At 52.8% G+C, this 115,343-nt stretch carries 103 protein-coding genes, 1 pseudogene and 1 riboswitch (1 of these 105 running past the window's edge); of the genes and pseudogenes, 57 read left to right on the top strand and 47 right to left on the bottom strand.

All coding sequences use genetic code 11. The features are described 5' to 3' along the window. Nucleotides 1-146: 146 nt before the first annotated feature. The 5 genes from QUF18_RS07600 to QUF18_RS07580 form a co-directional block, all read right to left on the bottom strand. Nucleotides 147-764: a DUF3313 family protein gene (locus QUF18_RS07600; RefSeq protein WP_004883071.1), complete on the bottom strand. Its 618-nt coding sequence runs from the start codon at nucleotides 762-764 to the stop codon at nucleotides 147-149. Between the two features lie 12 nt (nucleotides 765-776). Continuing rightward, complete coding sequence (locus tag QUF18_RS07595) at nucleotides 777-1,112, bottom strand: DMT family transporter (RefSeq protein WP_004883073.1); 336 nt, start codon at nucleotides 1,110-1,112, stop codon at nucleotides 777-779. A 190-nt stretch (nucleotides 1,113-1,302) separates the two neighbouring features. Next, on the bottom strand, nucleotides 1,303-4,419 hold the full coding sequence (locus tag QUF18_RS07590; protein ID WP_004883075.1) for an efflux RND transporter permease subunit: 3,117 nt from the start codon (nucleotides 4,417-4,419) through the stop codon (nucleotides 1,303-1,305). A gap of 22 nt (nucleotides 4,420-4,441) precedes the next feature. Beyond that, nucleotides 4,442-5,608: an efflux RND transporter periplasmic adaptor subunit gene (locus tag QUF18_RS07585; RefSeq protein WP_023123862.1), complete on the bottom strand. Its 1,167-nt coding sequence runs from the start codon at nucleotides 5,606-5,608 to the stop codon at nucleotides 4,442-4,444. Then, nucleotides 5,608-6,243: a TetR/AcrR family transcriptional regulator gene (locus QUF18_RS07580; protein ID WP_100185510.1), complete on the bottom strand. Its 636-nt coding sequence runs from the start codon at nucleotides 6,241-6,243 to the stop codon at nucleotides 5,608-5,610. The genes QUF18_RS07585 and QUF18_RS07580 overlap by 1 nt, the downstream gene beginning before the upstream one ends. Nucleotides 6,244-6,352: 109 nt before the next feature. Between QUF18_RS07580 and QUF18_RS07575 the strand changes: the two genes are divergently transcribed. From QUF18_RS07575 to QUF18_RS07480, 20 genes are all read left to right on the top strand, one after another. Beyond that, nucleotides 6,353-6,778, top strand: coding sequence for an outer membrane factor lipoprotein domain-containing protein (locus QUF18_RS07575; protein WP_213191790.1), 426 nt, complete (start codon nucleotides 6,353-6,355; stop codon nucleotides 6,776-6,778). Continuing rightward, nucleotides 6,720-7,775 carry a TolC family protein gene (locus tag QUF18_RS07570; RefSeq protein ID WP_223852552.1) on the top strand — a complete coding sequence of 352 codons (1,056 nt, stop codon included), beginning with the start codon at nucleotides 6,720-6,722 and terminating at the stop codon, nucleotides 7,773-7,775. The genes QUF18_RS07575 and QUF18_RS07570 overlap by 59 nt, the downstream gene beginning before the upstream one ends. Before the next feature lie 74 nt (nucleotides 7,776-7,849). Next, entirely contained in the window at nucleotides 7,850-8,794 is a 945-nt protein-coding gene (locus tag QUF18_RS07565; RefSeq protein ID WP_004883081.1) for a LysR family transcriptional regulator, read from the top strand. Next, entirely contained in the window at nucleotides 8,791-9,066 is a 276-nt protein-coding gene (locus tag QUF18_RS07560; RefSeq protein WP_004883082.1) for an EexN family lipoprotein, read from the top strand. Before QUF18_RS07565 ends, QUF18_RS07560 begins: the two co-directional genes overlap by 4 nt. A gap of 274 nt (nucleotides 9,067-9,340) precedes the next feature. Further along, nucleotides 9,341-11,356 (top strand): conjugal transfer protein TraG, encoded by a 2,016-nt coding sequence (locus QUF18_RS07555; protein ID WP_004883083.1) that lies wholly within the window; start codon nucleotides 9,341-9,343, stop codon nucleotides 11,354-11,356. Continuing rightward, nucleotides 11,353-11,817, top strand: a complete 465-nt coding sequence (locus tag QUF18_RS07550) for a ribbon-helix-helix protein, CopG family (RefSeq protein WP_004883086.1) — start codon at nucleotides 11,353-11,355, stop codon at nucleotides 11,815-11,817. The genes QUF18_RS07555 and QUF18_RS07550 overlap by 4 nt, the downstream gene beginning before the upstream one ends. Before the next feature lie 65 nt (nucleotides 11,818-11,882). Continuing rightward, entirely contained in the window at nucleotides 11,883-12,881 is a 999-nt protein-coding gene (gene trbB, locus QUF18_RS07545; RefSeq protein ID WP_434547417.1) for a P-type conjugative transfer ATPase TrbB, read from the top strand. 110 nt (nucleotides 12,882-12,991) lie between these two features. Next, entirely contained in the window at nucleotides 12,992-13,261 is a 270-nt protein-coding gene (locus QUF18_RS07540) for a TrbC/VirB2 family type IV secretion system protein (protein WP_434547416.1), read from the top strand. Beyond that, nucleotides 13,258-13,530 (top strand): VirB3 family type IV secretion system protein, encoded by a 273-nt coding sequence (locus QUF18_RS07535; protein WP_004883097.1) that lies wholly within the window; start codon nucleotides 13,258-13,260, stop codon nucleotides 13,528-13,530. Before QUF18_RS07540 ends, QUF18_RS07535 begins: the two co-directional genes overlap by 4 nt. A gap of 11 nt (nucleotides 13,531-13,541) precedes the next feature. Then, a complete protein-coding gene (trbE, locus tag QUF18_RS07530; protein WP_004883099.1) occupies nucleotides 13,542-15,992 on the top strand; it encodes a conjugal transfer protein TrbE in 2,451 nt (816 codons plus the stop codon). Then, nucleotides 15,989-16,726, top strand: coding sequence for a P-type conjugative transfer protein TrbJ (trbJ, locus tag QUF18_RS07525; protein WP_004883101.1), 738 nt, complete (start codon nucleotides 15,989-15,991; stop codon nucleotides 16,724-16,726). The genes trbE and trbJ overlap by 4 nt, the downstream gene beginning before the upstream one ends. A gap of 12 nt (nucleotides 16,727-16,738) precedes the next feature. Further along, a complete protein-coding gene (locus QUF18_RS07520) occupies nucleotides 16,739-17,065 on the top strand; it encodes a hypothetical protein (RefSeq protein WP_004883103.1) in 327 nt (108 codons plus the stop codon). Next, nucleotides 17,062-18,426, top strand: coding sequence for a P-type conjugative transfer protein TrbL (trbL, locus tag QUF18_RS07515; protein ID WP_004883106.1), 1,365 nt, complete (start codon nucleotides 17,062-17,064; stop codon nucleotides 18,424-18,426). Before QUF18_RS07520 ends, trbL begins: the two co-directional genes overlap by 4 nt. Nucleotides 18,427-18,455: 29 nt before the next feature. Further along, nucleotides 18,456-19,160 (top strand): conjugal transfer protein TrbF, encoded by a 705-nt coding sequence (gene trbF / locus QUF18_RS07510; protein WP_004883108.1) that lies wholly within the window; start codon nucleotides 18,456-18,458, stop codon nucleotides 19,158-19,160. Continuing rightward, nucleotides 19,157-20,149: a P-type conjugative transfer protein TrbG gene (trbG, locus tag QUF18_RS07505; protein ID WP_004883112.1), complete on the top strand. Its 993-nt coding sequence runs from the start codon at nucleotides 19,157-19,159 to the stop codon at nucleotides 20,147-20,149. Before trbF ends, trbG begins: the two co-directional genes overlap by 4 nt. 2 nt (nucleotides 20,150-20,151) lie before the next feature. Then, the gene (locus QUF18_RS07500; protein ID WP_004883119.1) at nucleotides 20,152-21,432 is read left to right on the top strand and encodes a TraB/TrbI/VirB10 family type IV secretion system protein; all 1,281 of its coding nucleotides are present in this window, start codon (nucleotides 20,152-20,154) and stop codon (nucleotides 21,430-21,432) included. Continuing rightward, nucleotides 21,429-21,671: a DUF2274 domain-containing protein gene (locus QUF18_RS07495; protein WP_289386467.1), complete on the top strand. Its 243-nt coding sequence runs from the start codon at nucleotides 21,429-21,431 to the stop codon at nucleotides 21,669-21,671. Before QUF18_RS07500 ends, QUF18_RS07495 begins: the two co-directional genes overlap by 4 nt. Before the next feature lie 380 nt (nucleotides 21,672-22,051). Next, nucleotides 22,052-22,792, top strand: a complete 741-nt coding sequence (locus tag QUF18_RS07490) for a hypothetical protein (RefSeq protein WP_289386466.1) — start codon at nucleotides 22,052-22,054, stop codon at nucleotides 22,790-22,792. A 129-nt stretch (nucleotides 22,793-22,921) separates the two neighbouring features. Next, a complete protein-coding gene (locus QUF18_RS07485) occupies nucleotides 22,922-23,410 on the top strand; it encodes a DUF2059 domain-containing protein (protein ID WP_289386465.1) in 489 nt (162 codons plus the stop codon). 491 nt (nucleotides 23,411-23,901) lie between these two features. Next, entirely contained in the window at nucleotides 23,902-25,173 is a 1,272-nt protein-coding gene (locus QUF18_RS07480) for an SAM-dependent methyltransferase (protein ID WP_289386464.1), read from the top strand. Nucleotides 25,174-25,433: 260 nt separating this feature from the next. Here QUF18_RS07480 and QUF18_RS07475 read toward each other — a convergent pair whose 3' ends face one another. Next, nucleotides 25,434-26,615, bottom strand: a complete 1,182-nt coding sequence (locus QUF18_RS07475) for an MFS transporter (protein WP_289386463.1) — start codon at nucleotides 26,613-26,615, stop codon at nucleotides 25,434-25,436. A gap of 80 nt (nucleotides 26,616-26,695) precedes the next feature. On the opposite strand from QUF18_RS07475, the gene pdxR reads away from it, so the two are divergent. The 5 genes from pdxR to QUF18_RS07450 all read left to right on the top strand — a co-directional run bounded on the left by pdxR (nucleotide 26,696) and on the right by QUF18_RS07450 (nucleotide 33,862). After that, a complete protein-coding gene (gene pdxR / locus QUF18_RS07470) occupies nucleotides 26,696-28,219 on the top strand; it encodes a MocR-like pyridoxine biosynthesis transcription factor PdxR (protein WP_289386462.1) in 1,524 nt (507 codons plus the stop codon). A gap of 151 nt (nucleotides 28,220-28,370) precedes the next feature. Next, a complete protein-coding gene (locus QUF18_RS07465) occupies nucleotides 28,371-28,871 on the top strand; it encodes an RNA polymerase sigma factor (protein WP_289386461.1) in 501 nt (166 codons plus the stop codon). 379 nt (nucleotides 28,872-29,250) lie between these two features. Beyond that, a complete protein-coding gene (locus tag QUF18_RS07460) occupies nucleotides 29,251-30,204 on the top strand; it encodes a FecR family protein (RefSeq protein WP_289386460.1) in 954 nt (317 codons plus the stop codon). Nucleotides 30,205-30,490: 286 nt separating this feature from the next. After that, a complete protein-coding gene (locus QUF18_RS07455) occupies nucleotides 30,491-32,956 on the top strand; it encodes a TonB-dependent receptor (protein WP_289386459.1) in 2,466 nt (821 codons plus the stop codon). Between the two features lie 759 nt (nucleotides 32,957-33,715). Next, nucleotides 33,716-33,862 carry a DUF1127 domain-containing protein gene (locus tag QUF18_RS07450; RefSeq protein ID WP_075656864.1) on the top strand — a complete coding sequence of 49 codons (147 nt, stop codon included), beginning with the start codon at nucleotides 33,716-33,718 and terminating at the stop codon, nucleotides 33,860-33,862. 180 nt (nucleotides 33,863-34,042) lie between these two features. On the opposite strand, the gene QUF18_RS07445 is transcribed toward QUF18_RS07450, so the two are convergent. From QUF18_RS07445 to dsbD, 3 genes are all read right to left on the bottom strand, one after another. After that, nucleotides 34,043-34,477, bottom strand: coding sequence for a DsrE family protein (locus QUF18_RS07445; RefSeq protein WP_289386458.1), 435 nt, complete (start codon nucleotides 34,475-34,477; stop codon nucleotides 34,043-34,045). Nucleotides 34,478-34,500: 23 nt separating this feature from the next. Continuing rightward, complete coding sequence (locus tag QUF18_RS07440) at nucleotides 34,501-35,133, bottom strand: DsbA family protein (RefSeq protein ID WP_289386457.1); 633 nt, start codon at nucleotides 35,131-35,133, stop codon at nucleotides 34,501-34,503. 137 nt (nucleotides 35,134-35,270) lie between these two features. Next, nucleotides 35,271-37,193: a protein-disulfide reductase DsbD gene (gene dsbD / locus QUF18_RS07435; RefSeq protein ID WP_289386456.1), complete on the bottom strand. Its 1,923-nt coding sequence runs from the start codon at nucleotides 37,191-37,193 to the stop codon at nucleotides 35,271-35,273. A gap of 346 nt (nucleotides 37,194-37,539) precedes the next feature. Here dsbD and QUF18_RS07430 point away from each other — a divergent pair, with 346 nt between their 5' ends. The 14 genes from QUF18_RS07430 (at nucleotide 37,540) to QUF18_RS07365 (ending at nucleotide 54,827) form a co-directional block, all read left to right on the top strand. Beyond that, nucleotides 37,540-38,199, top strand: coding sequence for a response regulator (locus QUF18_RS07430; RefSeq protein ID WP_289386455.1), 660 nt, complete (start codon nucleotides 37,540-37,542; stop codon nucleotides 38,197-38,199). Further along, nucleotides 38,199-39,524, top strand: a complete 1,326-nt coding sequence (locus QUF18_RS07425) for an ATP-binding protein (protein WP_289386454.1) — start codon at nucleotides 38,199-38,201, stop codon at nucleotides 39,522-39,524. The genes QUF18_RS07430 and QUF18_RS07425 overlap by 1 nt, the downstream gene beginning before the upstream one ends. 88 nt (nucleotides 39,525-39,612) lie before the next feature. Further along, complete coding sequence (locus QUF18_RS07420) at nucleotides 39,613-40,860, top strand: O-antigen ligase family protein (RefSeq protein WP_289386453.1); 1,248 nt, start codon at nucleotides 39,613-39,615, stop codon at nucleotides 40,858-40,860. A 250-nt stretch (nucleotides 40,861-41,110) separates the two neighbouring features. Then, entirely contained in the window at nucleotides 41,111-42,799 is a 1,689-nt protein-coding gene (locus tag QUF18_RS07415) for a thiamine pyrophosphate-binding protein (protein WP_289386452.1), read from the top strand. Between the two features lie 357 nt (nucleotides 42,800-43,156). Next, on the top strand, nucleotides 43,157-45,445 hold the full coding sequence (locus QUF18_RS07410) for a 4Fe-4S binding protein (protein ID WP_374807043.1): 2,289 nt from the start codon (nucleotides 43,157-43,159) through the stop codon (nucleotides 45,443-45,445). Between the two features lie 23 nt (nucleotides 45,446-45,468). After that, entirely contained in the window at nucleotides 45,469-47,388 is a 1,920-nt protein-coding gene (gene nosZ / locus QUF18_RS07405) for a TAT-dependent nitrous-oxide reductase (RefSeq protein ID WP_289386450.1), read from the top strand. A 125-nt stretch (nucleotides 47,389-47,513) separates the two neighbouring features. Beyond that, nucleotides 47,514-48,845: a nitrous oxide reductase family maturation protein NosD gene (locus QUF18_RS07400; protein ID WP_289386501.1), complete on the top strand. Its 1,332-nt coding sequence runs from the start codon at nucleotides 47,514-47,516 to the stop codon at nucleotides 48,843-48,845. Beyond that, nucleotides 48,842-49,759, top strand: coding sequence for an ABC transporter ATP-binding protein (locus QUF18_RS07395; RefSeq protein ID WP_289386449.1), 918 nt, complete (start codon nucleotides 48,842-48,844; stop codon nucleotides 49,757-49,759). The genes QUF18_RS07400 and QUF18_RS07395 overlap by 4 nt, the downstream gene beginning before the upstream one ends. Beyond that, the gene (locus QUF18_RS07390) at nucleotides 49,756-50,586 is read left to right on the top strand and encodes a DUF2705 family protein (protein ID WP_289386448.1); all 831 of its coding nucleotides are present in this window, start codon (nucleotides 49,756-49,758) and stop codon (nucleotides 50,584-50,586) included. The genes QUF18_RS07395 and QUF18_RS07390 overlap by 4 nt, the downstream gene beginning before the upstream one ends. After that, the gene (locus QUF18_RS07385; RefSeq protein ID WP_289386447.1) at nucleotides 50,583-51,125 is read left to right on the top strand and encodes a nitrous oxide reductase accessory protein NosL; all 543 of its coding nucleotides are present in this window, start codon (nucleotides 50,583-50,585) and stop codon (nucleotides 51,123-51,125) included. The genes QUF18_RS07390 and QUF18_RS07385 overlap by 4 nt, the downstream gene beginning before the upstream one ends. A 27-nt stretch (nucleotides 51,126-51,152) precedes the next feature. Then, the gene (locus tag QUF18_RS07380; protein ID WP_289386446.1) at nucleotides 51,153-52,163 is read left to right on the top strand and encodes an FAD:protein FMN transferase; all 1,011 of its coding nucleotides are present in this window, start codon (nucleotides 51,153-51,155) and stop codon (nucleotides 52,161-52,163) included. A 111-nt stretch (nucleotides 52,164-52,274) separates the two neighbouring features. After that, nucleotides 52,275-52,973, top strand: coding sequence for a Crp/Fnr family transcriptional regulator (locus QUF18_RS07375; protein WP_289386445.1), 699 nt, complete (start codon nucleotides 52,275-52,277; stop codon nucleotides 52,971-52,973). 125 nt (nucleotides 52,974-53,098) lie between these two features. Continuing rightward, entirely contained in the window at nucleotides 53,099-53,542 is a 444-nt protein-coding gene (locus tag QUF18_RS07370) for a pseudoazurin (protein ID WP_289386444.1), read from the top strand. A 124-nt stretch (nucleotides 53,543-53,666) separates the two neighbouring features. Next, the gene (locus QUF18_RS07365) at nucleotides 53,667-54,827 is read left to right on the top strand and encodes an NnrS family protein (RefSeq protein WP_289386500.1); all 1,161 of its coding nucleotides are present in this window, start codon (nucleotides 53,667-53,669) and stop codon (nucleotides 54,825-54,827) included. A gap of 7 nt (nucleotides 54,828-54,834) precedes the next feature. On the opposite strand, the gene QUF18_RS07360 is transcribed toward QUF18_RS07365, so the two are convergent. Beyond that, the gene (locus tag QUF18_RS07360) at nucleotides 54,835-55,359 is read right to left on the bottom strand and encodes a DUF2249 domain-containing protein (protein ID WP_289386443.1); all 525 of its coding nucleotides are present in this window, start codon (nucleotides 55,357-55,359) and stop codon (nucleotides 54,835-54,837) included. A gap of 258 nt (nucleotides 55,360-55,617) precedes the next feature. On the opposite strand from QUF18_RS07360, the gene QUF18_RS07355 reads away from it, so the two are divergent. Next, entirely contained in the window at nucleotides 55,618-56,667 is a 1,050-nt protein-coding gene (locus QUF18_RS07355) for an LLM class flavin-dependent oxidoreductase (protein WP_289386442.1), read from the top strand. A 67-nt stretch (nucleotides 56,668-56,734) separates the two neighbouring features. Here the strand turns inward: QUF18_RS07355 and QUF18_RS07350 are convergent, their stop codons facing one another. From QUF18_RS07350 to QUF18_RS07340, 3 genes and pseudogenes are all read right to left on the bottom strand, one after another. Beyond that, nucleotides 56,735-57,445, bottom strand: a complete 711-nt coding sequence (locus QUF18_RS07350) for an FkbM family methyltransferase (protein WP_289386441.1) — start codon at nucleotides 57,443-57,445, stop codon at nucleotides 56,735-56,737. 134 nt (nucleotides 57,446-57,579) lie between these two features. Further along, nucleotides 57,580-59,508 carry a putative bifunctional diguanylate cyclase/phosphodiesterase gene (locus QUF18_RS07345; protein ID WP_289386440.1) on the bottom strand — a complete coding sequence of 643 codons (1,929 nt, stop codon included), beginning with the start codon at nucleotides 59,506-59,508 and terminating at the stop codon, nucleotides 57,580-57,582. Between the two features lie 9 nt (nucleotides 59,509-59,517). Further along, nucleotides 59,518-59,981, bottom strand: a pseudogene (locus QUF18_RS07340) (putative pterin-binding protein). A gap of 199 nt (nucleotides 59,982-60,180) precedes the next feature. Here QUF18_RS07340 and QUF18_RS07335 point away from each other — a divergent pair. The 3 genes from QUF18_RS07335 to QUF18_RS07325 are packed head-to-tail and all read left to right on the top strand — an operon-like array spanning nucleotide 60,181 to nucleotide 61,488. After that, nucleotides 60,181-60,495, top strand: coding sequence for an ArsR/SmtB family transcription factor (locus QUF18_RS07335; RefSeq protein ID WP_289386439.1), 315 nt, complete (start codon nucleotides 60,181-60,183; stop codon nucleotides 60,493-60,495). Beyond that, a complete protein-coding gene (locus tag QUF18_RS07330) occupies nucleotides 60,492-60,848 on the top strand; it encodes an SRPBCC family protein (protein WP_289386438.1) in 357 nt (118 codons plus the stop codon). Before QUF18_RS07335 ends, QUF18_RS07330 begins: the two co-directional genes overlap by 4 nt. Nucleotides 60,849-60,888: 40 nt before the next feature. Then, nucleotides 60,889-61,488: an ATP-dependent Clp protease proteolytic subunit gene (locus QUF18_RS07325; RefSeq protein ID WP_289386437.1), complete on the top strand. Its 600-nt coding sequence runs from the start codon at nucleotides 60,889-60,891 to the stop codon at nucleotides 61,486-61,488. A gap of 63 nt (nucleotides 61,489-61,551) precedes the next feature. Here the strand turns inward: QUF18_RS07325 and QUF18_RS07320 are convergent, their stop codons facing one another. From QUF18_RS07320 to QUF18_RS07310, 3 genes are all read right to left on the bottom strand, one after another. Continuing rightward, nucleotides 61,552-62,439 carry an alpha/beta hydrolase family protein gene (locus tag QUF18_RS07320; protein ID WP_289386436.1) on the bottom strand — a complete coding sequence of 296 codons (888 nt, stop codon included), beginning with the start codon at nucleotides 62,437-62,439 and terminating at the stop codon, nucleotides 61,552-61,554. Between the two features lie 164 nt (nucleotides 62,440-62,603). Beyond that, nucleotides 62,604-63,899 carry an LLM class flavin-dependent oxidoreductase gene (locus QUF18_RS07315; protein ID WP_289386435.1) on the bottom strand — a complete coding sequence of 432 codons (1,296 nt, stop codon included), beginning with the start codon at nucleotides 63,897-63,899 and terminating at the stop codon, nucleotides 62,604-62,606. Next, nucleotides 63,899-64,678 (bottom strand): 3-oxoacyl-ACP reductase, encoded by a 780-nt coding sequence (locus QUF18_RS07310; RefSeq protein ID WP_289386434.1) that lies wholly within the window; start codon nucleotides 64,676-64,678, stop codon nucleotides 63,899-63,901. Before QUF18_RS07310 ends, QUF18_RS07315 begins: the two co-directional genes overlap by 1 nt. 64 nt (nucleotides 64,679-64,742) lie before the next feature. Continuing rightward, a riboswitch (TPP riboswitch) is annotated at nucleotides 64,743-64,841 on the bottom strand. A gap of 78 nt (nucleotides 64,842-64,919) precedes the next feature. Here QUF18_RS07310 and QUF18_RS07305 point away from each other — a divergent pair. After that, nucleotides 64,920-65,894: an SRPBCC family protein gene (locus QUF18_RS07305; protein ID WP_289386433.1), complete on the top strand. Its 975-nt coding sequence runs from the start codon at nucleotides 64,920-64,922 to the stop codon at nucleotides 65,892-65,894. A gap of 39 nt (nucleotides 65,895-65,933) precedes the next feature. Here QUF18_RS07305 and QUF18_RS07300 read toward each other — a convergent pair whose 3' ends face one another. Then, nucleotides 65,934-67,484: an acetolactate synthase large subunit gene (locus QUF18_RS07300; protein ID WP_289386432.1), complete on the bottom strand. Its 1,551-nt coding sequence runs from the start codon at nucleotides 67,482-67,484 to the stop codon at nucleotides 65,934-65,936. A gap of 594 nt (nucleotides 67,485-68,078) precedes the next feature. Between QUF18_RS07300 and QUF18_RS07295 the strand changes: the two genes are divergently transcribed. From QUF18_RS07295 to QUF18_RS07285, 3 genes are all read left to right on the top strand, one after another. Beyond that, the gene (locus QUF18_RS07295) at nucleotides 68,079-69,032 is read left to right on the top strand and encodes a TAXI family TRAP transporter solute-binding subunit (protein ID WP_289386499.1); all 954 of its coding nucleotides are present in this window, start codon (nucleotides 68,079-68,081) and stop codon (nucleotides 69,030-69,032) included. 99 nt (nucleotides 69,033-69,131) lie between these two features. Continuing rightward, on the top strand, nucleotides 69,132-71,237 hold the full coding sequence (locus tag QUF18_RS07290) for a TRAP transporter permease (protein ID WP_289386431.1): 2,106 nt from the start codon (nucleotides 69,132-69,134) through the stop codon (nucleotides 71,235-71,237). Then, the gene (locus tag QUF18_RS07285; RefSeq protein WP_289386430.1) at nucleotides 71,237-71,596 is read left to right on the top strand and encodes a DUF1850 domain-containing protein; all 360 of its coding nucleotides are present in this window, start codon (nucleotides 71,237-71,239) and stop codon (nucleotides 71,594-71,596) included. Before QUF18_RS07290 ends, QUF18_RS07285 begins: the two co-directional genes overlap by 1 nt. Before the next feature lie 54 nt (nucleotides 71,597-71,650). Here the strand turns inward: QUF18_RS07285 and efeO (QUF18_RS07280) are convergent, their stop codons facing one another. From efeO (QUF18_RS07280) to QUF18_RS07240, 9 genes are all read right to left on the bottom strand, one after another. Further along, the gene (gene efeO, locus QUF18_RS07280) at nucleotides 71,651-72,469 is read right to left on the bottom strand and encodes an iron uptake system protein EfeO (RefSeq protein ID WP_289386429.1); all 819 of its coding nucleotides are present in this window, start codon (nucleotides 72,467-72,469) and stop codon (nucleotides 71,651-71,653) included. 64 nt (nucleotides 72,470-72,533) lie between these two features. Continuing rightward, nucleotides 72,534-73,862: an iron uptake transporter deferrochelatase/peroxidase subunit gene (gene efeB / locus QUF18_RS07275; RefSeq protein ID WP_374807046.1), complete on the bottom strand. Its 1,329-nt coding sequence runs from the start codon at nucleotides 73,860-73,862 to the stop codon at nucleotides 72,534-72,536. A gap of 3 nt (nucleotides 73,863-73,865) precedes the next feature. Beyond that, nucleotides 73,866-75,044: an iron uptake system protein EfeO gene (gene efeO, locus QUF18_RS07270; protein ID WP_289386427.1), complete on the bottom strand. Its 1,179-nt coding sequence runs from the start codon at nucleotides 75,042-75,044 to the stop codon at nucleotides 73,866-73,868. A 9-nt stretch (nucleotides 75,045-75,053) separates the two neighbouring features. Next, on the bottom strand, nucleotides 75,054-75,875 hold the full coding sequence (gene efeU, locus QUF18_RS07265) for an iron uptake transporter permease EfeU (RefSeq protein WP_289386426.1): 822 nt from the start codon (nucleotides 75,873-75,875) through the stop codon (nucleotides 75,054-75,056). 357 nt (nucleotides 75,876-76,232) lie between these two features. Next, the gene (locus tag QUF18_RS07260) at nucleotides 76,233-76,520 is read right to left on the bottom strand and encodes a TFIIB-type zinc ribbon-containing protein (RefSeq protein WP_289386425.1); all 288 of its coding nucleotides are present in this window, start codon (nucleotides 76,518-76,520) and stop codon (nucleotides 76,233-76,235) included. A 227-nt stretch (nucleotides 76,521-76,747) separates the two neighbouring features. Then, nucleotides 76,748-77,416: an epoxyqueuosine reductase QueH gene (locus tag QUF18_RS07255; RefSeq protein WP_289386424.1), complete on the bottom strand. Its 669-nt coding sequence runs from the start codon at nucleotides 77,414-77,416 to the stop codon at nucleotides 76,748-76,750. Between the two features lie 173 nt (nucleotides 77,417-77,589). Beyond that, nucleotides 77,590-78,501 carry a methylisocitrate lyase gene (gene prpB / locus QUF18_RS07250; protein ID WP_289386423.1) on the bottom strand — a complete coding sequence of 304 codons (912 nt, stop codon included), beginning with the start codon at nucleotides 78,499-78,501 and terminating at the stop codon, nucleotides 77,590-77,592. A 23-nt stretch (nucleotides 78,502-78,524) separates the two neighbouring features. Continuing rightward, the gene (prpC, locus tag QUF18_RS07245; protein ID WP_289386422.1) at nucleotides 78,525-79,712 is read right to left on the bottom strand and encodes a bifunctional 2-methylcitrate synthase/citrate synthase; all 1,188 of its coding nucleotides are present in this window, start codon (nucleotides 79,710-79,712) and stop codon (nucleotides 78,525-78,527) included. Nucleotides 79,713-79,930: 218 nt separating this feature from the next. After that, nucleotides 79,931-81,445, bottom strand: a complete 1,515-nt coding sequence (locus QUF18_RS07240; RefSeq protein ID WP_289386421.1) for an MmgE/PrpD family protein — start codon at nucleotides 81,443-81,445, stop codon at nucleotides 79,931-79,933. A gap of 311 nt (nucleotides 81,446-81,756) precedes the next feature. Here QUF18_RS07240 and QUF18_RS07235 point away from each other — a divergent pair, with 311 nt between their 5' ends. Further along, nucleotides 81,757-83,178: a short-chain fatty acyl-CoA regulator family protein gene (locus QUF18_RS07235; RefSeq protein ID WP_289386420.1), complete on the top strand. Its 1,422-nt coding sequence runs from the start codon at nucleotides 81,757-81,759 to the stop codon at nucleotides 83,176-83,178. A gap of 43 nt (nucleotides 83,179-83,221) precedes the next feature. Here the strand turns inward: QUF18_RS07235 and QUF18_RS07230 are convergent, their stop codons facing one another. From QUF18_RS07230 to QUF18_RS07200, 7 genes are all read right to left on the bottom strand, one after another. Then, nucleotides 83,222-84,139, bottom strand: coding sequence for a LysR family transcriptional regulator (locus QUF18_RS07230; RefSeq protein WP_289386419.1), 918 nt, complete (start codon nucleotides 84,137-84,139; stop codon nucleotides 83,222-83,224). A gap of 281 nt (nucleotides 84,140-84,420) precedes the next feature. Continuing rightward, nucleotides 84,421-85,920 carry a serine hydrolase domain-containing protein gene (locus QUF18_RS07225; RefSeq protein ID WP_289386418.1) on the bottom strand — a complete coding sequence of 500 codons (1,500 nt, stop codon included), beginning with the start codon at nucleotides 85,918-85,920 and terminating at the stop codon, nucleotides 84,421-84,423. Between the two features lie 91 nt (nucleotides 85,921-86,011). Then, the gene (locus QUF18_RS07220) at nucleotides 86,012-86,752 is read right to left on the bottom strand and encodes an ABC transporter ATP-binding protein (protein ID WP_289386417.1); all 741 of its coding nucleotides are present in this window, start codon (nucleotides 86,750-86,752) and stop codon (nucleotides 86,012-86,014) included. After that, nucleotides 86,752-87,579: an ABC transporter ATP-binding protein gene (locus QUF18_RS07215; protein ID WP_289386416.1), complete on the bottom strand. Its 828-nt coding sequence runs from the start codon at nucleotides 87,577-87,579 to the stop codon at nucleotides 86,752-86,754. The genes QUF18_RS07220 and QUF18_RS07215 overlap by 1 nt, the downstream gene beginning before the upstream one ends. A gap of 8 nt (nucleotides 87,580-87,587) precedes the next feature. Beyond that, on the bottom strand, nucleotides 87,588-88,490 hold the full coding sequence (gene nikC / locus QUF18_RS07210; protein ID WP_289386415.1) for a nickel transporter permease: 903 nt from the start codon (nucleotides 88,488-88,490) through the stop codon (nucleotides 87,588-87,590). Further along, nucleotides 88,487-89,500 (bottom strand): ABC transporter permease, encoded by a 1,014-nt coding sequence (locus QUF18_RS07205; RefSeq protein ID WP_289386414.1) that lies wholly within the window; start codon nucleotides 89,498-89,500, stop codon nucleotides 88,487-88,489. Before QUF18_RS07205 ends, nikC begins: the two co-directional genes overlap by 4 nt. After that, a complete protein-coding gene (locus QUF18_RS07200; RefSeq protein WP_289386413.1) occupies nucleotides 89,497-91,098 on the bottom strand; it encodes an ABC transporter substrate-binding protein in 1,602 nt (533 codons plus the stop codon). Before QUF18_RS07200 ends, QUF18_RS07205 begins: the two co-directional genes overlap by 4 nt. 549 nt (nucleotides 91,099-91,647) lie before the next feature. Here QUF18_RS07200 and QUF18_RS07195 point away from each other — a divergent pair. The 7 genes from QUF18_RS07195 (at nucleotide 91,648) to QUF18_RS07165 (ending at nucleotide 100,459) form a co-directional block, all read left to right on the top strand. Then, the gene (locus QUF18_RS07195) at nucleotides 91,648-92,697 is read left to right on the top strand and encodes a dipeptidase (protein WP_289386412.1); all 1,050 of its coding nucleotides are present in this window, start codon (nucleotides 91,648-91,650) and stop codon (nucleotides 92,695-92,697) included. Nucleotides 92,698-92,913: 216 nt separating this feature from the next. Next, a complete protein-coding gene (locus QUF18_RS07190) occupies nucleotides 92,914-94,344 on the top strand; it encodes an aldehyde dehydrogenase family protein (RefSeq protein WP_289386411.1) in 1,431 nt (476 codons plus the stop codon). 238 nt (nucleotides 94,345-94,582) lie between these two features. Then, entirely contained in the window at nucleotides 94,583-95,509 is a 927-nt protein-coding gene (locus tag QUF18_RS07185; RefSeq protein ID WP_353074496.1) for a DMT family transporter, read from the top strand. Nucleotides 95,510-96,031: 522 nt separating this feature from the next. Then, entirely contained in the window at nucleotides 96,032-97,342 is a 1,311-nt protein-coding gene (gene ugpB / locus QUF18_RS07180) for a sn-glycerol-3-phosphate ABC transporter substrate-binding protein UgpB (RefSeq protein ID WP_374806977.1), read from the top strand. A 316-nt stretch (nucleotides 97,343-97,658) separates the two neighbouring features. Then, on the top strand, nucleotides 97,659-98,540 hold the full coding sequence (gene ugpA / locus QUF18_RS07175) for a sn-glycerol-3-phosphate ABC transporter permease UgpA (protein WP_289386410.1): 882 nt from the start codon (nucleotides 97,659-97,661) through the stop codon (nucleotides 98,538-98,540). A 9-nt stretch (nucleotides 98,541-98,549) separates the two neighbouring features. Beyond that, nucleotides 98,550-99,398 (top strand): sn-glycerol-3-phosphate ABC transporter permease UgpE, encoded by an 849-nt coding sequence (gene ugpE / locus QUF18_RS07170; protein WP_289386409.1) that lies wholly within the window; start codon nucleotides 98,550-98,552, stop codon nucleotides 99,396-99,398. Next, the gene (locus tag QUF18_RS07165) at nucleotides 99,398-100,459 is read left to right on the top strand and encodes a sn-glycerol-3-phosphate import ATP-binding protein UgpC (protein ID WP_289386408.1); all 1,062 of its coding nucleotides are present in this window, start codon (nucleotides 99,398-99,400) and stop codon (nucleotides 100,457-100,459) included. The genes ugpE and QUF18_RS07165 overlap by 1 nt, the downstream gene beginning before the upstream one ends. Before the next feature lie 257 nt (nucleotides 100,460-100,716). Here QUF18_RS07165 and QUF18_RS07160 read toward each other — a convergent pair whose 3' ends face one another. From QUF18_RS07160 to QUF18_RS07135, 6 genes are all read right to left on the bottom strand, one after another. Beyond that, a complete protein-coding gene (locus tag QUF18_RS07160; RefSeq protein WP_289386407.1) occupies nucleotides 100,717-101,772 on the bottom strand; it encodes a polysaccharide deacetylase family protein in 1,056 nt (351 codons plus the stop codon). Nucleotides 101,773-101,869: 97 nt separating this feature from the next. Beyond that, on the bottom strand, nucleotides 101,870-102,328 hold the full coding sequence (locus QUF18_RS07155; RefSeq protein ID WP_289386406.1) for a Kazal-type serine protease inhibitor domain-containing protein: 459 nt from the start codon (nucleotides 102,326-102,328) through the stop codon (nucleotides 101,870-101,872). Between the two features lie 122 nt (nucleotides 102,329-102,450). Beyond that, nucleotides 102,451-103,686 carry a saccharopine dehydrogenase family protein gene (locus QUF18_RS07150; RefSeq protein ID WP_289386405.1) on the bottom strand — a complete coding sequence of 412 codons (1,236 nt, stop codon included), beginning with the start codon at nucleotides 103,684-103,686 and terminating at the stop codon, nucleotides 102,451-102,453. A gap of 216 nt (nucleotides 103,687-103,902) precedes the next feature. After that, the gene (locus QUF18_RS07145; protein WP_289386496.1) at nucleotides 103,903-104,997 is read right to left on the bottom strand and encodes a carboxynorspermidine decarboxylase; all 1,095 of its coding nucleotides are present in this window, start codon (nucleotides 104,995-104,997) and stop codon (nucleotides 103,903-103,905) included. Nucleotides 104,998-105,313: 316 nt separating this feature from the next. After that, the gene (locus QUF18_RS07140; RefSeq protein ID WP_289386404.1) at nucleotides 105,314-106,192 is read right to left on the bottom strand and encodes a carbon-nitrogen hydrolase family protein; all 879 of its coding nucleotides are present in this window, start codon (nucleotides 106,190-106,192) and stop codon (nucleotides 105,314-105,316) included. Continuing rightward, nucleotides 106,192-106,785: a GNAT family N-acetyltransferase gene (locus tag QUF18_RS07135; protein ID WP_289386403.1), complete on the bottom strand. Its 594-nt coding sequence runs from the start codon at nucleotides 106,783-106,785 to the stop codon at nucleotides 106,192-106,194. Before QUF18_RS07135 ends, QUF18_RS07140 begins: the two co-directional genes overlap by 1 nt. A 176-nt stretch (nucleotides 106,786-106,961) precedes the next feature. On the opposite strand from QUF18_RS07135, the gene QUF18_RS07130 reads away from it, so the two are divergent. Further along, nucleotides 106,962-107,363 (top strand): ketosteroid isomerase-related protein, encoded by a 402-nt coding sequence (locus QUF18_RS07130; protein WP_289386495.1) that lies wholly within the window; start codon nucleotides 106,962-106,964, stop codon nucleotides 107,361-107,363. A 44-nt stretch (nucleotides 107,364-107,407) separates the two neighbouring features. On the opposite strand, the gene QUF18_RS07125 is transcribed toward QUF18_RS07130, so the two are convergent. The 8 genes from QUF18_RS07125 to QUF18_RS07090 all read right to left on the bottom strand — a co-directional run bounded on the left by QUF18_RS07125 (nucleotide 107,408) and on the right by QUF18_RS07090 (nucleotide 114,865). Further along, nucleotides 107,408-108,166: an iron ABC transporter ATP-binding protein gene (locus QUF18_RS07125; RefSeq protein WP_289386402.1), complete on the bottom strand. Its 759-nt coding sequence runs from the start codon at nucleotides 108,164-108,166 to the stop codon at nucleotides 107,408-107,410. Continuing rightward, nucleotides 108,163-109,137 (bottom strand): iron chelate uptake ABC transporter family permease subunit, encoded by a 975-nt coding sequence (locus QUF18_RS07120; RefSeq protein ID WP_289386494.1) that lies wholly within the window; start codon nucleotides 109,135-109,137, stop codon nucleotides 108,163-108,165. Before QUF18_RS07120 ends, QUF18_RS07125 begins: the two co-directional genes overlap by 4 nt. Nucleotides 109,138-109,180: 43 nt before the next feature. Then, on the bottom strand, nucleotides 109,181-110,140 hold the full coding sequence (locus QUF18_RS07115; RefSeq protein ID WP_289386401.1) for an ABC transporter permease: 960 nt from the start codon (nucleotides 110,138-110,140) through the stop codon (nucleotides 109,181-109,183). 246 nt (nucleotides 110,141-110,386) lie between these two features. Further along, nucleotides 110,387-111,298, bottom strand: coding sequence for a siderophore ABC transporter substrate-binding protein (locus QUF18_RS07110; protein ID WP_289386400.1), 912 nt, complete (start codon nucleotides 111,296-111,298; stop codon nucleotides 110,387-110,389). Between the two features lie 47 nt (nucleotides 111,299-111,345). Then, entirely contained in the window at nucleotides 111,346-112,131 is a 786-nt protein-coding gene (locus QUF18_RS07105) for a siderophore-interacting protein (protein ID WP_289386399.1), read from the bottom strand. Nucleotides 112,132-112,295: 164 nt separating this feature from the next. After that, nucleotides 112,296-113,426 carry an HPP family protein gene (locus QUF18_RS07100; protein ID WP_289386398.1) on the bottom strand — a complete coding sequence of 377 codons (1,131 nt, stop codon included), beginning with the start codon at nucleotides 113,424-113,426 and terminating at the stop codon, nucleotides 112,296-112,298. A gap of 108 nt (nucleotides 113,427-113,534) precedes the next feature. Beyond that, the gene (locus QUF18_RS07095; protein ID WP_289386397.1) at nucleotides 113,535-114,053 is read right to left on the bottom strand and encodes a DUF6622 family protein; all 519 of its coding nucleotides are present in this window, start codon (nucleotides 114,051-114,053) and stop codon (nucleotides 113,535-113,537) included. Between the two features lie 83 nt (nucleotides 114,054-114,136). Beyond that, on the bottom strand, nucleotides 114,137-114,865 hold the full coding sequence (locus QUF18_RS07090; RefSeq protein ID WP_289386396.1) for a DeoR/GlpR family DNA-binding transcription regulator: 729 nt from the start codon (nucleotides 114,863-114,865) through the stop codon (nucleotides 114,137-114,139). A 287-nt stretch (nucleotides 114,866-115,152) separates the two neighbouring features. Between QUF18_RS07090 and QUF18_RS07085 the strand changes: the two genes are divergently transcribed. Further along, a protein-coding gene (locus QUF18_RS07085; RefSeq protein ID WP_289386395.1) for an autoinducer 2 ABC transporter substrate-binding protein crosses the window boundary here: on the top strand, nucleotides 115,153-115,343 show its beginning. Its footprint extends 856 nt past the window's final position; 191 of the gene's 1,047 nt are visible here — the first part of the coding sequence; the start codon lies at nucleotides 115,153-115,155; its stop codon lies beyond the right edge, outside the window.

The following is a 115,343-nucleotide window of genomic DNA, read 5'->3' as shown; positions in this document are numbered from 1 at the left end:
CGAATAGACAAGAACGAGAAACGCCGGCAATTTTGCGACGAAGCAGAGCCACTCCAGAATGCTGCAGACGTTACAAGAACGGCACCCTACGAATCCCCTTGATGAGGCTCCTCGCGATCCGCGCGAAGTTATGGAATAGCAGCTATTCACGAGCCAGCACTTCTCCAAGCGCTATTGATCCGTTCAAGGCAGGTGGTGATTGCAGACTTTGCATGCCCGAGCAGTGTGTAGGAGCCTTTGAAATCCGCGAGAGCGTTGCCGTGCTCGAAGCAGCTAGCAGCAGCCACCCGACGATCTGTTTGTTCATCTACTGCCTCAAACTCCAAACTAGCTCCCCCAGTTGTCACTGGTCCAACAAGCAACGTCGTTAGGGTGTTGACTGCTCTATTGGGCGTCTCAATGGTCGTAATTGCCACACGCACACGTATGCGGCCTGACGATGCGGGAGCTTCGGACTTAGTTTGGAGATGTCGCAGTTCACTGTTGACGTGATCGAGAAGCTCTCGCACTTGCTCAGCTTCAAGCCCACCTATGCGTCCAGTTGCCGTCACTACCTGAGCATCCTCGACTAATATTTCCCGGTAACGACTGGGTTCAAAGCCTGGCGCCTTGAAGAGCAGAACATTTTCGTACTTCGTTTTTCCCAATACATCGTAATCACCAAGAAACCCTGATCGAGTCATTCCGTTTGAAGCACAGCCAGATAAGGTTGCCGTGAGGCCTGCCAGCAGCACAAAATGGATTAATGAAATAGGGCGTTTCATATATATTTTCATTTATCCCATTTTCAGACAGACGATGCCAGCAACAACCAGCGCAATTCCAACCCAACGTATCAAGGAGGCGGTATCGCCGAACACATACACGCCCACGAAAAACGCGCCCAGCGAACCGATGCCGGTCCAGACCGCATAAGCTGTTCCTATGGGGATCTGTTTAAGAGATAACCATAGGAAAAAGCCGCTGGCTGCCATACAGGCAACTGCAATCGCCGGCCCCACGTAGCGCATCGCTGCATTGGCCGCACCCATCTTGAGGCCTAGTGGCCAACCGATTTCGAACAGGCCGGCAATCAGTAGAACCAACCATGGATTCCATGACAACGGGTTCATATATTTCTCCAAATCTATTCAGTGAAAATTGATTATCAAAGCATCAAAGCATCAAAGAATAGGCAGTAGGCGGTCAATTCGCTCTGCTTCTGATTTCTTCTTAAACTCTCTGATGGCGAGAATCTGTCTCCCCGATCTCTCCGGCCACGAGAGAGATCGGGGGAAGCGTGTGGACAGTTACGCTGAGGGATCAGACCGGTTGCACTGGTTGTTGTACCGCCTCGTGACTCCGTTTGCTGCCCGGCCACTTCATTCCGAACAGCACCTCGTAGAGCAACGGAATCAGGCCAAGCGTCACGAGCGTGCCAAGTGCGAGACCACCGATCATGCCGATGGCCATGCCCTTCCACAGCGGCCCCGCAAACAACATCAGGGGCACGAGACCCGCGATACAGGTCACCTTGGTCATCACGATTGGACGCAGCCGCTGCATCGCAGCTCCCACCAGGGCTTCATGTCGGGCGAGACCTTCCGAGAGGCCGTGTTCAATTTGTTCGAGCAGAAGAACGGCGTTGTTGACGATGATTCCGAACAGCGCAAGCACCCCGAATGTCGCCATGAAGCTGAAAGGAGTGCCTGTTGCCTTCAGTGCAATCACGACCCCAATCAACGTGAAGGGAATCGTTGCGAGAATCACGATCAGCTTGCGGAAGGAGTTGAACTGCCAGATGAATAGCAGCAACATCGCCAGAAGAGCGAACGGCATGTAGTGCGTGAGCGATGCATTCGATTCAGCCGATTCCTCAATTTCTCCACCAAGCTCTATGGCATAGCCTGCAGGTAGTTCAATTGCGGCGATCCGAGGTGCGAGGTGATCCACGATCTCTTGCGCGGTGTATGCGGTGTTCTGCCCCTGAACTGTGACTGTACGAATGAGATTGCGGCGCTGGATCACAGACGGCTCGCTAGCGAGCGTGACATCGGCCACTTGCGCCAGGGAAACCGGCTGGCCACCCGACGCTGGATAGATGGTCGTCGAACCAACGTCCGCAGTGCTGCGCCGATCATTGGACGTCCCGCGCATCACGATTGGCACGCTGGTATCGCCATCTCGGATCACAGAGATCGACTGGCCGATGTAGCGGGTGCCAAGCCAGGCAGCTATGTCGTCGGTGGTGACGCCAGCACGTCGCGCACGATCTTGATCGACCCGAACATCGAGACGGCCGACACGGGTATCCCAGTTGTTCTTGATGTTGGCCGTACCTGGCAGCTCCCGTAGCGCGGACTCAATTTTCGCCGCCGCATTCATCAGCACCTCATGATCCGGCCCACTGACCCGGTAGACGGCTGTGCCGGCTTCGGTAGTGCCTAGCGAGAACCGCTGAGGCTCTGCGCGTACATCTCCATGATGCTGCGCGAAGTAAGCCCGAGTTCGGGCAATCACGACGTCAATGTTGGTGCCTGCCTTGACCGTCACGACAAAGTACGCGATGTTCGATGCTGGCAATGGGGGATTGAGCCCAAGGATGAAGCGCGGCCCACCGTCAGCGACGTAGCCAATGTGATCCGTGATTTCGGGGTTGATTTCTTGATCACCGAGCCAGCCGCTCACTTCCTTCACTTTGGCAAGAGTGAGCCGTGAATCCGTTCCAGGGGCGAGCTGCACCGGTATTTGGAATTGAACTCGGTCGGACTTCGGCAAGAAGTCGTATGGCAGTGTCGTGAATCCGTACAGAGCTACGGCCAATGCACCCGTCATCACACCAACGTAGATCGCCTTGTGGTCAAGCACCCACTCAAGCAACTTGCGATAGCCGCGATAGAAGCGTGTGTTGTAGGTTTGCGCGTCATTCGCCGGTTGATGATGCACTTTGGTGAAGTGGTAGCACAGCAGTGGAGTGACGGTCAGACACAACAGCCAAGATCCGAGTAACGTGAGCGCGAGGACAATGACGAGAGAGCGCAGATACTCACTCGTCGCACTCTGGCCGAAGAAGAACGGGGAGAAGGCGATGACGATAACCAATGAGGACGTCAGCAGCGGCAGTGCGAGGGTACGACCCGCTTCGAGACAAGCCTGTTTGCGGTCTTCACCGGCTGCCAAGCGCCGTTCAATGTCTTCGGCAATCACGATGCCGTTGTCTACCAAGAGCCCCAAAGCGATGATGATGGCTGCCATCGAAACACTTTGCAGCTCGATGTTCAGCGCGCGCATCACGATCAGTGCCCCCAGAATGGTAAGCGGCACGATCATCCCGACGATGAATCCTGTGCGCCATCCCAGGAAAAGGACGACGACGCCGAGCACGATGACAATCGTTTCGATCATCACCTGGTTCATCTTGCCCATTTCACGTTTGACGACGTCTGCCTGGAATGTCACATAGGAGAGCTCGAAACCTGCGGGCAGAAGTTTCTCAAGCTCGGCCACACGGGATTTGAGGGCTACGCCGAATTGCTCCACGTTCTGGCCCGAGGTCATGGACACTGCCATCACTACGGCAGGCTGGCCCTTATAGACTGCAGCAGACTCGGGAGGATCTGCAGGTTGTACCTGCACGCGCGCAAGCTCTCCCAGTGAGATTGAAGGAGCAGGCGAAGCACCGCGCGCACCCTGAGCTTGCGCCATCATGATCGGCAACGCGCGCAGCGAAGCGGCGTCGCGAACCTCTCCACTAACAGCCAGCGAAGCGTTGATGCCACCGATGGCGATTTGCCCGCCTGAAAGCACGACGTTTTGTTTAACGAGTTGATCGATCACCCCTTGTGGGGTCAATCCAAGCTGGGCTAGTTTTGGTCGATCAAATTCGAGATAGACGCGCTCTTCCTGCAAGCCGTAGAAGCTGATGCGATCAACGCCGGGAAGCGCGTATAGGCGATCGCGCATCTCTTTCAACGACACACGCATTTCGCCCATGGAGTAGCCCGGCGCGGTCACCGCAATGGAGGCCACGGCAACACGGCCGAAGTCGTCGTTGACAAATGGCCCCAACGTACCCTGTGGAAGCAGAGGCTGAGCATCGGCAACCTTCGCGCGAACGCGCTGCCATATGGGGGCTAGGTCGGTGTACCGCTCCCAGATCGTGACCTGTATGACGGCCCCGCCCGCGCGAACGGTTGTGGTTACACGCTTGACCTCGGCCAGCTCCCGCAAACGCTCCTCGATCGGACGCGCGATCAACTGCTCAACACGTTCGGCTGGCATGCCAGGGTTCAGAACGGCAACAACCGCATCTCGAATCGTGACCGATGGCTCTTCCTGCGAAGGGAAATTGAGAAACGTGGCAATGCCGGCAACAAGAATGATGACCGCGGCAAGGTAGGTGAGTCTGCTGGCGCGCAGCGCCATTTCTGTGATCTTCATAGCGAAGTCTTCCTGTAGCGGGTCAGCGTCCGGCCAATTGGGTCGTGGCCTTGAGTGGGGTGACTTGTTGCTCGTTCGTCAGCCAACTCGCGCCAGCCGCGACTACCATCTCGCCGCGCTTCAGGCCGCCCACAACGCGAACGTTGTCGCCGCCTGGCTCGCTCTGGAATTGCACTTCCCGGCGGTGCACCTTCTTTCCGGTCACGTCATATACAAACACTGCGGCTTGTCCTGCTTTCTCACTGAGCACCAGTGCCGAATAGGGAAGCATCAGACGATCTGGTGAGGCATCCTTCGCTTCCGGTGCCTTCAGCAATACTTGAACGGCAGACCCGGGTCGAAGACTGCGCGCAAGAGTAGCATCTTGAGGAACGAGCACGACAGGTAAAAGTGAGCCATTTTCAGCACGCAAGCCGATGCGTTGTACCGAAGCACGAACGGGACTTGCTGACTCGCTCAGGCGCAGTTCGGCGACCTGCCCAATTTTGATATTTGCCGCCTGGGTCGTCGATGCAGTCGCAAGGACTTCTACGCCGCTGCGTAGTCCATCCACTTGAAGCACCGGCGCTCCGGCTGCAATATCTGTGAACGGCAGAGCGAGTTTCTCCGCGACGACGCCGTCGAATGGCGCATGAATGGCGGCCCCCCTTCGCGCACGCTCGGCAAGGCCGAATGCGGCCTTTGCATTGCGCACCTGGCCTTCAGCTGCAACCAACTGTGCTTTCACACTCTCGAATGCAGCCGGGGAGATTACGTTGCCCTCAAGCAGCCCCCTTTGCTGCGTTGTCTGCACGATTCTGTCTGCCAATGCGGCTTCCGCAGCAGCGAGTGTCGCCCGAGCCTGTTCTAGGCGGAGTTGCTCGGGCTGAACATCCAACTCAGCCAGAAGCTGTCCGCGAGAGAAGCGATCTCCCACGTCCACATGAAGCTTGCTGATACGCCCGCCAGTCTCGAACCCCAAGGTACTCCGCTCACTGGAGCGAGCTAGACCACTCAATTCAATGCGATTGGCCACAGAACCTACATCCCCCACCGTGAGCAGCTTGACCGCTCGCGGTGGATCGGAAGCAGGCTCCTTCTGACTACCACAGCCGGCAAGCGATGCGAGCAGAACAAACGCGAGGCCGACTTTCTGCATTTGCCAGGACTGGGATTTAAAGGGAGTGCAAGACACGGGAAGGCCTTTCATCAGCGTTTATCAATAGGGGTGAGTTCCAGTTCGCCGCGGGCGAGCGCCTGGAGGGTGTGCATGAGTCGAGAAAGGTCTTCGGCAGCAAACGTCGGAAAACCCATCATTTCGGCGAGGAAGACTCCGTCCAAGGCAAATAGAACGATTCCGGCGATATCGGTGCCGCGTGGAGATTTGCTCGCGTTCTCGTACTGCCTGCGGTACCAGCCGCGCACAGGCTCAAGCAGCGTGGGGTCTTCAGCCACGGCCGCCAGCAATGCAGCGCTCATCTTTTGCATCCCGCCGTCAGGCATAGCCGAGACCTGGCTGGATAGCCAAGGGTCTGGATCGCCGACGAATGGCAGCTCTCGCTCTTCCTGCCCGCCATCAAACGCCGAGACCTGGTCATCAATCATCGTGAGGAGCAGATCGCGCTTGGTCTTGAAGTGGTACAGGAACGCACCTTTGCTCATTCCTGCCCGTGCAGCGACCGCGTCAAGCGTTAGGTGCCCGGCACCTCCCTCCATGACTACGTCACGCGCAGCTTGAAGGATGCGCTCCCGTGTTTGTTGCGCTTTCTTAGAGATGGAGGGGGCTTCAGCGCCGTTGTCCGCCGAATGCGACTCCTCTGGGCTTGATTTCATACGAGTTGCCATGGTGAAACTCCAAAGATGCTTGATTTTTGAACCGTCTGGACGGTATAGTACACGCCATGAACTATGCCCGTCAAGACGGCCTCCTCAATTCACAACCTAGTGGCTCAACATGTCCGATCCCTACGCCCGCCGCGGCCTTACTGCTGTTGCATTCCTATCGATCACGCTTCTCGCCGCGTGCAGCCACTCGCCTCACAGGGTGGAGACATCACGCGTTGAGGTTCCGGCCAAATTCATGAACGAAGCGGGTCTGGCTGTGCAGCAGGTGCCAGCACAAGCACTCCCGGCCGAGTGGTGGACGGCGTACGGTGATCCGCTGATTGACGCGCTGGTGCGCAACGCGCTGGAGCACAACACCGATCTCGCTATTGCAAGAGCGCGGATTGATGAAGCTGTGGCGATCACCCGACGTACACGCGCTTCAATGTTCCCTAGCTTGGCGCTCACGCCCCAAGCAACGCGCGCGCGACTTTTCTTTGGCACCGACCATCAGCAGCGATGCCAGGCTTCCGCTGTCGGCTTCATGGGAAGTTGATCTAGCGGGCCGCCTCTCGCATGCCGCTGATGGCGCACGGATGGACGCAGTTGCTGTCGAACAGAACTGGTTCGCGACACGTTGGCAGATCGCCTTTGAGACAGTGTCCGCTGCACTGCAGCAGCGGCAGGCGGCAGAGCTGGAAGATCTGGCAAAAGAGCGACTTCAAGTCGCCGAGCGCCTTGAGCGTCTGACAGAGCAGAAGTTCAAGGCAGGTCAAGCTACGGGCTTTGACATTGAACGCACGCGTTCCGAGGTCATCGCCCTCCGGGTGGAGCAAGAGCAGTTGCGACGCGTACGCGGCGAAGCAACGCATGCCTTGGATGTGCTCGTTGGCCGGATTCCGGGGGCGCTTGGCAGCGGTCCTGCGCTTGCCTCTCTCACCATGCCCGATTGGACTCCCAGAAGCGTGCCAGGCGAATTGCTGCAGCAGCGCCCCGACGTCAGAGCCGCGCAGGCGCGTCTTGCAGCGGCGACGGCGCGATGGAACGCAGCAGAAGGCGAGCGGCTCCCCAAACTTGTGCTCGATTTGAGTGGTGGGCGCCAACGCTTCGAGAACAACGGAACACGTGTGGCAGGGAACATTTTCTCTCTGGGCTTGGGTGTGACGCTTCCGATCTTTGACGGTGGAGCAATACAAGCGGGAATCGACGAGGGCTCAGCACGCAGTCGCGGCGCACAGGCTGACCTGGAACGCACGGTTTTGCTTGCGCTTCAGGATGTGGAGAACGCTTATCTGGGCTGGCAGACCCAGCGGACTTCTCTGCAGCATCAGGTCGATGGTCTTGTCGTCGCTGATCGACTCCTTGACCGCAGTCGACGCCTCTTTGAGGCGGGACAGGTGGATGCGACCGTTGTTGCAGAAGCGGAGCGTGGCACCTTGTCCCAGCGAGCGGCTCTGGTCCGTGCTCGCGCCGACGCAGCCGTGCAATGGGGTGTTCTCGCTAAAGCGCTTTCTGGTTCGCCAGAGCATGTGAATCTGCAATCTTCACCCTGAGTCCTTGAGTTGGAAGAACGCAGCATGGCAGCGAGTTTTAAATACTGAATAGATCGACGATTAGTAGGGGACGCATGGAAATTCGACATCTACGTTGTTTTATGGCGCTCGCCGAGGAACTTCACTTCGCTCGCGCCGCTGCGAAACTGCATATTGAGCAGTCCCCACTGTCTCGCACGATCAAAGAACTCGAAGAGGAGTTAGGAGCACAGCTCTTTATTCGGAACACGAGAAGCACGCGTTTGACACGAGCTGGGTTGATGCTCATGGAGCACGCACCTCGGGTGTTCGCATCCTTGCAACAGGCGCGGGACTGCGTGAAGGCAGCAAAAAATGGCTTTCATGGACAACTCCGCGTCGCCTTGTCAGACGGCGCAACACTACTGTGCTTACCAGCCCTATTGGCGTTGTGTCGCGAGGAGGAGCCCGAGGTTGAGATTCGCTTTTTTGAGGTGCCACTATCCCAACAAATCAAAGGATTGCACGACGACCTGTATGACGTCGGCTTTGCACAGTCCGACGACGTAGGTGATGGAATCGTCGCACTTCCCGCGTGGACTGACACGCTTATGGTGGCGCTGCCAGCTCGGCATCCGTTGCTGGCTCTTAAGCGAATTCCATTGGATGAACTGCTGCGCTACCCGCTAGTGCTATCTGATCCTCAAGTGTGCGAGGGCCACGCCAAGCACATTGAGCGAGTACTTAGCCGGGCTGAAATGCAGCCTCTAGTTGCCGAGCGGGTTACCACTTTCGACCTGATGATGGCGTTGGTATCTGCCGGTTTTGCACTCGGACTTACAGGGGCTGCACACATTGCAGCCTCCCGAGAGCCAGGAGTCGTGGCGAGGCCGCTTTCGACACGCGTACCACCTTTGACGACCTATCTACTCAGACTTGAAGGCGATCCGTTTGACGAGCTTGCGCGCTTCATTCAGCGAGTACAGGCCATCGAATTGCCAGAGTTTCTCAGGTCAACAAAAAGCCGAAATCCCGATCTTCCGGAGGAATTGATGCCATGAGACTCGCCATCACGCTCGTCGCTGCAATGCTAGTCGCATGCGGTCAATCTGATAAACCGCACAAAGCCACTAGTGCAGAAAAGAAAACCCCGACAGTAGAAGAGCTGGTGGCAGACCCGGAACAGCTCAAGAAGTTGCGCCAGCAATGCAAGACGGATCGGCCTACTTTGGGCGAACTGCTTTGCAACCGGGTAGCGGAGGCAACACGTAAGCGGTTCTACGGTGACGGAAAAACGCCATACACACCGCCCAAAGAATCCCCCAAATTCTGAAATTCAGCAATTCAGCAATTCAGCAATTCAGCAATTCAGCAATTCAGCAATTCGCTAGTCTGCCTGAATCTTCTGTTCGGCACGCTGATATTCGCCGGCGCTTACGGAGTCACTCCCTGGCTAGACACAGCGCGAATTCATTCTTTCTTATCGACCTTTCTGCCCCAAACGGTCTTTGACCGGCACTAAGCCAGCACCGATCCTGACGCCTGCGGCACATTTCTAAGCCGCGTTTCCCAAGGGAATCAGCGTAGGAGAGATTGGAGGCGGGGCTATGCAAGGTACGAATGTGCTGTTCGGTCAGATAGCCGTGGTATTCGGCATCGTGATCGCGGGTGTGTGGGGCGCCACACAATGGACGGCAGCAGCCCTTGGCTATCAGGTACGCCTTGGCTCCCCCTGGTTTGATTTCCTCGGCACACCGATCTACCTCCCGTGGAAGCTGTTTGAGTGGTGGTTCTTCTTCGATGCCTACGCGCCACGCGTTTTCGACACGGGCGGTGCCATAGCGGGTGGCAGTGGCTTGCTGGCGGTGGTGGTCGCAGTCTGCATGTCGATCTGGCGCTCTCGTCAATCACGCCTAGTCACGACCTATGGCTCGGCACGCTGGGCAAGTACGGAGGACATTCGCAAAGCCGGCCTTACGCAGCCGATCGGCGTGTTCCTCGGTCAGCACGATGGCAAGTACCTTCGGCATGAAGGCCCGGAACACATCCTCACTTTCGCGCCCACGCGCTCAGGCAAAGGCGTCGGCCTTGTGGTGCCGACGCTGCTTTCTTGGCCTGCATCCGCCGTAGTCCACGACATCAAGGGCGAGAATTGGCAGATCACCGCAGGTTGGCGCTCACGCTACTCACACTGCCTGCTGTTCAATCCGACCGATGCGAAGTCGGCGGCCTACAACCCGCTGCTAGAAGTTCGGCGCGGCGCACATGAAGTGCGTGACGTACAGAACATAGCCGACATTCTGGTCGATCCAGAAGGCGCGCTTGAGAAGCGCAACCATTGGGAGAAGACTTCGCACGCGCTGCTGGTCGGGGCCATCCTGCATGTGCTCTACGCGGGCGAGGACAAGACGCTGCGCGGCGTCGCCAATTTCCTCTCCGATCCGGCCAGCCCCTTCGAGCTGACCTTGCACCGGATGATGACCACACAGCACCTCGTGAACGTGGAAGGTGGTGGCCCGCATCCAGTCGTCGCTTCGGCGGCGCGCGAAGTGCTCAACAAGTCGGACAACGAGCGTTCCGGCGTGTTGAGCACCGCCATGTCGTTCCTGGGCCTCTACCGCGACCCCACGGTGGCCGAAGTCACCTCGCGCTGCGACTGGCGTATCGCCGACCTGATCGCGTCCGAGCATCCGGTGTCGCTTTATCTGGTAGTGCCACCTTCGGATATTTCGCGGACGAAACCGCTCATTCGCCTGATCCTCAACCAGATCGGCCGACGGCTCACCGAATCGCTCGACGGCAGCGACGGCATCGAACGCCGCCACAAGCTGCTGCTGATGCTCGATGAGTTCCCGGCGCTGGGCCGCCTGGACTTCTTCGAGACGGCGCTTGCCTTCATGGCGGGCTACGGAATCCGCAGTTTTCTTATCGCCCAATCGCTCAACCAGATCGACAAAGCCTACGGCCAGAACCATTCGATTCTGGATAACTGCCATGTCCGCGTGACGTTCGCCACCAACGATGAACGCACTGCGAAACGGATCTCCGAAACGCTTGGCACCGCTACCGAACTGCGCGCGCAGCGCAACTATGCCGGGCACAGATTGGCACCGTGGCTGGGGCACCTCATGGTGTCGCGGCAGGAGACGGCCCGCCCGCTACTGACGCCCGGTGAAGTGATGCAGCTTCCGACTGAGGAAGCTGTGGTGATGGTGTCCAGCGTGGCACCGATCAAGGCCAAGAAGCTGCGCTACTACGCCGACGCGAATTTCAAGAACCGCGTTTTACCGCCGCCTGTGCTCGCGGCCGGGCAATACGCGGACGCGCCACCGGCCCGGCCCGACGACTGGAGCGGCCTATCGATCCCAGCCGTGTCAACGGTCCGGGCTGCGGGCCTGTCCGGCGATGGCACAGGCACCGCCGATGACGGCGGCCCACGCCGACAGCCGGAGCTATCCGAAGTCAGCGAATACAGCCCCGAACCGCTGCTCGCCGGCCATGACCTGACTCTGCTCGATGACGACGACGACCTGCCGCTGCCGCTTCCCGGCCAGCTCGACCCGGCCATGCAGCGCACGGCCCGGCTGGCTTCCCTCGACCCCAACGACGGAATCGACTTATGAGCCAATACCGCCTCAATCTGTTCATTCAGCCCGAGCACGCCAAGCGTCTCGAAGAACTGGCCGCCAAGAAAGGCGTGTCCAAGTCGTCCATTGTCGCGGCGGCGCTCGCGTCGTGGCTATCGCCCGATGCTGGCGACCAGCGCGAGGCGGCCATCGCCAAGCGGCTCGATCGCCTGTCGCGGCAGGCCGAGCGCATGGAGCGCGACCAGAACATCCAGATCGAAACACTGGCGCTGTTCATCCGCTACTTCCTGACCGTCAGCACCCCGATTCCCGAAGCCCATCAGGACGCAGCTCGCGCCCAAGGCAAAGCGCGTTTCGAGCAATTCGTGGAGCGGCTCGGCCGCCACCTGCTGCGTGGCCGCAGCCTGGTGCGCGACGTTGTGGAAGAACTGCACCCAGACCCGGCGCGAATGGATGACGCGGAGGCACTGGCTGAAGCGCAGGAGCGTGCCTCATGAGCGCCATTCCGCAAACCCCGCCCGAACTCTCATCCGCCGCAACCTCTCTGGATCGCCGTATCCAGATGCTGCGCACGGCAATGGGGCCAGTCATCGCCGCTGCGCTGGCCGACCCCGACGTGGTGGAAATCATGCTCAACCCCGACCGCACCCTATGGGTGGATCGGTTGTCATCGGGCCGCATGCCGCTGGGCGTGGAGCTGTCCCAAGACGATGGCGAACGCATCATCCGGCTGGTGGCTGCGCACGTCGGCGCAGAGGTGCATCGCGGGCGGCCGCTGCTGACCGCCGAGCTGCCCGAAACCGGCGAGCGGTTCGAGGGCATCTTGCCGCCCGCAGCGCCCGGCCCAGCCTTCGCGCTGCGCAAGCGCGCCGTGAGCATCATCGGGCTGGATCGCTATGTGGCCGACGGCATCTTGACCACAGGCCAGGCCGAGTTCCTGCGCCGCGCCGTGCGTGAGCGCCAGAACATCCTGATCGCCGGGGCGACGAGCAGCGGCAAAACCACACTCGCCAATGCCTTGCTTGCGGAGATCGCCGCCACGGGCGACCGCGTGCTTGTGCTCGAAGACACCATCGAGCTGCAATGCGCAGCCCGCGACCATGTGCCGCTGCGCACCCGCGCTGGCGTCGTGTCTATGACCGAGCTGGTGCGGGCCACGATGCGCCTGCGCCCCGACCGCGTGATCGTCGGCGAGGTACGCGGCGGCGAAGCCCTGGACTTGGTTAAGGTGTGGGGCACCGGCCACCCCGGCGGCATCGCCACCATCCACGCCGGTTCCGCGCTGGGCGCGCTGCTGCGCCTCGAACAGTTGATTCTTGAAGTGGCGGTGAACCCACCGCGTGCGCTGATCGCCGAGGCGGTCAACGTCGTGATCCACATCGCCGGGCGTGGCCGCAAGCGCCGCGTCGAAAGCATCGCCCGTGTCGTCGGTTTCGACGGCACCGGCTATCGCCTGGCGGACGCGCTGGAAACACCGTTTCCCGAGCTGATGCCGGTTCCTCTCGCAGCCGATGCCGCTGCGCCTTCCTCGTCCCTTGACCTACCTGGAGAACTGCCATGACGCAGATGCACGTTCACGCTTTCCGTAATTCCGTAAATCCGGTTTCAACCATCGCACGCCTGCGGCGGCTGGCCGGCCCCGCGCACCACGGCCTGCTGCTGGCCGCAGTCATGCTGATGACGGCGGGCACGGCGAAGGCATCCGGCTCCTCGATGCCGTGGGAAGGCCCGCTGCAATCCATTCTGGAGTCGATTCAGGGGCCGGTGGCACGCATCGTCGCGGTCATCATCATCATCGCCACGGGCCTCGCGCTCGCCTTCGGCGACACGTCGGGCGGCTTTCGCAAGCTGATCCAGATCGTGTTCGGTTTGAGCATCGCGTTCGCCGCGTCCTCGTTCTTCCTGTCGTTCTTCAGCTTCTCCGGCGGGGCTGTCGTATGAGTGGCCCGGATAGCTTCGCGGCCGGCTTCGAGGTGCCGCTACATCGCTCGCTGACCGAGCCGCTCTTGATGGGCGGCGCACCGCGCACGGTGGCGATTGCCAACGGCACGCTAGCCGCTGCCGTCGGGCTGGGCCTGCAACTCTGGATTCCTGGCGTAGTGCTCTGGATCGTCGGTCACTCGCTGGCCGTGTGGGGCGCGAGGGTCGATCCGCAGTTCATGCAGGTCTTCGCCCGGCACATCAAGCACAAGCCGCTGCTGGACGTGTAGGAGACGCCGCCATGCTTAACCTTGCCGAATACCGCCAGCGGCCCGCCTTGCTGGCCGACTGGCTTCCCTGGGCTGGGCTGATCGCGCCGGGCGTGGTGCTGAACAAGGATGGCTCGTTTCAGCGCACGGCGCGCTTTCGCGGGCCTGATCTGGACAGCGCCACGCAGGGCGAATTGATCGCCACGACGGCACGGCTAAACAACGCGTTGCGCCGGCTGGGTTCGGGCTGGGCGCTGTTCGTGGAAGCCGAGCGCCAGTCGGCCGCGGACTATCCGCATTCCGACTTTCCCGAACCGCTGTCCTGGCTGGTGGACGAAGAACGCCGCGCTGCCTTTGAGGAATCGGGGAACCACTACGAAAGCAGCTATCACCTGACGCTAGCCTATCTGCCGCCGGAGGAATCCCGCGCTCGTGCAGCCAAGCTGCTCTACGAGCACGCGCCGGGCGATGGTGTGGACTGGCGCGGTCGGCTTGACGCCTTCCTGGCAGAAACGGATCGGGTTTTCGACCTGCTCGATGGCGTGATGCCAGAAATCGTCTGGTTGGACGATGCCGCGACGCTGACTTATCTTCACGCCACGGTGTCCACGCGGCGCTACCGGCTGGCCGTGCCCGAGGTGCCTTTCCACCTCGACGCACTGCTGGCCGATTCCGCCCTAGTCGGCGGCCTTGCGCCCATGCTGGGTGACCAGCATCTGCGCGTGGTGTCGGTGCGGGGCTTTCCGACCTCGACCTGGCCGGGCCTGCTGGACGACCTCAATCGCCTGGGCTTTGCCTATCGCTGGAGTACCCGGTTTCTCTGCCTCGATAAAGCCGAGGCGGAAAAGGAGCTGGGCCGCCTGCGTCGCCAGTGGTTTGCGAAACGGAAGAATGTCATTGCGCTACTGCGCGAAACCATCTTCCAGCAGGAATCGCCGCTGGTGGACACGGATGCCAGCAACAAGGCGGCCGACGCGGATGCCGCCTTGCAAGAGCTTGGCAGCGATCAAGTCGCCTTCGGCTACCTCACCGCCACGGTGACGGTGTTCGATGACGACCCTGCCGTAGCCGACGAAAAGCTGCGCATGGTGGAACGTGTCATCCAAGGACGTGGCTTCGTCACCATCCCCGAAACCTTAAATGCAGTCGATGCGTGGCTGTCGTCCATACCAGGCAATGCCTATGCCAACGTGCGCCAGCCCATCGTCTCGACGCTGAATCTGGCGCACATGATGCCGGTGTCCGCCGTGTGGGCTGGGCCGGAGAAAAACGCCCATCTCGACGGCCCGCCGCTGATCGTCACGCGCACGGATGGCGCGACGCCGTTCCGGCTGGTGACGCACATCGGCGACGTGGGGCATACGCTGGTCGCGGGGCCGACGGGCATGGGAAAATCTGTCCTGCTGGCGATGCTCGCCTTGCAGTTCCGCCGCTATGGCGGCTCGCGCATCTTCGCCTTCGACATGGGGCGATCCATGCGGGCGACGGTGCTGGGCCTGGGCGGCGAACACTACGACCTCGGCGCGGACGGCGCCATTGCCTTTCAGCCCTTGGCCCGTATCGACAGCGAAGGCTATCGCACCTGGGCCGCCGAGTGGATCGAAGGCCGCCTGCTGCATGAAGGCGTGACCGTCGGCCCCGACGAGAAAGCCGCCATTTGGTCGGCGCTCGGCAGCCTCGCTGGTGCGCCGGTGGAGCAGCGCACGATGACCGGGCTTTCGGTGCTGCTGCAATCGAACGCGCTGCGGCAGGCATTGTCGCCGTATGTGCTGGGCGGCGCGCACGGCAAGCTACTGGATGCCGACCGCGACCGGCTCGGCAGCGGCGACGTGCAGGGCTTTGAGATGGAAGAGCTAATGCACAGCCCCGCCGCCGTGCAAGCGGTGCTGCGCTACTTGTTCGCCCGCTTCGATGCACGTTTCGACGGTGCTCCCACGCTGCTGATTCTCGATGAAGCCTGGCTATTCCTTGATGAACCGTCCTTCGCGGCACGCATCCGGCAATGGTTGAAAACTCTGCGCAAGAAAAACGTGTCGGTGATCTTCGCCACGCAGTCGCTTGCCGACATCAAGGATTCGACCATCGCGCCCGCGATCATCGAAAGCTGCGCGAGCCGGATTTTCTTGCCCAACCCGCAGGCGACCGAGCCGCAGATTCGCACGGTCTACGAGGGCTTTGGCCTCAACAGTCGGCAAATCGAAATCGTCGCCACCGCGCAGCCCAAGCGCGACTACTACTACCAATCGCGCCTGGGCAATCGTCTGTTCGACCTCGACCTGGGGCCAGCCGCGCTCGCCTTCTCGGGCGCATCCACACCGCAAGACCAACGCGACATTGACCGAGTGCTGACGCAGGCCGGCGCTCCCGGCTTCGCCGGTGCGTGGCTACGCCATCGCGGCCTCGATTGGGCCGCCGACCTGCTGCCGTCCTCGCCGTCGGCGGCTTCTTTCCTCGCTACTCAACCCCTGGAGATTTCGCCATGAAGACCCGTGTACTTTCCGTTTCGCTCGCCGCCGCGCTGGCCGGCTCGCTGATGCTCGCTCAGCCAGCGGCGGCGCTCACTTTCGTTGATCCCGTCAACTTGGTGCAGAACACGCTGACTGCCATCCGCACGCTGGAGCAGATCAACAACCAGATCAACCAGCTCCAGAACGAAGCGCAGATGTTGATGAACCAGGCGCGCAACCTGGCGAATCTCGACTTCAACATCGTCAACCGGCTGCGCTCGACGCTCGCCACGACTGAACGCCTGATTGCCGAGGCGCAAGGGCTGGCCTACGACGTGCAGAGCATGGATGCCACGTTCTCGCGCCTGTACCCGGAGCAGTACGCCGCCACCATCAGCGGCGACCGCATGGCACAGGACGCACGCGAACGCTGGAAGAACACGCTCGACGGCCTGCACACCGCGATGCGGATGCAGGCGCAGGTGTCGCAGAACCTGACGCAAGACGAAAGCGCGCTGGCCGACCTCGTGAGCCAAAGCCAATCGGCCACGGGTGCGCTGCAAGCGATGCAGGCAACGAACCAGCTTCTCGCCTTGCAGGCCAAGCAGTCCATCCAGGCCCAGCAGCTCCAGATCACACAAGACAGGGCGGCCTCGCTGGAGCTGGCGCGGCAGGCAGCGGCCACCGAGCGCGCCCGCGAAGTGCGGCGGCGCTTCCTGGGCACCGGCACGCCGTACACACCGCAGTCCGTCAACTTCTACAACAACTGACGGGAGGCGGCCATGCGATGCGTTCCTGTCCTGCTGGCCGTGCTGCTGACCGCATGCGGCCAGCAGCCGGCTGAAGACCTGACCGCCACCTTGGCCGCCGATCCCGTGCGGCTCAAGGCGCTGCGCGCCCAATGCGCAGCCGACCGGCAAACCGCAGGCGAAGACACCTGTCGCGCCGCTGCCGAAGCCTTCCGGCGGCGCTTCTTCACCGGCCAGACTGGGCCGGACGAATACCGGACGCTGGCAGAACTGCCGCCGATTCCGGCGAGTTTCGACACGCCAACCGACGACGCGCCGGAAGGTGATGCGTCGCTCGCCGCTGCGGAGGACACGCCATGAACGACGTAACGATCATCGACAGATTCCTCGATACCTTCTCGCGCTACATCGACTCCGGTTTCGGTCTGCTGCAAGGCGAAGTCGCGTTCCTGACGGCCACTCTCATTGTCATCGACATGACCATTGCCGGTCTGTATTGGGCCATGAGCCATGCGACCGGCCAGGGCGAGGACGTGATCGCCAAGCTGCTGCGCAAGGTGCTTTACGTCGGTGCCTTCGCCTACATCATCGGTAACTTCAATTGGCTGTCGAGCATCGTGTTCCGCTCGTTCGCCGGGCTAGGCATCACCGCCACTGGCTCGGCCATAACGATGGAGAACTTCTTGCAGCCGGGTCGGCTTGCCAAGACCGGCATCGACGCCGCTGCGCCGATCCTCGACCAGATCGGTGACATGGCCGGCTTCCCCGAAGTGTTCGTGAACCTCGACCCCATCGTGGTGCTGTTCATCGCTTGGCTGGTGGTGATCCTCTGTTTCTTCGTGCTCGCGGTTCAGCTTTTCATCACGTTGATCGAGTTCAAGCTGACCACGCTTGCCGGCTTCGTCTTGATCCCGTTTGCGCTCTGGAACAAAACCTCGTTCCTCGCGGAAAAGGTGCTCGGCAATGTGGTTTCGTCAGGCATCAAGGTCTTGGTGCTGGCGGTAATCGTCGGCATCGGCTCGGGCCTGTTCGCGGAGTTCCAGGTTCATCCCGACGAGCCTTCCATCGACCATGCGCTTGTCGTGATGCTGGCTTCGCTTGCCTTGCTGGCGCTGGGCATCTTCGGCCCCGGCATCGCCACGGGCCTTGTGTCCGGTGCGCCGCAGCTCGGCGCGGGTGCGATGGCGGGCGCTGCCGTCGGCGCGGTAGGCACGGGTGTTGCCATCGGTGCCGCCGCGACCGGCGTGGGCGGTGCCGTCATGGCGGGCGCACGCATGGCCCCGGCCGCCGCAAAGCTGGCCGGGAGCGGCGCACGCGCCGCCACGTCGGCGGCCAGCAGCGCCAAGTCCGCATTCCAGGCCGGTTCCGCCGCTGCGGGCGGCGGGGCTAAAGGCGCGGCTGCGGGCCTCGGCAATGTCGCCAAGACCGGCGCGCAAGCGGCAGGCCGCCGAGCTGCATCGGGCGCTTCCGCTGCCGGTCAGAAGGTGGCCGACTCCTTCCGGGCAGGATGGAACGGTGCGGATGTCGGCGCTGCCGGTTCCGGCCAGGCCGCCGCAGGCGAAGGCGCAGCCAGCGCGCCGAAGCAAGAGCAACCCGCCTGGGCAAAGCGGATGCACCGCCGCCAGCAGATCACCCATGCCGCAACCACCGCAGCCCACACGCTGCGCAGTGGCGACGGCGGCGGCTCAGGGCAAGGCCCAAGCCTGCGCCCCGATGCGTGACCCGATACCTGACCACCAAGGAGAACCCTATGCGATTCAAACGCCCGCAGGTGCGCTATGCCGACACGCCGCAGCCTGCCACCCCGTACCAATCCGCCGCGCAGGTGTGGGACGAGCGCATCGGCTCGGCCCGCGTCCAGGCCAAGAACTGGCGTTTTATGGCCTTCGGCTGCCTCACGCTTGCGCTGCTGATGGCCGGTGGCCTGGTGTGGCGCTCGGCGCAGTCCATCGTCACCCCTTACGTCATCGAGGTCGATCAGTCGGGGCAGGTGCGCGCCGTCGGCGAAGCCGCCACGCCGTACCGGCCCGCCGATGCGCAGATCGCGCACCACCTGGCGCGCTTCGTGACGCTGGTGCGCTCGCTGTCTATCGATCCCATCGTGGTGCGGCAAAACTGGCTGGACGCCTACGACTACACCACCGACAAAGGCGCGGCGGTGCTCAACGACTACGCCAGCAAGAACGATCCTTTCGCCCGTGTTGGCCGCGAGTCGGTGACGGTGCAGATCACCAGCGTGGTACGCGCCAGCGATGCCTCGTTCAACGTCCGTTGGACGGAGCAACGGTTCATCAACGGTGCCCCCGCCGGGACCGAGCGATGGAACGCGGTGCTTTCCACCGTCCTGCAAACCCCGCGCACCGAACAGCGCCTGCGCAAGAACCCGCTGGGTATCTACGTCAACGGCCTGTCGTGGAGCCGCGAACTGGATTCTTCTGAAGGAGCCAAGCCATGAACCTGTCTTTCCGCTTATACGCTTTCGCGCTGACCGTGGTGGCCCTGTCGGGCTGCGCTTCGCAGGGCAAGCCGCCTCCGTCCATTTCGCTCGATGAGCCGGTGCAGGCACAGCCGCTGCCGGAGCCGCCTGCTCCAGTGGAAGTCGTCGCCATGCCCGAGCCGCTGGCGCTGCCAGCGCAGTTGAAGCCGCTGCACGAGTTGGACGCGGCCCCGGCTAAGCCGGAGCCGGCCGATGAGAAGGTGCGCGTTTCCCGTGCCAATGCCGAGGCGCGCATCGCGCCCACGCGCGAGGGCTACGTCAATGCGATTCAGGTGTGGCCCTTCACCGATGGTGCGCTCTACCAAGTCTATGCCGCGCCGGGACGCGTGACCGTGGTTTCCTTGCAGCCGGGCGAGGAACTAGTGACGGTCGCAGCCGGCGATACCGTGCGCTGGATCGTCGGTGACACGTCCAGCGGCAGCGGCGACGCGATGCGCATCAATGTGCTGGTCAAGCCCATCCGCTCAGGCCTCAAGACGAATTTGGTCATCACCACCAGTCGCAGAACATACCTGCTGGAACTGACCTCGACGGAAAAGGCATGGATGGCGTCGGTGTCCTGGGACTACCCAAAAGACCGGATGTTGGCCTTGCAGCGCCAGTCGCAGGCGGCTAGCGCCGCCGCACCGGTCGATACCGGACTGTCGCTGGAGAAGATCCGCTTCCGATATTCCGTCTCAGGCAGCAATCCGCCGTGGAAGCCGCTGCGCGCCTTCGACGATGGCGAGAAGGTCTATATCCAGTTCCCGCCGGGAATCGCCCAAGGCGAGCTGCCACCGCTGTTCGTCATCGGCGCGCAGGGCGACGGACAACTGGTGAATTACCGTTTTCGCTCGCCTTACTACATCGTGGATCGGCTGTTCGGCGCGGCCGAACTGCGCCTGGGCGGCGACAAGGGTGACGTGGTGCGTATCGAACGCACGGATGGCTTGGCGCGGAGGAACTGACCATGAGCCAGGACGACACTCCCGACCTCGCCACGCCGCATGCGGGCAAGGTGGCACCCGAGGCAGTTGCGCTGCGCGCCCAACCGCGCCCGGTCACGCGCCTGAACCGGCGCACGCTGGCCATCCTCGTCGGCGGTCTCTCGGTCGCTGTGCTCGGCGCGCTGATGTGGTCGCTGCAACCGCAGCGGCGCGGTGCAGGCGAGCAGACCGAGCTTTACAACGTCGATCGCGTCTCGAAGTCCGAAGGGTTGGACGCGCTGCCGGCGGACTACTCGAAGCTGCCGCCCCCCTTGGCGGCATCCGTGCCGGAGTTGGGGCCGCCGCTGCCAGGCGATCTTGGCCCGGCCATTGTGAAGTCGCAGCAGCCGGTGACGGCCGCCTACGCGGCCCCCGGCAACGACCCCAACGACGCGTTGCGCAAGGAAGCCGAAGCAGCAGCGGCATCGGCGGTGTTCTTCCGCTCTGGTTCGCAGAAGGCCGCGCCGGTGGCGCAGACACAGGTAGCCGCTGCGCCGGGCTTCACCGCCAATGCGGCCTTCGACCCGCTGGCGGCCGGGCCTGCGTCGACGGCGGCCCAGCCCGCCGACCCGACCGCCGTGCAGAACCGGCAAGACCAGAAAGAGGCATTCCAGAAAGCCGGAACCACGGAAGCCCGTGATTCCGGCAACCTGACGCTGCCGGCGTCGCCGTATCAGGTCATGGCCGGAACGGTGGTCGCCGGGGCGCTGGTGACGGGCATCAAGTCGGACTTGCCGGGCGATGTGATCGCCACAGTGACGGAGCCGGTCTATGACACGGCTACCGGCAAGTTCCTGCTGATCCCGCAGGGGTCACGCATCCTGGGCAAATACAACAGCCAGGTCAGCTACGGGCAGAGCCGCGTGCAAGTGGTGTGGAACCGGATCATCCTGCCCGACACGTCTTCGCTCAAGCTCGACAACTTGGCCGGCACCGATCCGGCCGGCTACGCCGGCTTGGAAGATGATGTGGATTGGCATTGGGATCGCGTCTTTGCCGGTGCGGCACTGACGACGCTACTGGGCATCGGTGCCGAACTGGCTGCGCCGGAGAACCGGCAGGACGGTGATCGCGTCATCATCGCCGGCCGCGATAGCGCCCAGGACAGCATCAATCAGGTCGGTCAGGAGATGACCCGGCGCAACCTCAACATCCAGCCCACCTTGACGGAGCGCCCCGGCTTGCCGGTTCGCATCATCGTCAACCGCGATCTGGTGCTGCGGCCGTACCAGCCACTTTTCTTCAACAGGGGGACTTCGCGATGACGACGCGCAAGCTACGGCTCGGGCCGCTGCCGAAAACGGAATCCACGAAGCTGACTTTTGCTTGCCCGGCCAGCCTGAAAGCCGACCTCGACCGCTACGCTACGCTGCACGCGCAGACCTACGGCGAGGCGGTCGATGCCACGGTGCTAATTCCGCACATGCTAGAAGCCTTCATGGTCGGAGATCGGGGATTCAGGAAGGGAGGCCCGGGCAAGGCCGCGCCGCCGAAGCCAAGCTGATGATGCCGGTTTCCGCTGGCGGCCATCCCTCAAACGCGCAGCCCAAGGCTGCGCGTTCTTCATTCTGGAGGACGGCGACCGATTGGGCTATGAAGACCAAACGCGGCTACCGCCTGCAGGCAACCGCCCCCGATGCAGCACGCTCGGGCTTTCTACCGCGAAGCTCCTATGTGGCTCCCAGCCCACAACGCCACAGCCCCGCAAGGCGGCCCGAAGTAGAGCCAAACCCGCACCCCATATAGACTTCCGGCCATCAGGCTGATTTCAACAATCGCTTGACTGCGGACATTTTTTATTGCGCTTGGCAAGCGAACCCTGTTTATTCAATTCGTAGCTAATAAAATTACTGCCAAAACCAATTAATATTGGAGCTGAAGTTAATGAAATATCGTAATATTGCGCTCGTTTGCAGCCTCTCCATGTTTGCTGCAATCCCTGCATTGGCAGCATCAGAAAAATCTCTGTTCAATGTAGACTATGTGAACCGTGATATTGCACCTGCCGGCACGCCTGCTGCTTTTGAGGTCGCTTTTCCAAATGCTCAGCGCAGCGAGGCACAACGCACAATCGGAGAAGATACGTTCAGCTTTGTTCCTTTAGCCTTCATTCCCCTCAGCGACACACGTGTTGCGCTGATCAGCACCGGCGCGAATGAATGTACCAGTCAGGCCTGTTCCGGTCTTAACACTGTTCACTATCTGGAACATTCTGCGGGAGCGCCACAATATCCTTATACGCTGAAGGGTGAGTGGATGGATGTTGGCATGACCGGCGTTGTAGGCAATCCAGCCATCCGCTGGGGCTGGAGTGCCAATATTGCTGATGCACCCGTTCTCTATACGGAAGCAGGTGGGACATGGCAGGGACGTTCCTGCACGTATGCCATTCTGACAGAACTTACCGAGAGCAAGCCTGTCGAAATTGCTCGTATTCCCCTGCACATGTCAGATGCTAGCAGCGAAGAAAAAGCCATTAAATATGACGGTGAAATTACGGATGCAGAAAAAGGCCGCAGCCTGACAGTTTCATATAGCGGAACAGAAAGTTTTCAGGAAATTTATAAACGCGGAGCCGACGGCAAGTTTCAGCTTGAAGGCAAGTCACGTGTTCCTGAATGTTAAACACCGTGCCAGCATTTCATTTCTCATGTGACGTTATTTCAGTTGAATCCGAAACCTTATTGGCGTTTCGGATTTGCAATCATTGTACCTGCTAAAATACAGCCAAATATTGCTATAAGGGCAAAATAAATGCTTGAAAACTCAACACGAATTCTTCGTTCTGCTCTCTTGGCAGCGGGCGTTATGGCTGCCGGTTCGGCTGTAGCAGAAACACCGGCATCTGCGGATTGGGCTGTAAAAACAATCAGTACTCTGTCGGATGCCGATCTTGTTGTCACCTCTGCTGCTGGCAAAGCATTTTTGGAAAAGCTGAGCCCTAAAGGGATCGCAGCTTGCGATGCTCCAACTGAAAATCGTCCCGATTTCGACAAGCTGTGTTCCTGGGCGCTGAACAATGAAGAGTCAGACTTTGATATTCTGCTCGGCATTAAGAATGATAAAATCGTTAGCTTTGTTGCGTCTTTCACTCCTGAGAAAGACGACATCTGGGTATGCGAAGCCACCAAAAAAGACATACCGGAAAGCGATCTGCAGACCTGTAATGTCCGTTCAGCAGATGAAAAAAGCCGCCAACACTGGTCAGAAAGCTGGGAAAGCTTTTTGAATTCCATTAACTAGTTCTGCGATTACAAGTCGGATCAATGGCAGTGAGTGAATTCAGTTTTCGCTCGCTGCCGGATTAAAATATTTTCATCTGATCTGCGGCATTTCCGGCTCAACCGACCCCATATCGCCTCCTCAATGCGACCAACTATGGAAATGTGAGCGAGTACAATAGAGTCATAGCATCATTTGTAATTGTACATCATGCTAACGCTTTCGCGAATACTTACACTTATTTCATATTCCCTGATGACAGGCTTAAGTTCTTATCTCATAATTCCCATCGGAACAGCATGAGCATCGTTCGTTCGCTAATTTATATTTCTTATCCGCCTACATAATAGAATAAAGTATTATTTTATCACTAAGCAAACTTACGAAAACAAATACAACCAAGCCTGAACAATACTTCTATTACTTAAAAACAGCCTATCATTATTAACATAATACAAACTTGCTTGAGAATTCTGTCAATAAATTTTCCTACTCGGATCAGGGAGTTTTGAATGACTGCTGAAGCCAGATCAGTGCGTATCATACGAACGGTTCTTGAAACGCTGCGCCCCGCAATTAATGTAGAACTATGGGACGGTACATGCATAGGGAACTATGACGGCCCCTCACTTGTCATCAATGATCCGACGATTGTTCGGCAAATGATCCTGAAGCCAAATTATGATACTCTGATTGATATTTGGGTATCGGGACGTATTGATATTAAAAATGGTACGATTTTTGATGTCGCCAATACGAAAATTGACGGCAAGCTCAAGCAAAAACTTAAAGACTTACCAAAATGGAAACTATTGAAAGATCTTCCGGCACTGGTATTTGCTGGTAAACCGGCTGTACCGCAAGCAATTGATGGCAAAGCCCCTTTTGTAAGCGGCTCCAATAAAGATGCAATTTCGCATCATTACGATGTGTCCAATGCGTTTTATAAATTATTTCTTGATGAGCGCATGGTTTATACCTGCGGTTATTTTACAAACTGGGATAATGATATTCATCGGGCGCAGAAAGATAAACTTGAACTAATTTGTCGTAAACTGCGCCTCAAGTCGGGCGACCGTCTTTTGGATATCGGCTGCGGCTGGGGAGCACTGCTTATTTATGCAGTGCAGAATTTTGGCGTTACGGGGACAGGCGTCTCTTTGTCAGAAGCGCAAACAAAGCTCGCGCGCGAGCGGATCAAAGCACTCGGCCTTGAGAATAAAATTACTATTCATATCAAATCCTATACGGAACTTGATGATAAGTTTGATAAAATATCGTCCATTGGCATGTTTGAGCATGTTGGCATTGAAAACTACGATCAGTATTTTTCAACGGTAAACCGGCTTTTGCGTCCGGGTGGTCTATATATGCATCATGCAATCACCCGCCGGATGAAAAAGAACCAAAAGGCTTTTAAGCGAAAGAGTGCCGAACACCTCGCATTAGTCAAATATATTTTCCCAGGTGGTGAATTAGATCATTTAGGTATGACCGTTGAAAATCTCGAAGGACATGGTTTCGAAGTTCACGATGTTGAGAACCTGCGTGAACACTACGGGCGAACTTGTCAGCTCTGGCATGAAAAACTTTATGCCAATTTTGACAAGGCCGCAGCGGAAATTGGTTATGCGAAAGCACGCTTATGGATCCTTTATCTGGCAGGCTGTTCTCTGGCGTTTAAGCGGGGAACCGTTCAGATCAATCAAACTTTAGCTTCTAAACGCAGTCGGTCCCTTGTGGCAGTGCCGCAAACCCGTGCTGATATTTATGCTGATTTTTAATCAGTGTTGAAAAGACCACTAGCAACACAATGCAGTCAAAGGATCTGCAAATTTGATGGTTAAAACAGCATTTGTGCTGCTCGGGGTCAAATGTCAAATTCAATCCACTAAAGAATAATTCCTTAAACTTGAAGCAGTTAAAAGTAAAATTATGCTGTAAATATAGTGTGTCAGAGCGGTCTTTGTGCGCCCAAGAGAGTACCGGCCCTCTAGAGCAGTTCACTTTCAAGTTGGCCGTAGACCGCTCAATCTTTTATCAGTCATCGCGCCCGCACCTCAGCTTTCTGCGCCGAAGTCTGCGGCAGGATGATGCTCGCTGCAATCGCGAGTTCGGCGAGCGCCGCGACGAGCAATATGCCAAGGAAGGCCTCCCGTCCAAAATAGACAAGTACCCACCCGCCGACGAGCGGAAAACCGAAAATACCAATAAAATATGATAGCACAAACCATGTGAGTGCAGCGTGGCGATATTCCTGCTCTGTATTATTCACCGCCCATGTCTGAATGACGGAATAGACGAGACCGTAGCCAATTCCGGTCAGCACCGCCGAAAGAATCTGAAAGGCCGGATGGATGGTGACGCCGAACATCGCAACAACACCGAGCGCCATGGAAATCAGCAGCCCCACCGCCAGTTGCACCTGCGGCAACGCGGCGAGAAATCGGGCAAGCAACAAGCGGGCAGCAACGACAGCTACACCATAAACAGCAAAATATGAGGCGACATTGGCCGTCGTACCTTTTACCAGCGACGACTGAAATGTCATTAAGCCGGAGAAAACGCAGGCGCCGAGCGCCACCATTAGAATTGGCCGGATCGACGGACTACAGGCAATGACCTTGATCTGACGAACCCAAGGGCGAAGGGCTGATGTGCGTTCTAATCCCGGTGTTAGTGAACCAAAAATCCATAGCAGCACTGATGCTGCCAGACAGCCGATACTCACGAGCAGAAATGTACTTTCTACCGAGAGGCCGATTTCCTGCATCGCAAGGTTGAGAATAACAGGACCACCACCGATACCCGCCATCTGGAAAGCGCCAAAGCGGGTGAACCAAAAAGCCCGGTCCGCATCCGTCACCCGCTCGGAAAGCGCCATTGGCGCGCCGATGTAGAACATCCCCCACCCAAGCCCGATTGTAAAGCCGGAGATCAACGGCAGACTGAGACCGCCAACGTCAAAAGCGAGCAAGACGAAACCGGCAGCCACAGCAGCCATGGCCATTGCACTCATCCGCGCCGCATCAATGCGGCCTGAGAACCAGCCGATCAGCGGCACGCCGGTAAAAGTGCCAACCATGGCCGCACCAAGCGTCAGTCCGGCATCAACATCGCTGCCGCCATGAGCGCGATAATAAGCTGGAAAAAGAAAAGTGGCACCATAACCCGCAGCGGCGAGCATCGCACCAGCGAAAAGGAAGGGAGCTGCAGACTTGCGCATGAGACTATAAAACCATTGTTGAAAGTGGCTTTATAAAAATCCATAATGAATTAAAATTCCAGAGCCACTATGAGCAACCTATGCAAACCACTTCGACCAATAACCAGCCTGCAAAGGCCTTGCGGCGGGAGAGTGCCGCGGCCGGCTTTCTGCCCGTGATAGACGCGTCCTCGTCTGTTCCTGCTGTTCGCCAGCTCTATTTGCAGCTTCGTGACGGTATTGTTTCAGGTTTGCTCCAGCCAGATCACCGACTGCCCTCAACACGGTTGGCATCATTGGAATGGTCCCTTTCAAGGGGCCTTGTCACCGAGGTTTATGAAATGCTGATCGCAGAAGGCTATGCTGTCGGCAGGCACGGCTCAGGCACCTATATCGCAAGTGGATTACCTGCGATGCTCATCGGCAGCGACAAGGCACGCGGTATAACCCGCACGACCAAGCGGCGCGGCATTTCTGTGGCGGCGATGCGCGCGATGCAAACAGATCTGGCTCCACCGCCTCAGGTCGCCTTCTCCACCGGCCGTGTGGTTCATGATGCGCGTACTGCAGGTCTCCTGAAACGCCTCACCTATCGCCATATTGATTATGCCACTGACACTTATCGCGACCCGCAAGGCGAGGTATCGCTACGTCAGGCGATTGCGGCGCATCTTGCTGCCTCACGCGGTGTGCGCTGTGAACCGGATCAGATTTTCATCACCTCAGGAACCCAGCAAGCGCTCGATTTCATTATCCGTGTATTGGTATCACCTGACGAAACCGTGATGGTGGAAGATCCATGCTACCCACCAGCGCGGCTCGCCTTCGTGCTCAACGGCGCTCAAGTCACCGGACTCCCCGTCGATGATGAAGGCCTGATTACAGGTAATCTTGCCGCCTATGACGGGAAAGCACCGGCGGCAATCTACGTCACGCCCTCGCATCAATACCCTTCAGGCTCTGCGCTACCGCTTGCCCGCAGACTGGAGCTGCTCGCCTTCGCAGAAGAACGCGGCAGCTGGATCATTGAGGACGATTACGACAGTGAATTTCGTTATGACGGCCATCCGATCGCTTCGCTGCAAGGTCTCGATACGACGCGGCGTGTCATCTATGCCGGCACTTTCAGTAAGGCGCTGCTGCCAAGCATTCGCGTCGGCTACCTGATTGTCCCGAGTGATCTCGTTCCCGTTTGCCGTGCTATACGCCCGATCATGGATCGCTTTCCGGCTCCGCTACACCAGCACGTCGTCGCCGATTTCCTCAACGAGGGCTATTTCGCCTCTCATCTGCGCCGCCTGCGTGAAAGCTATCGCGCCTCACGTAATAATCTTGCCATGTTATTGAAGGAACGGCTTTCCGACCACCTGATTGCTCCGCTTCCCGAACAGGGCATTCATTTCACCGTGAAAAGCACAGGCACATGGCACGACGACTGCGCGCTGGCTGACGCCGCAATGAAAGGCGGGGTTGTCGTTATTCCAGTTTCACCGATGCATATCTTCACCGCAGCGGAACCTCGATTATTACTGGGTTTTTCAGGTCTGAAACCGAAAGAAGCGGAAATCGCAACAGCACGTCTGGCGCGCGTTTTTGACAGCGTAACAAAGCACAAAGCGAGGTAACACCCTCCGCAAATGAGCTTTGAGTTATGACACTAAAAATACATGAGTAATATTTTCATATTATATGCTGATAAATGTCAGACTTAGTGCTAAGTGGCTAACTTCTATTAAGCGGCTCCCAGATGAGCTGACGGCATTGGCGAAAATTGTCATGAATTGGGATCTTCAAGATCTTTTTAGAAGGCACGCAAGGGAAATTACGCGCTTTCTCAGGCGACGCGGATATGATCCAGAAACTGCGAAAGATATAACGCAGGATACATTTTTGCGCGCTCATAGCGCCCGGACCAGTTCGGATATCAATAACAGCCGGTCATATTTGTTTCGTATTGCGGATAACCTCGCCAAGGATCATTTTCGGGCAGGAAAGGTGCACGGCCAGTACATCGAACCCGCCATTATATTCGATATTGCTGATGAAACGCCAGATCCCGAACATATAACTGACTACCGGCAACGACTTGAGTTACTGGAAAAGGTAATCTCAACACTACCTGCACGGCAAAAAGAAGTCTTTTTAATGCATAAGTTTGATGGCTTGAGCCATGGAGAAATTGCCCAGAAACTGGGGATTACCAAAAGTGCTGTTGAAAAGCTGATTATGAAAGCGCTGGCGCATTGCAGAGATCGCCTTGGTGATCTCATTGATTGATTCATGGGCATGTCCTGCACAAGAAAGGTGAGGTAATGCGAAGCTAGAGCGCCGTGTGCCATACTTGGCACACAAAGGTCGCTCTAACACTTTAAAATGAGAGCATAATTTCACCTTAAACTGATCCAAGTTTAAGGTGAAATTATGCTCTAATAGATTGGATTTGACGGTTGAACCCCAGCCGTCATAAATGCAGTTGCAAACATAAAACGCATAAAATCCACCAAATTCAGACTGTTTTTGTAAAAAACGCATTTCGGCGACTAGAGCATTTGACAATGCGATAATTGAAAGAAAGCAGAGCGAGTACGGCGATCCAATCCGGACGTAACCGTTCTGGTGTTCTCAAACATGCATAAGAAAGTAACCGGCAATCACAATGGTTGATACAAAGGACAACAGCGCCAGAAAATCCCGCGATCAGGCGATAGCTTGGTTCGTCCGTATTAACTCAGGTCATGTGACTGACGCCGAAAAAGCTGAGCATGCCGAGTGGATGGCCGAAAACCCAAAAAACCAGATTGAATATCGGGCACTTAGTGAAATTTGGTGCGATCTGGATTGTATTGCTGACCCTCGAAAAAAAATTGCGCAACATATTCCGCATCAACGCCCTATATACACGCGGCGCGCTTTCCTTGCCGGTAGTGCTGCTATTGCAGCTTGTGCAGGTCTTATCGTCGTGTCGCCGCCTGATTTTCTGTCCAGTGATTATGCCACCGGAACAGGCGAGTTACGCAGCGTAACACTTTCTGATGGCTCAACAGTTGATCTGGATGCAGACACAGCGATAGCAATCGACTTCACCAACCAAACCCGCACAATAAAATTGTTACGCGGGCGCGCCTTCTTCGATGTCGCCGGCGATAATTCACGCCCGTTTACCGTGACAGCCGCAGGGGGCAGCGTGACGGCCTTAGGCACACGTTTTGTCGTCCATGCATGGGATGAAGACGTCACTGTTTGGGTTGAGGAAAGCTCCGTCTCTGTCATCGCTCCCAATAATACGCAGCGGATCATCAATGCCGCACAACTCACCACGTTTAATGCCGCGGGATTTGGATTAGTCAGTCCCGCTGACGCTCAGGCCGAGGGCGCATGGAAGCGAGGCAAACTGATTTTTGAAGACCGGCCGCTCAGGCAGGTTCTCGCCGATGTTAACCGGTATCGCAGCGGAACCATCCGCGTCGCTGACAGCAATCTTTTAAACATGCGGGTCAGCGGAATCTTTGACATAAAAAATCCTGATGGTGTGCTTGATGCCATCCGCAATACATTGCCTGTCCGTACAATCGAACTCACCCGCTATCTTGTGATTTTAAGCCCGCTCTGACGCTCTCTGACGCTCTCTGACGCTGACAATGCAATTTTCAATCACCATCAACGGACTCTCCAAAACAGATATTTAAATATGATAATTATTTTCAACTTTGATGGTGAGGTGCCCGCTGTCGAGACTCGTCTTTGTATGTGAGGGGCATTCTTATGCCTGCAAGCGATGTAGTGACAGGAGAATGATCAGAGCCATGCGGATGGAAATAGCGGATAGAGCGTCTCGTCAGAGTAGAACCAATGTCGGAAAATTATGGCTCATTTTATTAACAACAACTGCAATTCAAATGGGCAATCCGGTTGTTTCAACCGCCTATGCTCAACAAAATAATGTAAGCTACTCTATACCATCCGGATCATTGGGCGCTGTAATTTCCAGCTTTGGCGACCGTTCTGATCTTCAGGTTCTTTATCCTGCAGATCTCGTGCGCGGTAAAGTCTCGCGCGGTCTGTCCGGAACCATGAGCCGCGAGGAGGCATTATCAAAGTTGCTTCAGGGCACGGGTTTGTCTTTTAGTTTTACAAATGCAAATACTGTGACAATCACCAGCGCTGCTGCATCTGCCCCAAATGCACAAGCAGGTCCTGACGGCGCCCTTCTGCTAGAGACAATCACGATCAGTGGCGGGAGCATCAGCAATTCAGACCGCCCTTATGAAACTGCCGGATCCACATCATATATCAGCGCAGAACAAATCCAGATTGTGCCACCTTCAAGCACCGGCGATATATTGCGTAGTGCGCCCGGTGTATTCTCAGCAGGCAATCGTACAGGGCAGGCTCTGGATGTAAATATCCGCGGATTACAAGGCATGAACCGTGTCGCCACACTGGTGGACGGTGCCCAGCAAAACTCCTCCACCTATCGCGGCTATAAAGGCATGACGAGCCGTACTTTTGTTGATCCGGAATTTATCGGCGGCATTGAGATACAAAAAGGTCCTCCTTCCGGCGCTTTAGGCAGTGGCTCTATGGGCGGCGTTGTTAATATGCGCACGATCAATGCTGATGATATCATCATTAACGGCAAAGCATATGGCATAAAAATTAAGGGAGGCATTGCCGGAAACAGCATCAATCCAGGGTCTTATATTGTTCCGCCGAACACTCTGTCTCCGCGTTTTGGTGGTAATGACTGGCTGAATAGTGGCAGCCATATCGGCAGCATTGCTGTTGCGACCAAAACCGAAGACTATGAACTGGTTGGTGCCTTTGCTTATCGGCGTAACGGCAATTACTTTGCAGGCAAAAACGGAGAAAAACTTGTAAAGCGCTTCACCTTCGGCGGAAGATCCTCCTGGGGGCCAATGTCCGCTTACAAGCCGGGCAGCGAAATATTCAACACTTCACAGGATACGAAATCTGTCTTGTTGAAGGGTAAGTTTAATTTCGAAAACGACCAGTCTCTTGAACTCGGATACGTCCGGTATGACAGTACCTATGGTGAAGAATACGGGGATATGAATAACCCCGCTTCTATCCTTAGCTCTCCTCCGTATCAGGCTAATCTTAGCCGGGCCAAATCGGATATGTACACAGCCAAATACGTCTGGAACCCCGAGGATAATGATCTCGTCAATTTACAGGCGAATATCTGGCATACGCGCTTGTCAGACAACTGGGCTGCAATCGAAGTTCTGAATGGCGCTCCCAGTGACACCAAAACTGACACGACCGGCGTGGAAATTTCCAATGCCTCTGACATCGATACAAGTTTAGGTATCTTCGATATTAAATACGGCGCTTCCTACTCCTATGAAAAGGTCTCGCAAAATCCGGGAACGGATTTGGGGATGGAAGGTACGCGCGCGGTGGGTGCAGTTTTCACCAATATAGATTATAAACCTGCCGACTGGCTAACCCTCAACGCGGGTCTGCGCTATCAGGGATATAAAACATCAGATGACAGTAAAGAAAACCCTGTTGCAGGTCTTGATGGGACACGCCTTACCCCAAGACTTGGCGTGACTGTCGAGCCGTTGGATGGATTCCAGCTTTTTGCAAATTATGCTCAGGGCTGGCGTCCCCCAAGTGTGCGTGAAACGGTCTTCACCATGCCCGGCCTTATCGAACCTAACCCGTTCCTAAAACCGGAGCGCTCAGAAAACTATGAGATAGGCCTCAATTATCTTGGCGATAATCTGTTACTTGACGATGACAAGCTCCGTTTTAAGCTAGCCTATTTCAATAATAGCTATGACGACTACATCATCAGATCCTATGGCAATCGCACGGGGCTGCCTCTTAATTACAGAGTTTACGCCAATATTGACGGAGCGAAGTTCAAAGGTGTTGAACTCTCGATGTCCTATGACACCGGCATGTTCTTTGCCGATGCGAATTTAAATCACTACACAGATGTCCAATATTGCTTTGCAGCGCGTGCAGGTGCGACTGCAACTTGCGTTGAAAACACCCCGCCTGACGACTATCAGGGCACCTATGTTCCTCCGCTTTACAGTGGATTGCTGACCGTTGGGGCACGCTTTCTGGATGAGAGCCTGACAATTGGCGGCCGCGTTAATTTCTCTGGTGAGCGTGCAGTCAAGCGCAGCGGCGTGGGCACTGTGCAAAGTGAATGGCGCTCTTATCAGGTTTATGATGCATTCATGTCCTATGAAGTTAATAAAAACCTCTCCTTCAATGCCAGCATTGAGAATATTTTCGATCTTTACTATCTCGATGCAATCAGCGAAGCGCTCACCCCCTCACCGGGTCGTACTCTACGCTTAAGCGCAACAGCCCGTTTCTGATTGCATTGCCAGTGACAAAACCGGAGTGTTGTCTTTTTATTATGCATGCACCTTATTTCATTGAGGGCGTCATTGTTCCGAATATCACGTAACACTGCATTACCTATCTCAATGTAAAATTTTACGATGATAAAAGGCCAAAGCATTTCACATTCAAGTTAGGCACTTGAATGACATGACAATGCGTCAAACCAAAGAATCTAGAGCGTGTTTAATCTTACGCATGATACTCGCTCTAGATTCTTTTACGTCCTGCATATTCGCGAAGGCTCAATGAACTCATTTGAGCCGGGCATAGTTTGTTAATTCAAACTCTATTCTGTTGCTGATGTCGGACGCAGTGATCTGTTCGTCACGCCCGAAACAGGAAGCCAGACGATTAAAATTAAATGATTTTGCCGTTGGAAGCTCGCACAGGCGCTCATGTGAACGCATCAGATCTGAAGTATACATGCAAAAACCCTGAAAGAAACATCAGGTCACGTATCAGGGCTGCCGGCATAGCTCTGCGCTATTTTATTGAAAATACGCGTCTTATGAAAATTTGAGAGGGATTGTGGCCGCTTCAGGGCTGCATACAGAGCTTTTTCGGCAAGTTTTCTACTTAAAACGATGATTATGACAATTTGATGCCTGATGGCACCTTTTACCAGCATGAATAAGCAACGCAGCTATGCAAATTTGTCTCTGCTCATTTCGGATCAACAGGGCTATATACAACTCAACAAACAACGACATAAAATTTTCTAGGTGAGAAACATGAACCTGATCCGCTCTTACAACAACTGGCGCCGTTACCGCAGCACAGTAAACGAACTGAACCGCCTCTCAACACGCGAACTGAATGATCTCGGCATCCTGCCTGCAGAAATTCCGTTTGTGGCTCGCAAGGCAGCTCAGCGCTAATAGAATTCCCGAGATATCGGACCTGAGCCTCCCTCCTCCTCCCAACTCAGGTTCGATTGAAGACCGGTCTCCCTCCTCCCAACCGGTCATTCATTGTAACGCCCGATGCTCCTCCCAGCGTCGGGCGTTTACTTTTTCAAGCCTGCTATTATTGCTTTAATGGCTAAGCAGCCCTGTTCATCAAAGATGAATATAGGCAAAGCCCTGCATTTGCAGATGGCCAAGCTCTGCAACACCACTTGGCACCACATCCTGATCTGTCGCGCCGTAAATACCTGCGAGTTTCATATTACGTCCACGCAATGTATTGGCACAGACCAGAAAGCGAACGCCCTGTTCGCATAAGCTATCAAACCGCTGTTTCAAAACAGCGTCTTCTTGCACAATGGCAAACAAATCCAGCCCTGCACCATGACAGACGACATGAATCGTAAAAGCCGGTTTTTCAGCAAGCCCAGCGCATAAAGCATTCACATGATTGGTGAGGGAAGTGAGCAAAGCCGTCATGTAGGCTTTTGTCTCGACCGGAGAGGCATGAACCGAAGCCCCGTTATTATGATAAACGACCCGCTGTTCAATTGTCTGATAGCGATTATGTATCAGCGGGTCATTCATTTTCATATTCCTGTTATGTACTCTTATTTAGCCGCTTTTTCTCGCGCGCGCGCATCAGCCACGGCCATTTTGAAACCGGCATAATCCAGTGCCATTGCACGGAAAGGGCCAATCAGATGGGTTGGTGTGCCTTCAACGCCAATGGACTCGGCCTGCGACATCACCCGCTGTAATTGCGAAGTGATTTTGCCATTGTTCTTATTCAGATCAGCCTGAAGACGCTGCATATCAATGCCCGAAGCTTTCACCGCATCAAGCATGGCCTTTCTTGAGACTTTGCCGCCCGGAATAGCCATCAACGCCTTATGCACGAGATCATATTTTCCCTGAAATTGCGCTGCCAATGCCAATTGCGAGCCATAAACCGAAGATTCAGTCAGGATCGGCCACTCTTTATAGACCAGACGGATATTACCGTCCTCTTTGACAACTTTTGCCAGATCAACGCCGGACTTTTTGCAATAAATGCAATTATAATCAGTAAAAACGACAATCGTCAGATCGCCTTTCGGATTACCGCCCACAGGTGCTTCAGGATCGTAAAGAATACCATTCAGATCCACGTCCTGCGCCAAAACTGCCTGCTGCCCGGCGAGCAAAAAAGAAGCACTCAGAGCGATACCGGATGAGAGTTGAAGAAACTGGCGGCGTTGCATGAGGTTCTCCTGTAATGCAATCTGTCGATCCAGACCATTTCCGGTTTAAACTCAACCATGCGAAATGCTCTGCCTGTTTGTTATGATAGCCCGCGAAGACCATTCTCAGTCTTCGCGGGCGTTTTCGATATAAATACTCAGAGGCCGAGAGCCTGCAACCGGCTGTTCAGCTTATCCGGCGTCAGCTCTCCGATAATACGATTTTGTTTCTGCTCGGTTGCGGTATGTGCTTCCAGAAACATCAGCGTTGGCGGCCCGACAACATTAAAGCGCTGCATCAGATCACGGTTTGCATCGGAATATTCGGTAATATCCGCCTTGATCAACGTCAGGTGCCCAAGTCTTGCCGCATATTCCGGCTGTTTCATCACTTTTTCATTGCTTTTACAGGTCACACACCAATCCGCTGTGAAATCCACCATGACCGGCTTGCCACTTGCGACTGCTTCACTCAATGCCTGATCATATTCAGCTGTGGTTCTGACAATTTTGGCCGGCTGCGCCACGACACTTTGTGCAACCTGTGTTCCATTACCCTGCAAAAATGCCAGGGGCTGCCACGGATCAGTCGAACCGCCCGCAAAACCAACCATCAGCAATGTGCCGTAAATCAAAGCGGCAATACCGGTGGTTTTTTCCAACCGCATCATCACCGTGCTTTTGGCACTCAAGCGGTCAAACACGCCAAGGAACACACCGCAAGCCAGCGCCGTCAGTGCCAGCAGCAGCATCGCATTTTCATCAGACAGCAAGCGCAGGATCATATAGAGCGCCAGCCCCAGAAATACGACGCCAAAAATCTGCTTGATTGTATTGAGCCAAGGGCCGGATTTCGGCAGGAATTTAGCCCCAAAAGTACCAAAAATAATCAGCGGTACGCCCATCCCCAGACCGAGCGCGAACAAAGCCGAAGCGCCGCGCACGGCATCGCCGGTTTGCGCAACATAGAGCAGCGCGGCAGCAAGAGGCGGTGTTACACAAGGGCCGACAATCAGCGCGGAGCCAAAACCGAGCACCAGCGCACCGCTGATTGCCCCGCCTTTGCCTGCTGTTTTGCGGCTGAAAAAATTTGTCCAGCCTTGCGGTAATTGCAGCTCATAATAACCGAACATAGAAAAAGCGAGCGCAACAAAAACCAGCGCCATAAAGCCCAACGCATAAGGTGTTTGCAATGCGGCCTGCAAATTATAGCCGGACCACGAGGCCGCAAAACCGAGCAAAGCATAGGCCGCTGCCATTGCCACCACATAGGCCGTAGACAGCACAAAACCACGACTGGACGATAGTTTTTCACCGGATTTTGCCAGCATTCCTGAGAGGATCGGAATCATCGGGAAAACACAAGGTGTGAGCGCTAAAAGCAGGCCAAAACCAAAGAATCCGGCCAGCATCAGCGTGAAATTCGAACCAAGCCATGCATTCACATCCTCTGCACTGGCATCTGTAAGACTGGCCCAGAAACCTGTTTCAGCCGGTTCAGCACTGGTTGGAGCAGCGGGAATATCTGTTGCAGTGTCTTCCGTCCCCGACAAATCTATTGTCGGCAATTGTGCGAGCGATTGACCTGCTGTCCCGTTGCTCTGCGACAAACCGCCAAAACCCAGCGCGACTTTTGTCACTTCAAGCGTTTGCAGATCAAGCGATTTGGTGACCGGCGGATAGCATATGCTGTCTTCTTCACAGCCCTGCCAGCGGATCAGCAATTTCCCGTCTTGCGGCAAATCCTTTTCAGGCACCTGCGCAAAAGCATGATTATACAAAACTTCGGTGTTTCCGAAGTTCAAATCTTCTTTAACGACCCCTTCATTCACATCGAGAGGCACCAGCGTGCCATCCGGCTTTTCGATCTGAATCTTATCACGATACATATAAATTTTAGGCGCAATATTCCATTGCAGTTGCAGGGCGTTCTTCTCATCGCGCGTGACGGTCAGTTGCATAACTTCGTCAACGCTGCGCACCGATTGCGCCTGAGCAGGGAATAGTGGCGTGAAAACAGCAGATATAATAAGGCCTAAAAAAAGCAGGCTGAAAAGCTGTCTGGAAAAATGTCGGATCATATTATCCCGCGGGTCTGGTAATTTTCATGCGATTACAGCGGTTCCAGCTAAAACTGAATCGTTGGAATCGCTGTAACTGTTTGTTTTTACGCATTATCCGACGCAAAATCGCTTCGCACTTTTGCTGGAAATGCTATAAATAAAGAAAGATCATGCCTGTCCAATTAGATAGGCAGTGATCTGTGACAATGTCCATACTATCCTATGACCTTAAGTCAGCCTTAAGGCAGAAAAGCCAAATCTGGCAATGCAACAGTAACAAGATTGCTGTGATATCGCAGTCATGGTTAAAACCAGCTCCCTGTTGAGGCAACCGCAACTATGGTCGATGGTTCAGGAGAATATTATGCGCGTTCTGGTAGTTGAAGATGATCCGGTTCTGTCCAACGGTCTTAAAGTCGGCTTGGGTCTTGCCGGTGCGACGGTCGATCAGGTCTCAACTTGTGCGGACGCGCTGGCGGCACTGGCTTCCTCCACTTTCGACGCGATTGTGCTTGATCTGATGTTACCGGATGGTTCCGGCCTGGATGTTCTCAGGAAAATGCGCTCTGACAAAGATCCGACACCGGTCTTGCTGCTGACAGCACTGGATGAAACCTCTGACCGCATTGCCGGTCTCGACAGCGGTGCCGATGATTATATGGGCAAACCTTTTGATCTCGATGAGCTGGCTGCAAGGGTCAGGGCAATCGCGCGGCGTGGTGCAGGACGTGCGCGCGCCATTATGGTTGCCGGTGATGTCGAACTTGATCCGTCAAGCCTCAATGCCAAGGTCAAAGGTGAGCGCGTACCCTTATCACGCAGGGAATTTGCTGTGCTTTCTGCTTTGATGGAGCGACCGGGCATTATCCGCTCCAAAAGCGATATTGAGGAAAGACTCTATGGCTGGCAGGAAGAGGTTGAGAGCAATACCGTTGAAGTGCATATTCATAACCTGCGCAATAAAGTTGGCCGCGAAGCCATTGAGACCGTGCGCGGCCTCGGCTACCGGATGCGGGTAACATAATGACTTCACTACATAAAAGACTGTTCATTATTCTGGTTACTGCGACCGGCATTATCTGGGCAAGCGCTGTTGCCTGGACTTATTTCAACAGCCGCAACCAGCTTGAGCATGTGCTGGATACGCGTTTGCAGGAAGCCGCACGCATGGTGCATTCCCTGCTCGGCAATGCCTCCACAGGCATGAATACGACAAACGCTATCAGCCTCGCGCATGAGCATGGCAATTATGAGCGCTATTTGTCTTGCCAGATCTGGTCACTTGACGGAGAGCTGGTCGGTAGTTCAACCGGCGCGCCTGATATTAAAATCACCGGTAATAGCACCGGCTTCTCCGATGAGATCGTTCAGGGTGAGTTATGGCGCGTTTATACCATCGTTGATCCGGCCAAAGGCGTGCGGATTCTTGTCGCTGACCGTCTGGCCTTGCGTGACCGCCTCGTCGGCGATCTGGTGAAAGGTCTGGTTGCACCAATTATTTTAATTCTGCCTTTGCTCGGCCTGCTGATCTGGATCAGCCTTGGTCGCGGGTTGCGGCCGCTGCATGAGCTGGCCGATAACGTCCGCCAAAAAGATGCCGATGATATGCGTCCGCTGCCTGCAGGCAATATTCCTTCCGAGGTCAAACCGCTGGCTGATGCTTTGAATGGGCTGTTTATTAAGGTCGAAGCCGCCCGTCGTCATGAGCGCGAAGTGACTGCTTTTGCTGCCCACGAATTGCGCACACCGCTCGCAGGTCTCAAAACGCAGGCACAAATTGCACTGGCTGCGGCTGATCCGGCCATTAAAGAAGGTGCCTTGCAGCAAATTTTGCTCTCGGTTGACCGTACCACCCGCTTGGTACGCCAACTACTGGCGCTTGCGAAGCTGGATTCTGATGCCTCACCGGTCACACCGGAAAAGGTCAATCTCGGGCAACTGGTTGAGGAAATTATCGCGCAGAACACTGTCGCCGGTCGCAAAATCAATAATCATATTGATCCCGCTCTTTTTGAAAGCACCCTGCAAACCGATCGTCACAGTCTGACCCTGATCCTGCGTAACATCTATGAAAATGCTACGCATTATTCGCCAGCGGAAGAAGCCATCCGTTGGGAAAGCCTGAACAATGGTAGCGGTATTGTTGTGCGCGATTGCGGCAATGGTGTTGCAGAAGAGGAAATTCCGCTTCTGACCACCCGTTTCTATCGTGGCAGCAATAAAAGCCAGACCGGCACCGGTCTTGGCCTGACAATTGTAGAAACAGCGGCCAAAAGGCTTGGCATCAGCTTCGCCTTACGCAACCGCACAGACAGACGAGGCATGGAAGCAGAATTACGCTGGGCATAAACGCCCTTTGTGCACCCAAGAGGACGCAAACGACCATGCTCCTAATTGAACTTTGTGTGCATAATCCTACCCTCTGAAAGGAAAATCAGTGAACCGGACAGGCAGATCTATCCTGTTTATTCTGATTTTTCTTCTGTTTTGGGTCACAGTGACGCCATTCATAGATTTGCGCGATCCGACGATCCTGCTGGCAGCCGAACAAGGCAATATTCTTCAACAGCTCATTTCGCTGTCCTTATTTGCCGCTTCAGGGCTGTATTTACTGAGCCACCGGCAAATCGCTCTCAAAATGCTGTCCCCGCTGCTGATAGTCTTACTCTGCTGGCAGTTTATCACGGTATTTACGTCTGATTATTCTGATATTGCATTTCGTCGCTATATTTTCAGCATGACAGTGCTGGTGACAGCAATGGCCTGGGTCATCCTGCCTGAAAACACGCAGCATTTTCAGAAAATGATCAAATATCTCAGCTTATTTATCTTGCTGCTGTCCTATTTCGGCGTTATTTTCATGCCGGAAGTATCCATTCACAATATGTCGGAAGTTTTAGAGCTGGCGAATGCCGGCTCATGGCGCGGGCATTTTGCGCATAAAAATATCGCGGGGCCCGCGATGATTGTGCTGATCATCTATAATCTCTATTTGCTGCGCAAAGATGATTTCCTGATACCCGCGATTAACATCATCTTAGCAACGATTTTTCTGATCTATTCCAATAATAAAACCTCAATCGGGCTAATCGTAGTGGCATTGCTTGTAGCCGAAGCTATTCGCTTTGCACGATTACTGCCGCTGCAATTTCTGGCCTTTATTGTTCCTGTTGGTCTAATGGCTCTGCTGACAGTCGGAACTGTTTTAAATCCGTCCCTGCTCGATTTCGTCAGCAGCACAATGTCAGATCCGAGTTTTACCGGTCGTGACGCCGTGTGGAAATTTGCTTTTGAACAGATTCGTGAACATCCCTGGATCGGGTTCGGCTATGATACATTCTGGAATATGTCGCATCTGGTGAATGGCGGCTATGAAATTGAGACATGGGCTGCCAGAGCTGGTCACGCCCATAATGGCTATATCAACCTGCTGCTCACGACAGGCATTGTCGGTGTGACGTTATTTGCGGTCTGGATGTTGTTCTGCCCGCTGCTGGATTATAATCGCTCTCAGAAAAACGGCAATGATCCGGCGCTTGCAACAATGTATCTGCGCATCTGGGTGTTCATGATGCTCTATGCCAATCTGGAATCACCGTTTTTTGCTCCCCGTGGTCAGGTCTGGTTCTCGCTGCTGGCTGCGGTCATGGCACTGCGTCTGCATGCACGTGTCAAAACCCGCTAAACGGCCGATATGCACTGCTTTATCCGGTTCATGATGATTTAGCAGCACAATGTGATCAGTATTCATCACAAATCATTCCGCTGCTTGTTGACTAAGCTCAATTTTCAAACTGTATTTCTGTGATCTTATATCCGTTGGGAGACGGGTTAAGACAGCAGTTAACTGCAAGTAGGGTGATCCGGGAGGGGCCGGGGCGACATCTGTGCGGTTACAGTCACTGCAGGCGAACATTATTGAGGAAATGTCGGCTATGAATCATAAAAACAATCACCGGACGGGCGGAGAGATCCTGATTGATGCGTTGCGCATCAATGGCGTGGACAGAGCATTCTGTGTGCCAGGTGAAAGCTATTTGGCAGCGCTCGATGCATTGCATGATGCAAAAGAAGATATTGAGCTGATTGTCTGCCGTCAGGAGGGCGGCGCAACATACATGGCTGAGGCCTATGGCAAGCTCACCGGCAAACCGGGCATCGCCTTTGTAACCCGCGGACCGGGTGCTACCAATGCCTCTGTGGGTGTGCATACGGCATTTCAGGATTCCACCCCGATGATCCTGTTCATCGGACAGGTTGCCAGCGATCAGGTTGAGCGCGAAGCCTTTCAGGAAGTCGATTACCGCCGGATGTTTGGCCAGATGGCCAAATGGGTTGTGCAAATTGATGATGTTGCCCGTATACCGGAGCTGGTTTCACAGGCGTTCCACCGTGCGGTGAATGGCCGTCCGGGCCCAGTTGTTGTCGCTCTGCCGGAAGACATGCTGACAGATCATGCCAGTGTCGCTGATGTACCAGCGCATAAAAAGATCGAAATTTCTGCCGGAACCGAACAGTTACAGGATTTAACTGAGCTTTTGCAACAGGCGGAGCGCCCTGTGGTTATGCTCGGCGGCAGCGGTTGGGATAAACAGGCCGTCGCTGATATTGAAGCCTTTTGTACATCCAATAATCTGCCTGTCGCCACTTCTTTCCGCTGTCAGGATCTCTTTAACAACGCACTGAGCAATTATGCCGGTGAGCTGGGAACTTCAGCCAGCCCGAAACTGATTCAGAGCATTAAAGACAGCGATTTATTGCTGGTAATCGGTGCGCGTATCGGTGAAATGACCAGTGCGGGCTATACGATGGTCAATATTCCTGTACCGGATCAGAAGCTGATCCATGTGCATAGCGGCGCGGAAGAACTTGGCCGCGTTTATTATCCGACCCTGCCAATCAACGCGACAATGGTTGCTTTTGCCAAACAGTTACGGGCACTTGGTAAGATCGGCACCGATAAATGGGCCTCATGGACGGCTGAGCTGAACAAGAATTATAATGATAATCTGCAACATGCACCAATTCCGGGCAATGTACAGATGGGTGCAATCATGCAGTGGATGCGGGCAAATCTGCCTGAGGACACAATCATGACCACCGGTGCCGGCAATTATACGGCGTGGCCGCATCGTTTCTATCAGTATAAAACATTCCGCACGCAGCTCGGCGCAACCAACGGCTCTATGGGCTATGGTGTACCGGCGGCAATTGCCGCCAAACTGACAGAACGTGATCGCACCGTGATTGCTTTTGCCGGTGACGGCTGTTTCCTGATGAATGGTCAGGAACTGGCAACCGCCATGCAATATGATGCCCGCGTTGTCTTCATTGTCGTGAATAACGGCATGTACGGCACCATCCGTATGCATCAGGAACGCACCTATCCGGGTCGTGTTTCCGGTACTGCGCTCGCAAATCCTGATTTTGCAGCTTTGGCGCAAGCCTATGGCCTGCATGGCGAAGTGGTTGCAAATACGGATGAATTTGCACCAGCCTTTGAGCGCTCTGTCGCTTCCGGCAAACCAGCGCTAATTGAAATTCGCATTGATCAAGAAGCAATCACACCGAAAATGAGCCTCAGCGCGATGCGTGAACAGGCTTTGGCTGCACAAAAGAGCTGACACTTTAGAGATTAGAGCGGTTCCTATTGAAACATTGGAACCACTCTATCTCACTATTTTGGCTCGGATCTTTCTCCGAAGATTGTTTCACATTTTTCGGGGTATGCTCAGTTACTACCCTCTGCCCTCCTCTGAGAAGGGCAGAGGTTTTTTTATAAGACGGGCGGACTGCACAAGAGAATGCATGTCTGCGCATCAAATAATGACCAGTTTGTTCTGACGCAAAGACGCTTTCTGCCGCTTCATTAAAGTCCGTTGCATACATCGCCCGATGGCATTGCCACTGCGCGTAATGATTTGCAGCGAGCCCTTGATATGAACCGCTTTCATGACCGTCCGGCACTTTCCTTCAGAAAACTGTTTCAGCTGTTCTGTCTTCTGGTTAGCGTTTTTTTCAGTCTGCAATCCTCAGCTTCTGCGGCTCTGCTTGATAAATATCTGCCAGCGCTCAAAATTCAGGAAATCTTTCAGGATGTCGACCGTATCGGCACGCCGCAAGGTGAGCCACCGATTGCACCGGTCTATAAAAATCAGGACTTGCTCGGTTATATTTATCTGAACTCGGATTTTACCAGTGCGGTCGGCTATTCAGGCAAGCCAATCCATATTCTTGTCGGCATTGATCCTAAAGGCATTATCCGCGGCATCAAACTGGTGGATCATAAAGAGCCGATTGTTCTGATCGGTATTCCTGAAGCCAAAGTCGTTGCCGCGCTCAACTCCCTTATCAACAGCGATTTCAGTGCGGTTTCCTCCGGCACTGCCAAGCCGCCACAGGTTGAGATTGTCAGTGGTGCCACCGTCACCATTTTGGTGATGGGCGATAGTGTGGTGCGCTCAGCTGTAGGCTTGATCCGCAGCGGGCGCCTCGGCAATCAGCCTTCCACCGCTTTATCCGCCGCCCCTCAAGAAATACGCACTATTGACCTGTCTAAACAGGATATACGCGATTGGCAGGAACTGACCGGCGATGGCTCTGTGCGTAGCCTGAAACTCAGCGTCGGTGAAGTGACGCAAGCCTTTCTTGATGCCAAACAGCCGCAAGCTGCGGGCAATCCTGAAACATCTGACCCTGAAGACCAGTTCATCGAGCTTTATGTTGCGCCTGTATCAGTACCCTCCATCGGTCTCAGCCTGCTTGGTAAAGCCGGTTATGACCAGATGCAAAAACATCTCAAACCCGGTCAGCAAGCAATACTGGTCGCGGGTGATGGTGCTTATTCCTTCAAAGGATCAGGCTATGTACGCGGCGGGATTTTTGATCGTATAGAGTTGTTACAAGATGGTCAGGGCATCCGTTTCCGCGATAAAAACCACACACGTATCGGTGACATTGCTGCTGACGGCGCACCTAAATTACGCGAAATCGCTCTGTTCACTGTACCCGAAGGTTTTACCTTTGACGTGACGAAACCTTGGGAACTGCAATTGCTGGTACAACGTGGCTTTGGTGCCCGTGACAAAGCCAGTATCTTCTACGACCTCGGTTATAATCTTCCCGACCAATATGTGACGATCAGTGCGCCTGCCAAAGTGGCCACTGTCCCGGCGCAGCCTGCGCAAGATGCCCCGACAGCCAACAGCCCGCATGTGAGTGCGCCGGTCGGTGAAGAAACATTACCGGACTTTTTCGGTGAGGATAATCCGCTCTGGATTCAGATGTGGCAGATGAACACAATCAATATTGTGATTACTGCCTTTGCTATTCTGGTGCTGGTCGCAATCTTCTTCTTCCAGAACCATCTCGTCAGACGTCCGCGCTTCTTCGCATGGGTCAGACGCGGCTATCTCCTCTTCGTTCTCGTATGGCTTGGTTTCTATACCAACACACAATTGTCGGTCGTCAATGTTCTGACTTTCACCAATTCGCTGATTACCGGCTTTAACTGGGAGTTCTTCCTCACTTCGCCCCTCACCTTCCTGCTATGGGGCGCAGTTGCTGCCGGTCTGTTGTTTTGGGGGCGCGGTCCTTTCTGCGGCTGGCTCTGCCCTTTCGGCGCGATGCAGGAACTGAGCAACAATCTGGCGCAATGGATGAAAGTGCCACAGATCAAACTGCCTTGGGGTCTGCATGAACGTCTGTGGCCGATCAAATATATTATCTTCCTCGGCCTGTTTGGTCTGTCGCTCTATTCTGTAGCGCTGGCCGAGGTCTTCGCTGAAGTTGAACCGTTCAAAACCGCAATCATTCTGAAATTCGCTCGTGAATGGCCGTTCGTCATCTATGCCCTGACTTTGCTGACTGCTGGTCTGTTCATTGAGCGTTTCTTCTGCCGCTATCTGTGCCCGCTTGGCGCAGCACTCGCCATTCCCGGCCGTATCCGCATGTTTGAGTGGCTGAAACGCTGGCCGGAATGCGGCTCGCCATGTCAGCGCTGTGCGGTTGAATGTCCGGTGCAATCCATCCATCCGGAAGGCCAGATCAATGTCAATGAATGTATCTACTGCATGCATTGTCAGGAACTCTATCACGACGACCAACGCTGCCCGCACATGATTCAGGTGCGCGTCAAACGTGAGAAATTCGCTGCCCGCAACGCGCCTTACATTCCACCGGCAGAAGGCGGCAGCAGCCAGACCAAAACCATTATTACCCATAACGGAAAGCCTGTTACCGGTGCGCCTGCACCCGGCGCAGCATCCTGAAATTCGCAACTGGAGGCACAGCAATGTCTGAGCAAGAAAATAAAACCCGCATGAGCAGACGGCAATTACTTGGCACCTCGGCCTTTGTGGCTGCGGCTGGTGCCAGTGGCATGGGCGGCGCGCTCGTAATGGCTGGCGCACCAAAGCAGGCTATGGCTGCAAGTGCCGCATCCGGCGCAAGCGCTGAAGTTAAACCGGGTGAACTGGACGAATATTACACATTCTTCTCCAGCGGGCAGACTGGTGAAGTCCGCATTGTCGGCCTGCCTTCTATGCGCGAGCTGATGCGTATTCCGGTTTTCAACCGTGACAGCGCTACCGGCTGGGGACAGACCAATGAAAGCCGAAAAATCCTGACTGAAGGCATGCTGCCTGAAGACCGCGAGTTCATGAAAGACCGTGGCGGCATTTTCGACAATGGCGACCTGCACCATCCGCATTTGTCCTTTACCGATGGCACCTATGACGGCCGCTATCTCTATGCCAATGACAAAGCCAATACCCGTGTCTGCCGTATTCGTCTTGATGTGATGAAGTGCGACAAGATCATTCAGCTTCCGAACCAGCACACGGTTCACGGCTTGCGCGTGCAGAAATATCCGAAAACCGGTTATGTCTTCTGTAACGGTGAAGACCGCGTGCCAATCCCGAATGACGGCACCAATCTGACCGACACTAAAAACTATCATGCGATTTTCACCGCCGTTGACGGTGAAAGCATGAAGGTCGCATGGCAGGTGATGGTCAGCGGTAATCTGGACAATGTCGACTGCGATTATCAGGGCAAATATGCTTTCGCCACCTGCTACAATTCCGAAGAAGGGACAACGCTGGCCGAAATGATGGGCAGTGAGCAGGACTGGATCGTTGTCTTCAATCTGAAACGGATTGAGGAAGCCGTTGCCAAAGGCGAATTCAAGGAAATGGGCGGCGTGCCGGTGATTGACGGCCGTAAAGGCTCTAAATTCACCCGCTATATTCCGGTTCCAAACAGCCCGCATGGGATGAACACCGCACCGGACGGCATTCACATTGTTGCCAATGGTAAATTGTCGCCAACTGTGACTGTTTTCGACGTCCGTAAATTCGACGATCTGTTTGATGACAAAATCAGCCCGCGTGATGCTGTGGTAGCCGAACCGGAACTGGGTCTCGGGCCTTTACACACCGCCTATGACGGTAAGGGTAATGCCTATACAACCCTGTTTATCGACAGCCAGATTTGCAAATGGAATATTGAGGATGCCAAACGCGCATTCAAGGGCGAAAAGGTTGACCCGATCCGCCAGAAACTGGATGTGCAATATCAGCCCGGCCACAACCACACCTCAATGGGACAAACCAAAGAGGCAGACGGCAAGTGGCTGATCTCCCTTAATAAATTCTCCAAAGACCGCTATCTCAATGTGGGCCCTCTCAAACCGGAAAATGACCAGCTCATTGATATTTCCGGCGATAAAATGGTGGTTGTCCATGACGGACCAAGTTTTGCCGAACCGCATGACGCAACAATCGTACATCGCTCCAAGATCAATCCGGTCAATTTCTGGAGCCGTGAAGATCCGTTCTTTGCCGATGCCGTTGCACAGGCAAAGGCCGATGGCGTCGATCTGATGGAAGCTGCGGAAGTCATCCGTGACGGCAATAAAGTCCGCGTCTATATGACCTCCGCCGCACCGGCTTTCAGCCTTGAGGAATTCACCGTCAAACAGGGCGATGAAGTCACTGTCTATGTGACCAATATTGATGAAATTGAAGACCTGACACACGGTTTCGCGATCATCAATTACGGGATCAATATGGAAGTGGCACCGCAGGCCACCGCATCGGTGACCTTCATCGCCAACAAACCGGGCGTGTGGTGGTACTACTGCTCGTGGTTCTGTCATGCCATGCATATGGAAATGAAAGGCCGTATGCTTGTTGAGCCGAAAGGCGCTTAAACATCATGAAGCATCAGCGCCATAAGGAAAAACACAATCCCGCAGCTTTACCGGAGCACACAACGCCCGCACTGAAGCACTATGCTTTTGCCACGGCTTTATGTTTTTCCGGCCTGTTGCCCGCTATGATTTCTCCGGCACTGGCCGGAGAGATCACCGTATCTGCCGGACAAAATCTGCAGACCGTCCTTGATCAGGCACCGGCGGGGGAAACGATCCGCCTGCTCAAAGGGCGGCATGACGGGTCAGTCGTCATCGACAAGACAGTCATGCTTGAGGGGGAAGCCGGAGCCGTGCTTTACGGCTCCGGCACCGGCAATACAATCACCGTCAATGCTCCGGAAACCATCATTCGCGGTCTGGAAATCCGTGGCTCCGGAGATAATCTCTATGATCTCAATTCCGGTATTTTCATCGCCAAAACCGCTACCGGCGCACGGGCTGAAAATAACAGGCTGATCGATAATCTTTATGGCATCTATCTGCATGGCGCCAAGGATTCTGTGGCCGAAGGTAATGAGATTATTGGCAAGCGCGGTGTGCGTATGGCGCAGACCGGCAGCGGTGTTTCCATCTGGAATGCACCCGGTGCAAAAGTGCTGAATAATATCATCCGTTATGGCCGCGACGGTATTTATACCAATGCCAGTCGCAAGAATATCTTCCGTGGCAATCTCATGGAGAATGTGCGCTTTGCTGTGCATTATATGTACACCAATGACAGTGAAGTCACCGATAATATCTCGCGCAATAATTCTGTCGGCTTTGCCATTATGTATACCAGCCGGCTTAAAATCACCGGCAATCTTTCAGACGGCGACCGCGATCATGGTCTTTTGCTGAATTACGCGAATAGTTCTGTCATCACCGGCAATCAGGTGATTGGCAGAATGCAGTCTTCCGATCGCTGGATGGATGCCGGTGTGCAGAGCGCCGAACATGGCATGCCTGCATCGGAAACAGACCTCTCTGCCGATGCTGGCAGCATGCGGCTGGGGCCTGAAAAATGCGTTTTCATCTACAATGCCAATAAGAATAAATTCACCGGCAATCATTTTGAAAATTGCAGTATCGGCATTCATTTCACCGCCGGTTCTGAAGGCAATGTGATGAGCGGCAATGCCTTCATCAACAACCGCAATCAGGTCAAATATGTCGGCACGCGCAATCTCGACTGGTCTGCCAAAGGACGCGGTAATTTCTGGAGTGACAATCCGGCTTTTGACCTCAATGGCGATGGCATTGCTGACAGCCCATACCGGCCGAATGACCTGATCGACAAGGTATTGTGGACAGCTCCACAGGCCAAAATCCTCATCAACAGTCCGGCGATCCAGACCATTCGCTGGGCGCAGACGCAATTTCCCGCATTGATGCCGGGTGGTGTTATTGACAGCTATCCGCTGATGAAACCGCCTGCACGACAGACAAAAACCGGAGGCGAAAATAAATCATGACTGAAACCGTAAAGCTTGCCGGTGTCACCAAAACCTATGGCACATTCAATGCCATCAGCGATGCATCCTATGTGTTGAATGCTGGTGAAAATATCGCTTTGGTCGGCCATAACGGCGCTGGCAAAACCACCATGATAAAACTGATGCTGGGACTGATCCGTCCCACGGAAGGCAAAGTGCTGGTGCTGGGTGAAGACCCCGCTGCCGGCCAATTTGCAGCGCGCCGCAGGCTCGGCTATCTGCCGGAGCATGTCTCTTTCAATATGGCGCTGACCGGACGGGAAACCCTGTCTTTTTACGCCAGACTCAAGTCTGTTCCGTTGAAAGAAACAGCTGATCTGCTGGATCATGTCGGCCTGTCGCACGCCGCAGACCGCCGTGTCGGCACCTATTCCAAAGGCATGCGTCAAAGGCTTGGTCTGGCACAGGCACTGCTCGGCAAACCAGCTGTGTTGTTGCTGGATGAGCCGACAACCGGCCTTGATCCTGCCTTGCGCAAAAACTTCTATGATCTGCTGGAAGTCATGCGTGCGGAAGGCACCACCATTTTGATGTCCTCACATGCGCTGACCGAACTGGAAAACCGTGTCGGGCGGGTGATTATCGCCAATCGCGGTAAGGTCATCGCAGATGGCTCACTGGATGATCTGCGCCATATTGCCCGCTTGCCTGTACGCATTCGCGTCAGCCTAGCAGGAGAAGGCGCACCGCTGAGTGCTGCCCAACCGTTGCAAATCCACTGGCAGAAAACGGGTTTTTCCACTTTTGAAACAGATGTGCTGGCAGAAGATAAAATGCAAGTTTTGCATTCCGTCATCGCCCAAAATCACAACATCACGGATATCGATGTCATGGCGCCGACGCTGGACGAGCTTTATGCCCATTTCCTTACAGCGAAAGAGGCCGCAGAATGAAAAACCTCATCCATATTGCCTGTAAAGAAATACAAGAGGGGTTGCGTAACCGCTGGGTGCTGGCAACCACGCTGCTGCTGGCAGCATTGGCGCTAAGCATGAATTTTCTCGGCAATGCACCAACCGGCAGCACCATCGGTTCCAATCGTTTGGATGTGGTGATTGTCAGCCTCTCCAGCCTCACCATTTTTCTGATCCCGCTGATTGCATTGCTGATCTCCCATGATGCCGTTGTCGGCGAGATGGAGCGCGGCACTATGCTGCTGCTGCTGAGTTATCCGATCGGACGTAAACAGGTGATTTTAGGCAAATATCTGGGGCAACTCATCATTCTCGCCTTTGCCACCCTGTTTGGTTATGGCAGCACGGCCGTGGTTCTCGCACTAACAGGCGGCGGCATCGACAGCGCCAGCTGGCTGGCCTTAATGTCACTGATCGGAAGTTCGGTATTGCTCGGCGCGGTTTTCATCGCCATCGGCTTTTTTGCCAGCACAATCGTTCGTGAGCGCAGCACCGCTGCAGGCATTGCCATCGGCATCTGGCTGCTCTTCGTGCTGATTTACGACATGGCATTGCTCGGATTGCTGGTCTTCGATCAGGGCCAGATGATCGGCACCGCTTTGCTCAACATTCTCCTGCTGCTCAATCCGACAGATGCCTATCGTCTGCTCAATTTCGGCACAGGCAGTGCCGGTGCCCTCACAGGTATGGGCGGCGTTGCAGGCAATACAACATTAGGCACAGGCATGCTCACACTGGCACTTTGCTCATGGGCGGCGATCCCGCTCGGCTTGTCCGTCCTCGTCTTTTCAAGGAAAGAATTATGAGACTGATCTCCCTCCTCATCCCTGTTGCTGCTGCATTTGTTCTCTCCGCCTGTTCACCTGAAAAACAAGCTGAAGCGCCTGCACCTTTCGCTCTGACTGAGGCTGCGATGGGGCGGTATTGCGGCATGAATGTTCTGGAACATAGCGGCCCTAAAGGGCAGGTTATTCTGCATCCGGCAAGCGAAGCCATCTGGTTCTCCTCTGCCCGTGATACCTTAGCTTTTACCATGTTGCCGGAAGAACCGAAAAATATCGCGGCAATTTATGTCTCCGACATGGCCAAAGCGCCAAGCTGGGAACAGCCGGGCAGTGAAAACTGGGTTGATGCGAAAAAGGCTTTCTTCGTCATCAACAGCAATGCCACCGGCGGCATGGGTGCCAAAGAAGCGGTGCCATTCTCCACCCGTGAAGCGGCAGAGCAATTTGCCAAGGATAAAGGCGGCGAAATCGTTACCTTTGCCGATATCCCGCAGGATTACGTGCTGGGTACCTCAGACATAGCGTCTGAGGCTGAAGCACCGATGAGCACCCATCATTAACATCAAGACTATAGCTGGGAGGCTGTCATGACACGCCCACTTAATCGCAGACGTTTTATCGGTATCAGCTGTGCTGCCGCCGGTCTCAGCCTCCTGCCTTTTCATGCTGGTGCAACAGTGCAGAAAGATGCCCTGATCTGGCAGGGCTATGCTCTAGGTGCACCGGTAAAAATCATTCTGCATCATCCCGACAGGCAGGCCGCAGAAGCCCTCCTCCGGCAAGTTCGTGCGGAAATCGCACGTCTGGAAGGTATTTTCAGCCTTTACCGGCCAGATTCAGAACTTGCCACGCTCAACCGTTCCGGCGCACTGGTTTCACCATCGCCGGAACTGGTTGAGTTGCTGGAAAAATGCCGCGGCTTTTGGGAAAAAAGCGGTGGTCTGTTTGACCCGACCGTGCAGCCGCTCTGGGCATATCTGGCACAGCACTTTTCTGCCGAGCATCCCCAAGCCTCCTCACTCTCCTCGCCGGCACTACAAAAGGCACAAGCTTTAATCGGCTTTGACGGCGTGCGCTTCAATGAAGACCGGATTATTTTTACCCGCCCGCATATGGCAATGACACTCAATGGCGTGGCACAAGGCTATATCACCGATCTGATAACGCAGTTGCTAGCAGATCACGGCGTGACCAATACACTCATCAATCTGGGCGAATATCGCACATTGGAGAACCGTCCGGACGGGCATCCGTGGCAGATCGGCATTGCTGATCTTGAAACAGATCCGCAACCGGATGAGATGCTGGAACTTTCCGGCAATGCGCTGGCAACATCTGGCAGTGTCGGCTTCCGCTTTGATCCCGCAGGACGTTTCAACCATCTGCTCAATCCGAAAGCGACAAGCGAAAATAATCTCTCTGCATCGCTCTATCAGCGCCTGACGGTCATCGCTCCCGATGCCACTGCTGCCGATGCATGGGCTACCGCTTTCTCATTGATGGATGAAAACAGCATTGCAGCAATTTTGAAAGATTTGCCTGCCACCACGGTTCATCTCAAGACCGCCAGCGGCGCCCTGCGAAAGGTCAGCGCCTGAAAATTATCATGACACAGTGAATTGCACCGCGACGCATGAAGCATTACTACTCATTCTGAAAAATTCGGCCTGTTCAGAGACATTGTTCAGAAACAGGCAGATATTTAAGGGATGCGTATGATCGACCGGACTCTTGTCAGCACATTGCCAATCTTTGCAGGCATGGAAGAAAGCGCATTGGATAAGCTGCTTTCCGATGCCGTGCAGCGCACTGTGCCGAAAGGAGCAAAGGTCTTTGAACAGGGCGAGAAAGCCAAACTGTTCTATCTGCTGCTGCAAGGCCGGTTAAAAGTCATGCAGGTGACGGCAGATGGTCAGCAGCTGATTGTGCGCGTGGTGCATCCCGGTGATTTATTCGGCTTTGCTCTGGCCATTGGCCGCACGGAGTATCCGGGCACACCGCTTGCCGTGATGGATAGTGTGGTGCTGGCATGGCCGATGCATATGATGAATGGCTTTCTGTCACGCAATCCCACACTGGCAATTAATGCGATGCAGATGATCGGCCAGAGACTGGATCAGGCGCATAACCGTATCCGTGAAATGTCCACGCAGGAAGTCGAGCGCCGCATTGCCCATACGGTTATTCGTCTGGCGCAGGATGCCGGTATTCATGAAGGCGCTGATATCCGGATTGATTTTCCGATTTCCCGTCAGGACATTGCCGAAATGACCGGAACGACATTGCATACAGTTTCGCGAATATTGAGCAGCTGGGAAAGCAAAGGACTGGTTAAAGGCGGACGGCAATTGCTGCTGGTTTCCAACCTGTCCGGCTTGATGCGGCTGGCAGAGCATGAAGATGACTGAGCGCAAAAAGCATAAAAGCTGTGTGTAAATTTCAACTTTGTTTGCGCCCCGACAAAGAGCAAGGCCGCAATCTGTCTTAAATATCTGGAAGCCGCTGAAGCGGTTATATTATTCCGGAGAGTGACATGAAACTTACCGCAACAAAACTGGCTCTGACCGCAGGCGTTTTCGCCCTCTTTACCCTGCCTGCACTGGCTGCCGATATTGAAGTGCATATGCTCAATAAAGGCGCCGAAGGTGCGATGGTCTTTGAACCCGCCTATATCAAAGCAAATCCCGGTGACAACATCATCTTCATCCCGACAGACAAGGGTCATAATGTCGAGTCGGTCAAAGATATGCTTCCTGAAGGCGTTGAAAAATTCAAAAGCAAGATCAATGAAACTTACACGCTGACTGTCCAGAAGGACGGCGCATATCTTGTTAAATGCACACCGCATTATTCCATGGGCATGACAGCGCTCATCGTTGTCGGTGATAATCCGGCGAACCTCGACGCGATTGTTGCGGCCAAGAAGCCGAAGCCTGTGCAGCAGCGTCTCGAAAAAGCAATTGCCAGCGCTCAATAATTATCCGGCATTATGCAGGCTTGCATAATAAAATGAGGAAACCGCTGTGACCGCCCCTGACACCAAAGACCAGCAGCAGAATACAGTAGCAAAAACCAGAAAACCGGTGCCGCGTGGTCTGAAAATGACCGGTCCTGTGCTGTTCAGCTATGGGTTCAGGCCGTTTTTCCTCGGTGCCGGTATTTGGGCTGTGCTTGCCATGCTGTTGTGGATTTTATCACTCACACTTGGCATGCCTTTGGGCGGTTCCTATGATGCATTAAACTGGCATGCTCATGAAATGTTGTTTGGTTTCGGCTCTGCGGTGTTGGCAGGCTTTCTGCTCACCGCCGTGCCGAACTGGACTGGCAGTCTGCCGGTTTCCGGCACACCGCTGATTATCCTTGCCGGTTTTTGGCTGGCGGGACGGCTGGTTTTTCTCTATCCCGATCTTATCCATTTCTATGCGGCAATCGCGCTGGAAAGCCTGTTTTTGCCATTGCTCCTTCTGATCTGTGCCAGAGAAATCATTGCCGGAAAACAGTGGAAAAACCTGAAAGTGCTGATTGGCGTGACCATTCTCACAATCGCCAATCTGATCTTCCATTACAGCGTAATCACCGAAGGCGATATTGCGCTCGCCAGCCGCATTGCGGTTAGCGCCTATGTGCTGCTGATCATGATTATTGGTGGGCGTATTGTGCCGAGTTTCACCCGTAACTGGCTGAACCGCAATCAGAAAACACGCTTTCCAGTACCGTTTAACCGCTATGATGCGGTCTGTATTATCATCGGTGCATTTGCACTGTTAAGCTGGATTATTTCACCCGAAACCACTGTCACTCTACTGCTCGCTTGTCTGGCAGCGCTCTTGCATATTGCGAGACTGGCGCGTTGGCGCGGTTGGGAAACCTTATCTGAAAAACTGCTCGTCATCCTGCATATTGCCTATGCTTTTATACCAGCGGGTTTTATCGCTATTGCTCTTTCAGCAGTTGACTATCTGAACGCCTATTCGACACTGCATATTCTGACTGTCGGTGCGGTTGCATTGATGATGCTGGCCGTGATGGGACGTGCAACCCGCGGGCATACCGGTCATGCGTTAACCGCATCGCCTCTTACGATCCTGTCCTATATTTGTTTGATCGCCTCCGCAGTTCTCAGGCCATTTGCGGAAATTATTCTGAACTATTTCCACACAATACTGGCTGTATCCGCGCTGTTATGGATCGCAGCATTTGCTTTATTCGTCATCGAATATGCACCAATGCTGCTACAGGATCGCCGTCAGCGCAGTGAATAAAAACAAATTAATGCGCACCGGAGCGGATCATCATCCGGTAAGCTTCACCACCGGCATCAAAATTTCCAACCCACTGATGTCCTGCTTTTTCTAGCTCCGGCAATAAAAAGTCAGGCTCTGCTGAAAACAACGCGAAGATCACTGCACCATCTTCAATTCTGTTTAACAGTCGCAGAATTTCTTCCGTAACCGTGCCCTGATCCGGCAAAGAGTAATCCAGATAATGCATCGGGTCCGGCCAGATTTCCGGTACAACCGTTTCAGCGGACCGGCTGACAGGCTTGCTCTCCGTCATCTTATTTTCAGCTTCAACCGGCGTGAAAATTACTTCCCAGTCACCATTACCGATTTCACGATCCTTAAAGGAAAAGCCTTTTTTCTGCATCACCTGCAACAAAGGGACAGGCCGGAAATTAGCGATCAGCCTGAGAGATTGACCTGCCTTTAAGCTGGCAACGGTCTGCATAATCAGTGGAAACGGCTCGCCGCCGTCTCGCAGCACCGCACGTACGTCAAGTTCAACCAGCTGCATCAATACTCAATCTCCGCTCACATTATAAACCACTCAATACATGCGATAACCTGCATATACATGAAAGTATAGGCACAGAACTGGATTAATATTTTTGTCCTAACGCAAATTCATCACCACCAACAGCGAAAAGAAAAGGTCTCCTGTAGACTCCAGAGTGAACACTGTGTCCTATTTGCAAGCTTTGTACCTGCCCTGCATCCACACTATATCCAGACCAACAATTATTGAAACCGCGTTGGCGGCAGGAGACAATCCATGAGAGCCTTTGGTTTTTTGAGTTTTGGTCATTATGTGAATGCGCAGGGTTCGCAGGCTCGTACAGCCAGCGACATGCTGAAACAGGCTGTCGATATCGGTGTCGGCGCAGACGAACTTGGTGTGAACGGCGCTTATTTCCGCGTGCATCACTTTGCGCGTCAACAGGCGTCGCCAATGCCGCTGCTGGCAACAATCGCCGCGAAGACCAAACACATCGAAGTCGGTACCGGCGTTATCGATATGCGCTATGAAAATCCGCTCTATCTGGCGGAAGAAGCTGCCGCGCTCGACATCCTCGCAGACGGCCGTATTGCCCTTGGTATCAGCCGTGGCTCGCCGGAAACAGTGGTGCGTGGTTACGAAACCTTTGGCTATACCGGTTCAAACGATCCGCGCGGTGCTGATATCGCACGCCCGAAATTTGATCTGTTCATGCGTGCAATTAACGGTGAACCTCTGGCAAAGGGTGAGCGCAGTATGACAGGCGGTCAGATGATGCCGATTGAACCGCGCTCAAGCACATTGCGCGATCATATCTGGTGGGGCTCTGCCACAAGGGAGAGTGCGGAATGGACAGGTCAGCAAGGTCTGAACATGATGTCCTCCACCCTGCTAACGGAAGATGCGGGAATGCCTTTTGATGAACTTCAGGCGGAACAGATTATCCGTTTCCGGGAAGCTTATCGCGAGGCGGGTCACAAAGGCGCGCCGCGTGTCTCGGTCAGCCGAAGCATCTTCCCGATCGTGAACACGCAGGATGCGGCTTATTTTGGTAATGCGGGCGACAAGAATGACGGCGTTGGGATGATTGACGGCTTCCGCTCCACATTCGGCCGTACCTATGCTGCAGAACCGGACAAGCTGATTGAGGAGCTGAAGAAAGATCGCGCCATTGCTCTGGCCGATACGCTGATGCTGACCATTCCGAACCAGCTCGGGCCGGAATATAATCTGCATATTCTGGAATCGTTTGCCAAGCATGTGGCTCCCGCCCTTGGCTGGAAGCCGAACTGGGAAGGCCCCGTCACCGGCGACGAAATCAAATAATAAAAATGCCCCAAACCATCACTGGTTTGGGGCATTTTTTGTATTTTAGTCGCTGCTGACCGTTTGCTCAGCTAATAGCAGCGTCCGCGTCATCTTCTTCATATTCACGAACAGCTTCGTCTTTTGAGAATAAAACGCAAGGGCCGTAAGAGCCACGCGGGTCATAGGCATAGCCTTTCGCAGCCAAAGCCTGCGTCATGTCACGAATACCGGCTAATCCGTAAAGGTGGTCGTGAAGTTCGAGAAAAATGCGTTCAACACCTTTCAGATCGGCCTTTTGCAGCAGATCACGTTCTGCACCCTCGATATCCATCACCAGAACATTGATATTATGCTCCGCAATAAAGTCGTCAATATTGGCGGAGGCCAGCGAGATTTCACGCTCATATGGCCCCTGCTCTTTATCCATCGAGGACATCCAGAGATCTTTGCGCACATAAAAGCGATGGTCAGCCGGTACACCGGCCGTCAGAATACCTTGCGACAGAGACACATTGCCGGTGGTGTTGAGATCAATCACACGGCGTGCAAGGTCTGCGGTTGAGGGATTGGCTTCAAAAGCCCAGATTTGCACATCCGCAATTGTCGCCATCAAGGATGTGATCACGCCAATGCCGGAACCAAGTTCCAGAACCCTATCACCGCTTTTGACCGCTTTAAACACCCATTTAGCTTCTTTTGCTTCATAGCGTCCGCTGACAATCGCCTGCCAAATCACAGGAGAAACCTCATCCGGCGACAATGGGATTTTAATTCCGTGCAACGTGACTGTGTCCACGGTGCTTCTCCTTTGACATTTGAAATCTCAGAGATGTCAGGAGCAAACATAAGTCTCCGGATACCCCCTCTGCATGATGAAGCGGGGCATAACATATATATGATATATAGTATATTTTTAACGTGAAATTTTAATTATTGCAGATGCTTAAGCTCGGATGCGGGCACCGGATAGCCAAATAAATAGCCTTGCACCTGATCGCAGCCAACCTGTTTGAGGCATTCCAGTTCTTCTTCGGTTTCAATACCTTCTGCAATTGTAATCATGCCAAGGCTTTGACCAATGCCCGTCACCAGCTCAACAATCGCCCGCGCGTCCGGATTGGTTGTCAGATCATGGATAAAAGTGCGGTCAATTTTGATCTTGTCAAAAGGAAAGCTGCTAAGACTACCGAGTGATGAATATCCGGTACCAAAATCATCCATCGCAATCTGGATTCCCATAGCTTTGAAGCCGCGCAGCGCCTGCAAAGTCAGCTCATTTTTATTGAGCAGGGCAGATTCCGTAATTTCCAGTTCAAGACGTTGCGGGGCAAGTCCGGTCTCCCGCAAAATTGCTTCAACACGCTGCGTCAAATCCGGAGCAATAAATTCAAAAGGCGACAAGTTAACCGCTATTTTGAGCGGATCGCGCCAGTTTACTGCTTCCTGACAAGCGACTTTAAGTACCCAATCTCCAAGTTCGTGGATCAAGCCGATCTTCTCAGCAACCGGAATAAACTCAGCCGGAGAAACAGAGCCGCGTTGCGGATGTTTCCACCGCAACAATGCCTCATATCCGCAAATTTCCCGCGTATAGGTATTCACCTGAGGCTGATAAAAAACCGCCATCTCATTATTTTTCAAAGCATTCAGCAGATCAGCTTCAAAGGCTTTTTTCTCCAGGAGACGTGTTTGCATATAAGGCTGGAAAATAGAAATATGCCCCGTACCCATGGCTTTCGCTTCATAAAGCGCAAGATCTGCATGCTTAAACAGCTCCTCCATTTCCGGCTCATCGGAAAAGATTGCAACGCCGCTGCACGTTCCGATTTTAATTTCATGATCATTAACCTGATAAGGCAGGCTGATGACATCCATCAGATGTTGCGCATAAGCATAGGCAGAAACCGGACATAAATCCGCAGAGATCACCGCAAATTCATCGCCTCCCAGACGACAGATGAGATCACCTTTTTCACTGAAAGTCGTAAACCGGCTTGCCACCACTTGCAGCAGCAGATCACCGACATCGTGCCCCAGCGTATCATTAACATCTTTGAAGCCATCAAGATCAAAAAGCAGCACCACGGCAACCGGTCCGCCGGCACGCGAAAACTGCATGCGGGCTTCAAGATTTTGACGAAACAAAACACGGTTAGGCAAGCCTGTCAGCGCATCATGATGGGCTGAATGTTCCAGCAGGTCATTTTGTGTCTTCAATTCGCCGGAGGCTTCCTGCAAATTTTCTGTCAGGCGTTGCATACGGCCATGCGCACGGTTCAGCAACACGTTTTGACGCATCAGCAAAACAACCAGCGCAATCCCGAAGACAATCAATCCTCCGGCAACCGCCGTATAAATCAGATGTAATTGCCGTACTTCCTGTTGTGCAGTATTAATCACACTGACATCATAGGCGACAGAAGATGAAGCAAGTGCTGTCAGTGGCTTGTCAAAGCGGTTCATTTCCGGAAGCAAAGCTTTAATTTTTTCTGCATCCAGCTCAGCAAACTGAGTGTCAATTCTTGTCAGTAAATTACGCAGGTCTGACATCAGTTGGGAATGTTCAGGATTTCTTTCAATAAAATCCTGTAAAGTGCCCTCTTCCATGGCTTCTAGCCGGCTGAAGATAATATCCAGTCGTAACTGAACCTCATCGCGGTCAGAACCTTCAGCGCCCAGCGCGAAGGCTGCCAATCGCTCTTCAAGGCGCAGATATTCAGATAGCATCTGACTAATCGCCCAGGAGTCATTATAACGTAAAAATTTTTGCAGGGACGTTTGCCGCTCAGCAATGACATAGGCGATATAGCCTGTTGCCAGCATAAAACAACAAATTATGACCCCGAGTATGCGCCTCACATATAGCCCCTATTCGACGATGATTTCAGACACCTGCCACGCTGAGCGCGTGTAATAGGTCTGGCTTTGCAGTTGCGGATCACTGTCATAAGGGTAGATGACAAATAACGGACCCTTTTCGCGCACAGTTATAAAATTACCGTCGCGTTTCATCGCCAATATGACTTTGAATTTCTTAAAATCATCCAAAGGTATGGTGGTCACATAGTCATTGAGAGCCACAAACTGATTGTTGTGCCTTTGGCACCAACCAGTTTCATCAACTGATCAAGATGCACACCTTCAAACCGTGTTTTACCATCATACCAGGGATTGGTGGTTTCAACGGTCTGCAAGCCGAGCGCGATAAGCATTTCGCGATCAAACTCTGCCGTTTTCTCGTTGTTTTTATTGGTAATGGAGCCGGAAATCACCAAAATCGGCTTATTCGCCGGCTTGGAAAGCGTTTGCGCTGCAGCACCGGATGCCACCATACAAATCAGAATCAGATTGATAGCGATGCGCTTGAATAACACTATATTTCTCCTCGGTAATTTAGAACAATATAACGATATCTGCTAATCCGTATATAGGAATTTATGCACATCCCGCTTTATATGTTTTATGGTGAAAATCTACGGCTTTTAATGGAAGCCCTTGCGAATCGCATAAGTATTGACTTATGTATTGGTTATGAGCGAAAATGATATCTTCAAGGCTTTAGCCGATCCGACACGACGCACTGTTTTCGAAAAGCTGGCTTCAGGCAGTATGAATGCCAGTACTTTGCGAGAAGGTATGGATATCAGCCAACCGGCGATGTCCCAGCATCTCGCCGTTTTACGAACCGCCGGACTGGTCAGAGAACAGCGCCACGGCCGCTATGTGAATTATGAAGTCGATCCGAACGGGCTTGCTTTGATTGCACAATGGCTCACAAAATACCGCGCCTACTGGCCTGCGCGTATGGATGCTCTCAACACCTTGCTGAAGGATATGGATCAATGACAGAAAAAGACAATACGGAAGCAGCTGTCAGACTGGTCTTTGAATATGAGTTTGACGCCAGCCCGCAAAAAGTCTGGCGCGCTATCAGCATTCCTGAGCTGCGTGCCAACTGGTTACCGGAGCAGGATTTATCCCATTCAGAACCGATTGCTGTTGTGCCGGAACAATCCGCCTCTTACCGGATGCGGGAGGCAGAACCGCCTTTTCTTGAAAGTCTGGTGACATTCCAGATTGCAGCAAATGATAATGGCGGCACCAGCCTCACCATTATTCATGAGCTTGATGATACGCGCCTGCACCTGAAATCGCAGGCGGCCAATACCAATATGCAGTCCGCCATGCGTGCCGCGTAAAAGAACATAATTTTAAATCAGTAAAGAACGGAGCTTGCCGATGCGCGAGATGATGCAACTCGTCCCTATGGTCGTTGAACAATCGGCACTGGGAGAACGCTCTTTCGATATTTACTCCCGCCTGCTGCGCGAACGGATCATTTTCCTCAATGGTGAGGTTAATGACACAATATCGGCGCTGGTCTGCGCACAGTTGCTGTTTTTGGAAGCTGAAAACCCGAAGAAACCGATCAGTCTTTATATCAACTCCCCCGGCGGCTCTATAACCAGCGGCTTGGCCATTTATGATACCATGCATTATATTCACGCTCCGGTGCATACTTTATGCATGGGAACAGCACGCTCTATGGGGTCGTTTTTGCTAATGGCCGGAGAGCCGGGGCAGCGTGCGGCATTGCCCAATGCCAGCTTGCATGTACATCAGCCGCTTGGCGGTTTTCAGGGGCAGGCATCAGATATTTTCATTCAGGCGGAAGAGATGCGCAAAACCAAACACCGCGTTATTGAGTTTTACGCCAAACATTGCGGCCGCAGCTATGAAGAGGTTGAGCAAACCCTCGACCGTGACCGGTTTATGGATGCACAGGAAGCGCTGGAATGGGGACTGATTGATAAAATCCTCAATAACCGTTCGCTCTGACCGCCAAAACAATCAGCACAGGGTACAACCGTATGGCTTTGCCCTGCACAAACCAGCTCGGGACTATTGGGCTGGGGTGCAAGAGACAACCGGCTTACCATTTGCAAGTTGCTGTTTGAGCCAGAAACCGGCCTGCGCAAAGACATCAGCCATATGGCTGGTGCCCTGTGCATCCTGCATCCCATGGCTATAACCGGCAAATTCCCAATAGGTTAAATTGCAGCGTTTGGCTTTATCAAACATATCCAGTGTCATACGTGCATTGCTCACCGGTGTTGACGTGTCAGCACTACCCTGAATAAGCAGTAAGGCAGCATCGGACTGCAACATTGCATCAACCGGCCGGTGATCAATGGCGTCCGCCCAGAAACGATAGCTGGAACCTGCCCATGTCTCGCTGCTTTGCGGATTGGCTCTGGCATGAGCAAATTCTTTATCAACCTGCGGCCAATGTTCCTTTGGCACCTTGTTGAGCAGCATTTCACCATGTATCGACTGTTTGACCATCTCGCCAAAACTCATACCACCACCGGTCGATAACAAGATCACCGCATCGGCCTTGGTTTTCGCGGCCAGCCAAGCTGCAACATCCCCGCCTTCAGAGCCGCCGAATAATACCAGCTGGCCATTCCACCACGGCGCTTGTTTGAGGCTCTCCAGCACTTGCAGATAATCCTCCACACGCTGCGTCATCGTATGGTGCGCACTGAAAGCCGCCGAGCATTTTTCGTCAAAAGGGTTCGCTGGATTGTCACCGGTTTCAACGCCGTATTTATCCACTGTCAGCGCGGCCAGATCCGGGAAGGCGGAGCGTGCCAGCTTGATATTCTTGTTTGCAGTGACAGACTGACAGCCGGAGCCTTGTGCCAGAATAACCAAACCTGTTTTCTCTGTCGTCTGCGGCTTTTCGAGATACCAGTTGATCACACTGCCATCTGCCCGCTTAAGCACTTTTTGCTCCTCTGCGTATGCAGAAAATGACACAACAGAAAGCAAAAGTCCTATTACGCCTGCAGTGGAATACCGGAACATTCATTTATCCTTTATTGGCGGGCGTGTTTATTGCAAACCCGCCAAATCATTACATCATTATCAGCGTCACGTTTGGGGGTCATCTATGGCTTATCTGTGAGCGGCAAAGACAAATGCCCGCGCAATGTATCCGTCTGATAGTCTGAACGGAAAACTCCGCGCTTTTGCAAAACCGGCACTACTTGTTCGACGAAATCCTCAATAGAAGACGGCAAGGACGGCGGCATCAAATTGAAACCGTCTGCCCCCTCGTTATGCCACCACAATTCCATCTGATCCGCAATTGCCTCAGCTGTGCCCACAATTGTGCAATGTCCGCCGCCTGCTGCCAAACGTCCGAGCAGCTGTCGTAATGTCGGCTGTTCCGTTTCAATAATCCGAAGAATGGTCGCATAGCGCCCCTTCGGCCCCGTAAAATCTTCGATCGGCGGCAAAGCTGGCACCGGCGCATCCAACTCCCAGCCGGAGCAATCCTGCACGATAAACATGCCAAGCTGACGAAGGGAATCCGCTGTCGGGAGCAATTCGTCGAGTTCCCGCTGCTTAGCTTTCGCCTCTGCCTGTGTGGAAGCCACATAGGTGACCAGACCCGGCATCACCGGTATACCCGCATCCCGCCCTGCCAGTTTTGCACGGCGCTGAATATCGCGGTAATAATCCTGCGCGGCGGGCAGATCATAAGCCACCGCATAGATCGCCTCGGCTTTTTCTGCGGCCAAGGCTCTGCCCTGATCCGATGCTCCTGCCTGAAATAATACCGGTTGCCCCTGCGGCGGGCGCGGGATCGTCAATGGTCCCTGCGTGGTAAAATGCTCGCCTTTGTGGTGGATCGCTCGTAAGCCATCTTTACGGGCATAGTCACCGGAGCGGTCACAGGTAATCGTATCCGCATCCCATGAATCCCATAACTTCTGTACCGCTTCAATAAACTCTGCCGCACGGCCATAGCGCCATTCATGCGGTGGCATATTCTCATAACCATGATTGCGTGCCTCACTGTCAAACATCGAGGTCACGACATTCCAACCGATGCGCCCTTTCGATAAATGATCCAGCGAAGCCAGTGTACGCGCCGCATGAAATGGTGTTGTGAATGTGCTGGACACCGTGCTGATCAGTCCGATTTTCTCGGTTACACCTGCCAATGCTGCCAGCAAAGTCAGCGGATCGAAATAGCTGCGTGGTCCGTCCGCAATATTATCAATCGCATGCCAGTCGGCGAAGAAAATCGCATCAAACTTGCCGCGCTCGGCAATCTGCGCCAGATTGGTATAATAGCTGATATCACTGAGCTGCTCGACGGCAGATTGCGGATGCCGCCATGCCGCGCGGTGATGCCCGCAACCGAAGATAAACAGGTTAAGGTGCATTTCCCGCATCAATTTTTCACCAATCCGCCGTCAACAACCAGATTTTGACCGGTCACAGAACGCGCCCATGGTGAAGCAAAGAACAGTGCGGTATCAGCGAATTCTGCAGGCGTCGTGACACGGCGCAACGGTGTGGCAGAGGCGATATAATCAAACACCGCTTCCGGCGTTGCCGCAGACGCATCGGTGGTACGCAGCAAACCGCCGGACAGCATATTCACAGTGATGTTCTTTTCGCCAAGATCCTGCGCCAGAGTACGGGTCAGTGACAGCAGCGCCGCTTTAGCCGCTGTATAGTCATGATACGGCACAACCGGATTTTGAAACAGGTTAGTGCCGATATTGATGATACGCCCAAAACCGGCCTGCTCCATACCGGCAAGTGCGGCCTGCGTGGTGTTGAGCGCACCGCGCACAATACCTTCCATCTGCTGATTGATCTGCTCCCAGCTGATCACATCCGCATGGGCGCGGGCATCGCCGTTAAAGCTGAATGCCGGCAAAGCATTATTGATCACAGTTGTAACCGGCATACCAAAATGCTGCTGCGACTTGGCAAACAGTGCCTGTACAGCCTGCGCATCCGTCACATCGGCCTGCACTGCCAGTGCCTTTTCCGGTGCCAGTGCCGCCAGTTCTGCGGCAGCATCTGCACTCTTATGATAATTGATCACAACGCGTGCACCTTCACCCAAAAAGGCTTTGACGAGATCGCGTCCAAGGCCACGCGCACCACCGGTGACGAGGACAAGCTGCTGGTAGAGCGGAAGAAGGACTGGTTCAGACATGATAATTCCCTTGCCTTAAGAAATGGCTGACCAAGGGAATAAGGGCTTGCACCGCATAAATTACGGCTGGGCACACAGACATCCCTTCGCCAGTATGAGCTGGATCAGGTTCAACGGGTTTAAAATCTCAGCCCTGTAAAACAGGACACCCCGTGTCATTCCTCCAAGCTCTAGCAAGTTTATTTGCAAGGGACAAGCCTTGGCGGTTGTCCTGCCCGCCCAAGCTGGTCTAAGAAACCCTATGTCTGAAAATCATAAAGAACCTTCATCCGACCGTTTCTGGCTGAGTATCTTCGTAACAACGCTCTATGCGGTGGTGCTATACATTCTCATCTGGTTGATACGAGAGGGTAGCGGGATGGCCTTTATCACCGGCCTGATCCTGATGCCGATGGCAATCACCAGCCTGCTGATTATTCAGATAGACCCGCGTGGCACTGGCAGCATCCGTAAACATATGAAAACCGCCATGCTTTGCATGCTCGGTTTCATCCTCATCTCAATGGTTATCTTTGGTGAGGCTGGTATTTGTGTGGCCATGGCTGCCCCGTTTCTCTTTGCAGGCACGGCGCTTGGTGTTTATACCACCATGCGGTTTTTACGTCAGTATCATTCCAAACGCAGTGTCACTTTCGTGATTGCACTGCCTTTCCTCGCTCTGCCGCTGGAAAACCAAATCGAATATCAGGATCACTTTAATTCCGTCACCACAGTGATTGAAATTAACGCGCCTGCCCATGTGATCTGGAACAATACACTGGCAATTCCTGATATTCGTCCTGACGAATTAGGGATGACTTTCAGCCATAGTATTGTCGGCGTGCCGAAACCCGAAGATGCCCGTATCACCGGTTCCGGTATTGGTGCCGTACGCCATCTGAAATGGGGCAAAGGCGTCAATTTTGAAGAGGTCATCACCGGTTGGCAGGAAAACCGCTATCTGCGCTGGGATTTCCGTTTCAGCGACACATCAATTCCCAAAGCAGTGGAGGCGCATATCAGCGTTAACAGCGACTATCTGGGACTGGATTATGGTGAATATTCGCTGGAACCAATTGACGAAAACCGCACGCGCCTGACCCTCAAAACGCAATATCGCATCGCAACGCCGATTAATATTTATTGCGACTGGTGGGGTCAAATTTTCCTCAATGATTTCCATTCTATTGTGCTGAATGTCATTAAAGAGCGCTCTGAAAAAGCAGTACAGGCATGAGGGTTGAGGCGGATTATAAACCCGCCGCAACCATTAATTTTAGATCATCGCTTCAATCAGAAACGGGCCTTTGCGCTTGCTTGCTGCTGCAAACAGGTCAGCAAACTGTTCTGCTGTCGTCGCACGAGCACCTTCAACGCCGACCCCTTTGGCAAGGCTCACCCAGTCAATCGTCGGCTCGACCAGATCAAACATGCGCTGTGCGTTGCGTCCCGGTGCACCGGCACCAACATTTTGCAATTCACCATGCAGGATCGCATAGCGCTGATTGGCGAAGATGACAGTAATAATATTCAGGTGCTCGCGGGCATGTGTCCACAGCGCCTGCATTGTATACATACCGCTGCCGTCAGCCTGCAAAGCCACCACCTGACGATCAGGACAGGCCACAGCCGCACCGGTTGCCAGCGGCAGACCAATACCAATTGCACCGCCTGTCAGCTGCAGAAAATCATGCGGTGCTGACTGATGTGTCAGACCAAACATTTCACGACCCGATGTAATGGATTCATCGACAATAATCGCATTTTCCGGCAACAGCGAAGCAATAATGGCGCTGATTTTGTCATCATCCAGCGTGCCGGTCGGCATGACCTTCTCACCGCGCTGATTAAGCAGTGGTGTGACGGATGCCGGAATATTCATTTCATCGGCCAGTGCCTGCAATGCATAGAGCTGATCATCCGCTTCTCCGGCATAATTAACAACAGAGCAACCTTCCGGCAGGAAGGTGCTCGGCTTGCCCGGATAGGCGAAGAAAGCAACCGGAATTTTCGCTCCGAGCAGCACAACCTGTTCAATATCAGCCAGATCAGCCAGTGCGTCATCCACACGATAAAGCACACGATTAACAGCAACACGACCTGCACCGCGCTCAATGCGGCCATTGGATTGCTGCGCCAGCAAACGCGCACCAGATGCTTGCGCAATACGGCTGGCGATTTCCAGCGCATTGGCACGCAGGGCAAGATTGCCGAGCAGAAGCAGAGTGCGCTTACCGTTGCGCAATGCTTTCGCTGCTTCACGCACGGCATCAGCATCAACCTTACGACGTTCCGGGCGGCTCAGAGGCTGCACAATCTGCTGCGGTGCTTCGGTCCATGCGGTATTGGCAGGCAGGATCAGCGTTGCCACCTGCCCCGGTGCATTGCACGCGGCAGTAAAGGCTTCAGCCGTATCTGCAGAAATATCTTCCGCGGATTTAGACGTCTTCACCCAGCCGGAAACCGGACGTGCCAGCGTTTCAATATCACTGGTCAGCGGTGCATCATATTTCAGATGATAAGTGGCATGATCGCCGACAATATTAACGATCGGTGTTTTGGCACGTTTGGCATTGTGTAAATTCGCAACGCCATTGCCAAGGCCGGAGCCCAGATGCAGCAAAGTCGCTGCCGGCTTGTCCGCCATACGACCATAACCGTCGGCTGCACCTGTTACCACGCCTTCAAACAGACCCAATACGCAGCGCATTTGCGGCTTGCGATCCAGCGCTGCCACAAAATGCATTTCTGATGTACCCGGATTGGCAAAACAGACATCGATCCCGTGCGCCAGCAGGGTGTCGCAAAGGCTATCAGCACCGTTCATTTCTCACTCCCATTAAAGCATTTCCAGCAAAAGTGCGTAGCGGTTTTGCGAAGGATAATGCGTAGAAATAAAAAGACAGAGCGGTTCAACAATCGTTTTAACGGAACCGTTCTATGCTTCGTCCAAAATGTCAGAACAGCGCATTTCCTCCGCGCACCGTTCATGTGAACATGTAACAGCTATATCCGGCTTTAAGGTGGCACCGCAAGCTTTGCGAAAAACTATTCCCGCAACTCAGCAAGTTTTGAGTATAGTTTTATTCACAAACAGAACGCCAAAGCATACCGAATGAAATCAATTGATTAGCAATGAATATGACAGATTTCAAAAAATCAAAAAACAGTCATTCGATTTTTTAGTTGCACAGACAGCCAAGTTCATAAAAGATCATACCTGACTTGTGATCTGCATTTTCATATAATGAAATGAATCTAATACTTTAGAATCATTACATTTCTTCACGAAGACGAGCAATCTTCGCAATGACTATTGATAACTGCTTTGAGATTATCAGTGCAGAAACAGAACCGGTGCAGATAGCTTAACCAGCTGATTTTGCGGGAGAACCGGCCTGAAATGACTATGGAGGATTTTATGGGATATTTGGGTAAGAAGACACTTTTGTCGGCGTTTGCAGCCGTCACTATGACATTTGCTGCGGCAGAAGCCAAAGCACAGGATTTTATCAATATTCTGACCGGCGGCACGAGCGGTGTTTATTACCCGATGGGTGTGGCGCTTGAGAAAATTTATTCCGGCATTCCAAATGCCCGTCCGTCTGTGCAGGCTACCAAAGCCTCGATTGAAAATATCAATTTGATCAATAGCGGACGCGGTGAACTCGGCTTTACACTCGGCGACTCCCTGCGTGACGCATGGGAAGGCAATGAAGAAGCCGGTTTCAAAAAGAAACTAGAAAATATCAGCACACTCGCTGCAATCTATCCGAATTATGTGCAGATCGTTGCCTCCAAGGAGTCCGGCATCAAAACGCTGGCTGACCTGAAGGGCAAACGTCTCTCGGTTGGCGCGCCAAAGTCCGGCACCGAACTGAATGCGAAAACCATTCTTCATGCAGCCGGTCTATCCTATGACGATCTGGGCAAAGTGGAATATCTGCCATTCGCAGAATCTGTTGAACTGATGAAAAACCGCCAGCTGGATGCAACTTTGCAGTCCTCTGGTCTCGGCGTCGCATCATTGCGCGATCTGGCCAATGCAGTTGAAATCAATGTCGTGGAAGTCCCTGCTGATATTATCGAGAAGATCGGCGCGCCCTATCTGGTCAACACAATTCCGGCCAATACCTATAGCGGCCAGGACAAAGATGTGACCACCGCATCGGTAATTAATTATCTGATCGTGCGCCCAGACATGGATGAAGAACTGGTCTACCAGATGACCAAGGGTCTGTTTGAAAATCTCGACCAGCTGGCAGCAGCGCACTCTGCTGCGAAAATGATCAAGCTTGATAAAAACACCATTATTTCCCCGACCCCGATCCATCCGGGCGCAATGCGCTACTACAAAGAAAAAGGCATCGAATAATCACGATTGAAGCAAATATTAAGGCTGCCTTTTCTGCCCTTTGCGGAACAGGCAGCTTTTCTGACCGCTTATTCCTGTCATTTTTGTGGTTTTAAATTTATGTCTTCATCAGAAACCAATACGGCTGAATCAGCCGAGCATATTCCGGGCTGGGGCGTCAGCTCCGGTGCCCGCGTGCTGTTTGCTATTGCCGTCGCTTTTTCCGTTTTCCAGCTCTGGACAGCTGCCTACTCGCCACTGCCAAGTCAGGTCGTGCGCTCAATCCATGTCGGATTTTTACTGCTGTTATTATTCGGCCTCTATGCCAATGCGGCACCGCGCGGCTCTTTCACAAAAATTCTGATGTGGTCAACAGCCATATTGGCCTTTGCTGTCAGCTTCTATCACTGGGTTTTCTATAATGATCTGATTATCCGCGCCGGTGAACCGGAAATGCAGGATATCATTATCGGTATACTGGCTGTTGGTCTGGTCTTCTGGGCAGGACAGCGGATGATGGGCTGGACACTGCCGTTTATCTGCCTGATCTTTCTGGCCTATGGCCTGTTCGGCCAATATCTGCCATCACCCTTAAACCATCGCGGTTATGATTTCGAACAGGTTGTCGAAGTGCTGTTTCTGGGAACAGAAGGTATCTACGGCACACCGATTTATGTCTCATCCAGCTATATTTTCCTGTTTATCCTGTTCGGTGCGTTTCTTGAACGCGCTGGCATGATCCAGCTGTTCAATGATGTGGCCATGGGTACAGTCGGCTCATCGCGCGGCGGCCCTGCCAAAGTCTCGGTGATCTCCTCCGCTCTGATGGGTACCATCAACGGTTCCGGCGTAGCCAATGTGGTCACCACCGGTGCCTTCACCATTCCGCTGATGAAACGCTCCGGCTTCAAACCGGCTTTTGCCGGTGGTGTGGAAGCCGTTGCTTCAATGGGTGGACAGATTATGCCGCCTGTGATGGGTGCTGTTGCCTTCATCATGGCAGAAACGCTGGGCTTGCCTTATCTGGAAATCGTGAAAGCAGCGATTGTTCCGGCAATCCTCTACTTCGTCACCGTATTTATCATGGTGCATCTGGAAGCCGGTCGTCTTGGTCTGAAAGGCCTGTCAAAGGCTGAATTGCCAAGTGCGCTCGGAGCCTTGCGCAAACACTGGTATCTGATCCTGCCCCTTGTAGCACTGGTCTGGCTACTGTTCTCCGGCTATACGCCGCTGTTCGCTGGAACCGTGGGCATGGGGCTGACTGCGCTGATTATTCTCGGTGTTCCGGTCTCTGCCAATATGCCGATGGCCGTACGCGTGCTGTTTTGGGTCGCGCTCGGTCTGATGTCCGCTGCAGCTTTCGGCACCAGCTTCAATGTTTTAGGCTTTGAAATCCGCGGTATTACGCTGATCCTGCTGCTGATCACAGTACTGGTTCTGGTCAATTTCGCGCTGCGCGGTGGTCGTGAGACACTGCGCCTCTGCCTTGAAAGCCTTGCGGAAGGCGCCAAGAACGCCCTGCCGGTTGGCGTAGCCTGTGCGCTTGTCGGCGTCATCATCGGCGTGCTGGCGCTCACCGGCGCCGGATCAAGTTTCGCGCGTGTCATTGTGAGTGTGGGTGAAAACTCCCTCTTCCTCTCTCTCGTACTGACCATGATCACCTGTCTGATCCTCGGCATGGGTATTCCGACAATCCCGAACTATATTATCACCTCGTCGATCGCAGGTCCTGCATTGCTGATGCTGGATGTGCCGTTGCTAGTGTCGCATATGTTCGTGTTCTATTTCGGGATTATGGCCGACCTGACACCACCTGTGGCACTGGCTGCTTTTGCTGCCGCCCCGATTGCCAAAGAGTCCGGTATGAAAATCGGGATGCAGGCTGTGCGTATTGCCGTTGCCGGTTTTGCGGTGCCGTTCATGGCGGTTTATGCACCTGTCATCATGTTACAGGATGGCGGTCCGTTGGCGGAAAGCATGGGTTTCTGGCCTGCGGTTGCTTATATGATAGGTAAAGCCCTGCTCAGTATTGTGATGTGGGGTGCCGCGGCCATCGGCTTCTTACGCGGACATCTCAAAATCTGGGAGCGTATCTGGGCATTTGCAGCAGCCGCAATGATGCTGGCAACTTATCCGCTCAGCGATGAGATCGGTTTTGCTGCCTGTATGGCGTTCCTGCTGTGGCACTGGTGGAATACCAGAGAGCCGCAACTGAAAGCCGCCTGATGGCATTGTGTGCACTATCCGCAGCCGGTGTGCTGCGGATAGCAACCACCTCTTTCATGCTGCAATGGACGCATAGCGTCGAGAAAATCCCGTGGCAGGAAGACTGGCAAATTACACCGGCAGGTTTTGTACTGAACGAAGCCCGCATACAGGGTTCCGGTGCCGGCATGGAACCGCCGGAGGACGCGATTTTGCGGGACGGCTGGTATCATTATGTGCCGAAAATTCCGCCCCGCAGAGAGATTGTGCTGGCGGCATCCGGTGAAACTGTCAGCGGCTGGAAACTCTGCGCCAATGGGCAATGTCATGAATTAGGCATAACCGCAGAACAGCCGATTACGATCAGTCAGTGCAAATAAAAAACGCCCGATCCCATTTCTGGGATCGGGCGTTTTCTTGAAATTATGCGCAGATTAATTCAGGCCGAGTTTACCACGCAGCGTGGAAAGGTCTTCCGCCAGTGTATTCACAGCAATGGACAGCACTTTGCGGTCAGCTTCTGTCAGCTTGTCGTAGCTCTGATAACCATCGCCTTCCTTGTATTTATCAAGGGTCTGCGAAACAGTGTTGAAGTTCTCATCCACTTTCTTGGTGAATTCCGCTTCTTTGGCTTCGATCAGCGGTCGTACCAGATCGAAAATCTTGCGGGAACCATCAAAATTACCTTTGAAGTCCCAAAGATCAGTATGGCTGTAGCGATCTTCTTCACCGGAGATTTTGGTCGCTGCCACTTCTTCCATCAGAACGGCTGCACCACCAACAACTTTTTCCGGCGGGAAAGTCAAGCCAGCAATACGCTTGTTCAGCTCGCTCACATCAGCCATCAGCTTGTCTGCAACCGGTGTCAGCTCTTCTGTCGAGTTTTTTTCCCACAGACCGTATTCAATACGGTGAAAACCGGTGAAGCCCGGATCCTGCTCGGCCTTTTCCCAGTCGTCAGCGCGGCTGTCGATTGCCACATCCAGATCGCTGAACAATTCGGCAATCGGCTCAATGGCTTCATAGCTCAGACGGGTTGAAGCAAACAGCGATTTCGCTTTTTCAACATCACCGGCTTTCACCGCGTCGGTAAACGCCTTGGTGTCTTCTTCCAGCTTCTGCACTTTTTCACTGACATAGATTTTATATTCTGCCAGCGGCTCAACGAGGTCATAGGTAGTATCTTGCGCGAAAGCCTGAAAAGACAGGCAAGAGGCAAGTACCGAGGCGGCAAGTAAAGATCCAAACTTCATTACAGACGTCCTTCTGATACGCTTCATGTTTTTAGTATTGCAGCCGTTTTAAAACGGCTGTGGGTTAAACTTTGTTATCCGGATGATTGCGGATGGCCTCCACCAGAGTGCTACCGAGATAATCTTTTTCGCTCACAGCACCCGGCAAAATATAGAAATATCCGCCACCGACCGGTTTGATATATTCTTCCAGCGGCTCGCCATCGAGCCTGCTTTGCACGGTGATGAAGCCCTGCTCCAGATCGGCCTGATAACAGATGAAAAGCAGTCCCTGATCGAGCTGACCGGACTTGGTAACACCGTTGGAATAATTGAACGGACGGCGCAGCAGCAGATTTTTTTGTGCTGCGTGACTGCGGTCATTGGCCAGGCGGATATGCGCATCCATCGGTGTGACCTTGCCCTCAGGATCTTTCGTATAATCAGGAACCTGACTTTCTTTGGTGCCGTCGAGCGGCGCGCCGGAATGTTTTTTCCGGCCGAAAATCATCTCCTGCTCCTGCAAAGGCGTGCGATCCCAGCGCTCTACAAAATTGCGGATGATACGCACTGCCTGATAAGAACCATTCATCGCCCATTGTGGTTCCTGATGGGCTTCCCCCACCCAGACGAGCTGGTTCATCAGGCTCTTGTCACCGGCATCAGGATTAGCAGAACCATCACGGAATCCTAAGAAATTGCGCGCGCTTTCCACTTCACCGTTCGGTGACGGCGGAATGACCGGCACATTGCCTTCCTGTTTCCAGCGCAGGAACATCATGTCCGACATGGTTTTGAGAATGTCGCGCAAAGCGTGAATATTAGTGTCCGGCGTATTGGCACAAAACTGTAGCGACAAATCACCGTGGCACAAATCATTGACCAGCGCATCATTCGGAAACTTGGTCATGCGCTGCAACAGCTTCGGCTTATGCGGCTGCAACCACGGATGATGTTCAAAAAGGCTGTCGCCAAGCCCTACGGTCATCGTCAGATTATCCGGCCGGATTTCAGGGCCGATAATACCGGAATCCGCAGGCGGCAGTTTCGGGTCAAGTTCCGGTGGTGTGCCGCCCTGCGTGAGAAAAGCAATACGCTGCGTGAGTGTGCGGAACAGGCGTTCCAGATCGTCCGGTGTTTTAACCAGTACATCAAAAGATGCGACAAGCCCATGTGCCGGGCGCGCATTGGTAATGCCCGACTGATGAATGCCATAAAAAGGCTGCCGCTGATGGAAACCATTGCTGCCTACCGGCGCATCGGTCACGTGATGCTCAACTGTCTGTGGTGCCGGTTGTGACTTAGCAAAAGCACCAGTAACGTTGCCTGCAACGCTGCCGCCCAGAGCCAGTCCCAAACCTTTCAGCACATTACGACGATTTGCGGAGGGTTGTTTATCCGTTTCCTTGGTCATCATTCACTCCAGTCCGATGGCAGCGGCAAGTTTGCTGATGGCAGCACTCAAGGCTTTAGCCTTCTCTGCCAGCGCTTTACGGGCACCGTCATCAATATCTGTATAAGAACGTGTGACTTCACCTGCTGACAGGCCAGCGAGGGTGCTGCGCAGGTCTTGCAAAGCTGCCATAACAGTCTTTGTCTCGTTAGCGGCAGGTTTTTCGCTCAGCGGTTGCAGCAGGGTCAGCGTCTTTTCCACGCCATCGAGCTTGGCGCTGATATCTGTCAGATCGAGATGGGAATAGGCGTTATCACCGCTTAAAATCTGCCCCTCTGCCTGCTGATTAACAAAAGAACTGGTGTTGCGCAGCAGCATATCCGGCGTCAGTTTTGCAGCTTTCAGGCGGTCTTTCAGCGTGCTCAGATCAGCGGTGAGTTGGCTTGCAAAAAGCGCCAACCCGTCCGTGCTGTTAGCCCCCCAGAGGCCGGATTCAATACGGTGGAAACCGGTAAATGCCGGATCATCTTCGCGTTTTTCAAGATAGGTAGCAACAGGATCAATCTTTGCCGACAGATCCGCAAAGCGCCCGCCAGTAACTTCAATACGCTTGTAAGGTGCACGTGCCTGCAAATAAGCTACGCGCGCGGCTTCCAGATCACCGGCCTCAATTGCGGCTTGCAGGGCTTCCGCCCCTTTCAGCATGGCATTGCTCTGCATGGCCAGAAAGACTTTATATTCCGACAACATGCCGATGAAAGCGCGGGTATCAGGCTTTGCTGCCGCAGAGGCTTCTGAATGTTCAGATGGCGTTACAATCAGCTTACCGCGCGGATTCGAGAGCAAGCCGCAAGTAATCTCATACTCACCCGGCATCAATTGCGCACGGAGAATGGATTTCAGTCCCGGAATGATATTTTCCCGCTCTTCCACGACCATCACGCCGTCAAGAATTTCCCACTCCACAGGGCGGTCAGAGCGGTTATGAATTTCAAAACTGTGAAAGCCGGAAGGCAGTGTCAGATTCATCGGATCGCAAGCTTTGGCACCAACCTCAATCGGGATCAGTTTTTCATCACCGGCAGATTTCTTGGTAATGGTTGCATAATAAAACACCCCCCCGGCTGCAATAGCCAGAACAGCAGAACCGGCAACGGCGAGTTTCATCAGGCCAGAGGACTGTGAGGATTGATTTTTACTCATAATAACCTCTTACGCACGTGCTGTTTTTTGAGCGGGCAATGGCCGCAAATAGATCGCCAAAGCTGCAAACAAGAAGATGAAATAGATCGCAACTTCACCGATTGCCGGTGTGTCGTGATAGCCCAGCAGACCGGACATCACTGTACCAAGCGGCGAGGACAGCGGCAGTACATGGCTCATATCCCATGCCGGTGCCTGCAGATAATTCCAGATGCCTGCCTCATGCAAACTACGCAATGCGCCAGACAGCAGTCCTGCCGCGACAAAAATAATCAAGATACCTGTGCAGCGGAAAAATAATCGCAGATTGAGCTTCAAGCCCCCCTGATAAATCAGGAAGCCAAGGACAACGGACACAGCAACACCTAAAAAGGCTCCCAGCGGTGCTGCATAGCCTTCGCTCTGCTGGAAAATCGCCAGCAGGAAGAATACAGATTCCAGCCCTTCACGTGCCACGGCAAAGAACACCATGCCGATCAGCGCCCATGTCGCCGATTTGGCAGCCAGTGCATGTTCAACAGAATGTTGCAATTCATCTTTGAGAGATCGGGCGGCTTTCTTCATCCATAAAACCATGGACATCAGCACAATCACCGCGACAAAGCCGACAACGGCTTCAAATAATTCCTGCATCTTCTGCGGAAATTCAGCGCTGATAATCTGCAATGCCGCTCCGGCCAGAAAGGACAAAGCGATTGCCAGAAAAATACCGACCCATACGGCAGGCATATAGGAAGATCGTCCGGTCTTATTCAGATAAGAAGCAATAATACTTGTGAGAAGAGCAGCTTCCAGCCCCTCACGCAACATAATCAAAAACGGTGCCAACATCGGCTTGCTCTCAGTGTCGTGTAAACGCGTCCAGACGCGGGCGCCTGTGCAACAATAAAGATGCCTGGGCCGGAACAATCACCAATTCAGCAAAAGCAGAGGTCTAAGCAAAGCATAGGAAATATGTGAATTACAGTCACCTTTTACACGAAACAGGTATTTCCGACAATGCAAAAACGAAGTACGCAACTGCATTTTCTATGCTTTTAAAGAACAGAACAAAATTCTTGTCTTTTTATAAAAAACATCCGGTTGAACGCAACGAAACGACTTTTGCAATCCTGTGAGCAGTCCTAATAACAAAAAACCTGCACCGAAGGTTCCGGCGCAGGTTTTAAAACACTATTTTATGCAGGATCAGAAGTCGAACAATTCACCCAGCAGTGATTTCTTCTTACGATATGGCTTACCGTGTCCGTAATCATCATGATCCCGACGGTCGCGATCATGATCGCGGGAGCGTTCATCTGAGCGATGCTCATCCCTGCTGGCAGTGCGCACAGGCTCAGCAGGCACGGAACGCTCAATAATCTTGTCCAGTTCACCACGATCCAGCCAGACACCCCGGCATTTCGGGCAATAGTCGATTTCAATTCCCTGCCGGTCGGACATGACAAGCTCGGTATTATCGATAGGGCAAAGCATTATTGAGGGCCTCCTGTTTGATCAGGATTTGCACTTGGGTTGCAGATTGCGGCTTTTCAAGATGCGTCATCATTATTTCATGAGAGAAAGAACAACAAAACGCATGATATTCTGTGCGGTTGCGGATTAGAGCGCATCCCGAAAAGTGTGAAACGGTTTTCGGAAAAGATACGCGTTAAAACAAATGATGAGAGCGGCGATCTGATCCAATCAGATCGAAACGCGCTCTAATTGTCCGCATCATTCTCCGGAGTGCCGTAATAATTTTTACCCAGTTCAATCGGCTCACGGCCGCGCTCACGACGGGACATATTGGTATCACGCAGGGAGTAAACGCAGCCGCAATATTCCTGCTGATAAAACTCTTCCCGTTTGCTGATTTCAATCATACGGGCAGAGCCACCGGCTTTGCGCCAGTTATATTCCCAGAACGTGATGCCCTCATAACGATTAGCAGCGCGCACACCACAGCCGTTGATCTGCTGTAAATCTTTCCAGCGGGAAATGCTCAGGGATGACGTAATCACCGGAAAACCGTTTTCATAGGCATAAAGCGCTGTACGCTCAAAACGCATATCAAAACACATGGTGCAACGAATGCCACGCTCCGGTTCCCACTCCATGCCGCGCGCACGGGCGTACCAGTTTTCCTTGTCATAATCGACGTCGATAAACGGCACATTATGCTTTTCTGCAAAGCGGATATTTTCATCTTTGCGCAGCAGATATTCCCGCTCAGGATGAATGTTCGGATTATAGAAGAAGATCGTATAATCGACACCGGAAGCAGTCATGGCTTCCATGACTTCACCGGAGCAAGGCGCACAGCAGGAGTGCAGCAGGACTTTTTTGTGACCGTCGGGCGGCGTGAGTTCTGGGCGAATATAATCAGTCATTGGCAAGCTATAGCCAAAGTGTTGGCATCTTCCAACCGGATAATATTCAGCTGCAGGATAAATATAAGCCCGAAGCCTTGCAGCTTCGGGCTTAAAAATCATACTGGAGGGTCTTTTCTTCTTTTGCTTACGTTAGAGCGACCTTGTGTAGCGCCCAAAAGGGGCATGGCGCTCTAGTCAAGTGTTGGCACAATGGTTTTAATGATCGAGCGGTCTAGCTCCTCATATTGATGCAGGCCAATGGCATCATAAAGCTCGGCACGGGTTTGCATTTCATCGACCATTGCCTTGGTTGAGGCATCCCGCTTGAGCGTAGCATAAAGCTTTTCCTGCGCTTTATTGGCAACGCGTAGTGATGATACCGGCCAGATCACCATTTTATAGCCCATTTCTTCGAATTCCTGCGCAGTGAAGAAAGGGGTGCGGCCAAACTCGGTCATATTGGCCAAAAGCGGCACACCCGGCATATGTTTGGCAAATTCACGGAACATTTCTGCCGTGTTCAATGCTTCAGGGAAAATCGCATCAGCACCGGCATCCATATACATCTTGGCGCGTGCAACCGCACCATCCATGCCTTCGCTGGCAGCGGCATCGGTACGGGCAATCAGATAAAGATGACGGCGTGCTTTGGCAGCTGCTGCCACTTTAGCGGCCATATCATCGGCGGTTGCCAGCTTTTTATCATTCAGATGGCCGCATTTTTTCGGTAGCAACTGATCTTCAATATGCACAGCACCTGCGCCTGCATCTTCAAATGTGCGCACCATATGCATGACGTTGAGTGCCTCGCCATAGCCGGTATCACCGTCAACAACGAGCGGCAAACCACTGGAACGGGCGATCTGGCGAATGAAAAAAGCCACTTCATCGACAGTTATAATGCCGAGATCGGGCAAGCCCATCGAAGCTGTCATCGCCGCACCAGACAGGTAAAGCCCTTCAAAACCGGCATTGCGTGCCTGAATAGCCGCCATACCATTATGCGCACCCGGCAGTTGCACAATGCCGGGCTTGTTCATCAATTCACGGAACCGCTCACCAGCGGATTTGGTTGGCAAATCGGAAGCAGATAAATAAGGCATGATACTCACTCAGACTGTCTCAGTTAAATAGACTTGGGAGTTGCTGCGGATCGCTCAAAAATCGGGACAAAGATCAGATTGTCAGGGCCGATATAATTGGCGGACGGACGGATAATCTTGTTATCGATACGCTGTTCGATGATATGTGCTGCCCAGCCGGAAGTGCGGGCAATCACAAACAGCGGTGTGAACATCGCCGTCGGCACACCGAGAATGTGGTACGAAACAGCGCTGAACCAGTCGAGGTTCGCGAACATTTTCTTAGTATCCATCATCACCATTTCAATACGCTCGGCAATGTCGAACATCTTGGTTGTGCCGGCTTCTTCCGACAGTTCCAGTGCGACTTTTTTGATGATCTCATTACGCGGATCAGCAATCGTATAGACCGGATGGCCGAAACCGATCACCACCTGTTTCTGCTCAAGCTGGCGCAGAATATCGGCCTCTGCTTCATCAGGGTCGGCATAACGCTGCTGAATTTCCAGCGCCACTTCATTGGCACCACCGTGTTTCGGGCCACGCAGCGCACCAATGGCACCGGCAATGCAGGAATAAACGTCTGAGCCTGTGCCTGCGATCGTACGGGCTGTAAAAGTAGACGCGTTAAACTCGTGTTCTGCATAGAGGATCAGCGAAATATTCATCGCCCGCACCGCAGCCGGTGTCGGTTCTTTGCCATGAAGAACACGCAGGAAGTGGCCGCCAATTGTATCATCATCGGTTTCAAGCTCCACCCTGCGGCCATGATGGGCGAAGTGATACCAATAGAGAAGCATGGAGCCGAGGGAAGCCATCAACCGATCCGCAATATCCTTGGCACCAGCCTGCGGATGACCGCTGACTTCGGGCAATACACAGCCAAGAACGGAAACGCCGGTGCGCATCACATCCATCGGATGGCTCGCCGCAGGCAGTAATTCGAGCGCCGCCTTCACATTGGTCGGCAGTCCGCGCATGGCCTTGAGCTTTTGCTGATAGGCAATCAATTCGCGTTTGTTCGGCAATGTGCCATGCACCAGCAAGTGCGCGACTTCTTCAAAATCGCATTGCAATGCGAGATCATGAATATCAAAACCGCGATAATGCAAATCATTACCACTGCGTCCGACAGTACAAAGGGCAGTATTACCGGCAACCACGCCGGACAGTGCCACGGATTTCTTTTTTGGCGGCGTTACCGTTGTTTCACTTTCTGCAATGCTCATCATTCTCTCCCTTGGCCGCGTTATGAGTTATCCGGTTCCTCCACCGATAATTCTGCAGCACAGATTGTGCGTTGCGAGATGCAGGCAGGATCATTTCACCCCGCCTGCACAATGTCACTAGAGCGGTTTACGTTCATGTTAGATCGCAGTGCTCGCTCTAGAGTCTTTAGTTTGTCGCATTATCCCGACGTCCAGTTGATCCAACTTGACTGTGAAATGCTCTAGCCCTGCCAGTCGAAAATACCGTGCGCCTTGCCCGGTTCGCATTTGCCTGGCAGCGCAGTAATATTAAGGCCAGCCAATTCATCAGCAGTCAGCTCAGTCAGGCGTTCTACCGTTTTGATGAAACGATCCTGTTCTTGCTGCCCGATAATGCCTTCAGCTAAAGTGCGGAATTTACGGACATAATCTGCGCGTTTGAACGGGCGGGCACCTAACGGATGTGCATCGGCCAGCGCCAATTCATCTTCGATCACCGAGCCGTCCTGCATGGTAATAACCACACGCGCGCCAAAGGCTTTTTCATTCGGATCATGGCTGTGATAGCGCTTAGTCCATGCCGGATCTTCCACCGTGCTGACCTTGTGCCAGAGCGCAATTGTCTCCGGACGTTTGGCACGTTCCGGTGCATAGGAATGCTCATGGTGCCATGTACCGTCTTCCAGTGCGACCGCGAAAATATACATGATCGAATGGTCAAGCGTTTCACGGCTGGCATTCGGATCCATTTTCTGCGGATCATTGGCACCGGTACCAATCACATAATGGGTATGATGGCTGGTATGCAGCACAATGCTGGCAATCTTGGAGAAATCCTTGACACTTGAACGCATACGCCGTGCCAGATCAATCAGTGCTTGGCTCTGATACTCAGCCGAATGTTCTTTGGTATAAGTGTCCATGATCGCGCGTTTGCGCTCACCGATTTCCGGCACCGGCACAAAATATTCAGCTTTCGGACCACCGAGCAACCATGCGATGAAACCGTCTTCACCTTCCCATGCAGGGGAGGGTGCGCCCTCGCCGCGCATAATGCGGTCAAGAGCTTCAACTGCCATTTTACCGGCAAAGGCTGGCGCATAGGCTTTCCAGCTGGAAATCTCGCCCTTACGGGACTGACGCGTGGTGGTAGTGGTATGCAGACCCTGCTGAATAGCCTGATAAATTTGCTCGGTGCTTAAACCCAGCATGGTGCCGATACCGGCTGCAGCCGAAGGCCCGAGATGCGCAATGTGGTCAATTTTAAACTCATGCAAACAAATGCCTTTCACAAGATTGACCTGAATTTCATAGCCGGTGGCAATACCACGTGCCAGCGCGGAACCATTGAGACCACAATGCTGCGCCACGGCCAGCATTGATGGAATATTATCTGCCGGATGGGAGTAATCGGCGGCGAGGAATGTATCGTGAAAATCCAGTTCGCGTACTGCAACACCATTCGCCCATGCCGCCCATTCCGGTGACACACGCTGATCCGCAGGCAAACCAAAAACAGTGGCACCGCGCTTATAAGGATGGGCAAGCGCCTGCATACGGGCACTGACAACCGGACGGCGCATTAGTGAAGCAGCAGCAACGGATGCGTTGTCAATAATGCGGTTGCCGATCATCTCAACCACATCATCATCCAGCGGCACATCATCGGCGGCCATGGCGGCAAACTTCCATGCCAGCTGATCCTCACGTGCCAGATGTTCAGCCGATTTATAGGTACGCACTTTATGGAGTTTCACAGAGATTTCCTTTTCTATCATAGCAAAAACTATGACGGTCCATTTCTGTCATAGCCAAGACTATGACGGCCCACTTCTGTCACAGCAAAGCGCCATGACGACCCATTGTGTAATTTGCGAAGCCAAATGCCCTCTGAAACCAACTATACCGCGACAAAATTTTGCGCCTATGGCTGAAAAAGCGAAGTGACGGCGGTGATTTTTTGTGAAATTGTGAAGTTTGCGAAGTCGATACCGCCTGATGAACAACAGGCATGCATAAGGAACAACATATCTCAGCGTTAATCTGAAAGGTCGGGAGGGCCTGAAGAATGCGTAAAACTTTTGTCGGTATTAAGCTTAAAAAACTGCGGGAAGAGCGTCAGCTTACTCAGATGTCACTGGCCAAAAGCCTTGGCATTTCTTTGAGTTACCTCAATCAGATTGAGAATAATCAGCGGCCGCTGACAGTGCAGGTTCTGCTGCGCCTCAATGAGGCTTTCGGCATTGATGTCCAGCTTTTCTCTGAGGCCGAGGAGGCACGACTGTTCGGTGATCTGCGTGAAGTCTTTGCCGATCCGCGCCTCACTGAGCAGCTTGGCAAAACAGAAATTCGCGAACTCGCCGCCAATATGCCCGCTGTCGGGCGGCTGCTTGTGGAAATGCATAAACAACTGGGCGAAGCGCAGGAGCAATCTGCATATCTTGCGAACCAGCTCGGCAATGACCGCTCTGCCGATTTACCGGTGATGCTCTCCACGCCCTATGAAGAAGTGCGGGAATATTTCTACGCACACCGCAATTATATACCGGAACTCGACCATGAGGGCGAAGCACTAAGCCGCAAGCTCGGCCTGCCCGTCGGCAAAATGAAGCATGCTTTGGCAGAGCGCCTGCTGCAAATGCACGGTGTGCGGCTGGTTGAGCAAGCAGGCTCCGACAATACCGATACTGTTCGTCATTTTGACAAAAGCACCCGCCTTCTCGCCCTGTCTCCGCGTCTGGATGAAGGTCAGCAGGCCTTTCAGCTCGCCACACAAATCGCTTTTCTTGAACAAAAGCAATTACTCGATCAGCTACTGGAAAAGACGACTTTCACCAGCCCCGAAGCATTGGTTTTGGCACGTATCGGCCTTGCCAATTATTTTGCCGGTGCCGTGCTAATGCCCTATATGCATTTTCTGCAAAGCGCAGAGCAATTGCGCTATGATATTGAATTGCTTGAACAACGCTATGCGGTGAGCTTCGAGACCATCTGCCATCGCCTCAGCACACTGCAACGGCCTGAAGCACGTGGCGTGCCGTTCTTCTTTATCCGTGTGGATCGTGCCGGCAATATTTCCAAACGCCAATCAGCCACTGATTTTCACTTTTCGCGTTTTGGCGGCACCTGCCCGCTATGGAATATTTATGCAGCCTTTTCCTCACCGGATCGCATTCTAACGCAACAAGCCGAAATGCCGGACGGACGGACGTATTTCTGGATTGCCAAAATGATCCGCCATCGGCAGGGCGGCTATAAAGCACCATCGAAAAACTTTGCAATTGCGCTGGGCTGCGACCTGCACCACGCCGACCGGCTGGTCTATTCCAAAGGCATGATCCTTGATGATCCTGCCGCCCGCACACCGATTGGGGCAGGTTGCAAGATTTGCGAAAGACAGAAATGTCCGCAACGCGCCTTTCCTGCCCTCTATTCAACAATTCAGGTCGATGAGGCACAGACTAATTTCGCCCCTTATATGACTGCATAAGGCACCCGCACCATGCATAAAGGGCGCTCAAAGCGCCCTTTATTTATAGCTTATCTGCATTATCGCGCAAATCGGTCAACCGGTTCCAGAATTTTTCAATGACGCCACGCTGATTATTTCTGGATCGGTACAAACGGATTTCCAGCGGAATATTCCACGACAGATCAGCACCTTGCACCAGTTGTCCGCTCGCCAGTTCTTCTGCAATCAGACTGCGCGGTACCCATGCCACGCCCCAACCGGCCATTGCCATGCCTTTGAGACCAATCGACATGCTGCCCTCATGCACCAGCCGGTGCTCCGGCATTTTCAATACAAATAATTCACTCAGCAAATGCCCGAAGAATGATGATTTTTCATAGCCGATATAATCGAATGGCTGCTCATCACGGCCAACCATATGCAGCGGATGACCTTCAGTATCCGGCACGCTGATCGGAATAATTTGCTCATAGCCGACAACTTTGTAATCGAACTCAGCAGCATCCAGAAGCAAAGGCACGGATGGATGCACATAGGTCAAAAGAAAATCACAGTCGCCGTCAACAAGGGCGTTCACATTGCCTTCAACACTACCGCTATCTGGGCGCAGGCGGGTGAATAGCGGCGTAGAAACATCGCTGATTTCTTTCAGCCAAGGTGGGAAGAAGGTGAAAGAGAGCGTGTGCAGCGCAATAAAGGAAATTGTCTGCGCTTCAAGCGTCTGATTAGCTTGGAAACCATGGCGCACCTGATAGAGTGACTTCAGCGTTTCCTGCGCAACCGGAATAAATTTCTCTCCGGCCTCGGTCAGACGTGACGGATAAGTTGCACGATCAATCAGTGTCGTACCAAGCCATGTTTCAAGCTGTTTGATACGGCGGCTGAAGGCAGATTGAGTTACGTGCCGCTCATCTGCCGCTTTGGAGAAATTCAAAGTATGAGCAAGCGCCAGAAAGTCTTCAACCCACTTAATTTCCACAATACTGATCCTTCGTCACGATTGCCTGCTTTACATACAGTTATGCAAATTCAGAATAGGCCTTATACGATATGCAGGCATATTTGAACAAGGGCTTACATATACTAGAGCGGTTTACGTTCATGTTGGACCGCAGTGCTCGCTCTAGATTCCTTAGTTTGTCGCATTATCCCGACGCCAAGTTCATCCAACTTGACTGTGAAATGCTCCAGATGTGAGAATGCCCGCTTTGTTAAAGTGCTGATACTTCTACAAAGCGGGCAGGTATGAATAGGCGCGATTTAGCGGGTATATTCCAGCATACGGCTACGGTTCAGCACCAGTTCCACGCGGTTATCGCTCAGGCGATTGATGCAAACACGTTTAACCCACGGGCCGTCATGCAGTGTGAACAAATAGCGGCCATTGCCCAGATCGGTAATCGCCATTGTCTGCTGAACAGGACCTACACCCATAATTACAGTGCCATTGACGATTTCAAAAGCAGCGCCGTAAACCGATTTCCAACTACCGTCGAGTTCATTACCGGCAGGCTTTGGTGCCACCGGATAAAGAACACGTGGCGCATGTCCCAATTCACCTTCCAGCACTTCACCTGTCCAGCGCAGCAGAATTGGCGAGGTAGCAGAACGCGATGAGAACCAGCCATCGCCTTCATCATAAAGGGCATCTTCATTGTCGATATAAGTGACGTTGCCGCCCTTCATCTCAACCCAGTGATGGCCGGCTTCTGTCAGGTAGAAACCATCAGGGATCGTGCTGCCAGCCTGCGGCAAATTACGGCCTGTAAGAGCTGCCATTGCAGCCTGAGCCATTTTGGCTCCGTTGGCATCATCACGGTTGGCGACAACAACAAAACCACACTGATGTTCAGGGCAGATCAGCACAGTGCTCTTATAGCCCGGATGCGAGCCGCCATGGCCAACCAGTTTCAGACCATCAAGCTCAGAAGCGACAAAACCGAGACCATAGGCAGACAGACGACCATCAGCCATTTTGCGTGGTTCGCTGATCTTTTCAATCACACCGGAAAGCTGGCCTTTGCCGCACATCAATGCATGTGCCCATGTTGCCAGCGCCGTACCGCTACCGGTCAGGCTACCGGCCGCAGAAATATAAAGACCGGCTGAACTGAGCTGCCATTTTTTACCATCATGCCAATAACCCGGCACCAGACCATCCACCGGATCATTCCAGACATCCGGTGCTTTCAGCTGTACATCGAGCATTGATACGATTTCACTTTGCAGGTAGTCATCAAAGCGCAGGCCAAGACGTTCCAGCGCAACTTCCACCAGACGATAGCCGGTATTGGAATAAGAGACCTGCGTACCGGCATCAAAATTAAGACGTTCCATCGTTGCATGGAAATCCATCAGCCGGTCATTATGCGTTTCCGTATAGATCGACAGTCCGAGCAAAGTCAGACATTCGCGGGTATCCGGCAGGCCGCCGCTCATATCCAGCGCCCGACCAACGGTCACTTCGCTCAAAGGCTTTTTCAATTCCGGCAGATGTTTGCCCAACGGGTCATCAAGGCTGATTTTATCTGCATGTTTCAAAACCATGGAAACGAAAACATGCTTGGTCACAGAAGCATAACGCACAACGCTGTCAGCGGAAAACGGCTTATGGGTTGCCAGACTTTCCACACCGCTTGCAGTTTGCAAACGGATACCATCCGCATCAAAACCGATAATCACACCGCCCGGCTCATTCGCAGGCCATTGTGCAGTCAGTTTTTGTGCGGTTGATAAGGCGGCGTCCCAGTTCATAGCCATGATCGCTTCTTCCCATGCCCTGTTCGTACAGGTTTTTTAATTCAATTCTGCATAAAGAACAGGCCGGAAAATCCGGCCTGTTGCACTCTCATTACTTCGGTTCTTCAACCGTCACGCTCAATTCGCGCAATTCAGTGGTATGCGGATGGGTGGTGCGGCCTGCGCGCAAATCTTCTGCACTCAGCTGCTCAACCATAATACCATTCTGCATCACACCCACTTCAGGGCAAAGATGGGCAATAACCGCGAGGTTATGGCTTACCAGCACATAGGTCAGGTTGCGTTCATCACGCAAATCCGACAGCAGATTGAGAATTTCCGCCTGAACGGAAACGTCAAGTGCCGAGGTCGGCTCATCGAGCAGCAGAACCTGTGGCTCTGCAATCAGAGCACGGGCAATTGCCACGCGCTGACGCTGACCACCGGACAACTGGTGCGGATAGCGGAAACGTGCCGTCTGCGGCAGAGCCACATCGGAAAGAGCCTGCTTGATACGCCCTTCAACATTGTCGATCTTATGAACCAGCAACAGCTCGCTCAGAATACGGTCAATGGTCTGGCGCGGATGCAGCGAGCCGAACGGATCCTGAAACACCATCTGAACCGAACGGAAAAATTCCGGTGTCCGCTTCAGCGGAGCGTCTTTGCCGTCAAAGGCAATACGTCCGCTCCAGCTTTCATTCAGACCGGCCATCGCACGCAGGATTGTCGACTTACCCGAGCCGCTCTCACCCACGATACCAAAGCTGCCGCCTTTTTCGACGTTAAAAGAAACGCCCTTAACGACCTGCTTGTCACCGAACTGAATTTTCAGATTATCAACTTCAATCATTATTTCAGCCACTCCGGATCACGAGTCATTACCGGCAGACGATCACGCGGATGCGTCAACGACGGAATACAGTTCAGGAGACCCTTGGTATAAGGATGCTGAGCATTATTGAGTTCTGATGCTTTCAGCTCTTCCATCACCTGTCCCATATACATAACCATAACGCGGTCACAGAAATGGGAAACAAGCGGAAGATCATGGCTGATGAGGATCAGACCCATGCCGCGGCTGTCGACGAGATCATCGATCAGACGCAGAATTTCTGCCTGCACAGTCGCATCAAGCGCCGAGGTCGGCTCGTCAGCAATCAGCAGTTCCGGATCCGGTGCCAGCATCATAGCAATCATGACGCGCTGTCCCATACCGCCCGATACTTCGTGCGGATAGGAATAGGCCACTTCACGCGGATTGCGGATTTTCACCTGATCGAGCAGGTCAATTGCCGCTTCCATAGCTTGTTTTTTGCTGCCGCCTTTGTGTGTGCGCCAGGCTTCCGCCACCTGCACACCAATGGTTTTTACCGGATTCAGCGAGTATTTCGGATCCTGCAGAATGAAACCAACGCGTTTACCGCGGATCTGGCGCATCTGCTTTTCAGAAGCTGTGAGCAGATCCTGTCCGTCAAAGCTGAGCTTGTCAGCTTTGACTTCCGCAATATTCGGCAGGAGTTTCATCAGGGCGCGGGCAGTCAGAGACTTGCCCGAGCCGCTTTCACCCACAATACCCAGCTTTTCACGACCGAGTTGCAGAGAGAGCCCCCGTACCGCTTCAAAGCGTGTGGTGCGGGTTTCAAATGCGATCCGTAAGTTTTGAATATCTACCAGCATTTTTACCCTCAATTCTGCTTCGGATCGAGGACGTCACGCAGACCGTCGCCGAGGAAGTTGAACGCGAGTGAAACGAGGAAAATCGCAATACCCGGAATTGTAGCAACCCACCACTGTTCAAAGATGAAGCGTTTGGCTGTTGCAATCATCGCACCCCATTCCGGTGACGGCGGCTGCGCACCCATACCGAGGAAGCCAAGGCTTGCGGCGGTCAGGATGATCGAGCTCATATCCAGCGTAATACGCACAATCAGGCTCGGTACGCACAGAGGTGCAATATGACGCGTGATAATACGGGCAGCGCTGGCACCGGTCAGACGGTAAGCTGCAATATAGTCTGTGTTACGGATGGTCATGGTTTCCGCACGGGCCAGACGCGCATAAGGCGGCCAGGCTGTGAGTGCAATCGCCAGAATCGCGCTTTCAACGCCCGGTTTCAGCGCGGCCACGAAAGCCAGAGCCAAAATAAGACGCGGGAAAGCGAGGAACACGTCGGTTACGCGCATCAGGACTGTATCGACGACACCGCCGAAATAACCTGCCACACAACCGATGATCAGACCAAGCGGTGCCACCAGAATAACAACGGCAATAACCATGCCGAGTGTTACGCGGCCACCATAAAGGATACGCGAGAAAATATCGCGACCCAGCTCGTCCGTACCAAACCAATGCTCGGCAGAAGGTGCCGCAAGACGATTAGCGAGATTTTGAATGCTCGGATCTTGCGGTGCCAGCCACGGTGCAAAAATGGCAATGAAAACAAAGACCGCAATGATGAACAAGCCGATCATCGCCAGCGGATTTGACTTCAGGTTAAGCCAGATACGGTAGCGCCGGCCCCAGAGAGCCTGCGACGGCGAGGACGGAGTTTCGTCCAGCGCCCAGTTATGAAAGTTTGAAAAAATCATCTGACGCGTGGATCCAGTACCTTGTAGAGAATGTCAGCGAGCAGGTTAAGCCCGACATAGATGACACCAATCAGAAGAGTGGCGCCGACGACAGGGTTCATGTCTGCATTCATCAGCGAAACAGTCAGATACTGACCAAGACCAGGCCATGAGAACACGGTTTCGGTCACGACAGCACCTTCAAGCAGACCTGCATAGGTCAGAGCAAGAACGGTCACCAGCTGCACGGCCACAGTCGGGAAAGCATGTTTCCAGATAACGGAAGTGGCGGACAGGCCTTTAGCACGGGCTGTAATGACAAACTCACCTTTAAGCGCATCCAGCATGAATGCACGGGTCATACGGGTGATATAGGCCATGCTGAAATAAGCAAGAATGATAACAGGCTGGGCCATATGCGCGAGCGCATCCCAGAAAGCATCCAGATCGCCGTCGAGCAATGTATCAATCGTCAGAATACCAGTCACATGTGGGATCATGTCCTGAAAAATAATATCCTGACGGCCAGGTCCCGGTGCAATACCGAGCGCGGCATAGAAAACCAGTAGCGAAATCAGCGCCAGCACAAATGTCGGCACGGAATGACCGGCCAGACAGATAACGCGGATCGTCTGATCCGTCAGTGTGCCCTGACGCACCGCAGCCCAGACACCCAGAGGAATACCGATCAAGGCAGCGAGGAGGAGCGCTGCTGTTGCCAGTTCTAGGGTTGCCGGGAAATAGCGGGCAATATCCGTGGTAACAGGATTACGGGTCAGAATGGAATTGCCGAGATCACCCTGCAAAACCTGACCGATATAGTGGAAGAACTGTACGACGAGTGGCTGATCCAGCCCCATCTCCGCACGCACACGCTGAATAACAGCCTCCGGCGCATTATCGCCGACGGCTGCAATCACAGGATCAACCGGCATAACGCGGCCGATCATGAAAGTGACAATGGCAAGTCCGAACAGCGTGATTAACACGCTGCCCAGAGTACCAGTCAGAGTTTTCAGTCTCTTATTCAAGCTTTCGCAATCCCTGCGTAAGAGTGGGTGTCAGACAGAACGCCAAGACGCATGCCAGTCACATCTTTGCGGCAGGCAGCAGTCATGACAGTCTGCAGCATGACAACAAACGGGCTGTTGTTCATGAATTCGCGCTGCAGGTCTTCGTAAAGTTTAATACGTGTTGCAGGATCTTTTTCATCGCGTGCAGCCAGAGATTTCTTAGCGAAATCTGCATTCTGGTAGTTTGAACGCCATGCAAAAGGCTTGCTCTTCGCATCATCCGACAGGTCGGTTACATTGCAGAACACATCCGCATTGGTGTTTGGATCAAAATAGTCCGAACCCCATGAAGTCAGTGCAATTTCATGCTCGCGGGCACGCATTTTGGTGAGAACCTGACGGTTTTCAGCTGCACGCAGTTCCACCTTAATACCAATGTCAGCAAGGTTTGCCTGAATTGCCTGAGCAATATCCGGCCAAGGCTGTGCAGAATAGTGGTCCATGCTGATGGAGAAACCATCGGCCAGACCTGCTTCAACCATCAGCTCTTTCGCCTTAGCGGTATCTTTCTGGAACGGCAGATCGTTTACTGCGCCCGGGAAGCCTTCAGGAATAATAGTCTGGTGCTGCTGATGGGTCAGCGGCACGATGTTTTCCTGAATCCCCTTATAGTCGATCGCCCATTTGATAGCCTGCCAAAGCTTAGGATTGGTCAGCTTTTCAACCTTCTGGTTGAGCGACATCAGGCCGATACCGGCGATACCCTTACGAACCAGCGTAAAGTTTTCGTCTTTTTCAATCACGCGCAGCTGCTCGGAAGTCAGGTTACGGGCAATATCCACGTCACCTTTCTGGAGCATCAGCAGCTGAGAAGAAGGATCAGCAACGTGACGCAGAACGATACGCTTTACATTGCCTTTATAGGCGCCGTGCGCGTTGAGGTTCAGCATAACGCTTTCGCTTGGCTTCCACGCAGCCAGTGTCCACTCAGCGGAACCGGCGCTGTTTTTGCGCAGCCATTCGTTGCCGAGATCGTCGCCGGCAGCATTTTCCATAACCAGTTTCTTCTCAACAACGCTACCAACGCTGGAGGACAGGCAATAGAGCAGGAACGACAGGGAAGTCGGGGTTTCGAGAGAAATCGTCAGTGTGCCAGCTTCAACATTAGCAACAACAGACTGCTCAACATTCTCAGGTGTCAGACCGAACTGACCGATGATGAAAGCAGGACCTTTGTTCATCTTGATCGCGCGGTGCAGCGAGAACGCAGCATCTTCAGCGGTGATCGGATTACCAGTCGCAAATTTTGCATCAGGGTTGATTTTGAAAGTATAGACTTTACCTTCAGCATCGGCTTCCCATGAAGTGGCTACGCCGCCTTCAATTTTTTCAGGGTTTTCATAGCTCGGATGCACAAGACGCTGATACATGTTGTTGCAGATTTCGCTGCCAACCGCTTCAAAGCTCTCATGCGGGTCGAGCGAAGTCATGTTGTCCAGCTGCATTGCCACAACCAGAATATCCTGACGACCGGCAGCGATCGCAGGCAGAAGACCGGCATATGACAGGAACGGAACAGCTGCTGCGCCCGCCAAAAAATTACGTCTTGAAATCACGGTGATTTCCTCTTCCCTATCCGTAAACGCAAGAAACCGGCCGGGTCGCCCCTGCCAGTGGTTAAGTTTTCTAACAGTTTTGCAAATGAGTTATCTTCGCGGGAGATGGTCCACCGGACTGGTTTTATCCCGCTCCGATCCACCCTAAACTGCATCAAAACAAAGTGTATAAGAAAACCGACTAATGTCGTGTTCAATTATCATGAAGCCCAATAACGCGGCCAATGCAGATTTTGCCAGTGCTTATGCACGGTTTGCATGTAAATTTTTGTTTACAACTTCATAATTTTATAAAAAAGTCGTCATGCGCATACTGACTATGGCCTGTACGAAAAGGCATTTGCATTTTTGCGGCAAAATAGTCAGTCTGGCAAATCACGTAATCGCTCGGATTTTAATGGCACAGCGCCGTGAGAATCGCTGCCATTCTCATGAAATGACAGAAAAGCGCTGTTACGACACAGATATATAACAGGATTTATTCCGCTAAATCTTTCTGTTTGCGACATAATTTATGTCAGCACTCAGAAAAAGTAAGGTTCCTCCGCTATGTCCAGCTCCTCATCGGCAGATAATTTCACTCCGGTCTTTGACGGCCACAATGACGTGCTTCTGCGTCTGTGGGCATCAACCGAAGCCAATCCGGTTGACCGCTTTATTGATGGTGAACAGGTCGGTCACATCGACCTGCCGCGCGCTAAAAAGGGCGGTCTCGCCGGTGGTCTCTGCGCAATCTATGTTCCGTCACCTTCGATGGAAAAAGATGCCAATGGCGATTATCCAACCCCGGAACATGGTGAAGCGCTGAGAATCACTCTCGGCATGGCAGCCCTTCTGGCGAAGATTGAAGCCAAATCTGCAGGCGGCCTGAAAATCTGCCGCGACGCCGATGATATCCGCACAGCAATGGCCAATGGCGCATTTGCGTCAGTGCTGCATATTGAAGGTGCCGAAGCGATCAGTGCTGATCTCGATGAGCTTTATGTGCTGCATCAGGCAGGTCTGCGCACTTTGGGTCCGGTCTGGAGCCGCCCGAATATTTTTGCTTACGGCGTTCCGTTCCGCTTCCCGAGCACACCGGATATCGGCCCGGGTCTCACCGATGCCGGCAAAGCTTTGATCCGTGCCTGTAACGAGCTGAAGATCATGGTTGACCTGTCGCACATGAACGACAAAGGCTTCTGGGATATTGCAGCGATTTCCGATGCGCCGCTCGTCGCCAGCCATTCCAATGTGCATACGCTTTGCACACACAGCCGTAATGTGACTGAAAAACAGATGGACGCCATCAAAGAAACCGATGGCCTGATGGGTATCAATTTCGGCGTTTCCTTCCTGCGTGAAGACGGTCAAAAAATCACCGCCACTCCGCTTAGCGAAATGGTGCGCCATATTGATTACATCATTAACCGCATTGGCGTTGATCATGTCGCTCTCGGTTCCGACTTTGACGGCACCACCATTCCGGATGCTCTGGGCAGCGCCGCTGATCTCCAGCTGCTGATCGCAGAATTGCGCAAAGCCGGTTACGATCAGGAAACCATCGACAAGATCGCCTATAAGAACTGGATTCGCGTTCTCGAGAAGACCTGGGCCTGATTATCTCACCCTTGAATTTAATGTTGAAAAGCCTCCGGTCCATTGCCGGAGGCTTTTTTAATTGTACTTATATCCTGAATACGACACACCGAAATTAATATGATTTTTTGCGCATCACGCATTGTTCTGCGGGTTGTAATACCAAGGTTTAGGTCTAAACTGCGCACAAAAATCACTGCAAAACCCGCATTAAAATAGCATGACAGGATGGGAACTATGGATCACGCACTCAAATTTTACATCAACGGCGAATGGGTTGATCCGGTACAAAGCCCTGTAACGACACTGGATGTCATTAATCCTGCAACAGAACAGCCATTCACTAAAATCGCGATGGGCACGGCTGCCGATGTAGACAAGGCCGTTGCTGCGGCTAAAGCAGCTTTTGCCAGCTTTTCAGAAACCAGCAAAGAAGAGCGCTTAGAACTGCTCAAGCGCATTCTCGAAATTTTCATTCGCCGTTCAGATGAAATGGGCGCCGCAATTTCTCTGGAAATGGGTGCGCCACTGGCTATGGCCAAGGCAGCACAGGCAGGCTCCGGCACTGCGCATCTGATGGAAGCGATCAAAGCCGCTGAAATTTTTGAATATGCCACCATGCAGGGCACAACCCGTGTCGAACACGAGCCGATCGGCGTTGTTGCCATGATTACGCCTTGGAACTGGCCGATCAACCAGATCGCCGCCAAAGTGGCACCAGCCATCGCAACCGGCTGTACAATGGTATTGAAACCATCTGAAATCGCACCGGTCAGCGCCATTCTGTTCGCTGAAATTATGCATGAGGCTGGCGTGCCGAAAGGCGTCTTCAACCTTGTTCATGGTGATGGCCCGAGCGTTGGTGTCGCCCTTTCAGGCCATAAAGATGTGGATATGGTGTCCTTTACCGGCTCTACCCGTGCCGGTGTCAATGTCGCACAGACCGCAGCACCGACTGTGAAACGTGTGCATCAGGAACTTGGCGGTAAATCCCCGAACATCATTCTGCGTAGCGCCGATCTCGACAAGGCTGTCCGTACTGGCGTTGCCCGCTGCTTTGGCAATAGCGGCCAGTCCTGCAATGCACCGACCCGTCTGTTCGTGCCGCAGGAAGCAATGGATAATGCGATCACCATTGCCCGCGATGCGGCTGAGAAATTCCGCACCGGCGATCCGGCTTCTGCCGACACCGATCTCGGCCCCGTTGTCAGCCAGCTGCAATTCGACAAGATTCAGGATCTAATTCAAGCTGGCATTGATGAGGGTGCTGAATTGGTCACAGGCGGTACAGGTCGCCCGGCAGAGCTCAATGCCGGTTATTATGTGCGCCCGACCATCTTTGCCCGTGTTGGCCATGATATGCGTATTTCCCGTGAAGAAATTTTTGGCCCTGTGCTGTCGATTCTTACCTATGACACGCTCGATGAAGTCGTTGAAATGGCCAATGATACGGTCTACGGCCTCGCCTCTTATATTCAGGGCGACCTGAAAGAAGCACAGGCTCTGTCGAAACGTCTACGCACAGGCAATGTCTATATCAATGACGCGCCATGGGATGGTGCCGCACCATTTGGCGGCTACAAACAATCCGGCAATGGTCGCGAATATGGCGTTTTCGGCCTTCGTGAATTTGTCGAGATCAAAGGGATCGTCGGCTACGAAGAATAAATCCGAACAGCTTCACAGCAAAGAAAAGCGCGCCTGTCAAAAGACGCGCTTTTTTATCCATCTGTTTTGATATATATCACAGATCAGAAACATCTGCATCCGGCGAAATCCGCGTCTGAAGAACATCGCCCGTCGCAGGCAGCAGATCAATTTTTCTAAACTGCTTGTTACTAATACCCGCAGCTAAATGACTGCGTTTCTCATATATAAGGCTGCTTTAGCAGGCGGCAGGTACAAAATGAACAAAACAATCCAAGAAACCTCCTCCGTCAATACATCCGGCCTGCTGCAAAATACGCCTGAAACCCAGCGCAAAGCCATTATTGCGCTTTTACTTGGCGGCTTGCTGATTAGTTGCTCCCCTATTTTGGTGCGTTTTGCAGAAACCGGTCCGATTGTAACGGCCTTCTGGCGTTTGGCATTAGCGATTATCCCGATGCTGATCCTGAACAACCGTATGAAACACGGTGCGGATCAGGTGAAACCGGCCTCCATTGCAGATGTCGCTATTCTTGCTGTGCCGGGCATATTGATCGGGCTGGAACTGGTTGTCTGGCATATTTCCCTGACCATGACATCCGTTGCCAATTCTACCCTGATTGTGAACCTGTCACCGATTTTTGTCGCCTTGGGTGGGTGGCTGTTTCTCAAACAAAAGATCAGCAAAATTTTCGTCAGCGGCTTGGCGCTGGCGATTGTCGGCGTGCTGATCCTGAAAGGCGGCCCTGATCTTTCCGGCCATAGCAGCCTCAAAGGTGATGCTGTCGCGCTTGGCGCGGCGGTTCTCTATGCCGCCTATATTCTGATGCTCGGCTTTACACGCCGCCGTTTTTCCACATCCACAATTATGCTCTACACAACAATCAGCGCGACCCTGACGATCTTGCCGCTGGCGCTGGTTTTTGAAACGCAATATTTCCCGCTCACACTGTTTGGCTGGTTCATTGTCTGTGCGCTGGCATGGATGACACAGGCTGCGGGACAAAGCCTGATTACATTCGCGATCGCATGGCTGCCTGTTGCGTTCTCTTCACTCACCTTACTGATCCAGCCGGTTGTCGCAGCCATATTGGCATGGATTTTGCTGTCCGAACCACTCAGCATCTGGCAGATTTGCGGTGGTCTCGTGGTTATTGCAGGTATTATGCAGGCAAGGCGCGGCTAAACATTTGCGGTTATCAGCAAGGTTTATCCTAAATTATTTTACGCTTTGGTCAAAAAAACACGCTTGGCATCTTGAACTTCTTTGAACCTTGCTCCATATGAAGCTCACTTGCTGGCGCGCTTCCTCCCATTTCGCGCTGCAAGTGTTCCCCTCGAAGGCATATTAATGCCTTCTTAAATTCAGCCGGGCTTTATAGTCCGGCTTTTTTTCTGCCTGAATTATGAGTTTTAGGGCGGGAAATGGCAAAGAATCACTCTGCCCGCTGTGTTTTTCTGAAATCGAAGTTTTGCGGCACGTAATTTTATTATCGCTTGTTTTGTGACAGACTCTTCGCCAAAATGTGTCTGTGCATAGAATTATGCGTGAATAGCTTTCGCAATTGTGCTTTTCTCTTTCGTATTAAATGATATATGCGCTAAAACGAAAGAGCCTTTGACAACCACAGAACCGCCGTACTGAACAGACGTTACAATGCAGCTGTTTTTTCCGGTGTTTCGTTTCATTGAACTTCAGGGAGAAGTCATGTCCAAACGTCTGATGACTGTTTCAGTAGCGGCATTAACAATGTCCGTTGCGTTTGCATCCAACGCATTTGCAGTAACAGAGCTGCAATGGTGGCACGGTATGGCCGGTTCCAACAACGAAGTTGTTGAGCAGCTCTCCAAGGAATTCAATGAAAGCCAGAGCGAGTTCAAAATCGTTCCGGTCTATAAAGGCACCTATCCTGAAACTCTGAATGCGGGCATTGCAGCATTCCGCGCCAAGCAGTCACCTGCCATTTTGCAGGTTTTTGATGCAGGCAGCGGTGTGATGATGGGTGCTGAAGGCGCCGTTCTGCCGGTCGCTGAAGTGCTGGAAAAAGGCGGCTTCAAATTCGATAAGGCGAAATACCTTTCCGGTATCACTGCTTATTATTCGAAGCCGGACGGCACCATGCTATCCTTCCCGTATAATTCTTCATCACCGATCCTTTACTACAACAAGGATGCTTTCAAAAAAGCCGGTCTTGATCCAGAAGTTGCACCGAAAACATGGCCAGACGTTTTTGAAGCCGCCCGTAAAATTAAAACCAGTGGCGCTGCCAATTGTGGCTTCACGTCCACATGGCTGACATGGATTCAGACAGAAAACTTCGCTGCATGGAACAACGTACCATACGGCACCAATGAAAACGGCCTTGGCGGTCTTGATGTGAAACTGGAAATCAATGCACCTCTGTTTGAGCAGCATTTTCAGGGTCTCGCAGATCTCGCTAAAGACGGTGCATTCCGTTACGGCGGCCGCACTTCCGAAGCCAAACAGCTCTTCACGTCCGGTGAATGCGCGATGCTGACTGAATCGTCCGGCGGTCTTGGCGATGTGGTTAAATCCGGCATGAACTACGGTATCGGCCAGCTGCCTTATTATGAAGGTGAAGGTCGTCCGCAGAATACTATTCCCGGCGGTGCCAGCCTTTGGGTCTTCGCAGGCAAAAGCGATGAAGAATATAAGGGAATTGCCCAGTTCTTCAACTTCCTGTCCCAGACAGACATTCAGGCACGTCTGCATCAGGTTTCCGGCTATCTGCCAGTAACACTGGAAGCTTATGAAGAAACCAAAAAATCCGGCTTCTACGACAAAAACCCGGGCCGCGAAACACCGATCCTGCAGATGATGGGCAAAGAACCAACCGCCAATTCCAAAGGCGTTCGTCTGGTAAACCTGCCGCAGGTTCGTGATATTCTTAACGAAGAATATGAAGCAATGCTGGCTGGTAAACAAGATGCGAAAACTGCACTGAAAAACGCTGTAGAGCGTGGCAATGCAGCGATTGCTGAAGCAGCAAACCGCTAATGATACAGGCCGCGTGTCCCATACGGGATGCGCGGCTTTCTTCATGCTGCATATAAACCCATCTTCAGGATGCTTTTTGAGGATTGGCTTATATGTCAGAATACATCGCGAAAACGGCTCCGTCATTTTCGCAATATAATGCGGATAATCCAAGAGACTGAGGGCTTTCGCCGTTGAACTTCAACTGAAAGCACTCTGACTGACCAGCACAGTCTCTGCCTGTCCATTGCAACAGGAACTGTGCAGCATTTCAAAAGCTTGCTGTGCCTTTTATGCGCCTTTTCGGTGTGGGCACTGCGATTTGAAGGAGATCTTTGTGCAGCGTGTTGTTTTTCCCAACAAGGTGCTACCCTATTTATTAGTTGCACCGCAGCTCGTACTGACTTTTGTTTTCTTTTTCTGGCCAGCCAGTCAGGCGATTTATCAGTCGATGATGCGCGAAGATCCATTTGGTCTGCGCAGCACATTTGTCGGCTTGAAGAATTTCTCCGCTTTGTTTGCTGATCCGAATTATTTGCATTCATTCCAGATTACGATTTTCTTCAGTATTGCCACCGCCGTGCTGTCGATGGCTGTTGCGCTGTTTCTGGCGACTGCCGCAGAGAAAGTCGTGCGCAGTAAAAATCTCTACCGCACCTTGCTGATCTGGCCTTATGCCGTGGCACCGGCGATTGCCGGTATTTTGTGGCTGTTCATGTTCTCGCCCGCGATGGGAACGCTTGCTTACCTGCTGCGTAATGCCGGTTTTGACTGGGACCCGCTGTTGAAGGGCGATCAGGCGATGGCACTGGTGGTCTTTGCCGCATCATGGAAGCAGATCAGCTATAATTTTCTGTTCTTTGTTGCCGGACTGCAAGCCATTCCAAAATCCCTGCTGGAAGCAGCCGCGATTGACGGCGCGCGTGGTGTGAAACGGTTCTGGTCGATCACTTTCCCGCTGCTCGCACCAACCACATTCTTCTTGCTGGTGGTGAACACGGTTTATGCGTTCTTCGACACTTTCGGCATTATCCATGCTGTTACCGGCGGCGGCCCTGCCAAGTCGACGGAAACACTGGTCTACAAAGTGTATAATGACGGCTTCGTCAATCTTAACCTCGGCTCATCAGCAGCACAGTCCGTGATCCTGATGGTGATCGTTATTGCCCTTACGGCGTTCCAGTTCCGCTTTGTTGAAAAGCGCGTGCATTATTCCTGAGGTCAGACAATGATTGAACGTAATCCCGTTACTATCGCAATCAGCCATCTGGCGCTGATTATCGGCATCATCATTGTTGCCTTTCCGATTTATTATACATTTATTGCTTCAACCATGACGTCGGCGGAAATTCTCCGCCCTCCTATCTCTTTGCTGCCAGGTGATCACTTTATTGAAAACTACCGCGATGCTTTGAGCGGCGGTGTGGAACGTACTGTTGGTGTGAGCCTTGAACGCTTATTGTTCAACTCCACAGTCGTGGCGCTGGCAATTGCCATCGGCAAGATCATCATTTCTTTCACCTCTGCTTTTGCGATTGTGTTCTTCAACTTCCGCTTCCGCATGGTGTTTTTCTGGATGATTTTCATCACTCTGATGCTGCCGGTGGAAGTGCGTATTCTGCCGACCTATAAGGTGATCGTCGATCTTGGCATGATTGATACCTATGCTGGTCTGACCCTGCCTTTGATGGCTTCGGCAACGGCGACTTTCCTGTTCCGCCAGTTCTTCCTGACGATCCCGGGTGAACTTGTGGAGGCCGCGCGCATTGATAATGCAGGGCCGTGGCGCTTTATGAAAGACATTCTGCTGCCATTGTCCAAAACCAATATTGCAGCACTTTTCGTCATCCTGTTCATTTTCGGATGGACACAATATCTCTGGCCTCTGCTGGTCACCAATGATGCAAAGATGAACACGATTATCATCGCTTTGCGTAAAATGGTGGATTTCGCCGATGCCGCAACACCATGGCATTTTGTGATGGTGACAACGATCCTTGCGATCATCCCTCCGATCATCGTCGTGGTTCTGATGCAGCGATGGTTCGTCAAAGGTCTTGTTGAAACGGAAAAATAATGGCTCGTATTTCTCTTGATAATGTAAAAAAAGTCTATGGCGGCAATGTCGAGACCATTAAAGGCATCTCGCTGGAAATCGCTGATGGCGAACTGGTTGTGCTGGTTGGTCCTTCCGGCTGTGGTAAATCCACTTTGCTGCGCATGATTGCCGGTCTCGAAAGCATTACCTCCGGCACCGTCTCGATCGCTGACCGTGTGGTCAACGAGCTGGAACCGGCAGAACGCGACATTGCAATGGTGTTCCAGAATTATGCGCTGTATCCGCATATGACTGTGCGCCAGAATCTGGCCTATGGTCTGAAGAACCGCAATACGCCGAAAGCCGAGATTGAACAGCGCATCACCAAAGCTGCGAAAGCGCTGGAGATCGAACAATTTCTGGAACGTAAACCACGTCAGCTTTCCGGTGGTCAGCGCCAGCGTGTTGCCATGGGTCGCGCTATTGTGCGTGAACCGGCAGCCTTCCTGTTCGACGAACCTCTTTCCAATCTGGATGCCAAACTGCGCGTGCATATGCGTGTGGAAATCAAGCGTTTGCAGCGCTCCCTTGGTGTGACCAGTGTTTATGTGACCCATGACCAGATGGAAGCCATGACACTGGCAGATCGTCTGGTTGTGCTGAATGCCGGTCATATTGAACAAGTCGGCACACCAATTGAGCTTTATGAAAAGCCTGCGACAACCTTTGTTGCGACATTTATCGGCTCGCCGTCGATGAACCTGCTGCCTCTCAAAGATGCATCAGGCAAGTCTGCCTCATGGATGCAGCAGCTCAGCGCGATCATTCCAGCTGAGACCACGACAATCGGCGTGCGTCCTGAGGGTTTCACCCTTGGTGAACAGGCCGGTGGCTTCACAACTGATGTGACTGTTGATGCTGTTGAGCTGGTTGGTGCGGAAAGCTATGTCCATGCGCGTCTTGCCGATGATACTGCAATCATCTTCAGCGTTGCTGGTCGCAGCCAGATTGCGAGTGGCGAAGTTTTGAAGATCAGTGCAAGTCAATCTGCCATCCATTGCTTCGACAAAGACGGCAAACGGATTGAGAAGACAGCATAATGTATGTGTGAAAGATAATCCTGAAAGATATTTCAGGATTATCGTCGCCGATTGTCTGCGCTATACAGACAATCGGCAACGCCATGATAATCATGCCCCCGTATGAACTTTCATGGCTACCCGTATGGATACTGAAGAGCCAAACTAAATTTTCTTGCTCTTGTGAGATAAACTTAGCTGCAAAATTTTATTTAGATAAATTTATAATTTTGATCGCCTGCATCACAAATATTCATAATGTGGCTATTCCTAAATTATCATATATTTATAAAGGGGATACCGGAGATTAGCGCTCTGATATAGCGCTTTTTTTGGAAATATCCGTTTAAAGATACACGCGGAAATGATTGTGGATTGCTCAAAACAGCCGGCTTCAACATTCCGGGCTGGGTAGTAACGGCGATTGAAAAACCAGAATCACCTGCTTGAGAAAACGTGTTTTTACTCACCGCGGTCTTCCATCCGTAAGGATAGGCAAAAGACAATGGCGCACATGCAAGATTAGTTTTCAGCCACGCAGCCGATAATTCTATTTCTTGTTTGATACGCTGTTTATCAAAACGGCTAAGATTAATATGGCTCACTGTATGGGCGCCAAAATGCACAAGCCCTTTATCGCGCTCTTGGAGTGCCCGCAACTCTGCAACATTCATGATCAGATCGCGGGTCAGCCGCAACGGATCAAGTCCATGGCTCAACGCCAGTTCTGCAATGCGATGGACCGCTTCATCTTCCTGCTGCGTATCAACAAACTGCGCGAAACGCGCAAAAGCCGCCATCTTCTGTAAGTTGGTTTTTAAGGGCAGAACCTCCTCCCCCGCACCAAAGTCAAAATTCAGGCGCTCTTGCTGGCGCAAAAGCTGCTCGACAACTTCCCACCACAGAATATGGCTGCGCTCGGCAAAACCGGACGTAATATAAATCGTGTAGGGAATATGATAGCGACGGAAAATAGGCGCCGCATAATCAGCATTATTGCGATAACCGTCATCCAGCGTAAAACAAACATAGCGTTTATTTCCGGGATTATTGCGCAGTAATTCCGGCAGCTCATGTACATGGACAGGGATCATCCCTGCTTGCAGCACCTGTTTAATCGCCTCTTCCAGAAATTCCGGTGTGATTGAGAGAATAGCATTGGGTGCAAATTTCTGCTGGCTCCCAGCAGGGCGCACATGATGCAGTGTAAATATCAATCCATTATGCGCAGCAGAAGGCAAAAGCTTGTCGAGGCGTAACAGTGCAATCGCTTCCAACCCGGCGCGGATGACTGAATATTTCAGCAGGCGTTTACCTTCATAGAGGCCATTCATCTGTTCATCCGCCACAGGTTCGAAATTTTTACGCTGCGACAGTGAAAGCCTGCCGCAGCCCAAAATTCTCTATAGTCCGAAAGCGGTAAGGACAGTGTTAACGGCAAGCGCCGTTTCGCATGTTGTTGAAGCCGGCATTGCGCGCAACACAGGCATTCGGGAATGTCTGGCTGCGACCACGGCTGGTCGCACATACCGGAGCATATTCACGGGTACAGGCTGTTTGTGGGCGGTTTTGCCCCCAATTGCCCGATGGCCGCTCCGGACGATGCCCCCACTGCGGCGGCCGCGGCTGCGAAGCACGGCACTCACCGCTGTTTACGATACGGTAGCCTTCAGCACGTGCCTGACAACTATTGCCAAAAGTCCGGCTGTTTCCGTTCCGCACACCACAAACAGGCATATATTCCATCGTACACATTTGGGGTCTGTCCGGTCGCACGGGCGGGCGATGCGGCCTGCCCTCATCAACCGTTACACTACAGGCGGAAAGTACCATCAACGCCGCAAATGGTGCGCTCAGGCGCTTCAATTGTGCAAGACCGGAAAATTTCATGACCACGCTTTCTCAGATATCGGACAGATATCGTGCGATAGTAAACTATCTGTGTTCTCGCACAATAAAAAAGCTCAGGGACATGAGCCCCTGAGCTTGATCTAAACCGAAAGCAGCACTTATCAGAAAATCTGACGTTCGCCCTGCTCGTCACGGATCCATGTGGTCAGGCCGAGCTTGCTCATTGTTGTGAGGAACGGACGCGGGTCAAGCTCTTCAACATTGACCATTGTCTTGGAATCCCACTCACCTGTGGCAACCAGCATTGCGGCTGCCACCGGCGGAACACCGGCAGTATAGGAAATGCCCTGTGAACCCACTTCATTATAGGCATCCTTGTGGTCTGCCACATTATAAATGAAGATTTCACGGTCTTTTCCGTCTTTGCTACCCTTAACCAAATCACCGATACAGGTTTTACCGGTATAATCCGGTGCCAGCGATGACGGATCAGGCAACACAGCTTTGACCACTTTCAGCGGAATAACTTCCAGACCTTCAGCGGTTTTAACCGGCTGTTCAGACAACAGGCCGAGATTATTCAGCACATTGAAAACGTTGATGTAATGATCGCCAAAGCCCATCCAGAAGCGCACATCTGCACCCTCGATGTTGCGCGCCAGTGAATGCACTTCATCATGGCCGGTCATATAGGCTTTTTGTTTGCCGACAACAGGAAGATCATATTCCATGCCGACTTCAAACATCTTGTTGACCTGCCATTCACCCTTCTGCCACGAATAAACGCGACCGGTGAACTCGCGGAAATTAATTTCCGGATCGAAGTTGGTGGAGAACCAACGGCCATGAGAACCGGCATTAATATCAATGATATCAATATCGGTAATCTTGTCGAAATACTCGTCCTGTACCAGACGGGCATAGGCGTTCACAACACCCGGATCAAAACCGATGCCGAGAATAGCGGTAATGCCTTTTTCAGCGCAGATTTCACGGCGCTTCCATTCATAGTTTGCGTACCACGGCGGGGTTTCACAAATCTTGTTCGGTTCTTCATGGATAGCGGTATCCATGTAAGCCACACCGGTATCAATACAGGCCTGCAATACAGACATATTGATGAAAGGCGATCCGACATTAATCACGATCTGTGAATTTGTCTTGGAAATCAGTGCCTTCGTGGCTTCAATATCCAAAGCATCCAGTGCATGGGCTTCTAAAACGCCCTCAACCTTCATACTTTTCTTTTCACGAACGCTGGCGATCATATCATCGCACTTAGATTTCGTTCGCGAAGCAATGTGAATATCACCCAGAACATCGTTGTTCTGCGCACATTTATGCGCCACAACCTGCGCCACGCCTCCGGCACCAATAATCAGGACATTTTTTTTCATTTCACGCGGTACGCTCCATAGTAGCCTTTTCGGCATAATCTCAGGACTTTTCAAATGAGGATTATGCACTAATCAATGAGACGCCCTGTCCAGATTGCTCCGCACAAAGCACATCGGTTGCAGTTAGATCGTTTTTAACAAAACGATCTATTTTTTTAAACGCAGTTTCGGACGGAAAACCGGTTTCCACTTTTCCTGAAACTGCTTATATCTGCCTCAGGAAAGAGCGGCAGCAAAATCGTCAAAGGTAAACTCTTTGACAAGCTCTTCTGTTCCGTCGAGCTGACGGACAACGATGGATGGCATTTTAACGCCGTTGAACCAGTTTTTCTTGACCATTGTGTAACCGGCCACATCCTGAATGGAGAGGCGATCACCAATCTGCAATGGTTTTTCAAAACGGAATTCACCGAAAATATCACCGGCAAGGCAGGATTTGCCGCAGATCATAATTTCATTGTCGCCAGTATTCGGCTCCAGCTTCGCAGTCTGACGATAGATCAGCAGATCAAGCATATGAGCTTCAATCGAGCTATCGACGATTGCCAGATTTTTGCCGTTGAACAGCGTATCAAGCACGGTCACTTCCAGCGTCGCGGATTTGGTGATCGCGGCTTCACCCGGCTCCAGATAAAGCTGTACGCCATATTTCTCAGAGAAAGCTTTAAGACGCGCGCAGAACTTATCCAGCGGATAATTGTCACCGGTAAAGTGGATACCGCCGCCAAGGCTGACCCATTTCACGCGCGCAATCAAATGACCAAAGCGCTCTTCAATAATACCGAGCATCTCATCGAAACGCTCAAATTTGTCGTTCTCACAATTGTTGTGGAACATGAAGCCGGAGACTTTATCCATCACGGCTTCGATCTTTGCGGCATCCCATTCACCAAGACGGCTGAACGGGCGCGCAGGATCGGCCAGTGTAAAGTCCGATGTGGAAACCTGCGGGTTTACACGCAGACCACGGATATGGTTTTTCGATGCTTCATCAAAGCGGGTCAGCTGACCAATGGAGTTAAAGATGATTTTGTCGCTGTTTTTCAGCACATCTTCAATTTCATCATCCGCATAGGCCACGCTGTAAGCATGGGTTTCACCCGGAAACTTTTCTTTGCCCAGACGAACTTCATAAAGCGAAGACGACGTTGTGCCATCCATATATTCGCTCATCAGATCAAACACAGACCATGTGGCAAAACACTTCAGTGCCAGCAGCGATTTCGCGCCGGACTGCTCACGCACATATTTGATCTTTTCCAGATTAGGCAGGAGTTTGCTTTTATCGATGAGGTAATACGGGGTGTTAATCGTCAATTCGTTTTGTCCGGTCCGTTACAGTTACGCATTGTGGCGGGAAAAATGTCATCCTGCGGGCAGGAAACCGCGTGGCATATGGCGCCTGACTGCGGTGACCCTTCTTTACTGCATAATCTTAAAAATCGAAACTGATTTTATAAATTTACACAGATGCTATGCAAAACTTGCTTTCTCATCACGCCATTTATCCTATCTGCCTATATATAGGGGCTTAATATGACGATTTAAATACGAGCGCGTTGCAGCTGTGATATCACACCGGTCAAGTGGTGAACTGTTCCGGCCAGTCGCGATTAATAAACTGCTCCTACTCGTCGCGGCCGATAAATTGCTCCGTCCAGTCGCGGTGGGTAAACACCTGCCCCTGCTCCCGCAAGCGACGAACCTGCGCCAGATCAATGCTGCAATGCATCCAGCGGCTAACCGCTGTTGTATCCGTTTCGCTCTCAGCAAAAACACCGCTTGGCGGCATTCCATAATCCGACGGCACATAGAGCGCTGCGCGACCGCTGTTTTCATCCAGCGCCGGTGACCACAGAGCTTCGCCAGCCGTCGGAGATACCAACACAGCAAACTGATTTTCCAGCGCCCGCGCTTGCGCGCCGATACGCACGCGATAATAACCCGCCAGCGTATCTGTGCAGCTCGGCGCCAAAATCAGTTCTGCGCCCTGATCGCTCAGTCGACGTGACAGCATCGGAAACTCATTATCATAGCAGATCAGAATCCCGATCCGGCCAAATGCAGTTTCAAAACAACGCACATCCTCAACACCGCCGCTGATGCTCCATTGCTCGCGCTCAAAACGGGTCATAATGATTTTATCCTGATGCCCGATGAGACCCTCCGGCCCGAACAGCCATGCGCGATTGCGATATTTGCCATCCGCATCAAGCACTGGTGCACTGCCGGGCTGCAAGACAATCCTATGCTCACGGGCAATTGCCTCACAAAGCTCCAGCCAGCGTGGAATAAGCGGCTGAATGCCAGAGATCGAACCATGCAGATCACTGCGAACCTCTGGCTCTAACTGACCGGATAGCACAAGCCCCGCATATTCCGGCAATAGCAGAACCTGCGCGCCTTGAGCCACCGCATCCGCGCAGAGCGCACGCAAATGCTGCTCATAGGCATCCCATGTTTCAATCAACTCAATCACATATTGGCAAGAAGCAAGGTGCAGCATCAGCTCAGTTCCTTCACCCAGAATGACATTGGCTTATCAGTTTCATGAACATCTCCCACATCACGCCAGCTATACTGTGTGCGTAATTCCGGACGGTGAAAGAAGCCGCGTTTATTCCAGAAGCTGTCCAGCGGCTGATATTCTGCCGGTCGCAGCGGATGATCCTGAGGGCGCTCCACCGCGCAAAAACAACAAGTCGTAAACGCCCCGCTCTGGCGCGCATAGTTTTCGCGCGCTTCAAAAAAGCGCACGCCAAGGCCGGTGCCGCGATAGGTGGGTAACAATACAGATTCCCCGAAATAAAAGATTTTAGTCGGATCATAACCAAGGCCGATAAAGGGAGCTTTGAACGCCGGTGTTTCATCACGCATCGGAATACCGGTAGATGCGCCGATGACATCAGCGCCATCAATCGCCAGCACAAAGAGACTGTCAGGAGATTGCGCATAAGTCGCAATGTAACTGGCTTCGTAATCCATTTCCCCGTCATAAAGATAAGGAAAATCGCGGAATACCTTCATGCGCAACCGTGCCAGATCGTCAATATAAGGCGCGATAGCGCGGCCTGAATAGGTCTCAATTCTGACAGTCATGCACTATCCTCCAGCTCCCTTTCTCTATAAGCGATCACGCCTAAAAGAACAGGACTGGTTACGGCAAAGAATTACGCAAAAGTGCCATTTCCCTGCGCATTTACGCCTTTGCTTTTGCCGCACAAGGCTTAAGAAGGGTCAGCAAATATTCGGGAGACATTGCCATGACCGCCTCAATGACTGCAACACAGATTATCCGCGCCTATTATGATGCTTTTAATGCGCAGGATATGGAGACTTTTCTCAACCTGCTGCATGATGAAGTCGTGCATGACATTAATCAGGGCGAGCGCCATCAAGGCAAAGAGCATTTCCGCTCTTTCATGGCGCATATGAACAGTTCCTATAAGGAAAATCTCACCGAAATGGTAATCATGGCCAATGCGGAAGGCACACGTGGCGCAGCGGAATTTATCGTGAATGGTGAATATCTGGCCACAGACGAAGGCTTGCCGGAAGCCAAAGGCCAGAAATATGTGCTGCCTGCCGGTGCGTTTTTTGAGCTACGTGACGGCAAAGTTGCCCGCATCAGCAATTACTACAATCTCAATGACTGGATTGCACAGGTCAGCAAGTAAAAGGAAGTGCGCTGTTTCTGAATCGATAAGAAGCAGCGCAGCTTTTACATGAAATAGGTGGCTATCCGCTTGCCTTCGACATCCTGCACTTTGAACACCGTACCATAGATGGTCTCCAGCACCACAGGGCAGACAATCTCTTCCGGTGTGCCCTGACAGAACAACTTACCATTCTGCATTGCAACAATATGGTCGGAATAGCAGGACGCGAAATTAATATCATGCAGCACGACGACAACGGTCTTGCCCAGATCATCCGCCGCTTTACGCAATAGCTTCATCATCTCGACCGAATGTTTCATATCGAGATTATTCAGCGGCTCGTCAAACAGCGTGTAATCCGTATCCTGACACAGTACCATCGCCACATAGGCACGCTGGCGCTGACCGCCCGACAATTCATCCAGAAATCGATCGGCAAGATCACTCAAATTCAAATACTGAATAGACCGCGCCACGAATTGGGCGTCTTCTGCCGTTGGTCTGCCTTTGCTATACGGATACCGACCGAAGGTCACCAGATCACGCACGGTCAGACGTGCAGTCATATGGTTTTCCTGTCGCAGGATCGACAGGCGTTTTGCCAGCACATCTCCGGCAGTGCGTGCCACATCCATATTATCGACCAGTACCTGACCCTGATCCGTCGGAATAAGACGGCTGATCATCGACAGCAATGTGGATTTACCGGCACCATTGGGGCCGATAATCGATGTGATGCCGCCTGATGGCAATGTCACAGAAACATTATTGACCACCAGAGTTTCGCCATAGGTTTTACTGACGGCTTTGACCTCAATCATCGGGCAACTCCTCGTACCAGCATCAGAATAAAGAACAGACCGCCGACAAATTCAATCACAATGCCCAAGGCAGTATTGAAAGCAAACACACGCTCAAGAATAAGCTGCCCGCCAACCAAAGCGATCACAGCCAGCAGTACAGCAGCAGGAATGGTATAACGGTGCCGCGTCACCGGCATAATCATATAGGCCAGATTAGCCACCAGCAGACCAAAAAATGTGACGGGCCCAACCAGAGCGGTGGATACAGAAACCAGCACTGCAACCATCATCAAAATAATCATCGTGGTGCGTTTGTAATTTACACCAAGCCCGATAGCCGTTTCACGCCCCAGCGACAGAATATCGAACCGGTGGCCAATACGCCAAGCTACAACTGAAATCAGCCCGACAATCATGGCTGACAAGCCCAGCAACTGACTATCAATCGTGTTGAAAGACGCGAATAATCTGTCCTGTAACACCACAAAATCATTGGGATCGATAATGCGCTGTAAAAAACCGGAGCCGGAACGGAAAAACACGCCAAAGATAATCCCCACCAGCATCAAGAGATGCAGCGAGCGCCCCTCACCAGCAAACAGCCAGCGATAGAGCAGACCGGAAAAGCCCATCATCAGCGCAATTTCAACCAAAAACATCAGTTTCGGATTGGCCATGGAAACGGCATGAGCACCAAGCGTGAAAACCAGTACCGTTTGCAACAGCGCATAGAGCGCATCAAAACCCATGATCGAGGGCGTCAAAATCCGGTTATTGGTGATGGTCTGAAACAGGATCGTCGATAAAGCGATAGAATAAGCAACCAAAATCATCGCGGCCAGCTTGGTACCACGAAACGGCAGTACAAAGCTCCAGCTGCCCTTAGCGCCAATGGTCATAAAGCCTGCGATTGCAATCAGCGCAAGCAGCGCGAGCAATGCCAGTCTTTTCAAAGCGCTGCGGCGATTGGCCGGATTTTCCGCAGCCAGTGCATTATGCGGCTGTGAGCGATCCTGGACGGCGAAGACAGTTTCATGCACCACGGGCCGACTTCCTTAAAACGAGATACAGGAAGAAGGCACTGCCCAGTACACCGAGAATTGTACCGACCGGAATTTCATAAGGCGCATTAATTGTGCGTCCGATCATATCGCAGATCAGTACCAGACCGGCACCCAGCAAGGCAATCCACGGCAATGAGCGGCGCATACTGTCGCCCATCACCATGCTCACCACATTCGGCACAATCAGCCCGAGAAACGGCACAATGCCCACCGTTGTCACCACGCATGCCGTGACCATGGAGACGATCGTCAAACCCAAAGTCATAACACGGCGATAATTCAAACCGAGATTGGTCGTAAAAGCCTCGCCCATACCGGCGACGGTAAACCGGTCAGCGGCAATATAGGCCGCAATGGTCAGGCCGAAAGACAGCCACAATAATTCATAGCGGCCACGCAACACGGCCGAAAAATCACCGGTTGTCCATGCGCCCATCGACTGTAACAGGTCGAAACGATAGGCAAAGAATGTGGTGATCGCCGAGATTACCCCGCCGAGCATAATCCCGACAAGTGGCACAATCACCGGCGAGCGCAGCGGAATTTGACGCAAAATCAGCATAAACAGCGCAGTACCGGCCAGTGCAAAACTTGTCGCCACCAGCATCTTGCCGAAAACCGGCAATCCCGGCGCCAATATCATGACTGTCAGAATACCAAGGGAAGCGGAATCCACCGTACCTGCAGTTGAAGGTTCGACAAAACGGTTACGCGCCAAAATCTGCATGATTGTGCCGGAAACGGCCATCCCTGCACCGGCAAGGATCAGCGCAAGGGTGCGCGGAATACGGGTTTCCACCAGAACGAATTGCGCGCGCCGTGCGGTTTCATCACCAAACAGGCTTTGTACAGACACGTCACTCACACCGATAAACAAGCTTATCAGCGCAAGAACGATCAGCAGGCATGTGGCAGCAATCAACTTCACAAGGACGGCAACCGTTTTAAGCGTTTCGCTTCACAGACATAGCTGCACAAGCGATCAGCGGTGGAAACAACACAAGCATAATAAAAAGGCAGCAGTGACAATGCATTGCTGCCTTTTAAAAAGCTTTGCAGACAATCTGGATGCTTTAGCCTGAAAGAACCGGCGGGGTAAAGTCAAAACACGACATATTTACTCCGCTTATCCATAAAGATCGCTTGTCACAGCCGGATATTCGCCTTTGCAGGATTACTTCTTGAGACCGGCGATCAACTGATCAACGATTTTACCCATTGAGGTCAGACCGCTGGCATTGAGATACCATGCCGAACCATCCAGATAGATCACCTGCTTATTTTTCCATGCATTGGTTTGGGCAACCACTGCATTGTCGAGGAATTTTTCAGCGGCAACGCCTTCGCGGCCAATTGCTGCATCGCGGTCGATGACATAGAGCCAATCCGGATTTTTCTCGAGAATATATTCAAAGGAAACCGGCTGACCATGACCGCCCGGCTTGATATCGTCTGCGGCAGGCTTCACACCAAATTCGTCATAAAGCACGCCAAAACGCGAACCCGGACCATAGGCGCTGATCTTGCCGCCGGTGGTGAGAACCAGAAGGCCGGTGCCGGATTTGGCAGTCAGTGCTTTCAGCTCATCCTTCTTGGCATTTACCTTAGTCAGAGCCTCTTCCGCTTCTTTGTCTTTGCCAAAAATATTGGCAAGCGTGCGGATATTGTCTTCCGAGCTTTTCACAAAATTGGCAGCATCTGCTGTCAGATCAATCGTTGGGGCAATCTTGGCCAGCTCTGCATATTTAGCAGCGGAACGACCACCAACGATAATCAGATCAGGCTGGGCAGCATTCACAGCTTCATAATCCGGCTCAAACAATGTGCCTACCTTGATATAGTCATCGGCAGCATATTTGCTTAAGTAATCCTGTAATTTGATGGTCGGAACACCGGAAACCTTAACGCCCAGAGCATCCAGCGTATCGAGTGATGAAAGATCAAAGGTAATCACTTTCTGCGGAACATCCGGCAGTTTTGTTTCACCTTGGGCATGTTTAATGGTGACTTCACCGGCAAGAGCTGCACCTGCAAACAATAGGGCACCGGCAGCGATGCTTGCGAAAAGTCCTGTCATGCGTTTCATCTTATTTCCTCTTCACCTGAACATTTCAATTTGAATTGTCTCGATTATCAGTCTTCAACGTGATCATGGCCGCCGATACGACCCGGACGCCAATATCCTTCTGAAGCGATCTGCTCACGGGTCAAACCACGCGATAGCAAATTCTGGCGCTGCTTACGCACATTGCTGGTCTCACCGATCAAAATGGCATGACCACGGCCATGCGGCAGATGATAACCGGCAACGGCCTGCGCCATAAAATCACTCGGGCCAGCTTTAATGTCTCCGCGATGTAGCCATGTAATCTGCGTTGCGGTCAGTCCTTCACGGATATCATTCAGAGCGATTTCGGAATCGGTATTATCAACCTCAATCAGCACATGCATCTGCGCTTTAGCAGGCATGGTTTCGAGAATATGGAAAATAGCTGGCAGGCAGCACTCGTCACCGGTGATCAGATGCCAGTCTGCATCTTCCCGGAAAGAAGCACCGCCGCGCGGGCCGCGCACATTGATCTTGTCACCAATCTTCGCATCTCGGGCAAAAGCAGGCCCCGGTGTCAGATTATTAGCATCGCCATGCATGAAAAAATCGACGTCCAGCAGACCTTTTTCTGTATCAAGGCTGCGAATTGTATAGTCACGACGGCCAAATTCACCGTCAGCAGTTGGCAGCATCATCACGATGGCCTGCCCCGGACGATAGGTAAATTCTGCAATATCAGGCGCAGTAAAGGTCACACGACGCATATTAACCGGCGCATCAGCCACTGCCGTTACTGTCAGTTCCCACTGGCGCAGTTGCGGGCGTCCCATTGGCGGCGTCGGAACCTGAGGGGTTTGATCCTGTGTCATCTATGCTCACTCCCTGATAGCATCTGGCCCTGATAGCATCTGGGCCTAATAGCATGTCGCTGTTCAGACATTTTCGTTGTGAACAGCAGGCGTGCCACTTCTGAACACACCATAGCCCTTTATGCTATAAGTAAGTGGATAAAATAAATCAACTTTGTATTATCTTATACAATAGTTTTGCCTGATATAACTGGCTGTACCAGACGCGCGAGTGCGGCCAGCAGATCCGTCTGCGAAATCAAGCCAACCACATGATTGTCCACATCCGTTATAATAACGGCATGAGAGCGCCCGTTGGTCAGCACCGGCAAAAGGCTCATCGCTGCATCCTGCGGCTGGGCTACCGGCGGCACAATCATCAGCGCGCTAACCGCACCCTGACCCTTCAGCAATTCGCGCAAACCAACGGTACCCAGCAGCTTGTTCGCCTCATCCACCACCGGCAGCGAGCGTATATTATGTTTCAGCAACAAAGATCGGGCATAATCATCCGTGTCATCTGCTTTCACAGACACGACATGACGCGACATGATAGAGGCGCAATCGGGCCCCGTTTTACCCGATGCATTATTGCGCATCACCGTCTGCATTTCGATCTGGCGTAACAGGACTTCCAAATCATCGCGGGTGATGTCGAAACTTTCCTGCATCTCGGACAAAGCCGCATCAATATCAGCGGAAGTCGGTCCGCCCCGCATTTGCGTTGGCGTATCCTGTGTCTGATGCTGGTTCACCACCGGTATTGTGTGCGGATAAGGGCGGCGCAAAACCTTATGAAACACAATGCCAAACAGCACGACCAGCGCGGAATCCAAGGCTACAGGCACAAAAGGAAACAGAAAACCGGCCTCGGTAATTGCCTGTCCGCCAATAACAGCCGTGAGTGCAATCGCACCACCCGGAGGATGCATAGCGCGCGCAACCGACATCGCCAAAACGGACAAAGCCACGGCCAGCCCTGCTGCCAGCAGTGGTTCCTTCACCAAGTGAAAGACTGCAACACCAACCAGCGCTGAAATTGTGTTGCCGCCGATAATTGCCCAAGGCTGCGCCATCGGGCTGGATGGCACGACGAACAACAGAATGGCCGATGCACCGACCGGCGCGATCAGAAAGACATAATGCGATGTATGATCATAAAGCCACGCACTCACCACGCCGGTAAAAGCAACACAGAGCATAATACCGACAGAAGCAATCAGACGGGAACGAAAGGTTGCGCCAGCCAGCAAGGGCGCAAAAAGACGGTCTGCCGTGCGTCTCAGACGGCTACCGTTTTTGTCAGGCGAGGTCATTGAATTAAACCGTTATCACATTCCGGATATGTCGTGATTAACAGTTGCCTGACCAGATGAACAGGCCGGAGAGGGAATTAATAATCTAAAACACCCGATAAAACGCGATCAACCAGCGGGACGCATGACTGAACCAGTAAATGCTTTCATTAAAATGGTTAAGGACATTCCCCAGAAAAAACCATCAGCTAAACCTGACGTCACACTGTAAATTGCCGTAAAATTCAATTCTCTCAAACTATCAGGGTGATATCCGGCATAAACATTCAGGCTATAAAGACAGCCGAAATTCAGCAAAATAACAATGATGGGCACCACAGAACCGGGACGCTGCACCATACCGGTTGTGCTGTCGAAAATGGCAGGCGGTTGCATTGCCATAACAGTTTTTCCAAGTAGCAAACCAACAATCAATGCAATTGCAAAGATAAAAAGCGCCGACCAAGGCATATAAAGCTTGTTAAACATGCCATAGATGCCCCAAATCAGAAAAATAGACGGCATCAGTAACATTCGTTTAGGGGAGATATTTGTCATGGATAGAAGGCATATCCCACGATAGACAAGATATACCAGCAAAACCCACACCCACCAAGGTGTATGCGTCACAATCTCTGTCAGCTGCATGTGTCACCTATTTTTAAACTCTCTGAACCATAGATGATTTTAAAAAAGTGACCAGTCCGCTCTGTTGCCCGCTAATTTTAATATTAAACGCTGAAAACCTGCCGGAACTGCGAAATTTGTGCAAAAGCTGCGGAACGCACTCTGCCGAGTTTGCTGCTGTCAACCACCAGATAAGACTCGACCGCACGTGAAATTGCCATCTGTTTGAGCGGCACTTCATGAAAATGCGAGCAGGTCACGCCATGCGTATCATGCACACCACCGGCTGAAATAAATGCCTTATTAATGGTGAGTTTCTTCAATGTTTCGATCCCCTCCTCACCGGAGAAAGAAGCCGCAGAGGGATGGAATACACCACCAAGCACGATGAGGCGCACATCCTCACGGGCTGAAAGAATTTCTGCAATATTGAGCGAATAGCAGACAACCGTCACCGATTTATTCTCGGGCACCAAACGGGCGAGATGTGGCATTGTTGTACCGCAATCGATGAAAATTGTATCATATTCTTCAATCAAAACGGCAGCCTCAGCACAGGCTTGTGCTTTGGCCACTGCATGGCAGTCACTTTCCTGCTCAAGGCTATAATCGCTGCCGCCGGCACCATCCTGTGCAGAAATAATATAACCGCCAAGGCAATGAAAGCCGTAAACAGCGCCGTTGGTGCCATTCTGCTGCGCCATATCCCGCCGGATTGTGATCTCCGATACGCCAAGCTGTGCTGCAGCATCACGCAGGCGCATAACACCATGATTTGCCATTAATCCGGCAAGCTCTGAAAGACGCTCATCCCTGCGACTGGTTCTGCTCAATGATTTTCCTCTGACTGATCCACCGAAGACAAATGCTCTGTCTATTGCTTTACACATTTCCAGACACAAAACCGGCTTACGCTTTGTCTGGAAATGTTCATTACCCGTTACAATGAATTTTACACTCTTGACACATTAAACATTTTAGTGAAACGATCAAAACATAATGATCGGATAATAACAAAATAAAAAAGCGATCATGTTTCGGGGGGACGTCCAAAGCTCAAAGCTGAGGAATTTACCCGATCATTCGAGTTTAACAGGCACGGTTTTTCAGGGAGGATCACGTGAAAAAACTTCTGGCTTCTGTCGCAATTGCAATGTCGATTGCTATGCCCTCCGCTTTCGCGGAAGGTGTAATCGATACATCTAAGGTCAATAAAGACCTCATCACCACCGCCAATGATAAGAAATATACCATTGCGACCGTTGTTAAGGTCGATGGTATTGCCTGGTTTGACCGTATGCGTGACGGTGT

Source organism: Pseudochrobactrum kiredjianiae (genome assembly GCF_030362795.1).
Taxonomy (GTDB): domain Bacteria; phylum Pseudomonadota; class Alphaproteobacteria; order Rhizobiales; family Rhizobiaceae; genus Pseudochrobactrum; species Pseudochrobactrum kiredjianiae.
This window is presented reverse-complemented; position numbering and strand designations above follow the sequence as displayed.

Excerpts from the sequence above, each read along its gene's own strand:
- QUF18_RS07575 (WP_213191790.1), top strand. The coding sequence starts at position 6,353 with ATGTCCGATCCCTACGCCCGCCGCGGCCTTACTGCTGTTGCATTCCTA.
- trbB (WP_434547417.1), top strand. The coding sequence starts at position 11,883 with ATGCTGCGCACGGCAATGGGGCCAGTCATCGCCGCTGCGCTGGCCGAC.
- QUF18_RS07550 (WP_004883086.1), top strand. The coding sequence starts at position 11,353 with ATGAGCCAATACCGCCTCAATCTGTTCATTCAGCCCGAGCACGCCAAG.
- prpC (WP_289386422.1), bottom strand. The coding sequence starts at position 79,712 with ATGATGAGCATTGCAGAAAGTGAAACAACGGTAACGCCGCCAAAAAAG.
- QUF18_RS07335 (WP_289386439.1), top strand. The coding sequence starts at position 60,181 with ATGAGCGAAAATGATATCTTCAAGGCTTTAGCCGATCCGACACGACGC.
- QUF18_RS07580 (WP_100185510.1), bottom strand. The coding sequence starts at position 6,243 with ATGGCAACTCGTATGAAATCAAGCCCAGAGGAGTCGCATTCGGCGGAC.
- QUF18_RS07445 (WP_289386458.1), bottom strand. The coding sequence starts at position 34,477 with ATGAATGACCCGCTGATACATAATCGCTATCAGACAATTGAACAGCGG.
- QUF18_RS07585 (WP_023123862.1), bottom strand. The coding sequence starts at position 5,608 with ATGAAAGGCCTTCCCGTGTCTTGCACTCCCTTTAAATCCCAGTCCTGG.
- QUF18_RS07235 (WP_289386420.1), top strand. The coding sequence starts at position 81,757 with ATGCGTAAAACTTTTGTCGGTATTAAGCTTAAAAAACTGCGGGAAGAG.
- QUF18_RS07225 (WP_289386418.1), bottom strand. The coding sequence starts at position 85,920 with ATGGCTATGAACTGGGACGCCGCCTTATCAACCGCACAAAAACTGACT.
- QUF18_RS07325 (WP_289386437.1), top strand. The coding sequence starts at position 60,889 with ATGCGCGAGATGATGCAACTCGTCCCTATGGTCGTTGAACAATCGGCA.
- QUF18_RS07165 (WP_289386408.1), top strand. The coding sequence starts at position 99,398 with ATGGCTCGTATTTCTCTTGATAATGTAAAAAAAGTCTATGGCGGCAAT.
- QUF18_RS07555 (WP_004883083.1), top strand. The coding sequence starts at position 9,341 with ATGCAAGGTACGAATGTGCTGTTCGGTCAGATAGCCGTGGTATTCGGC.
- QUF18_RS07390 (WP_289386448.1), top strand. The coding sequence starts at position 49,756 with ATGAAAAACCTCATCCATATTGCCTGTAAAGAAATACAAGAGGGGTTG.
- QUF18_RS07565 (WP_004883081.1), top strand. The coding sequence starts at position 7,850 with ATGGAAATTCGACATCTACGTTGTTTTATGGCGCTCGCCGAGGAACTT.
- QUF18_RS07370 (WP_289386444.1), top strand. The coding sequence starts at position 53,099 with ATGAAACTTACCGCAACAAAACTGGCTCTGACCGCAGGCGTTTTCGCC.
- QUF18_RS07375 (WP_289386445.1), top strand. The coding sequence starts at position 52,275 with ATGCGTATGATCGACCGGACTCTTGTCAGCACATTGCCAATCTTTGCA.
- ugpE (WP_289386409.1), top strand. The coding sequence starts at position 98,550 with ATGATTGAACGTAATCCCGTTACTATCGCAATCAGCCATCTGGCGCTG.
- QUF18_RS07535 (WP_004883097.1), top strand. The coding sequence starts at position 13,258 with ATGAGTGGCCCGGATAGCTTCGCGGCCGGCTTCGAGGTGCCGCTACAT.
- QUF18_RS07135 (WP_289386403.1), bottom strand. The coding sequence starts at position 106,785 with ATGACTGTCAGAATTGAGACCTATTCAGGCCGCGCTATCGCGCCTTAT.
- ugpB (WP_374806977.1), top strand. The coding sequence starts at position 96,032 with ATGTCCAAACGTCTGATGACTGTTTCAGTAGCGGCATTAACAATGTCC.
- QUF18_RS07395 (WP_289386449.1), top strand. The coding sequence starts at position 48,842 with ATGACTGAAACCGTAAAGCTTGCCGGTGTCACCAAAACCTATGGCACA.
- prpB (WP_289386423.1), bottom strand. The coding sequence starts at position 78,501 with ATGCCTTATTTATCTGCTTCCGATTTGCCAACCAAATCCGCTGGTGAG.
- QUF18_RS07475 (WP_289386463.1), bottom strand. The coding sequence starts at position 26,615 with ATGCGCAAGTCTGCAGCTCCCTTCCTTTTCGCTGGTGCGATGCTCGCC.
- QUF18_RS07220 (WP_289386417.1), bottom strand. The coding sequence starts at position 86,752 with ATGATTGAAGTTGATAATCTGAAAATTCAGTTCGGTGACAAGCAGGTC.
- QUF18_RS07305 (WP_289386433.1), top strand. The coding sequence starts at position 64,920 with ATGTCTGAAAATCATAAAGAACCTTCATCCGACCGTTTCTGGCTGAGT.
- QUF18_RS07480 (WP_289386464.1), top strand. The coding sequence starts at position 23,902 with ATGACTGCTGAAGCCAGATCAGTGCGTATCATACGAACGGTTCTTGAA.
- QUF18_RS07425 (WP_289386454.1), top strand. The coding sequence starts at position 38,199 with ATGACTTCACTACATAAAAGACTGTTCATTATTCTGGTTACTGCGACC.
- nosZ (WP_289386450.1), top strand. The coding sequence starts at position 45,469 with ATGTCTGAGCAAGAAAATAAAACCCGCATGAGCAGACGGCAATTACTT.
- QUF18_RS07295 (WP_289386499.1), top strand. The coding sequence starts at position 68,079 with ATGGGATATTTGGGTAAGAAGACACTTTTGTCGGCGTTTGCAGCCGTC.
- QUF18_RS07495 (WP_289386467.1), top strand. The coding sequence starts at position 21,429 with ATGACGACGCGCAAGCTACGGCTCGGGCCGCTGCCGAAAACGGAATCC.
- QUF18_RS07450 (WP_075656864.1), top strand. The coding sequence starts at position 33,716 with ATGAACCTGATCCGCTCTTACAACAACTGGCGCCGTTACCGCAGCACA.
- QUF18_RS07485 (WP_289386465.1), top strand. The coding sequence starts at position 22,922 with ATGCTTGAAAACTCAACACGAATTCTTCGTTCTGCTCTCTTGGCAGCG.
- QUF18_RS07360 (WP_289386443.1), bottom strand. The coding sequence starts at position 55,359 with ATGCAGCTGGTTGAACTTGACGTACGTGCGGTGCTGCGAGACGGCGGC.
- QUF18_RS07400 (WP_289386501.1), top strand. The coding sequence starts at position 47,514 with ATGATTTCTCCGGCACTGGCCGGAGAGATCACCGTATCTGCCGGACAA.
- trbF (WP_004883108.1), top strand. The coding sequence starts at position 18,456 with ATGCGATTCAAACGCCCGCAGGTGCGCTATGCCGACACGCCGCAGCCT.
- QUF18_RS07215 (WP_289386416.1), bottom strand. The coding sequence starts at position 87,579 with ATGCTGGTAGATATTCAAAACTTACGGATCGCATTTGAAACCCGCACC.
- QUF18_RS07160 (WP_289386407.1), bottom strand. The coding sequence starts at position 101,772 with ATGAATGGCCTCTATGAAGGTAAACGCCTGCTGAAATATTCAGTCATC.
- QUF18_RS07260 (WP_289386425.1), bottom strand. The coding sequence starts at position 76,520 with ATGCTTTGCCCTATCGATAATACCGAGCTTGTCATGTCCGACCGGCAG.
- QUF18_RS07490 (WP_289386466.1), top strand. The coding sequence starts at position 22,052 with ATGAAATATCGTAATATTGCGCTCGTTTGCAGCCTCTCCATGTTTGCT.
- QUF18_RS07560 (WP_004883082.1), top strand. The coding sequence starts at position 8,791 with ATGAGACTCGCCATCACGCTCGTCGCTGCAATGCTAGTCGCATGCGGT.
- nikC (WP_289386415.1), bottom strand. The coding sequence starts at position 88,490 with ATGATTTTTTCAAACTTTCATAACTGGGCGCTGGACGAAACTCCGTCC.
- QUF18_RS07465 (WP_289386461.1), top strand. The coding sequence starts at position 28,371 with ATGAATTGGGATCTTCAAGATCTTTTTAGAAGGCACGCAAGGGAAATT.
- QUF18_RS07590 (WP_004883075.1), bottom strand. The coding sequence starts at position 4,419 with ATGAAGATCACAGAAATGGCGCTGCGCGCCAGCAGACTCACCTACCTT.
- QUF18_RS07190 (WP_289386411.1), top strand. The coding sequence starts at position 92,914 with ATGGATCACGCACTCAAATTTTACATCAACGGCGAATGGGTTGATCCG.
- QUF18_RS07595 (WP_004883073.1), bottom strand. The coding sequence starts at position 1,112 with ATGAACCCGTTGTCATGGAATCCATGGTTGGTTCTACTGATTGCCGGC.
- QUF18_RS07125 (WP_289386402.1), bottom strand. The coding sequence starts at position 108,166 with ATGATTGAGGTCAAAGCCGTCAGTAAAACCTATGGCGAAACTCTGGTG.
- QUF18_RS07300 (WP_289386432.1), bottom strand. The coding sequence starts at position 67,484 with ATGAACGGTGCTGATAGCCTTTGCGACACCCTGCTGGCGCACGGGATC.
- QUF18_RS07520 (WP_004883103.1), top strand. The coding sequence starts at position 16,739 with ATGCGATGCGTTCCTGTCCTGCTGGCCGTGCTGCTGACCGCATGCGGC.
- dsbD (WP_289386456.1), bottom strand. The coding sequence starts at position 37,193 with ATGATCCGACATTTTTCCAGACAGCTTTTCAGCCTGCTTTTTTTAGGC.
- efeU (WP_289386426.1), bottom strand. The coding sequence starts at position 75,875 with ATGTTGGCACCGTTTTTGATTATGTTGCGTGAGGGGCTGGAAGCTGCT.
- QUF18_RS07150 (WP_289386405.1), bottom strand. The coding sequence starts at position 103,686 with ATGAAAAAAAATGTCCTGATTATTGGTGCCGGAGGCGTGGCGCAGGTT.
- QUF18_RS07415 (WP_289386452.1), top strand. The coding sequence starts at position 41,111 with ATGAATCATAAAAACAATCACCGGACGGGCGGAGAGATCCTGATTGAT.
- QUF18_RS07155 (WP_289386406.1), bottom strand. The coding sequence starts at position 102,328 with ATGAAATTTTCCGGTCTTGCACAATTGAAGCGCCTGAGCGCACCATTT.
- QUF18_RS07385 (WP_289386447.1), top strand. The coding sequence starts at position 50,583 with ATGAGACTGATCTCCCTCCTCATCCCTGTTGCTGCTGCATTTGTTCTC.
- trbG (WP_004883112.1), top strand. The coding sequence starts at position 19,157 with ATGAACCTGTCTTTCCGCTTATACGCTTTCGCGCTGACCGTGGTGGCC.
- efeO (WP_289386429.1), bottom strand. The coding sequence starts at position 72,469 with ATGAAGTTTGGATCTTTACTTGCCGCCTCGGTACTTGCCTCTTGCCTG.
- QUF18_RS07195 (WP_289386412.1), top strand. The coding sequence starts at position 91,648 with ATGTCCAGCTCCTCATCGGCAGATAATTTCACTCCGGTCTTTGACGGC.
- efeB (WP_374807046.1), bottom strand. The coding sequence starts at position 73,862 with ATGACCAAGGAAACGGATAAACAACCCTCCGCAAATCGTCGTAATGTG.
- QUF18_RS07600 (WP_004883071.1), bottom strand. The coding sequence starts at position 764 with ATGAAACGCCCTATTTCATTAATCCATTTTGTGCTGCTGGCAGGCCTC.
- QUF18_RS07105 (WP_289386399.1), bottom strand. The coding sequence starts at position 112,131 with ATGACACAGGATCAAACCCCTCAGGTTCCGACGCCGCCAATGGGACGC.
- QUF18_RS07130 (WP_289386495.1), top strand. The coding sequence starts at position 106,962 with ATGACTGCAACACAGATTATCCGCGCCTATTATGATGCTTTTAATGCG.
- QUF18_RS07315 (WP_289386435.1), bottom strand. The coding sequence starts at position 63,899 with ATGCGGGAAATGCACCTTAACCTGTTTATCTTCGGTTGCGGGCATCAC.
- QUF18_RS07380 (WP_289386446.1), top strand. The coding sequence starts at position 51,153 with ATGACACGCCCACTTAATCGCAGACGTTTTATCGGTATCAGCTGTGCT.
- QUF18_RS07430 (WP_289386455.1), top strand. The coding sequence starts at position 37,540 with ATGCGCGTTCTGGTAGTTGAAGATGATCCGGTTCTGTCCAACGGTCTT.
- QUF18_RS07540 (WP_434547416.1), top strand. The coding sequence starts at position 12,992 with ATGCTGATGACGGCGGGCACGGCGAAGGCATCCGGCTCCTCGATGCCG.
- trbJ (WP_004883101.1), top strand. The coding sequence starts at position 15,989 with ATGAAGACCCGTGTACTTTCCGTTTCGCTCGCCGCCGCGCTGGCCGGC.
- QUF18_RS07255 (WP_289386424.1), bottom strand. The coding sequence starts at position 77,416 with ATGACTGATTATATTCGCCCAGAACTCACGCCGCCCGACGGTCACAAA.
- QUF18_RS07310 (WP_289386434.1), bottom strand. The coding sequence starts at position 64,678 with ATGTCTGAACCAGTCCTTCTTCCGCTCTACCAGCAGCTTGTCCTCGTC.
- QUF18_RS07140 (WP_289386404.1), bottom strand. The coding sequence starts at position 106,192 with ATGCTGCACCTTGCTTCTTGCCAATATGTGATTGAGTTGATTGAAACA.
- QUF18_RS07100 (WP_289386398.1), bottom strand. The coding sequence starts at position 113,426 with ATGACCTCGCCTGACAAAAACGGTAGCCGTCTGAGACGCACGGCAGAC.
- QUF18_RS07095 (WP_289386397.1), bottom strand. The coding sequence starts at position 114,053 with ATGCAGCTGACAGAGATTGTGACGCATACACCTTGGTGGGTGTGGGTT.
- efeO (WP_289386427.1), bottom strand. The coding sequence starts at position 75,044 with ATGAGTAAAAATCAATCCTCACAGTCCTCTGGCCTGATGAAACTCGCC.
- QUF18_RS07290 (WP_289386431.1), top strand. The coding sequence starts at position 69,132 with ATGTCTTCATCAGAAACCAATACGGCTGAATCAGCCGAGCATATTCCG.
- QUF18_RS07455 (WP_289386459.1), top strand. The coding sequence starts at position 30,491 with ATGGGCAATCCGGTTGTTTCAACCGCCTATGCTCAACAAAATAATGTA.
- QUF18_RS07185 (WP_353074496.1), top strand. The coding sequence starts at position 94,583 with ATGAACAAAACAATCCAAGAAACCTCCTCCGTCAATACATCCGGCCTG.
- QUF18_RS07440 (WP_289386457.1), bottom strand. The coding sequence starts at position 35,133 with ATGCAACGCCGCCAGTTTCTTCAACTCTCATCCGGTATCGCTCTGAGT.
- QUF18_RS07460 (WP_289386460.1), top strand. The coding sequence starts at position 29,251 with ATGGTTGATACAAAGGACAACAGCGCCAGAAAATCCCGCGATCAGGCG.
- trbL (WP_004883106.1), top strand. The coding sequence starts at position 17,062 with ATGAACGACGTAACGATCATCGACAGATTCCTCGATACCTTCTCGCGC.
- QUF18_RS07365 (WP_289386500.1), top strand. The coding sequence starts at position 53,667 with ATGACCGGTCCTGTGCTGTTCAGCTATGGGTTCAGGCCGTTTTTCCTC.
- QUF18_RS07330 (WP_289386438.1), top strand. The coding sequence starts at position 60,492 with ATGACAGAAAAAGACAATACGGAAGCAGCTGTCAGACTGGTCTTTGAA.
- QUF18_RS07355 (WP_289386442.1), top strand. The coding sequence starts at position 55,618 with ATGAGAGCCTTTGGTTTTTTGAGTTTTGGTCATTATGTGAATGCGCAG.
- pdxR (WP_289386462.1), top strand. The coding sequence starts at position 26,696 with ATGCAAACCACTTCGACCAATAACCAGCCTGCAAAGGCCTTGCGGCGG.
- trbE (WP_004883099.1), top strand. The coding sequence starts at position 13,542 with ATGCTTAACCTTGCCGAATACCGCCAGCGGCCCGCCTTGCTGGCCGAC.
- QUF18_RS07110 (WP_289386400.1), bottom strand. The coding sequence starts at position 111,298 with ATGAAACGCATGACAGGACTTTTCGCAAGCATCGCTGCCGGTGCCCTA.
- QUF18_RS07285 (WP_289386430.1), top strand. The coding sequence starts at position 71,237 with ATGGCATTGTGTGCACTATCCGCAGCCGGTGTGCTGCGGATAGCAACC.
- QUF18_RS07500 (WP_004883119.1), top strand. The coding sequence starts at position 20,152 with ATGAGCCAGGACGACACTCCCGACCTCGCCACGCCGCATGCGGGCAAG.